This window comes from Novosphingobium sp. (assembly GCF_965229225.1).
GTDB lineage: Bacteria > Pseudomonadota > Alphaproteobacteria > Sphingomonadales > Sphingomonadaceae > Novosphingobium.
Genome location: NZ_OZ245867.1, coordinates 4,375,042 through 4,490,384 on the forward strand (window position 1 = coordinate 4,375,042; position 115,343 = coordinate 4,490,384).

Genomic DNA, 115,343 nt, shown 5'->3' on the forward strand with positions numbered 1-115,343 from the left:
CGGATCCAACGGCATGGCTATTCTTCTTCCCGTAGCAACAGGCTGTTCGGGATTGGCGGCTCGCTGGCTGTTTACGGCATCGTGGCTGCGCTGTTCCTGATCTCCATATCGACCACGTACGTCAAACGGCCGCAGCAGGCGACGTTGACGGTCATGGACCTCAAGCCGCCCGCCGCGCCGGACGATACGCCCCCGGAACCGAAAAATGCGCCCAAGCCAGTCGAGAAGAAGGAAACGCAGCAGGAGCCGGTTAAAATCGAGCGGATCGAGCCAACCAAAATCCCGATCTCGCCGGTGACGGCGCCGATGCCCGTACCGACCGTGCAGCCCGCCGATCCGGCCCCGAAAGAACCGGAAACGGCCGCCCCCAGGACCGCGCCGGCGCCGCCCGCGCCGCGCGTGTCGAGCAATGGCCCGGACACATGGGAAGGGCGGGTGTTGGTGCAGCTCAACAGGTATCGCCGCTATCCGAGGCTGGCCGAAGCAAGACGCCAGCAGGGTGTGCCCTATATCCGCTTCGTCATGGACAGGCAGGGTAAGGTGCTGTCCGTAGCGCTGGAGCGATCGTCCGGAGTTTCCGATCTGGACCGGGAGGCGCTGGCCTTGCCCCGGCGAGCTCAACCGCTACCCAAGCCTCCTGACGACAAACCCGGCGACACGCTGGAACTGGTCGTGCCGGTGCAGTTCTTCCTGCGGTAACGGTGCGGCCAGCTTTCTTCATCACTCGACCTGAAACAGCATCTTTGTCGATTATAGCGGGGCCATGGAAATCTGGCCCGACAATCTGTTTGCAGGGACATTTGCGATCCCTGCATTACGCCGATCCCTGTCTTTCTACGCCAGAGTGCGGCGGTAGCATTCCATGCTTGAATCTTCCGTCAATCGCGGTCCCGATCCTCATTTGTCTTTCGAGGATCGACCATGTCTGCAACCAAAATCCTCTGGGGCCAGGTGCTGGCCGTCATCACCCTGACCCTGTTTGGTATCTGGGCTGCAACCCAGTGGACGGCGGCTGCGCTCGCCTATCAGCCTGAACTGGGGCAGCCCTGGTTCTGGCTGGGTCCGTGGCCGATCTATCCGCCACCCGCCTTCTTCTGGTGGTGGTTCGCCTATGACGCCTATGCGCCGAAGATCTTCGAGACCGGCGCCTTCATCGCGGTCTCGGGCGCCATGGCTGCCGTGGTCGTCGCGATCGCCATGTCGGTCTGGCGCGCGCGCGAGGAAAAGAAATCCGAGACTTATGGCTCGGCGCGCTGGGCGACGGAGAAGGAGATCCGCAAGGCCGGGCTCTATGCCGACGACGGCGTGGTGATCGGCTGGCACGAGAAACGCTATCTGCGCCACGACGGTCCCGAGCATGTGCTCTGCTTCGCGCCGACCCGGTCGGGCAAGGGCGTTGGTCTCGTCATCCCCTCGCTGCTGACCTGGCCGGGCAGCTGCGTCGTCCATGACATCAAGGGCGAAAACTGGACGCTGACCGCGGGCTTTCGTGCGGCGCATGGCCGCGTCCTGCTGTTCGACCCCACCAATCCTTTGTCCAACGGCTACAATCCGCTGCTCGAGGTCCGCAAGGGCGAGTGGGAAGTGCGCGACGTCCAGAATGTCGCCGATGTGCTGATCGACCCCGAAGGCAGTCTGGAAAAGCGCAACCATTGGGAAAAGACCAGCCATGCGCTGCTGGTCGGCGCCATCCTCCATGTCCTCTATGCCGAGGCCGACAAGACGCTCGCCGGTGTCGCCGCCTTCCTCTCCGATCCGCGGCGTCCGGTGGAGGAAACCTTGCGGCGGATGAAGGCGACCCGGCATCTGGGTGAGGCCGGCGTCCATCCGGTCGTGGCGGCGGCCGCGCAGGAACTGCTCAACAAGTCCGACAATGAGCGTTCGGGCGTGCTTTCCACCGCCATGTCGTTCCTGGGGCTTTATCGCGATCCCGTCGTGGCGAAGGTGACCGGGGCTTCCGACTGGCGCATCGCCGATCTCGTATCCTCCCCCGTGCCGGTCTCGCTCTATCTGGTGATCCCGCCCAGCGACATTAGCCGGACCAAGCCGCTGGTGCGCCTGATGCTCAACCAGATCGGCCGGCGGCTGACCGAGGAACTGACAGTGCAGGGCCAGCGCCAGCGGCTCCTGTTCATGCTCGACGAATTTCCCGCGCTCGGCCGGCTCGATTTCTTCGAGAGCGCACTTGCCTATGTCGCAGGCTATGGAATCAAGGCCTTCCTCATCGCCCAATCGCTGAACCAGATCGAGAAGGCCTATGGCCAGAACAACGCCATCCTCGACAATTGCCATGTTCGTGTCGCTTTCGCCGCCAATGACGAACGTACCGCCAAGCGCGTGTCCGACGCGCTCGGCACTGCGACTGAACAGCGCTCGATGAAGAATTATGCCGGGCACCGGCTCGCGCCCTGGCTGGGGCATATCATGGTCTCACGCACCGAAACCGCGCGGCCCTTGCTTACCCCCGGCGAGATCCAGCAATTTTCCGAGGACGAGGAGATCGTCTTCGTCGCCAGCACCGCGCCGGTCCGGGCGGCCAAGGCGCGCTACTATCTCGATCCGCGGTTCAAAGCGCGGCTCCTGCCACCGCCCGAGCCCAAACCCCTTGCGCCCGATCTACGGCCTCGGGATGACTGGACCATGCTCGATCCGGTGGAGGCGCCGCCTCTGCCGCCGCCTGCGGCCCAGACCGAAGAAGCGACCGGAAAGGCGGGCGAGGATGGTGTTGCGACCGATGCGCCTGTCGACGCTGGTGAGGCTGAAGCCACGGACGATGCGGCCAATGCCGGCATACGGCAGGAGCCGGAGCTGGGGGCGCATGAGAATATTGCCCCCGATTCCACGCCGAAGGCCAATGAGTTCGATTTCGATCGCAACGACGCGCAGGAGGACGCGACGCAGGCGCGGCGGCAGGCCGACCGGCTGATGCGCCGCAACGCCCGCAACGCCTCGCTCGATCCCGATGACGGGCTGCTCCTGTGAGCGGCGGTCAGGTCAAGCGCAGCGTGCGCCTGCCGGCCGATCTCGCCCGGGCGCTTGCCGACCATGCACGCAGGCGCAAGGCCTCGCAGACCGCGATCATCGAAGCGGCGCTGGTCTCGTTCCTTTCCCCCGACGCAGCCGATCGGCTCGAAGCCTCGCTCAGTCGGCGTCTTGATCGCCTGACGCGCGATGTCGAGCGGCTCGAATGGCATGTCGAACTGTCCAACGAGACGCTGGCCCTGTTCATCCGCTCCTGGCTCAGTGCGACGCCACCCCTCCCTGATGGCGCGGTCAAGGCCGCCCATGCCCAGGGCCGGGAGCGCTGGACGCGTTTCATCGACACGCTGAACCGCCGCATGGAACTCGGTCCCCGGTTCAGGGAAGAGCTTGCCGAGGATCGCACGAACGCCGACCCTACCGGTTCATAAAACGGCCCAACATCCTGTAGAAGCGCGATTTCAGATGACGTGATCCTGTTTCTCGCCCGATCCGTCCCGGTTCGGTGCGTGGTTCACCCCTTCGTCAGTCCCTCCATGCCTCATCGGTGACCGACCGAAAGGTTCGTCGACCGGCAAGTGTGACGTAAAATCCGATTGATTGTGCCAAGGTTCAACCGGTTGGCTCCAGTCTGGGGATCAACCAGGGCGCGTCAGCGGGAGGAACGTCACCAATGGAGGAGTAAGATGATGAAAAATAGGGATAATCAGAGTTACACTGTATCCAAAACTGTATCAGCCAAGCCGAATGGGAGTTTTGGTAAGGCTCCGGCAGTTAGAGCGCCCCGAGAAAAATCTAGCATGGGGAGCCGGGAACAGATGCCGTGGACAGTCTTCAATCGCTATGGTCAGAGAAAATATCTGACTTCATCAGAAGTCGATTCATTTGTAAAATCGGCAAAGGGCACTTCGATCGAGGTGCAGAGCTTTTGCTGGATGCTTGCATTCAGCGGATGCCGTATCTCTGAAGCCTTGTCCCTCACCCGCGACAGCATCGACTTTGAAGCCGAGCACGTCATCATTAGGTGCCTGAAAAAGCGGGGAAAACGTGTATTTCGGGCGATCCCGCTGCCACCGGAATATCTTAAGCTGCTTCGCCGCTGGCTGGGGCAGGTTAAGAACGGAACTTCACCCTTGTGGCCTTGGTCGCGCATGACCGGATACCGGCGCATTTGCGAGGTGATGCAGTCCGCTGGCATCAGGGGAACCTACGCTACTCCGAAAGGGCTGCGTCATGCCTTCGGCATTCGTGCGATCCAGGCAAGCGTTCCCCTCACTCTCGTCCAGCGCTGGTTGGGCCATGCCGATATCAAGACCACAGCGATCTACACAGGCGCAATGGGACCTGAAGAGCGCGAAATCGCGGCGCGCATGTGGAAAACTAAGTCTATGTGGGGGCGGTCATCGAGCGGACCCAGCTCCACCCCAAGGAGCCACGAGCCAGACCCTATTAACGCTCCGTTCGACTATCATGAATTCGGCGAATATACCCGCGATACTTCGGCTAAATCGGAAAACTTCCAAGTTTCGACCGAAACTACGAAGATCGCCCCTGTGCCGACATCTCTCGGAGAGCTGGTTAACAGCGCAAAAAAGATCGCCGAAACGCGAATGGCGCGAATGCTCTATTGCCCTTTGATACAGTTTTGGATAGACCGTCACAGACTCGCCGGTTCGACCCGACGGGTTTCGGGGGGTCTGAATGGTCCATGTGGCGCACAATCTGGAGGGGAACGGCGGGACTGCCGGCAACGTGCATATGTTGCGCCGTCCCAAGCGGTTATCCGATAGCGACGCCGTTCATTTCTCGATCCGCATCGAAAACTACGCCCATATTCGTCGCGCCTATGGCGAAGAAGGGGCGCGAGCTGCTCTGTCAGGCGTCCAGCGGATGCTGGTCGACCTGTTTCGCGCCGATGGCATCGTCGTCCCCGAGGCAAATGGCGAGATCGATGTCCTGATCTGGAATGTCGAAGCACTGGGAGCCGGGTCACTTCCCGATGCCTGTCGGGTATGGCTGGACAAGTTTTGCTGGCTCGCACCTCTTCTCTCCATCGAAGCCTCCGGGCACTTCATTCACGTCTGGGTCAGCGGGCGATGGGAGATTCCCGGCGCGCTCATGCAGGCGCATGGACTCGAGGCCGGGCAATCTGGCGCCTGCAACATTGGCTTTAGTGGGGCTTGGCCTGACGATCGGAGCGATTGGTCAGATCGCTATCGTAGCGATGTAAGTCTGGTCTCCGGGCTGCTGTCCGGCATCATCTCTGGCTCTGCCGACGATACGGGGCGGCAGGAACTCATGCTCGCCTGGCAGCCTGTATGTGACGCGGCCGGGCCGGAGCTTGTCCTCTATCGTGAGGCGCTGGTTCGCCTGCTCGACGATGACGGAAAGGCTCACCCGCCAGGCGACGTCTTCCTGGCTCTCGAACGGCTCGGTTTCGCACGGGTCGTTGATCATTATGTCGTTTCGCGGGTCATTGATGAACTGGAGCAGACTCCGGATGTCATTCTTGCCGTCAATATCTCGGCGCAATCCGTTCGCCACGATGCATGGTGGGATGAGATAAAATCACGCCTTGTCGCGAGGCCCGATGTGGCGCGCCGGCTGGTACTGGAGATTACCGAGACTGCGGCGATGCCGAGCGTGTCCGGGGCGGTTCGCTTCGTCACCAGTATGCGCCGATTGGGATGCCGCATTGCGCTCGACGATTTCGGGACGGGCTATGCCTCGATCCGGCAACTCCTCGCTTTCTCGCCCGACTTCGTGAAAATCGACCGCTTCTTCGTACGAAGGGCGGCGGTCTCCGCCGCCGAGGGCGCGATGCTGCCGCATCTGATCGGTATCGGGCAGGCGCTGGGTGCCGCTGTCGTCGTCGAAGGTGTCGAGACGCAGGAGCAGGCCGATATCGTTCTCGCTGCAGGCGGGCGCTGGCAGCAGGGCTATCACTGGGGGCGCCCATCGCTTCTGAGAACCTGGCGACGTGCGCCGAACGGCGAGTGTTCCGATGCGACCTCGGGCGGCAGTTGGCCGGAGAACCCCGTCATCTCTCATGGAGCCGCTTATGACCGGTGATGATCGCCGTTGCCATGACGAGCGCTGGGCCTGGTTGGTCGCAGCCTCTGATCCTGATGCGCCGCCGGAAGACTGGCCGGATGGCAGGAGCACATTCCGCGGGATACTCGTAGCGGTGCCATTGAGCGGTCTGCTCTGGTGGGGCCTTATCGAACTTTGGAGGGCGTTCGCATGAACGTCGAAAGGCGCGGCCATGCTTCGGCTGGACCGGAGCATGAACAGGCTCGGCTGAGTGCGCATGAAGGCTCTCCCTGGGGGGCGCCCGATCCGTACCGTTTCTTTCGGGGACGCCAGGACGACGATGGCAAGCCCAGTCCGCTGGCTCCGCTACTGGTAGTTGCCGGCATCCCGATTGCAATCCTCTTCTGGGGTGCTGTGCTCTGGGCGGGCTGGAAGCTGTTCCGGTGATCGCTCTCGCGCCTTCCATTCTTTTGAGCCGGCTGCGGGAGGTAGCCCATCGGGTTCTCGTGAGATCCGTTGCCCGGCCATTATCCTTTCAAGCCGGTTCCCTCGGGTCGCACCACGGGAAGGCGAGGCATGGCGTCGGGTCGCACCGCGCCACGGCACGGACCGCGCCATGCCTCGTCACTCAACCGGCAATGCACATCCTTCGCGTTTCAAAGTGTCCACGGGAGAGGACGCCTGGATGGGGTGTGAGGCGAGCCATCAGAAGCGCGCCCGCATCCTGTTCCGGAGCAAGGATCGTCCCGCCAGCTTTCATCGGATCCGCCGTCTTTCGGCGTACCGATCTGACGTTCGGCCCCGCAGGGCCGGTCGTCCCGGCCCTTTCCTCTCGTCTCTCCGGAGTATTTCCTTATGAAAACGTCACCCCTGATTTCGGGTGTGCTCGTGCTCGCCTTGTTGTCCCCCACGGCCGCCCTCGCCAACAACGTCGGTGAGAATGTCGGCTGGCAGTTCCAGACCACGGCGGACAAGGTCAACAAGGCCTATCTCGAAGATCTTCGGCAGAAGAAGCAGAACGGTTATTATGCTGCGCCGGTCTATAACACCTATATCGATCGTCAGTATAATTGCTCGGTAACGTCCACCGCGACCGGTAACCAGTCCTCGACCAGCGCCATCGCCAACTCGCCGAGCACGACCGGGCATTCGTCCAGTTCTACCGGCAATGACAATACGACGACGCTGGCGAGCGCGTCGGGTGCCGGCAGCAATACCGCAAACCAGTCCAATAGCGGCACAGTCGGGTCGAGCACCTCTGGCGACATTTCGACCAGCGTGCGCGGCGACAATTTCCAGACGCTGAACACCGAGCAGACCAACTCAGGCAACCAGACGGCTTCAGTCACTGGCTCCACTGCCTGCCAGTACAGTGCGTTGAACTGACGGCGGGAGATGATCAGCATGTTGCGTCATTCTCAACGCCGCAAATATCTTGGCAGGTCGGCCGCGCTTCTGGCGCTGGCGGCGATGACTTCTGGCTGTGCGGTGCTGCATCCGGGCCTCGACGCTCAACGCCTGGCGCCGGGTGAAGTACCAACGCCCATCGGAACGCCGGTACGTGACAATCGCTCGCCGATGGAAGCGGCGCTCGCCTGTTTTGGTGACCAGCTCATTGCACAGAACGGGCCGCGCCGCGTGATCGCGGTCGGCGACGTCAAGGATTACACCGGCAAATATTCGATCAACGAAGGCAATGCGATCACCCAGGGCGGCGCCCTGATGGTCTACTCCGCGCTGGGCAAGATTGGCGGGCCATTGGCGATCGCCGAGCGGTTCGATCCGACCATCGCCGAACGCGAACTGGGTTACACCGACCGGCGTCAGCTCGGTGATGGCGATGTCCATGAGGTCAACGGCAATCGCGTGCCTTGGCTGCCCTATTTCGGCGGCAGCATCACCAAGTCCGATTATTACATCGTCGGCGGCATCACAGAGCTGAATTATGACATCCGCTCGGGTGGTGGCGAGATCGAGATCAACAATATCGGTCCCAAGGCGCGCGTCTTCACCGAAAGCGTCGCTGTCGATTTGCGCATCGTCAACTCACGATCTCTTGAAGTCATCAAGACCATCAGCCTGACCAAGCAGTTCACCGGTTATGAGATCGGAGCGAATGTCTTCCGTTTCTTTGGCACCGCGCTTTTTGACATCAATGTCGGCGCAAAAGGGCAGGAACCGCTGCAACTCGGCGTCCGCGCCGCGCTCGAAGAAGCGACGATGAAGCTTATCGCTGCCGTGGCGAAGGTCGATCCGGCCATCTGTATGGCGCAGCGGCAGGCGACAATACCGGACCTTTCGGCAGAAGAACTGCGAGGACGCTCGCTGGTTCGCCCCATTGGACAGAATACGCCTGCCGCATCTGCTACACCGATCCTTCCCGCTCAGACCGTTGTCGCCCAACCCGCGCAGACTTCCGGCGCAACGCTCAACGACCTGAGCGCGTCGGGCGGATCATCTGGAGGATCCTCGCTCCAGATCAGCTTTGAATTTGGCGACATAACCCTCGCGGGCAACGCTCAGGCGCTGCTGGACCAGATCGTTCAGCAAGCTGCCAAAGGCGCTGTCGATGTAACCATCACGGCCCGAGACACGGAGAACTGGGATCCCGCAAAGCGCGACAGCCTGATCGACCAGCGCCTCACGGCGGTGGTTTCCGCGCTCGCCAATCGCGGCATTACCCCTGCCGGCGTCACCGTCACCTGGCGGCCCGACAAAGCCGACACATCCATCCATCGCGGAGCCCCTGGAATGCAGGAAATCGCGCGGATTCAGATCAGGAAATAGGGGAGGCAAAGGCGAGGCAGGGGGCCTGCACATTTAACGAAATTAACCATGTCTTTAACAATTCGAAGGAAGTATTCCATGAATACACATTCCAGAAGGATGCGTTCGGCATTGATGACCGGCGCAAGTACGGCGCTTCTCGCCACATTGGGCGGGACTCAAGTCTTGGCGGCAGGGCCGTCGGATACGACGACCTCGACCCAATCAATCAGCGTCCAGCAGGGCTTCAATGACTACAGCTCGTCTTCGCCGAGCCTTGCTCTGAATGGCAACACCCAAGGGTCGGTCAATACGACGGTCAGCAACAATGATGCGACCGCCTATGCGCTGACAAATAGCACGGTGACCGTAGGTTCGTCGGCGACGACTGGCAACGCCTCGACCGCGACCGGTTACGCCAATACGGCGACCCTGACGGTCAACGGCGACCTCAACAATGTCACCGGCTCGGGCTATGCGAGCGAGACAGCCTCGTCCAATGCCGGCACGAATGGCGCGACCGTTGTGGATGTTACCGACATCGGCATCGCCCTGACGCAGCAGAACAGCAGCGCGACGGCATCGGTCGCCGATGGCACCGACATGGGCATCACCATCGATCACGGCATGTCGGGCAGCACCGCGAAGATCGCCGGCAACAGCCAGAGCGCGACGGGCGTGCTGAACTCGGGCGTGACCGCGCTCGACACCAGCGTCAACAGTACGAGCGGTTCGTCCGGCATTGGTGTAGCGCAGTCGAGCCTCAACGGTTCGCTGACCGCTTCGGTGTCCTCGCTCGACAAATTTTCGACCGGCTCGGGGCCGTCGACCACGGCGCTCACGGGTAGCACGGTCGATCTGACCAACAATAGCCAGGCCGCCACCGCCGTCGCCAACTCGGGCTCCAACAGCCAGGCTGTTTCCGGGAATAACGTGACGCTGGCAGGCCAGAGCACCGGCCAGGCGAGCGCAGGCAGCGGCAGCGCCACGATTGGTGGCTATGCCACCTCTTCGAAGCAGGAACTGGCGGTTACCAGCGCTGGCGCCAAGACCGTTACCGCTTCGGTTGATGATGCGGCAGGCACCGCAGGATATTTGGCCACTGTCACCGGCAATGTGACCGGCTCGACGTTGGCCAACGACAGCAACTCGGCTCGCGCTCTGGCGCGCGGCAACGAGGTTTCGAACGCGACCACGATCGACGCCAACAGCATTGCGACGGGTAGCCTCGCGTCGCCATCCACCGGCACAGTCGCGGCGATCGCCTCGCAGCAGGACGTGACCGTCACCACCGGCACGCAGACGATCGTAGCAAAGGTCGGCGACGCAGGCTCGGATGGGCCGATCGTCTCCAATGCGATCACCGGTGACGTCACCGGTAGTTCCGCGATCAGCGCGTCCGGCAACAGTGTGCTTGCCGACGCGGCGGCCAACCGCGGCGGCAACGCCATCACCGCTTCGGCTACTACCATCAACACGCTCGGCACTGAAGTCGCCTCGGCTAACATCAACGGCAATGTCTCGACCGCCAATGCCGCCTTCGCGGTGGCGAACGAGCAGTCGGTGGCTTCCGGCACCAGCGTGCAGGCGGGCCTCGTCGACAGCTTCGGCACACCCACCAAGAGCACCTCGGTCAGCACGGCGATCACCGGCAGCCTGACCAGCTCGAGCGTGACGTCGGACGGCAACAGCCTTGCGGCCAATGCGGCAGGCAATGCGACGCTCGGCACTGGCAATGCGATCACGCTATCGGGTACGAACCTGGGCACCAGCGCTGCTATCGCGAGTGACCAGACCATGAACGGCACCGCGACCGCCTATATCGGTCAGACCGGTACGCCTGCCGCCGGCGGTGTGCTTGTCACCGTTGGCAACGACATTGCCAACAGCAGTGTGACCGTGGATGGCAACAGCACGAGCGGATCGGCCAAGGGCAACAGCGCAACCAATGCTCTGGCAGCAAGTGCGACCAACCTGACCCGAGGCAATGGCGTCAGCAATTCGTCTCAGGCTTCGGCCAACAGCGATGGGGTCGCTGCGGCGGACATGGCTGTCTCGAGCAAGCAGGCGAACACCGGTGCGCTTTCGAGCACGGTCGGCGCTCTGTTCGGCGTGTCGGCGACAGGCGTCACCAGCCCGACACTGAGTGATGTCAGCGCCAGCACGGTCTCGGTGTCCGATAACAAAGAAAGCTCGACGGTCACCGGCAATAGCGGCACCAACAGCATTGCGCTCGATGCAACCAACGTCACCACCACCTCGGCCCTGGCCAACAACCAGACCAACTCGGGTGCCCTCGGCGCGACCATCTCCAGCTTCAGTGGCGCAAACGCCACCGTCGGTCGGGATATCGCCAACAGCAGCGTTCTGGTGGACGGCAATGCCATCTCCGGCGCGACCACCGGCAACGCCGCGACCAACAGCGTCAACGTGACCGGGAGCAGCACGTTGCTGGCTTCGGACACCACCAGTGGTGCGACCGCAACGCCGTACCACATTGCGGGGGCCGAGGTCACCGCAGTTGCGGATCACGCGCTCGCCAGCATCCAGACTGTGAGCGGCGCTGAAACGACAGCGGTTACCGGCACCTACGATATCGTGACGCTGGGCGCCGGCGCTCCTGCGGCAGTGGACGCCACCAGCGACATCACCGGCAGCACCTTGTCCGTCTCTGGCAACACGCAGTCGGCAACGACCATGGGCAACACCGCCGCCAACAGCATGGCGCTAGAAGGCGGAAGCGTCTCCACCAATGGTGCCTTGCAGTCGGTTCAGCGGGCAACGGGCAGTGCTGCATTCTCCGCGACCTCTACGATGACCGCTGCGGCGCCTGCCGGAAACAGCACATCGACGCTGGCGCTGGACAACAACAGCAATACGGCGTCGACGACGGTCAACGCGGCGACCAACAGCATGATTGTTGCGGCCGATACCAGCCTGTCCTCGACAACGGCTGGCGGTGCCAACGCCTCGCTCGGGGGGACCATCACCACCTACAGTGCAGCTGCTGACTATGTCGTCGGCAACTCGCAGTTGGTGACCACCAACCCGGTCACCGCGACGGCGACTACCAATATCTGGAACAATGACGGCGGCGCGACGGCACAACCCCAGTTCGCAACCAACGGCATCAACCAGAGCACGGTCGATCTCAGCGGTAACGCCACCTCTGCGACGGCCCTTGCCAACCGGGCGACGAATTCGCTGACCCTGTCGGGCAATTCCGACACGGCGTCAGCGGGCGTCATGAACCTGCAGAGCAGCGGCGGTGCGGTCACGGCGAATGCCACGACCAAGGCGGATGTCGTTCTGGCTGGCTATGATGCGGCCACCGGAACGGATCCGAGCCCGCTGGACAGCAGCTCGGTGGCGCTCAACAGCAACAGCACCTCGGCGCGCGCCGGCGGCAACAACGCCACCAACGCGCTCTCGGCATCGGCGACCAGCTTCGCCAATACGAGTGCTGGTGGCTCCGCTTCGCTGACCGCAACGCGGGATGATAATGTCTCGGCGAGCTTCGCCGTGATGAACGAGCAGAGCAATGCCGGCGCCATCACGGCGGCGGCGAACGTCACTTATGGAGCCTCGTTCAACAACCTCGGAACGGCGGCTTCGGTCACCAATTCGGCGGTGACTGTTAACGGCAACAGCGCGGTCTCGGTGGCCTATGGCAACGCCGCGACCAACTCGCTGACCCTGATGGCGCTCAACAGCCCGGCTACGGGCGCAGTGCCGACCACGACGGCGATCGCCAGCAACCAGAGCAACACCGGCGCGATCAATGCGACCACCGGTATCACGACCGGCGCTCTCGCGATCAATGCGGTGGCGACCGGTGCCGGCAACACCGGCGGCGTGACCAATGCCAGCCTGTCGATCAACGGCAACAGCCTGGCATCGGCGGCCTATGGCAACAGCGCGACCAACACGCTCACTATCAGTGGGACCAACGTGAACGTCACAGTGGCGCGTCCGTAAAAGGAAGTCCGGCGCGTGTCTTCGGGCGCGCGCCGGACTTCTTGCGGGAACCCCGCGCCCGATCCGGCGCGGGGATTTCCCCGGCCCTTTTCCAGCACATGCTCCGCGATTCAGAAACGCTGGCGCCTTCATTTTTTAATCGAGAATTGCCATGTCCACACGTTCCAGGAGAATGCGCTCGGTATTGATGACCGGCGCAAGTACGGCGCTGCTCGCCACGTTGGGCGCAACACAGGCGCTGGCCGCAGGACCGTCGGAAACGACTTCCTCGACCAATTCGGTGAGCGTCCAGCAGGAGTTCAACGACTATTCCACGCCGACTGCAGGGCTGGCGTTGAACGGCAATACCGAAGGGTCGGTCAACGCCACCGTCAACAACAACGACGCGACTGCCTACGCGCTGACCAACAGCACGGTGACGGTGGGCTCGTCGGCGACGACCGGCAATGCCTCGACGGCGACCGGCTATGCCAACACCGCCACCCTGACAGTCAATGGTGACCTCAACAACGTCACCGGCTCGGGCTATGCCACCCAAACGGCCTCATCAGCTGGTGCAACGACCGGCGCCAAGGTCGACGGCACGACCGACATCGGCATCGCCCTGACACAGCAGAACGCCAGCACGGCCGCGACGGTGACCGATGGCACCGACATGGGCATCACCATCGATCACGGCATGTCGGGCAGCACTGCCAAGATCGCCGGCAACAGCCAGAGCGCTACCGGTGTGCTGAACTCGGGCGTGACCGCGCTCGACACCAGCGTCAACAGCACGAGTGGTTCGTCCGCCATCGGCGTGGCCCAGTCGAGCCTCGACGGTTCGCTGACCGCCTCGGTGTCCTCGCTTGACAAGTTCTCGACCGGTTCGGGGCCGTCCACCACGGCGCTCACCGGCAGCACGGTCGCTTTGTCGAACAACAGCCAGGCTGCCACTGCGGTCGCCAACTCCGGCTCCAACAGCCAGGCGATCTCTGGCAATGATGTTACCCTCGCAGGTCAGTCTGATGGTCAGGCCAAAGCGGGGCAGACCTATGTGGCAGCTGCCGGTCCGGATCCGGAAGTGCCCAACACTTCCGCCGTTGCCGGCTATGCCATCGCCTCGAGGCAGGAACTGGCGGTGACAACCGCCGGCGCCAAGACCGTTACCGCTTCGGTCGATGATGCAGCAGGCACCGCAGGCTATCTCGCTTCGGTCACCGGCAATGTGACCGGCTCGACGCTGGCCAATGACAGCAACTCGGCCAAGGCGCTGGCGCGGGGCAACGAGGTTTCGAACGCCACCACGATCGACGCCAACAGCATTGCGACGGGCAGCCTGGCGACGCCGTCCTCTGGCACGGTTGCCGCGATCGCCTCGCAGCAGGATGTGACCGTCGCCACCGGTATGCAGACGATCGTGGCGCAGGTCGGCGGCGCAGGCTCGGACGGCCCGATCGTGTCGAACGCGATCACCGGCGATGTGACCGGCAGCTCGGCGATCACCGCCTCGAACAACAGCGTGCTTGCCGATGCGGCGGCCAACCGGGGTGGCAACGCCATCACCGCATCGGCCACCACTATCAACACGCTGGGGACCGAAGTCCCCTCGGCAAGCGTTGCTGGCGACGAAGTGTCGACCGCTAACTCGGCCTTTGCCGTGGCAAATGCACAATCGGTCGCGTCTGGCACCAGCGTGCAGGCAGGCTTGACCAACAGCTTCTCCAGCCAGACGAGGAGCACCGATGTCAGCACCGCGATCAGCGGCAGCCTGATCAGCTCTAGCATCGCTTCGAACGGCAACAGCCTCGCAGCCAATGCGGCGGGCAATGAAACGCTCGGCACTGGCAATGCAATTACGCTGTCGGGCACCAACCTCGCGACCACTGCCGCCATTGCCAGCGATCAGACGATGAACGGCACTGCCACGGCGTTGATCGGTAAGGCGGGGACAGCCGCAACGGCGCCGAGAACATACGTCTTCCCATTCACCGGAACCACCACGTCAGGCACTTTTTCCGGCCAGACAGTGGATGATGGCTATACCCAGTCTGAGGTGAATTTCCTCAACGCTCAATATGGCGCGGGCTTTACTTTCAGCCGCGACGCTTTGACCGGTACCATCTACCTTGTCGCTACTGGACAAAGCGCCGGAACTACTTCGTTCCTGGCTTCCTACACGAGTGGAGGCTCTGCGGGAAAGCTCGCGACAGGTGGCGCGATTGTCACGGTCGGTAACGATATCACCGGCAGCATCGTGACTGTAGATTTGCGTTGAGAATTGACCCGGGATTTTCATCGAGAATTGACCCGGGTGGAAGTTATGTCCCGCTGTACGGGACGTAGGTCAAGCCGGTGATTTTTCCTTTCTGGATTTGGGGACAGCGGAACTGGCCCTGAAGCGGAAGCTGTCATTTCCTGTTTCGAGGATGTGGCAGTGGTGGGTGAGCCTATCGAGTAGTGCGGTGGTCATCTTGGCATCGCCGAATACCTGGGCCCATTCGCTGAAGCTGAGATTGGTGGTGATGACGACGCTGGTGCGCTCGTAGAGTTTGCTGAGCAGATGGAACAGCAGTGCACCGCCTGATGGACTGAACGGAAGGTAGCCCAGCTCGTCGAGGATGATGAGGTCGAGGCGCAGCAGGCGCTCGGCAAGCTGGCCCGCCTTGTTCATGGCCTTTTCCTGCTCGAGGGCATTGACCAGATCGACTGTGGCAAAGAACCGGACCTTCTTGCGATGATGCTCGGTCGCCTGGACGCCGAGCGCGGTCGCGATGTGACTCTTGCCGGTGCCGGGCCCGCCTATCAGAACGACATTATCGGCACCATCGATGAACTCGCCGCGGTGGAGTTGCCGGACCAGTGCTTCGTTGACCTCGCTGGCGGCAAAGTCGAACCCGGCCAGATCCTTGTAGGCGGGGAACCGGGCTGCCTTGATTTGGTAGGCGATCGAGCGAACCTCGCGTTCGGCCATCTCGGCCTTGAGCAACTGGGAGACGATCGGCACGGCCGCGTCGAAGGCCGGCGCGCCTTGCTCGATAAGGTCGCCGACCGCCTGGGCCATGCCGTACATCTTCAGCGCCTTGAGCATGACAACAACAGCGGCGCTGGCAGGATCATGACGCATGACGCAGCCCTCCATCGCGTAGGGCATCATAGCGCCCGACATTGGCCAGAGGCTCCTGAGCAAGGCGCAGCGCCTGAGGCGCATCTATCGGGGATGCTGGAGGTGCCTTCCCGTCGGTCAGGCGGTGGAGAAGGTTGAGGACGTGGGTCTTGGTGGCAACGCCCGCCTCAAGCGCCAGTTCGACTGCGCAAAGCACCGCCTGCTCGTCATGCTGCAGCACCAGCGCCAGGATCTCGGCCATCTCCCGATCGCCGCCGGGGCGGCGCAGGAGCTGGCTTTGCAGCTGCCTGAAGGCCTCGGGCATCTCGGCGAACGGTGCGCCATTGCGCAGCGCTCCCGGCTTGCGCTGGATCACCGCCAGATAGTGCCTCCAGTCATAGACCGTCCGCCCGCCAGTGTGGTGGGACCGGTCGATGATCCGGGAATGCTCGCACAGGATCTGACCCTCGGCGGCCACGACGATCCGCTCGGGATAAATCCTGACGCTGACCGGCCGGTTGGCGAACGAGGCGGGCACGCTGTAGCGATTGCGCTCAAAGTGCACGAGGCAGATCGGCGATACCCGCTTGGTGTGCTCGACAAATCCGTCAAAGGGCCGCCCCAGCGGCATCAGGCTGTCCACCTCCGCGGCATGAACGTCGGCCACGGTGCCGGGCAAGCCGCCATGCTGGATCTCGCCCCATTGCGTGATGCACTGTTCCTCGAGCCAGGCATTGAGCGCATCGATATCCGGGAAGCTCGGCAGCTGCTGCCACAATCGGCGACGCGCATCCTGCACGTTCTTCTCGACCTGTCCCTTCTCCCACCCCGAGGCTGGGTTGCAGAACTCGGGCTCGAACAGGTAATGGCTGGCCATTGCGGCAAAGCGGGCGTTGACCTGTCGCGCCTTGCCGACACCAATCCGGTCGACTGCAGTCTTCATGTTGTCGAAGATCCCGCGCTGGGGAACGCCGCCAAGCACACGGAACGCTTGGGTCAGCGCGTCGAACAACATCTCGTGGGTCTGCAGCTGATAAGCCCGAACGATGAACGCCTTGCTGTGCGAGAGCTTGGTGTGGGCGGCCTGCAGCTTGACCCGCTCACCACCAAGCACCGCCCAGTCCTCGCTCCAGTCGAACTGGAAGGCTTCACCAGCCTCGAACACCAACGGCACGAACGTGCCGCGCCCGCTGGTCTGGGCATCACGCTGCCGGTCCGCCTTCCAGCCCCGCACAAACGTCGCCACCCGGCCGTAGGATCCTTCATATCCCAAAGCGACGAGGTCGGCGTGCATCTGCTTGGCCGTGCGCTTCTGCTTGCGCGACTTGCCTGCCTCGATCCGCAGCCAACCCGACAGCTTCTCGGCGAACGGGTCCAGCTTGCTCGGCCGCTCGGGAACCTTGAACTTGGGTTCAACTGTCCCGGCACGAAGGTACTTGCGGATCGTGTTGCGCGACAAACCTGTGCGTCGCTCGATCTCCCGGATCGGCATCTCATCACGAAAGTGCCAGCGCCGGATAACGCTCAATAAAGCCATGTCGATCACTCCAATGTCCCCCGACCAGGCAGCCAGGGGGAAGGTCAGAACATGGGTCACTTCTCAGTGGAAATTATGCCCCTCCCGGGTCAATTCTCAGCGCAAATCTACACGGTGCCCATGTCGAAGCCTCGCAGCGCATCATCGTGGCGACCGCGCAATGGCGGCGCGCCGCCCATAAATGCGCCGACATGGTCTTTGCATTTACCACCGGCGATCCGGGGCATTTTGACACAAGGCTGCTGGTCTCTACACAGGACGGAGCGATCCCGGGCCAGCGCACCCGATTGGTGTCGATGGACTATGACGGCGCGAACGCGACGGAATTGACCCAAGGCAAGGAACTGGTCGCGACGCCCCGCTTTGGGCCAGGCAGTCGCCGCATCGTTTTCCTGTCCTATGTCGACGTCGCTGCACCGAGGCTCGTCGTCGCCGATCTGGACAGTGGCTCCACGGCCGCGCTCAAGGTCCCTGCTGGCGTCCCGTCAGCTCCCCGTTTCTCACCGGACGGTGCAACCATCGTCTTCTCCCTCGCCCATGACGGTGAGGCCGATATCTATGCCGTCGACCTGGCCAGTGGCAACATGCGCCAGCTCACCAGTGGCGCAGGCACCGATACCAGTCCCTGCTTTGCACCGGACGGGCGTGGGATCGTCTTCGAGTCGAACCGATCTGGCGAATCTCAGCTCTATGTCATGGCGCAGGACGGAAGCGATCAGCGTCGCATCAGCTTTGGCGCAGGCGGACATGCCTCGCCGGTCTGGAGCCCGCGCGGCGACCTCATCGCCTTTACGCAGATCGACGGTGGAGCGCTCCGCATCGGGATCATGAAACCCGATGGATCCAAAGAGCGGATACTCACATCGGGCAGCCGCGACGAAGACCCGAGCTGGAGCATGAGCGGGCGTGCCATCATGTTCCAGCGCACCGCCGCTGGCGCCATGCTGCCGACGATCTGGCTGACCGATCTGACCGGAAAAGTACAGCAGCCGGTTGCAACCGGCGCAGCGGCCTCGGAGCCGGCCTGGTCGGGGCAGCGGCCATGAGGGTTCGGTGGATACCCGCGGCTCACGGCTTGGCCTGCCTCGCGCTGTGTGGCGCGCTCGCCGCCTGTCAGCGGCCGACGCAGCCATTACTGCCGCCGCCGTTGTTCGAACTTCAGGGACCGCCGCCTGAGCCGCTCGCCACGCGCGAGAACAACCTCCCTGCCCAGGAGATACGGGACGTCGAGACGCCCGCGACAATAGAGGATTTCGAACGCTATGCGGGCACGATCCGCATCCTGTTCGCGCGAGGCAGCGCCGAGCTGACCCCGATCGCCCGCGCAATTCTCGACCGGCAGGCGGAGTGGTTGCGCGCCCACCCGGAGGTGCGGGCTTCGCTCCAGGGGCATGCCGATGAACTGGCGCCGCGCGAGCAGCAGTTCGCACTCGGCGAAAAGCGCGCGGCCACCATGAAATTCTACCTCACCGCGCGGGGCGTCGCACCCCAAAGGCTTTTCGTGACCTCCTTCGGCAGGGAGCATCCGATCGCGACCGGCAGCGGCGAGGCAAGCCAGAGCCAGAACCGCCGTGGCGAGACCGTCCTTCTCGGTCTTCCCGGCGGCCTGTCCAGACCATGAGGGGAAATTGAAGATGCGTCCTGTTACTTTCGTACTGACGGCCTTGGCCGCTATGGCTTTAGCGACACCCGCATGGGCTGAGCCCGGCGACGTGCTGATCAAGATCCGGGGCGGTTATGTCCTGCGCACGGGCAGCAGTGTCGTCACGGTCGATGTGGGCGGCACGCCGGTCTCCGCAAAGGCAAAGGCGGCGCCGGGTGGTGAAGCGAGCCTCACCTTCTTCATGACTGATCACCTCGCGACTGAGCTGACCCTTGGTGGCGCGCCCTATGACATAAAGGACAGCAACGGCAGGACGCTCGTTTCTGCCGGTCTGATCACCCCGACGGCCATGCTGCAATATCATCTGATGCCGGCTTCGAAGCTGCTGCGGCCTTATGTGGGCGTGGGTCTGTCCTATGCCAATTTCTACAGCGAAAAGGCGGGAGAAGTCCTCACCAATCGCGTGGTGACACTGGCGATTTCCTATTCGGCGGATATCAAGGGCGGCCTCGCACCGGTCGCACAGGTCGGCGCCGATATCGCGATCAACGAGCAAATCTACATCAACATCGACGCCAAATATCTCGGCGCCAATTCGAAGCTCACGCTCGACCAGGGCGGGACCAGCCAGACCGTTTCGCACAGGATGCGCTCGATCATCATGGGCGCAGGCGTGGGATTCCGCTTCTGATGCGCTACCAGCTTTCGCCTTGGCTCCCGAGCAAACGCCTTGCGCTTCAATGGGCGGCGGCGGTGCTCGCGCCGCTGTCGTTTGCGGGCGTGGCGCATGCGCAAAGCCTGGGCGCTATCGAGCAGCGCCTGCGGCAGGTCGAACAGAAGGTGGGGCTACTCGAAACAGGAGGATCAGCCAGGGGAGCCGCGAGCGCTGCATCAGACCAGCCTGTATCGATCGACGCCCTGATGCAGCTCGATCGCAGGCTCGCTGCTCTGGAGCGGGCCCTCTCCGGACTCATTTCCGCGCAGGAACAGGATCACCGCGCGCTCGTCATCGGCATGGCCCAGGTGCAGACCATAAAAGGCGATACCGAGGCAAGGCTCGATGCGGTGGAACGCCAGGCGGCCGCACCTGCGCCGCCGCCGGCATCTATTCCGCAGCCGGTCGCACCCGCCGCGCAGCCGCTCAGCGCTGACGACCGCTTTGAACAGGCGATGCTCTATGCCGAGCGGCAGGACTGGCCGAGGGCCGAGCTTGCTTTCGATAGTTTCGTCGCGGCCTGGCCTTCCGACCCCCGCGCCAGCGAGGCACGCTTTCAGCTTGCCCGGGCTTTTCAGGGACAGGGCAAGCACGCGCAGGCGGCCCAACTCTTTCTCGAACTCTACGAGAAAGCTCCCAATGCGCCGTTCATCATCGACGACCTGTTTGCGCTCGGACAAGCCCTGACCGACATGGGGCCAGCCAATAGCGCGCAGGCCTGCGACGTCTATGCCGAGATCGAGACGACCCATGGTGCAGCGCTCACGCTGGAACAACGCTCCCAATTGCTTGATCGCCGGCTGGCGCTGAAATGTCCCGGCTGAGTTCGGACCCGTTCGATCGCGCGACCGCGACGGGCGGCGGTGATCAAGCCGCCTTTATGCAGGGATGCCTTGATCCGATAGCGGAAGGCAAGATCACGCAGGGCCGCGCCGAGACAGGGGCGAACCCCTATGTCGGGTTGGGGCAGCTACTGGCCGCCGCTGGCGTCTCGACCGACCGCACGGAGCAATTGATCGCGGATATCCTGATCGATGATGCGCGAGAGACCCGGCTCGCCGTTTCACGCGATATATGCACGCTGGTCGACGGTTATGTCGCTGGCCTCGATCAACGCTATGGTCGTCGTCTCGACGATGCTCAAAGTCTTCTCCTGCGGCTTAGCATCGAACTCGAGGTGTCCAAGCGGCGCGCGAAAGAAGAGCGTTCGGGGAGAAGCCGGGTCATCATCGCGCTCCTCTTGCTCCAGCTTCTCGGCGTTGTCGGCATCATCGCTGCGTTGGCGTTGAATGGCGCCTTCGCTCCATCAAAGGCGGCCAGCCTCGCAGCGGGCAGGGAAGCGGCCGCCTATCTGGATGGGGCGGGAACATAGGGTGGCTGACAGAGGACCAACCGAATCTCAGGAATTGCACCAGATCAAGCAACTCGTGCGCGTGGCGGCCGATGCTCTGACCTTGGCGCAAACCCTTTTGGCTGATCGGATAGAACAGGAAAAAACTGCGGCGCGTCAGAGAAGAAAGCGTCCTCTGGAGGTGCAGCCTTCAGAGGATGTCCTGGCCAATATCCGGAACATCGCGACCGCCTTCGAAGAGCAACTCACGCATCCCGACCGGAAATTCTCGGAATGCTGGCGCGATCTGGTCAAGACGCGCATTCATCACCGCATCCATCGCGCCGGACGGCCGGGTGCCGCCATCCTGCTGCGAATGATCGAGGAACCCGACGTGTTCGTGGATCAGAAGGTTCTCGCTTCGTCGGCGGGCGTTGCGTCGAAATCCCCCAATGTCATCAAGGTCTATGTCTGCCATCTGCGCAACGGGCTGGAGGATCATGGGCTTCCGGCCGACCTCATCGAGACCGGGACACGCAGCTACCGGCTGCGCGCCCACGCCATCCCCAAAATCATGGAACTGGTGACGAGGCCATGAGCGAGGTTTTTCGGGCAGTCAGAGCAGCGGGCCATAGTGCCGGCTTCTGCCTGTCCTGTCGGACTGGAACAGCATAGCGCCTATGCTTCGGATCATCCAGGAAATCGAGGCCGATGGCAAACCTCCGGCCCTGATTGATCCGGTCTCGGTCCGGACAGGCGTCGAGCGAGCACAGATCGAAACGGCACTGGCCGTCGAGTTGCATGGGTCGTTCGGAAAAGCAGCCCGCGCGCTCAATATGCTGCCCAAGACCGTCAACAAGCGCGTGCGGGATCTCGAATTCCAACTGGGATGCCCAGTGTTCGAACGGCAAAGGCGTCGGCTGGTGCCTACGCCCGCTGGCCGCGTATTCCTTCGGCATACCGCAGAGATTCTCCAGGACTTCCATCAACTCGTGGGAGCGGTGCGACGCATCGCAGATGGCAAGGCTGGCCAGATCGCCATCGGCTATCATGGCTCCGTCGCGAACGGGGATTTGCATCGATTGTTATTTGCCGCCGATCCGGCCTATCCGGATATTCAGCATCTCCCCGTCGAACTGTCGCACGATCGGTTGTTCGAGACATTGGCGAGCGGGCGGATCGATCTGGCCATCGTTCGCGGAAATCCCGCCAATTTTCAGGGACTGAGCGCCCCGCTTTGGACGGAACGGATTATTCTGTGCCTGCCGGTCAAGCACCCGCTTGCATCGCGTCCCTTGCTGCAATGGCCGGATCTCATCGGCGAGACGTTTCTCGTGTCGGGCTATGATCCCAGCGATGCGATCCGCGAACTGCTGGAGGATCGCTTCGCACCGCTCCAGGTCTCACCGCCCATCGTCATCCATGACATCAGCACGCGGGGCGTCATTAACATGGTCGGTGCAGGACGCGGTATCTGCCTTTGCCTCGATTCCATGCTCGGCGATCAGTATGCGGGCACCGTCTTTCATGAACTGACGGGCGCGATCGGACCCGAATATGTGACCAGCTTTGCCTGCTGGTTGGATGATAACCCCAATCCGGCGCTGAAACGCCTGCTCGCTCGTCTGCATCGACAATATGCTGGAGCGATGAAGATCGAGTCGTCCATTACATATCCGGGAGGAAAATCATGAAAAGGACCGCGATTCTATTGGTCATGCCTTTGCTGTCGACATTGACAGGCTGTGCTTCCATTGGCCGGATCGAAACACCGGGCGAGAAGGCTTCGGCTTATGGCTATGTTCCGCTTGATCCCTTGCCGGTCGATCAGGCCAGCGGTGCGGACAGCTGCACGGAGACATCTGGCGGAGGCAATGTGACGGCCAACGCCGATGTTCTCAGCAGACTGCCAGACCAGACGATCCGGTTTGCGGTCGCGACATTCGACCAGACGAAGGGGAGCCTGACGTTCGGTCCAGCGACGCTCACCAGTAAGGGCGGCCAGTATAAGGCCGTGCTTGACTATATTCAGGCCGATGCGGTTCCCGAAATATTCTACATCCGCAAACGTGTGACGGTGCCAGGCCAGACTCAGAGCGTTCCGGTTGCGCTCAGCGATCCCTTGCCGATGGGCGGCAAGATCATCGGTTATGATGCTGTCATCTCCAACAGTACCGGCATGCAGGCGGCCCTACAGTCTGTGGCTCCTGCGGAGGTTGCTCTCGCACGCTCCCGTTTCCTGGAGGCGGAAGCCGAGAAATTCGCGGAAGGTCATTATCAACAGGTAACAGTGCCGGTCTATGTCGGGATAGGCCTGCGTCTCTCCGCTGACATCCTGTCCCTGCAGGGTGGCCTCACATTGGCGGGGCTGTCCGCGATCGGGGCAGAGGCTGAAGCGAAACGGGTCACCGGGACGCTCACGGTCCAGTCGCTCGGCGTCAGCGGTAAGAGCATTGCGACTGCCTTGCCGTTGCCGAGCAAACTCGACCAGACCACGATCGAGAATGCGATCCTTGCCATCGGCAATATGCGCGCCACGCTCTATGCAACCGGTCAGGGAACGAACGATCTCTACAAGCAGCCGCGTATCGTTGGTCTCTATTCGCCAGTCGGATCTGACCCGCTGCTGATCAACGCGCTCTATTCCGAATTGTCGCGAATCAGACCGCGCTGGCTGGTGCCTTGCGGGGCGGCCGGACAAGGGAAGTCCTGACCGGCCTGTACGCCACTGCCTGTCTTTTTGCGCTGGCTTTCGCTGCGATCAACGCGCTGTTGAACCGCGCAGCTTTCTGCGTCTCTTACTCATCCCCATCGCGCCGGGCGGATCATCGCCAGCGCGCTCGAACGGGGATATGTCATGGGCGCAGCCAGCCAGAGATCGGAAGTCCATGCACGCGGCGCGCGGATGCTGCGCACCGCCATGGGCACGTCGATCGCGGCATGGCTCGCCGATCCTACCGTCATCGAAGTCATGCTCAATCCCGATGGCCGCCTCTGGATCGACCGGCTCGGCGAAGGGATCAGCGATAGCGGGGAGCGCCTGTCGCCTGCCGACGGCGAGCGCATCATCCGCCTCGTCGCCCATCATGTCGGGGCTGAGGTTCACGTCCGATCGCCACGCGTCTCCGCCGAACTGCCGGAAAGCGGCGAGCGCTTCGAAGGCCTGCTGCCGCCGGTCGTGACCGCACCGGCCTTTGCGATCCGCAAGCCCGCCGTCGCGGTCTTCACGCTCGACGATTATGTCGCGGCGGGCATCATGTCTCGTGCCGAGGCCGAGGTGCTGCGCGCTGGCGTCGCCAACCGGCTCAACATCCTCGTTGCGGGTGGCACCGGCACCGGAAAGACCACGCTCACCAACGCGCTTTTGGCGGAAGTCGCGAAGACTTCCGATCGTGTGGTGCTGATCGAGGACACGCGCGAACTGCAATGCGCCGCGCCCAATCTCGTCGCGATGCGCACCAAGGATGGCGTCGCGTCGCTCTCCGACCTCGTGCGCTCCTCGCTGCGCCTGCGACCCGACCGCATCCCGATTGGTGAGGTGCGAGGAAGCGAAGCGCTCGACCTTTTGAAGGCCTGGGGCACCGGTCATCCCGGCGGGGTCGGCACGATCCACGCCAACACGGCCGTGGGTGCGCTGCGTCGCATGGAGCAACTCATCCAGGAAGCCGTGGTGACCGTGCCCAAGGCGCTGCTCGCCGAGACCATCGATCTCGTCGCCGTGCTGGTCCGGCACGGCACCGGGCGGCGCCTCGCCCAGCTCATGCGCGTCGAAGGCCTCGATCCTGCCCTCGGCGACTACCGCCTCACGCCCGCAACCCCCGACATCGGAGAAAAACCATGATCGATCTGTCCCGCCGTCCCGCCCATCGGCTTGGCGCTGCACCTCTCGCCCTTTGCATGGGCCTCATTGCGCTCGCGAGTCCCGCTTATGCCTCGGGCTCGTCCATGCCATGGGAAGCGCCGCTCCAGTCGATCCTCGAATCGATCGAAGGCCCGGTCGCCAAGATCGTCGCGGTGATCATCATCATCGCGACCGGCCTGGGGCTCGCCTTCGGCGATACCTCGGGCGGGTTCCGGCGGCTGATCCAGATCGTCTTCGGCCTGTCGATCGCCTTTGCGGCGTCGAGCTTCTTCCTCTCCTTCTTCTCCTTCGGCGGCGGAGCGCTGGTATGATGGAGGCTGGGCAAGAAGAGGTGCCGGGGTTCCTGGCGCCGGTCCATCGGGCATTGTCCGAACCCATCTTGCTGGGCGGCGCCCCGCGCAGCCTGGCCATCGTCAACGGCACGCTCGCCGGCGCGCTGGGCCTCGGCCTGCGGCTCTGGCTCGCGGGCCTCGCGCTCTGGGCCATCGGTCATGCGCTCGCCGTCTGGGCCGCGCGGCGCGATCCCCAGTTCGTCGATGTCGCCCGCCGTCACCTCAAATATCCCGTCTGGATGCGGCCATGATCAACCTTTCCGAATATCGCGCCAAGGCCGCCTGCCTTGTCGATTTCCTGCCCTGGGCCGCGCTGGTGGCAAAGGGCGTGGTGCTCAACAAGGACGGATCGTTCCAGCGCAGCCTTCGTTTCCGCGGACCCGATCTCGACAGCGCGACACCAGCCGAACTGGTCGCGGTGACCGGGCGCCTCAACAATGCGCTGCGCCGCCTCGGTTCGGGCTGGGCGGTGTTCGTCGAGGCGAGCCGCGTGCCCGCCCAGGACTATCCCGACAGCGCCTTTCCCGATCCGGTCTCCGCCTTGGTCGATCAGGAACGCTACGAACAGTTCTGTGAGGAAGGCTCCCATTACGAGAGCTTCTACCATCTGACGCTTCTGTGGATGCCGCCCGCCGAGGATGGCGCGCGCGCGGAGAGTTGGCTCTATGAGGGCAAGTCGGGTTCCGGCGTCGATCCGCATGAACTTCTCAAAAGCTTCATCGACCGCACCGATCGCGTCCTGCATCTGGTCGAGGGCTTCATGCCCGAGGTTGCCTGGCTCGATGACGGCACCACGCTCACCTATCTGCACAGCACGGTATCGACCAAGCGCCAGCGCGTGCGCGTGCCGGAGACGCCCGCCTATCTCGATGCGCTGCTCACCGACGAGGGTCTGACCGGCGGGCTCGAACCCATGCTGGGCGAGTATCATCTGCGCACGCTCACTATCACCGGCTTTCCGACCGCGACCTTTCCCGGCCTGCTCGATGAACTCAACCGGCAGGCCTTTGCCTATCGCTGGTCGACCCGCGCGATCATGCTCGACAAGACCGATGCCACCAAACTGCTGACCAAAATCCGGCGGCAATGGTTCGCCAAGCGCAAGTCGCTCGCCGCGATCCTCAAGGAGGTGATGACCAACGAACAGTCGGTCCTCATGGATTCCGATGCGTCGAACAAGGCGGCCGATGCCGACCTGGCGTTGCAGGAACTGGGCGCGGACGCGGCCGGCATCGCCTATGTCACCGCGACCGTCACCGTCTGGGATCGCGATCCAGCCCTCGCTTCGGAAAAGCTGCGGCTGGTCGAGAAGGTCATCCAGGGCCGCGACTTCACCTGCACGATCGAGGGCATGAACGGCATCGAGGCATGGCTCGGATCACTGCCCGGTCATGTTTACGCCAATGTCCGGCAACCGCCGATCTCCACCCTCAATCTCGCCCATATGATCCCGCTGTCCGCGGTCTGGGCGGGGCCGGAACGGGATGAGCATTTCGGCGCTCCCCCCTTGCTCTATGGCAAGACCGAAGGCTCGACCCCGTTCCGCTTTTCCCTCCATGTCGGCGATGTCGGCCATACGCTGATCGTCGGCCCGACCGGTGCGGGCAAGTCGGTGCTGCTGGCGCTCATGGCGATGCAGTTCCGCCGCTACCCCCAAGCCCAGATCTTCGCCTTCGACTTCGGTGGCTCGATCCGCGCCGCCGCGATCGGCATGGGCGGGGACTGGCAGGATCTCGGCGGCGCGCTGCATGAAGGTGATATCGGCGACGGCGTCGCGCTGCAACCACTGGCCCGGATCGACGAGCCGGGCGAACGCGCCTGGGCCGCCGAATGGCTGGCCGCGATCCTGGCCGGTGAAGGCGTTTCGATCGACCCCGCCGCCAAGGAGCATCTCTGGACCGCTCTGACGTCGCTGGCGTCCGCCCCCGTTGGAGAACGCACGCTCACTGGGCTTGCGGTGCTGCTGCAAGCCCAGGAGCTCAAACAGGCGCTGGCGCCCTATTGCGTCGGCGGTCCCTGGGGACGGCTGCTCGACGCCGAGACCGAGCAGCTGGGCGAGGCCTGTGTCCAGGCCTTTGAGACCGAGGGGCTGATCGGCGCGGCCTCGGCCGCCGCGGTCCTCGCCTATCTCTTCCATCGCATCGAAGGCCGGCTCGACGGGCGCCCCACGCTCATCATCATCGACGAGGGCTGGCTGGTGCTCGATAGCCCGGCTTTCGCCGCGCAGCTGCGTGAATGGCTCAAGACCCTGCGCAAGAAGAACGCCAGCGTCATCTTCGCCACGCAAAGCCTCGCCGACATCGAGACGTCGAGCATTGCGCCCGCCATCATCGAAAGCTGCCCGACCCGCATCTTCCTGCCCAATGAGCGTGCGGCCGAACCGCAGATCCGCCAGGTCTATGAGCGCTTCGGGCTCAATGCCCGGCAGATCGAGATATTGAGCCGGGCGACTCCCAAACGCGACTATTATTGCCAGTCGCGGCGCGGCAACCGGCTGTTCGAACTGGGGCTGGGCGAAGTGGCGCTCGCCTTTGCGGCGGCCTCTTCGAAAACCGATCAGCGCGTGATCGGCGAACTGGTCGCTGCCCATGGCCGTGCCGGCTTCGCTGCCGGCTGGCTCAAGCATCGCGGTCTCGACTGGGCCGCCGGCCTTCTGCCCGAACCCGCATCACCGTCCGACCCGGACGATCCCTTCCTGCCGCTCGATCCCGAGGAGTTCAATCCATGAAGACGCCGTCGTTTCGCCGGGCCCTGCTGGCCGGCATCGTCAGCCTGACCGCGCTGGCCGGGCCTGTGCTCACCACGCCGGCGCAGGCGCAGTTCGGGGGGATCGTCTATGACCCCAGCAATTATGCGCAGAATGTGCTGACCGCCGCCCGTTCGCTCGAGCAGATCAACAACCAGATCCGCCAGATCGAGAACCAGGCGACCAGCCTCATCAACGAGGCGAAGAACCTCACCAGCCTGCCGGTCTCGACGCTCTCGACCCTGCAGCAACAGGTGCAGCAGACGCGCCAGCTTCTCGGGCAGGCCCAACGCATCGCCTATAATGTCCAGGACATCCAGAGCGCCTTCACCCAGCGCTACAACGGCGCCAACCTCACCGGCTCGCAGGCGCAGATGGTCGCCAATGCCGAGGAGCGCTGGAAGGACAGCGTCGGCGCGTTTCAGGACGCGCTCCAGGTCCAGGCCGGTGTCGTCGGTAATATCGATGGGGCCAAAGCGAGCATCGACACATTGGTCGGCGCGAGCCAGTCGGCGAGCGGGGCGCTGCAGGCCTCCCAGGCCGGCAATCAGCTGCTCGCGCTCCAGTCGCAGCAGCTCGCCGACCTGACGGCTGCGATCGCCGCGCAGGGTCGGGCCCAGACGCTGCAAGCCGCGCGTGATGCCGCCACCGAAGCGGAAGGCCGTGAGCGCTTCCGCCGCTTCCGGGGCAATTGAGATGCGGCGGCCGGGCCGGATCGCGCTTGGCGTGGCGATGATCGGCCTGATGCTGGCCGTGACGGTCGGCATCGCGATGGTGCGGCCGGAAAGCGGTGGGCCGGGAAACGGGGCGCTGGCGGGGAACGCAGCGGTTGGCGCGGCCGCTGGCGCTGCGCCCGGTCCCGCCACCCGCACTCTCGCCCGCTGCCGCACCCTCACCATGCCCGACAGCGGCTGTGAGGCAGCCTGGGAAGCGCGGCGGCGCCATTTCTTTGGAGAGGATAAGCCCCAATGAACGATACCGGCGTGATCGACAGCTTCCTGTCGGTCTTTACCAGCTATATCGACAGTGGCTTCGGCCTGCTCGGTGGCGAGGTCGGCTTTCTCTCCTCGACCCTCATCGTCATCGACGTGACGATTGCCGCCCTGTTCTGGGCCTGGGGCCAGGACGAGGACGTTCTCCAGCGTCTGGTCAGGAAGACGCTCTACATCGGCGTCTTCGCTTACATCATCGGCAATTTCTCGAACCTCGCCAACATCCTGTTCCAGAGCTTCGCCGGGTTGGGGCTCAAGGCCTCGGGCGGCGGCATGGCGCTCTCCGACTTCATGAAGCCCGGCACCGTCGCCGCGACCGGCCTCACCGCCGCCAAGCCGCTGCTCGACGCTACCGCCGATCTTCTGGGACCGGTCGGCCTTTTCACCAATTTCGTGCAGATCCTCGTGCTGCTCATTGCCTGGCTGATCGTGGTGCTGGCCTTCTTCGTCCTCGCCATCCAGGTCTTCATCACCATCATCGAGTTCAAGCTGGTGACGCTCGCCGGCTTCGTCCTGCTCCCCTTCGCCTTTTTCGGGCGCACCGCCTTCATGGCCGAGAAGGTGCTCGGCCATATCATCTCGTCGGGCATCAAGCTCCTCGTCCTGGCCGTTATCACCGGCATCGGCACCACCCTGTTCAGCCAGTTTACCTCCGCAGGCGTCGGCGCCGATCCCACCGTCGAACAGGTGATGGCGATCGCGCTCGCCGCGCTGACGCTGCTTGGTCTGGGCATCTTCGGCCCCGGCATTGCCAATGGCATCGTCACCGGTGGCCCTCAGTTGGGCGCTGGCGCCGCGGCCGGAACGGCATTGGCTGCAGGCGCGACATTGGGCGGCGGTGTGGCGGGAGCCCGCCTCGCCGGTGGCGCCGCGATGGGCATGGCAGGCAGCGCCGCCACAGGCATGGCCCGCACGGCTGGCGCTGCTTCGGGTGCCTATAGCGCTGGCGCGGCCGGACGATCGGGCGCGGCGGCGGTCGGCGCAGGCCTCGCCAATGTCGGCAAGAGTAGCGGCGGCGCGGTGGTCTCGCCGCTGCGCCGCGCCGCGCAAAGCCTCAAGCAAAGCTATGCCGATGGCCGAAGCGCAGCTTCAGGCGCCGCCGCCGGTGCGGGGGCGCAGGCTTCCGCCGCCGCATCCGGCACCGGATCCGCCGCGGCCGCGCCGCCCGCCTGGGCTGCGGCGATGAAGCGCCGGCAGGCGATCACCCAGGGCGCCACCATGGCCGCTCATACCCTGAAGGGCGGCGACAGCCATGGCGGCGGCGCCGGTCCCGACCTCTCGCAGAAGGACTGACACGCAATGTTCAAGCGACCATCGATCCGTTACGGGCAATCGCCCGACCCCGTCACCCCCTATCAGCGCGCGGCGCAGGTCTGGGACGACCGCATCGGCTCCGCGCGCGTCCAGGCGAAGAACTGGCGGCTCGCCTTCTTTGGCTGCCTGGCGCTCTCCGGCGGTCTGGCCGGCGGCCTCGTCTGGCAATCGGCGCGCGGCACGATCATTCCCTGGGTGGTCGAGGTCGACAAGCTCGGCGAGGCGCGCGAGGTCGCGCCCGCCACGGCGGACTATCGCCCCACCGACCCGCAGATCGCGTTCCATCTTGCCCGCTTCATCGAGAATGTCCGCTCGATCCCCGCCGACGGGATCGTGCTGCGGCAGAACTGGCTGCGCGCCTATGACTTCGCCACCGACAAGGGCGCCCTGTTCCTCAACGATTATGCCCGCGCCAATGACCCGTTCGCACAGCTGGGCAAGATCCAGGTCTCGGTCGAGGTGTCGAGCGTCATCCGCGCCTCGAACGACAGCTTCCGCGTGGCCTGGACCGAACGCCGCTATGTCGATGGCGCCCTTGCCGAAACCGCGCGTTGGTCTGCGATCCTGACCGTCGCCGTCCAGACCCCGCGCGATCCCCAGGCCCTCCAGAAGAACCCGCTCGGGGTCTTTGTCGCCAATCTCAACTGGTCGAAGGAACTCAACCCATGATCTGCCTGTCTCCCGCGAGGGCGCGCTCCGGTGCGCTGCTCTGCCTGCTCGCTTCCGTCTCGCTGCTGTCCCTGGGTGCCGCCGCCGAGGCAAAAAGCCGCAGGGCGCCGCCCGCGCCGATGGTCGCGGCCACCCCGGCGCCCGAACCGCGCCGGGCGGTAGAGGTTGTCAGCGTACCGACGCCGCTCCCGCTTCCCGGCCAATTGAAGCCCCTCGAATCCTCCGCCAGCGCCCGTGAACCCGCCGATCCGCGAACGCGCGTCACCGCCGCTAATGCGGCCGCGCGCGTGCAGCCGAGCAAGGGCGGCTATTTCAACGCGATCCAGCAATATCCCTATGCCGATGGCGCCCTTTACCAGGTCTATACCGCGCCCGGTCAGGTCACCGACATCGCCCTTCAGGACGGCGAGGAGCTGGTGGGATCGGGACCGGTCGCGGCCGGCGACACCGTGCGCTGGATCATCGGCGACACCGTGAGCGGGGCCGGATCGGCAAAGCGCGTGCATATCCTGGTCAAGCCGACCCGCGCCGACATCGGCACCAACCTCGTCATCAACACCGATCGGCGCACCTATCATCTCGAACTGCGCGCGACCGCCTCGACCTACATGGCTTCGGTCTCCTGGACCTATCCCGCCGACCAGCTCATCGCGCTGCGGCGCGCCAATGCCGAGCGCGAACGCGGCGCGCCGGTCGCCTCGGGCATCGATATGGAGCGGCTCAATTTCCGTTACCGCCTGTCCGGCGACAAACCGTCCTGGCGGCCCGCCCATGTCTTCGACGACGGGCGCCAGGTGATGATCGAGTTTCCCGATGGCGTCGCCACCGGGGACATGCCGCCGCTCTTCGTGCGCGGCGCCGACGGCAATGCCGAACTCGTCAACTACCGCGTCTCCGGCCGCTACATGATCGTCGACCGGCTGTTCGATGCGGCCGAACTGCGGCTCGCCACCCGCAAGGGTGAGCAGCGAGTCACGATCGAGCGGCAGGACGCCCCTGCGCGGAGGGCGTCATGAACCGGCCGGAACGGGAAGAAGGACCGGGTGAGATGGCGCGGGAGGCGACCGTAGCGCAGCCCGCCAATCCCGGCGCCTTTCGGCTTGCGGGGCCACCGCCGCGCGTCACGCGCCTGTCGCGCAAGGCCCTTGCCGTCATCGGCATGGTCGCCGGGATCGGGATCGGCGGCTCGCTGCTCTATGCGCTGCGCCCGGTCCATCATGCCCCCGCAGTCAATCTCGTCGATACCGACAGCCGCAACAAGGCCGATGTCGTGACCGCCGCGCCGGCGAGCTACGACAAGGTGCCGAAACTCGGCCAGCCTATGCCGGGCGATCTCGGACGGCCGATATTGTCAGCGCAGCAGAATGGGCAGAGCGTGCCGGTGCCGCCGATGGGGCCGGCCGCGGGACAGCCCGATCCGCGTCTCGCCGCCGCCGAGCAGGCTCGCCAGCGCGTGATGCAGGAGCGGGAATCGGCGAGAGCCAGCAAGCTGTTCCTTGGCGCTGAAGGCGCGCGCTCTGCTTCTGCCGCGAACGCTGGCGATGGTGCGCAGACGGCCCGCGCGGTCTCAGCGGGCGATGGTGCTGGCGCGGCGCCGGCTGCCCAACCGACCGGCCAGGCCGCGAAACGGGCTTTCCTCCAGAATGGAGGCAATCGCGCCGTCGTCAGCAATGAGCGGATCATGGCGCCGGCCTCGGCCTACATGGTGCAGGCGGGCAGCGTCATTCCGGCCGCGCTGATCACCGGGATCCGTTCGGATCTGCCGGGCCAGATCACCGCCCAGGTGACGCAGAATGTCTATGACAGCGCGACGGGGCGCATCCTGCTGATCCCGCAAGGCTCGCGGCTGATCGGGGACTATGACAGCGAGGTCTCGGCCGGGCAGAACCGCGTGCTGCTGGCCTGGGATAGGCTGATCCTGCCCGGTGGCCGCTCGATCCTGCTCGACCGCCAGCCTGGCGCCGATGCCGCGGGCATGTCGGGCCTTCAGGACAAGGTGAACTATCATTGGGGCAATATGCTCAAGGCCGCGATGGTCTCGACCCTGCTCGGCGCCGGCACGCAGCTCGTGGCCCAAGGCGATGATGAACTCACCCGTGCGCTGCGCTACGGCATGCAGGACACGATCAACCAGACCGGGCGGCAGGTCGTGCAGCGCGAGATCAATGTACCGCCGACGCTCACCGTGCGGCCGGGGTTTGCGATCCGGGTGGTGATCACCCGCGATCTTGTGCTCGAGCCTGTTCAGGGGGCGCAGCCATGAGCCGGCTGCGTCTGGGGCCGATCCTCGAGGAAAAGCCCGTCAAGCTGACGGTCGAACTCCCGGGCGCGCTGTTCCGGCAGCTTGCCGACTATGCCCGCGCTCATGCGGCTGAGAATGGCTTGTCCGATCCCGTGCCAGTCGAACGGTTGATCGCTCCTATGGTGGAGCGGTTCATTATGAGTGATCGGGGGTTTGTGAGGCGTAGGCGCGGCAACGGTTCCTGATCCGGCAACGGATCGTGCACGGTGCATGATTTTGGCGGCACGGTACGTCCAAAGGGATGACGGGCAGCCATCACGACCCTATCATGGACACCGAAACAAGTCCCCACGGGAACAGGTCGCGCAAGAAGGACAGGCTGCCAAAAAATGCCGCAACGATCGATGCGATTGATGACGATGCTGGCGGAGGAGATCGCCGCGCTCAAGGCAATGGGAAGCACGGCCGACCCGGCGTTCAATCATCTGGTGGATAAAATCGGTTTCTGCTGCGACGAGGCGCTCGATCAACTCTCGCAGCATGAGCCTCTCATGGCTGGCGATCATCCGTCCTGGACGAGATGGCGCAATCCTCTATCGCCGACCAAGCCATAAGCTGCGGCTTGAACCGCCGGTTCAGTCTTCTGGAACATCGCCGGACGCCCACACTTCTGGTGTGCGCTCCAGATAGAAGGCGTCATTGTCATAGGCTTGCTCTAGCGCGAGCAAAGAAGCACCCGCGAGCCAGGCGTCCCATTGCGATGGCGGCAGCAGGATCGGCATCGTCTGGCTGACCGGATCCGCGCACGCATTGGCCACGGTGAGCATGCCGGCAAAGCCGCCGGTCGCCGGATCAGGCGAGCACAGGCCCGCCCATGCGCAGATCGGCACGTCCCAAAGTCCCAACCAGCTGCGCGTGCGATGACCTTTCTCCCCAATGGGATAGGCGACATCCTCGACCGCAATCAGGCAACGCTCGAGCAGGTCCAGCCCAAGGGGCGCGCGGCTGTTACCCGTAATCTCGCGCGCAAACAGCGTCGTTCGCGGCCGATCGCCACGCGTCCGGCTGATCGGGTCTCTTGGCAGGCCCCAGGGCAACGCGTGCAGGTGCCGTCCCCGCGCGCCCGATGTCACGACGATCGCCTTCTCGCCCGGCCAGATGGTCGGTAACCAGTCAAGTGCCGGATCGGGCTTTGCATCGAACAATGTGGCGATCTCCGAGGCGGCGGCGCGACAGCGAATCAAGTGGGTCATGGCCCATCCTTCGCTCGGGATGATTAACGCTTCATGCAATTATGATATGCAGAACATCAATAAGCCAATATAGTCTGTTTTATTGATTGTTCATCGTTGATGGATGCTCTTCCCGGAGCCATCGGCTTTCTGAAAGATTGAGAGTTCTGACGGGCCCGAAGAGAGGATCAGCGAGGCCATTGGCGGAGGCGGGGCAAACGGCATGGACAGGAAGATACGAGAGACCGAAGCCAGGCTCGCAGGCATCGTCGAGTCCGTCATGGATGCGATTATCACCGTCGACGCGCGGCACAGGGTCGTCCTGTTCAACCCGGCCGCGGAAGCCATGTTCGGCATAACTGCCGATGAAGTCCTCGGTCAGCCACTTACCCGGTTCATCCCCGAGAAATTCCGTTCTACGCACGATCAGTTCATTCGCCAGTTTCGCGAGGCCGGCGCGACGACCCGCCGCATGGGTGCGCTCGGCGCGGTAAATGCCCTGCGCGCCAATGGCGAGGCATTCCCTGCCGAAGCCTCGATCTCGCACGTTCGCATCGGTGATGACCATCTGGCGACCGTCATCCTGCGCGACATCACCGAACGCCAACGCAATGAAGAAGCGCGTCAGCTGCTGGCCCGCGAAGTCGATCATCGCGCGAAGAACGCACTGGCGGTCGCACAGGCCCTGGTCTCTCTGACCCGGGCTGAAACGATCGCGGACTATGCTCAAGCCGTGAAGGGAAGACTGTCCGCCCTGGCGCGCGCACACAGTCTCCTCTCCGAAGGCGCCTGGCAGGGCGCCGATCTTGACCGCACGATCGCGGATGAGCTGGCAGCCTACACCAGGCCCGGCCAGAGCATCGTGGCCGGGCCGGCGATCCGCCTCGCGGCCAATGCCGTACAGCCTCTGAGCCTCGTCATGCATGAGCTTGCCACCAATGCCGTCAAGCATGGCGCGCTTCGCCACGCGAGTGGCCAGATCGCGGTTGAATGGGTGATGGAAAGCGATCGGCGGCTCGCGATCAGCTGGACCGAAACCGGCGGGCCGCCCGTGGCTCCGCCCTGCGCCAAGGGGTTCGGCAGCCGGCTCCTCAACGATGTGATCCGCAACCAGCTCCAGGGCGACCTCAGACTCGACTGGGCCCCTTCGGGCTTGCGGGTCACCATATTGCTCAACGATTGCTTCGATGCGCTCGAGAATCGTCGGTCCGCCGCAGGCGCCCCGGCAGCAGAGCCTGCGCGCCAGCAAAGTGACGCTTCAGCGCGGTGCGTGCTGGTGGTCGAGGATGAAGCGCTCGTTGCCCTTGAACTCTCCTCCGGGCTTGAAGATCTTGGCTGGTCGATCATCGGGCCGGCCTCGTCGCTGGAGTCAGCGAGGAAGCTGGCGGGGCAAACAGCGATCATTGATGCAGCCGTGCTTGACATCAATATCGCTGGGCAACTTGTTTATCCCTTAGCTCGCGAACTGCGCGAACGAGGCGTGCCGATCCTGTTTTGCTCGGGCTATGATGCCGTCGATGCCGGGGGTGGTTTGGCGGATGTCCCCATCCTGTCCAAGCCCGTCAATATCGGCGCCCTGCACAGGACGCTCCGCGATATTTCCATCCTCCCTGATCGATCGCCCGGCGCGGCGTGACGCTCTGAGGCAGCGAATCGCCAGACACTCGCGCAGATCGAGGCCATTGACCAGGATGCTTTGCTGATCCGGCCAGACCGCAGCCCCGCCCACGCCGCTCTTTGCTTCCTACGCCATTGCCTGTCTTTCCACGCCGGTCTTTTACGCCCGCAACGCGCTGTTGCCTCCGCTGATTTCATGGCTCTCTTGATGGCCCCCGAAGCCCCGGCACGGTGCCGCGGCCCTTCGGGGGATGATGCTCATGATCTCTTCTGCACCAGGAGGAAGAGCCACTCTGGCGCTTTTCTCCGCGCTCGTTTTTGCAGCGCCGGCGCTCGCCAACAATTATGGCGAAAGCGCCGCCTGGCAATTCCGCACCTCGGCCGACCGCGCCAACCAAGCCGCGATCCTCGACATCATGGAGAAGCGGCGCGCGGGCGGCTATGCGAGCCCGACCTACACGACGACGATCGAGCGCCAGTATAATTGCGGCGTCACCGCGACTGCGACCGGCAATGTGGACAGCCAGACGGCGCTCGCCCATTCGCCGACCACCACCGGCGCGACCTCCGGCGCGCAGGGCAATAGCAGTTCGAGCAGTGTCGAGGGCGCCGGGAGCAGCAGCTCGGGCCAGAGCAACAGCGGCCTCGTCTCCGCTTCGGTCTCGGGCGGGACGACGGTCGCGGTCGATGGCACCGCCTGGCAGGCGCTCAATTCCACCCAGTCGAACAGCGGCGCCCAGAGCGCCAGCGTCACCGGCTCCACCGGCTGCACGTTCGGAGCGCTCAACTGATGGGCGTGGCAACGGCGGGCCGCCGGGAACTGGCCGGGAAGAGGATGGGGCTGCGGGGTGTGGGCGTGCGAGGGGTTGCGCTGCCGCTCCTGGCCCTGGCGCTGCCCGGCTGCGCCAGCATGACCCAGCAGCGGATCGGGATCGGCGAGGAACCGATCGTCGTCGGGCCGCCGGTGCGCGACAATCGCACGCCGATGGACGCGGCGCTTGCCTGCTATGCGGGCTGGCTCGGATCGCGTGGAAACAAGCCGCCGGTCATCGCGGTCGGCGATGTGCGCGACTATACCGGCAAATATTCGGTCAACGAAGGCAATGCGATCACCCAGGGCGGCGCGCTCATGGTGGCGTCTGCGCTCGGCAAGCTGCGCGGCTCGGTGCGGATCGCCGAGCGCTTCGATCCGGTCATCGCCGAGCGCGAACTGGCCTATGCTGACCGCCGGCAACTGGGCGACGGCAAGGTCCATGATCTTGCCGGTCCGTCGGGGCGGCAGGTCGTGCCCTGGCTGCCCTATTTCGGCGGGAGCATAGCGGCTTCCGATTATTACATCGTCGGCGGCATCACCGAACTTAATTACGACATCCGGTCGGGCGGCATCGAAACCGGCGTAAATTCGGTCGGCCCGAAGGCGCGAACCTATACCCAGAGCGTCGCGCTCGATCTGCGCATCGTCGATACCCGCTCGCTGCTCGTCGTGCGCACGGTCAGCCTCACCAAGCAGTTCACCGGCTATGAGACCGGCTTCGGCATCTTCCGCTTCTTCGGCTCCAATCTCTTCGACATCAATATCGGCGCCAAGGGTCAGGAACCGCTCCAGCTCGGTATCCGCACCGCGCTCGAGGAAGCGACGATGCGCCTTATCGGCGCGGTGGCCAGGGTCGATCCCGAGCCTTGCATGAGCCAGGCAAGCTGGGCGGCGAGCGTGCCACTCGCGCCGTCCGTGCAGGGGATCGCGGCCACCTCGACGTTGCGGCAGCGCCTCGCCGCCGATGGTCCGGCGCTCAACGGCCCTGCCGGCGGTGGCGATGACAGCGCGGCGGTCGATGTGCCGCTTCTGTTCGAGACCGGTGTCGACAGCCTGCAGGGCGGTGCGGAAGCGGCGATCGACCGGATCGTCGCGGCGGCCAAGCATGGCGGCGTCTTCGTGACATTGCTCGCCCGTGACAGTGAGACGCTCGATCCCAAGGCGCGCGCGGCGCTGACCGATCGCCGGATTGCGGCGCTGACCGCCGCGCTCACCAGGCAGGGCATCGCCGCAGCGGCGATCTCGCCGGTCTGGCGTCCCGGTCCCACCGATCCCGCCATCCAGCGCGCCGGCGCCGGCCTGCAGCGGCTCGCACGCCTGCGCATTGGCTGATCGTCTCCTCCCTCGCACGAAAGGAGGCGCCCACCCGACACCCGCATGCCCGGTTTCTCGAACAACTTCAGACAAGGATTTTCCCATGAAACAGACTGCATCTTCCTGTTCGACCCGCCGCCAGCGCCTCCTGATGGGCGGCGCGGTTCTCGCCCTTGCCGGCTCGCTGGCCACGCCCGCTTTCGCCACGCCTGATCCCACGCCGGGGATCGACGCGACCGGCGCGCAGGTCATCGTGACCGATCAAAGCAAGGACTGGTCGCCGGTCAGCGCCACTGCGACCAATCCCCTGGTCGAAACCACTGGCGCGGTCGATGGATCGAGCGTCGCCGTCACCGGCAATGCCGTCAGCGCCACCGCGAGGGCCAATAGCGCCAGCGCCGCCCTGACGCCTGATGCGCGCGATCTCGAAGCGGCGACCGGCGGCACCTGGCTGGCGACCGGATCGGACGGCACCGACGGGCAATCGCCGGCCCTCATCGTCACGCGCCAGGCAACCGATGGCGCATCCGTGTCCGCCACCACCACCAATTCCCGTATTCGCGCGCGGCTTGGCGATCTGGTCGACAGCAGCGCTGCGGTCAGCACCAACACCCAGGAAGCCGTTGCGCTGGCCAATGATGCTGCCGATACCCTGTCGCTCACCGGCGTTGCCGTCGGCACCGGTGCCGGCGTGGTCAGTGACCAGTCGGTCGGCGGGGATGCTGCCGTCGCGGCCCGCTTCAGCGGCACGGCGGCGCTCAAGGTCGCCGATGCCCCGCGCAGCGATCTCGATGTGCGCGACAATCTCCAGCGGTCCGTCGCCTATGGCAACAGCGCGAGCAATGCACTGGGTATCGACGCCGTCCAGCTCGATGCGGCGGCGAGCTATGGCATGCCCTCGATCGTCGAGGCCAATGCCAGCGACCCTTCGGTCAATGCCGCTTATGCCGTGCTGGCCGACCAGCGGGTCGGCAGCGCCGTGGCGGCGAGCGCCAATGGCGGCTTCGCCGTCAAGGTGGGTGATACCGCCTTCGCCTCGGACGTGACCAATGGCGACAACAGCCTGGTCGCGGCAGGTTATGGCAACCAGTCTTCCAATGGTCTCGATCTGTCGGCCGATGCCATCGCCAACAATGCCTGGGATGGCGGCGCCGTCGCCAACATCACCAATGTCCAGTCAGCCGCAGCCATTCCCGTGAAGGGGCTCGCCAAGGGCGGAGCCAGCATCGCCATCACCGGCGATGCGGTCGAGGCGAACCTGGATGCCCGCGACAATGCGGTGATTGCGGTGGCGACCGCCAATCGCGCCGATGGCAACCTCCTGTCGGTGACGGCCAATGTGGTCGATGCCGGCGAAGGCTTCGGCGGGGAAGGTCCGGTCGGCACCGCGCTGGTCGACGGCGATGGAATCATGACCGTCACCGCGCCGTTCAGCGTCCAGAATGATCAGCTCAATCAGGCTCGCGTCACCGCAAAGGCGACGGACACGGCGACCCTGATTACTGTCGATACCGGCATCGTTCGATCGAACGCCACGATCACGGGGAACAGCGCTGGGGCGCAAGCCAGCGGCAATGTGGCGACGAACGGGCTGTCGCTCGATGCCAACAGCCTTGCGACAGCGGCCGATCTCAATAGCCTTCAACTCGGCAAGGGCGTGGTCAGCGCCTCTGTCGGCTCTGCGGGCAATCGCGCGGGAGCGATCCTTTCCGCTGCGGGCGATGTGGTCGATTCCAGCCTGACCGTCTCGGACAACAGCCTCACCGCCAGCGCGACCGAGAATGAGGTCGCCAACAGCATGGCCATCACCGCCAATAGCCTGACCAATGCCAGCGGTCATGAAAATGCGCAGGCGGGCATGCTCGATTACGGCGTCGGCGCGGCGGCGGACTATGCCCTGGCCAATACCCAGGAGATCCGGGGTGGCTATCAGCTTCCCGTCGCGGTCAAGGCCTCTGCCTATGGGGACTTCGATGCGACCGCCGGCAACGGCGCGGTGCGTTCCGCGCTCAAGGTCACCGGCAACAGCCAGACCGCCTCGGCGCTCGGCAACGGCGCGGCCAACAGCCTGACCATTGCCGCTACGACGCTGGGCGGTGCCGAGGAGCCGGCGCCTGGATCGGCTCTGTCCTCGACCCAGGCCGCTTATACCAATGTCGATGCCGTCTCCGACATGCAGCTTGGAGTGACCACGGCAGCGGTCGATTCCAGCCTGCTCCTGTCGAACAACAGCAATGTGGTGCGGGCCCATATGAACGATGCGACCAACAGTCTCGGGGTCGACACGCTTAGCGCCGGATCGCTGAGCGGGGAGCCTGCGGCAGCGCTGGTGGATGTCGGTTATGCCTCGCAGGTCATGGGCGATCATGTCCTCGCCAGTAACCAGATCGCCGATGGTAGCGTCAGCGCGACGGCGGTGACGACCGGTCAGTCCGTGGATCCCTCGGTGTCGTTCGTTCGCTCCAGCTTCGAGGCGAGCGGCAACGAGACGCTGGCCGAGGCCGTCGCGAACAATGCGGCCAACAGCCTTGCACTGACCTCGGCGGTACAGGGCGGCGCCAGCGCCGGCCTGCTCAACCAGCAGTCGAACTATGCCTCTGTCGGTGCGCAGGCGACCAGCGCCTATGGCATCGGCGCGCACGCCTCGTCCGATGCCTCCAGCCTCGTCGATGGCAATGTGACCACGGCCATGGCCCGCGGCAATATGGCGACCAATATGCTCGCCGTAAGCGGCGTGGCCGAAGACGACTGCACGCCGGACCTCGCCTCGATCACCACCGGCGCGCTCAACAGCGCCATGGCGCCCGCGCTCCTGTCCAACGTCCAGATGAACGCGGGTGGGGTGTCGGCCTATGTCGCGAGCCCGACCGTCTCGGTCAGCTATGGCAGCGCCGGGGTCAGCGACAGCCGCCTTGGCGTGACCGGCAACAGCGTCTCGGCGGCCGCTTATGGCAACAGCGCCACCAACATGGTGACGCTGGCTTCGCTCGGCAGCTTGCCGGCGTCCGGCATCAGCAGCGTCCAGACCAATAGCGGCGCTGTCACGGCCCAGGTTACCAATGCGGCCTATACAGTCACGTCGCCGGATATTTCGACGAGCCGGATTGGCATCTCGGGCAACAGCATCAGCGCATCGGCAGTAGGGAACGCGGCCACGAGCAAGGTCACGGTCTCGCGCTGATCCGCGCGGCGGGCGGCGCCACAAGCCCCTGGACCGCCCGCCGCATGCGGGAAAGGCCGTCACGCTTCCCCCGGCGTGGCGGCCTTTTGTCTGTCGCTCTTGGGCAGGGTGCCGCCTTCATCGCAGGCGACTCCCGTTCAGTCGGAAGATCCTCAAATTATGGGAGGTGGTTCATGATGCCGTTTATCGTTCCCGCGTCGAACGAACCACGTGAAGCCCCTGGGCGTGGCGGCTTGACCAAGCGTCAGTTTCTCGAATTGTCCTTGTCGTGGCGCTCGCTGTTGCGGCGTGCATTCTGCCGGTCATGGGCACGTCCTCCCGCGACGGTCACGGCGAAAAACAGCACGAGCAACAGCAGGGAGATGAGAATGATCGCAAATATTACCACAGGGACCCTCCTCAAACGGGACAGAAATCCAGGACCGGCACGTCACGGGCATGCGGGACTCATCATAATTCACGAACCTTCTCTCATCGGTCATCTGAAGGAAGCCGATGGGAGGAGCAGCGCGAAGTGTCCGCGCCCGATCGGGATCGGAACTGGTCGGATGGCGGACCACCCAGAGATGGTGGTCAGGCCTGTCTCAGCGACCCGACCGCTGTTCGAAGAGCTGCGCCTTCTCATACATGTCCTTCCAGGCGGCAGCCGCGCGCAGCGAGCGTTCCCTGACCAGCGGAAGCGAGGCCGCCTGAGCCTCGGCGAGACAGGCGTCGAGCCGATGGCGGTAGAATTCACTGTTGCGGACAGTGGGCTTCAAACTGGGCTTCGGCTTCATGTCGGCATATCCTCTGTTGCCGCACTGGCGCGATCGGAACCTTGGCGGATCTGAGCCAGCGGCAGGCTCTCCGTGTCGGTGCTCACGCCATGGCCACGCGCGAGATAATCGCGAGAGCCCATCTCATTGAGACGCGAGATGGTCCGCTCGAATTCGAACGCATCGTCCGATGCGCAGTAGAGGGTGTCGGGATCACGATCAGCCGACGCGAGCAGCTTGACGCCATTTTCGTAGAGCGTGTCGATCAGGGTCTTGAACCGGGTCGCCTCCGATTTCCGGTTGGCGTCGAGGACAGGAATACCGACCAGAATGAGGGTGTGATACCGATGCGCCAGGGCCATGTAGTCAGGAATGCCGCGCGGCTCGCCGCACAGGCGTTTGAACGAGAAAACCGCAACGCCCTTCAAGGATTTGGGGACGAACAGTTCCCGGCCGCCCTTGATCGGCACTGTCTCCGAAGGAACATGCTCGCGGTCTTCAACCGGGAAATCGGTCAGCCGGAAGAAGGACCGGCTCAGAGCCTCGGTCGCGGCATCGCCGTTGGGCACATGCCAGGTCTGGAAGCCCCCCAGGCGCTGAAGGCGATAATCGGTGGGACCATCGAGCGAAAGGACGTCGAGCCGGTCCTCCAGCAGCGCGATGAACGGCAGGAAATGTTCGCGGTTGAGGCCGTTCTTGTAGAGATCGCGAGGCGGCCGGTTCGATGTCGCAACAACGGTCACGCCAGTGCCGATGATCCGGGTAAACAGCCGGGAGAGGATCATGGCGTCAGCCGAGTTGGTGACGATCATCTCGTCGAATGCGATCAGCCGGGCTTCACTGGCAATCGCATCGGCCACTGGCAGGATCGGGTCGCCGGTTTCCCTGGCGCGCTCGACGCGGAGCCGATCATGGACTTCCTGCATGAACTCATGGAAATGGACGCGCCGCTTGTCGGCAATGTCGACGCAATCGAAGAACAGATCCATGAGCATCGACTTGCCGCGCCCCACGCCGCCCCAGAGATAGACGCCGCGGACGGGTTCGGGTTTGCGCCGGCTAATCCGGGCCAGGAGACCAGGCCGCTGAGCCTGCATTTCCAGATCGGTGACAGCCTTGCCGAACCGAAGCGCGACCTGGCGCTGTGCGTCGTCGGGGCGCAACTGTCCTGTTGCAATAGCGTCTTCGTAACGTGCGATGACTCTGCTCTGTGGCAAGGCCTGTTACTCCAAATATTGTCTGCCTGAAAAAGTACCACCGGCTCGGATCAGCCGCGCAGGTTGCCAGACGCCACCGGCCGCAGGCCTGAAGCATCACTCGGCCAGACCGTTCAGGGTGCTTCGGATTGCTGCTCGCGATGACACTCGCGAGTGATGCGGCGATAGAAGAACCGGAATGCGTCTTCATCATAGCCGATCGCTTCATAGAAACGTGCAGCATCTGCATTGTCGGCGCGAACCATGAGCTGGACCTTGAGCGCGCCGAACCGGCCGAGCCATTCCTCGCAGTGCCCGATGAGCTTGCGGCCGATCCCCCAGCGCCGGAAATCGGCATCGACGCCCAGATAATAGATCCAGCCGCGATGCCCGTCCCATCCGCACATCGCCGTCCCAATCAGGCGTGGTCCGGCGAAGGCCCCGATGATCGTGGAGGCGGGGCCATCGAGCGCCTTGCGGGCATCCGCCGCGGCATCGTTCCAGGGCCTGGTCAGTCCGCACGCGTCCCACAGCCTTGCGGCATCGCCGACTTCGCCTGGGACAAGCGTGCGTAATTCTATCGTCATGCTTCGGCGTCGTCCGGGCTCTGTCCCGGGCGCTCCTTCTGGAAGCCGTGCATGCCGAACCACCACTGCACGGCGATGATGACGCCCTTGGCCGGTTGCAGGAGCCCGATCATCAGGAGGATGGCGAGCGGCAGGACGATGGCCACCATGGCCGATACGGACAGGTCCGCGTCGCGGGCCAGGGCGATGATCAGCGGCGCCATCAGGTGCCCGGTCACGAAGATCGAGACATAGGCGGGAAAGTCATCCGCCTGTTGGTGCGTCCAGTCCTGGTCGCACCGCACGCAGCGCGGGATGGGTTTGAGAAAGCGCCCGAACAGGCGCGCCTCGCCGCAGCGGGGACAGCGCCCGCGCAAGCCACGCGAGATTGCCGTCCAGCCCGAAGCAGGCAGGATGACCGCTGTGGTCACCGGGCCGGCTTCAGGCGAGGTGGCGGACTTTGTCTCTTCTGCAAATGTGTCAAAGGGAGAGCGCATAAGATCAGGCATTAAACATCCCGGGAGGCGCGGCAGCCCGGATGCTCTCGTCGACATGCGCGACGAATTGCGTGAAATTGCGGCGGAAACGGTCGGCGAGGCCGCGTGCCGCCTGATCATAGTCTTCGGCCTTTGCCCATGTCGCGCGCGGATCGAGTATCGTGCTGTCGACGCCTTCCACCGCGATCGGCACCGCGAAGCCGAAATTGGGGTCGATCCGGAACTCCGCCCGCTTGAGTTTGCCCGACAGCGCGGCACCCAGCAGCGCGCGGGTCACCTTGATCGGCATCCGCGAGCCGGTGCCGTACTGGCCACCGGTCCAGCCGGTATTGACCAGCCAGCAATCGACCCCGCCCTTGGCGATGCGCCGGCGCAGCAGGTTGCCATAGACGCTGGGATGGCGCGGCATGAACGGGGCGCCGAAGCAGGTCGAGAAAGTGGCTTCGGGTTCGGTCACACCCAGTTCGGTCCCCGCCACCTTGGCCGTGTAACCGGACAGGAAGTGGTACATCGCCTGTTCGGGCGTGAGATGGGCGATCGGCGGCAGCACGCCGAAGGCGTCGGCCGTCAGCATGATGATGTTCTTGGGCACTGGTCCCATGTTCTCGGAGGAGGAATTGGGAATGAAATGGATCGGATAGGCGCCGCGGCTGTTCTCGGCGAGCGAGGCATCATCAAGGTCGAGCGTCCGGGTCTCGGGATCCATGACGACGTTTTCGAGGATGGTCCCGAAGCGCCGCGTCGTGGCGTAGATCTCCGGTTCGGCTTCAGCCGACAGGCGGATCATCTTGGCATAGCAGCCACCCTCGAAATTGAAGACGGCGGTGTCCGACCAACCATGCTCGTCGTCGCCGATCAGCGTGCGCGAGGCGTCGGCGGACAATGTGGTCTTGCCCGTGCCCGAAAGCCCGAAGAAGATCGCGGTGTCGCCGTCGGGGCCGATATTGGCCGAGCAATGCATGGGCATCACGCCCTGCCTGGGCAGGACATAGTTGAGGATCGTGAAGACCGCCTTCTTCATCTCGCCGGCGTAGCCGGTGCCGCCGATCAGGATCAGCTTGTTCATGAAGTCGATGGCGATCACCGTCTTGGAACGACAGCCATGCCGTTCGGGATCGGCCCGGAAGCTCGGCAGGTCGATGATGGTGTAGTCCGCCTGGAAGTCGCGCAGCTCGTCCGCGGTCGGCCGCACCAGCATGGTGCGCACGAAAGCCGAATGCCAGGCCAGTTCGGTGAAGATCCGCACGCCGACGCGATATTCAGGCTGCGAACCGCCGAAGAGATCCTGCACGAACACCTCGTCCAGCGTGCCGAGATGCCTGGTGAAATCCTCGCGGAGCTTTTCGAAGGCTTCTCCGGTCATCGGCTTGTTCGAGGCCCCCCACCAGACATCGTTCTTGGTCTCGGCGTCGCGAACGATGAACTTGTCCTGCGCCGAGCGCCCGGTGTGCTTGCCGGTCTCGACCACCAGGGCGCCATGTTCGGACATGAGACCTTCGCTGCGCTGCAAGGCGCGTTCCACCAGCTGCGGCGTATCGAGATTCTCATGCAGCAGGGCGCCGGGTTTGATGGCGGCTTGCGGCCGGGTGAGGGTCATGGTCATGCGGTCGGTGCCTCTCTGGTCTGATGATGGGGGAGGGAGTGACGTTTCAATCGCTGGCGGGATCGGGAGGCCCATAGCGGGGCGACAATCTCGGACGCCGGACCCGGTCAGCGGTTTGCGGAAGCGCGCTGGCGACGGCTCCGACGCGATGATTTTTGGTTTCCGGTCGCAAGCGCGACGAAGACTTTCGGATGCGGCGATCAGGCATGACGGTTCTCGCGCGCTTCGCGCGGCGTGATGCCCGATGCCGCATGATTGCCTCTGTCGATGGCCTTGGCGAGTTCCGACATGAGACCGGCCGCCTCATGGGGTTTGAGTTCGGCCTCGCCAAGAGTTCCATCGGCAAGATGGAACGTCACCACGATCCGGAAATCCCCTGGCCTGAAATCTTCCGCCAAGGCCGGGAGAAGCCGCAGATGAACGCCAATGCCGTTCACCGGCAAACGCCCGGCGTTCGCGGCATCTGCGGGACTGACGACCGCAGAAGATGATTCAATGGATGGCATAAAGCATATATACAACCGCACATTAAATTGTTAATCCTACATTTTGATGTATTAAACATCATGAGGCCATTATGATCACATCGCAGCAAATGCGCGCCGCGCGTGCCCTTCTCGGGCTCGACCAGCGCCAGCTCGCTGAACTCGCCGGACTGTCCCTGCCAACCATTCAGCGCATGGAATCCTCGGATGGGCAGGTGCGCGGGGTGGTCGATACGCTGGTGAAAGTGATCACCGCGCTCGAGGGGGCGGGCATCGAGATCATCGGGGAAAACGCGCCGAGCACAGCAACCGGGCGCGGCGTCCGCCTGAGCGAAAGGGTTGACGGCAAACGCATCGGGCTCAGCCAGTCGATCCTGTATGACAAGGCGGTCGCCAGGGAAACTCAACCATGACGGCCTCCTACACGCCCAAGCTGGTGACCGTCCTGCGCGAGGGTTACGCGCCGGCTACTTTCTGGCGTGACGCGATAGCCGGCCTGACCGTTGCGATCGTGGCCTTGCCGCTGGCGATGGCGCTTGGCATCGCCAGCGGCGCATCGCCCGACAAGGGGCTCGTCACGGCCGTCGTCGCCGGCTTCCTGATCTCCGCGCTTGGCGGGTCGCGCGTTCAGGTCGGCGGCCCGACCGGCGCCTTCGTTGTCGTCATCTTCAACGTCATCGCCCAGCACGGCTATGATGGCCTGCTCGTCGCCACCCTGCTTGCCGGCTTGATCCTGATCGCCGCCGGCGTTTTCCGTCTCGGACGGCTGATCAAATATATTCCCCATCCCGTTGTGACCGGGTTCACCGCCGGGATCGCGGTCATCATCGCCTCGAGCCAGGTGAAGGATTTTCTGGGGCTCGCTATCGACAAGGTGCCGGCCGACTTCATTCCCAAATGGCAGGCCTATCTTGGGGCCATATCGACCATCCATGCCGCCACCGTTGCGGTCGGCGCCGGCGCGCTGGCGATCATCATCGTCCTGCGCAAGTTCGCGCCCAAGCTTCCCGGATTCCTGATCGCGGTGGTGGTCAGTTCGGTCGCCGTTGCCGTGCTCAAGCTGCCGGTCGACACGATCGGTTCTCGTTTTCCGGACATTCCCGCCGGCCTGCCGATGCCTGCGCTGCCGGCGATCTCTCTCGCCAAGCTCAACGCCGTGCTGCCTTCGGCGTTCACCATCGCCTTTCTGGCCGGCATCGAGGCGCTGCTCTCCGCGGTCGTCGCCGACGGCATGGCCGGAACCCGGCATCGCTCCAATCAGGAACTGATCGGTCAGGGTGTCGCCAATCTTGGTTCGGCCCTGTTCGGCGGCCTTCCTGCTACCGGGGCGATCGCCCGCACGGCGACCAACATCCGGTCCGGGGCCAAGACCCCGGTCGCCGGGATCATGCATGCGGTCTTCCTGCTGCTGTTCGTCGTGTTCGGGGTGAAGCTCATGGCCTTCGTGCCGATGACGGCACTGGCGGCGATCCTGTTCATGGTCGCCTGGGGCATGAGTGAGTATGAGCGGTTCATCGCCCTGCTGCGTATGCCCAATAGCGACCGGGCTGTGCTGCTGCTCACCTTCGGCCTCACCGTGCTGGTCGATCTCACCGTTGCGATCGGCGTCGGGGTCACGCTGGCGTCGCTGCTGTTCATGACGCATATGGCCGAAACGGTCGAAGTCGATGCCAGCGGCACACAGGACCCCGATGTCGATTCCGAGGACGTCCACCAGCGCGATGCCTTGCCGGCAGGCGTCGAGGTGTTTCGCATCACCGGGCCGTTCTTCTTCGGGGTCGCCGGCGAACTTCTCGATACGCTGCGCCGTGTCGGCCAGTCGCCCAGGGTGATCATCCTGCGCATGCGCCTCGTGCCCCTGCTCGATGCCAGCGGCGTGCAGGCGCTCGGGGAGTTCATCGAACAGGCGCACATTGCCGGCGCCCAGGTCGTGCTCTCGGGTGTCCAGCAACAGCCAAAAACCATGCTCGAGCGTGTCCGCCTCGGTGGCCACTCGGACAAGCTCTTCTACGCGGCCGACTTCGCCAACGCCCAGGCGCTCGCGCTTCGCTTGCTCGAAAGCCCCGAGCCCCCACGTCCCTGATTTCGCCGCCGGCTCCCGAGAGCCGAAAGCATGTATCCGTCCGTGCGCCCGGTCGGGCGCCTTTGCTGTCGAAAGGTATTATTCTTGAAAGACGTCGTGATCCTGTCCGGAGCGCGTACCGCCATCGGTGATTTCGGGGGCAGCCTGAAGGATGTCGCGCCTTGGGAGCTCGGGCGCATCGTCATTGCCGAAGCGATCAGGCGGGCCGGTATCGAACCCACCGATATCGGACATGTGGTTATGGGCCAGGTCATCCAGAGCGAACCGCGCGACGCCTATGTGTCGCGCATCTCCGCGATCGCGGCCGGCATTCCGGACAAAACCCCCGCTTTGACGCTGAACCGTCTGTGCGGATCGAGCGTCCAGGCCATCGTTTCGGTCGCTCAGATGATTATGTTGGGCGAATGCGACATGGCCGTCGCCGGCGGTGTCGAGAGCATGAGCCAGTCGCCCTATGTCGTCAAAGCGATGCGCTGGGGCAAGCGCATGGGCGACGAAGCCATGATCGACGCCATGGAGGCCATCCTGAATGACCCGTTTGGCGCAGGCCACATGGGCGTGACCGCGGAAAACGTCGCCGATCGGCACGGCATCACGCGCGAACAGCAGGACGCGCTCGCGGCGGAAAGCCACCGGCGCGCGGCGCTGGCGCAGCAGGAAGACCGGTTCGGCGAGCAGATCGTCCCCGTCGAGGTCAAGCGTCGGGGCGGATACTTCCTGTTCAAGGTTGACGAGCATGTGCGCGCAGACACATCGCCATCGGGGCTGGCCGATCTCAAGCCGCTGTTCCGCAAGGAAAGCGGCACGGTCACGGCCGGCAACGCCAGCGGGATCAACGATGGCGGCGCGGCGCTGGTGCTGGCTTCGGCCGAGGCCGCCAAGGCAAGGGGCCTTACGCCGCGCGCGCGTATCGTGAGTTGGGGACATGCGGGCGTTGCACCCGAGGTCATGGGGCTGGGGCCGGTCGAAGCCGTTCCCATCGCCCTCAAGCGCGCAGGCCTTTCGCTGGATGACATCGATGTGATCGAGGCCAACGAAGCCTTTGCCGCCCAGGCTTGCGCGGTCGCCAAGTTGCTCGATTTCCCGCCGGAAAAGGTCAATCCGAACGGCAGCGGTATAGGCCTTGGCCATCCTGTGGGTGCGACAGGCGCGATCATCACTATCAAGGCGCTCCATGAGCTGGAACGCATCGGTGGGCGCTATGGACTCGTGACCATGTGCATCGGCGGCGGCCAGGGGATCGCTCTCGTCATCGAGCGGCTGTCGCGCGACGATGCCGCGCATGCCCATCATTGATGGCAATCGCGGATGTTCCGCATGGGCGTTGCGGCGTTGCGGCCCATGTGGGAACGGCCAGCTGGGAGGACGAGTAAACTGATGGCGCGTCGACGGACCCTTTTCCCTTCGCCCGATGAAATCCGCGCATTGGCCGATGAGGCAGGGCGGCTGTCCATTCGGGTGACGCCCAATGCGTCTGCCGACGCTGTCCAGATGCCTGCCGACAAGGACAATGGCGTCCTTCAGCTTCGCGTCACCGCGACGCCTGAAGACGGCAAGGCCAATGAGGCCGTGTTGCGTCTTCTCGCCGATGCGCTCAAGCAGCCTGTCTCGAGCCTCGAACTTCTTCGCGGCGGCGGCGCCCGCCACAAGTTGGTCCGGATTGCCGGCACATCCAGCTGACAGTTCAGATGGCCGCGACCGCGCATGGAATGGCACGATGTTGGTTTAGCATTCTGGTTTCACGAAAGCCGGCCTGCCGCCGTGATCGAACTGAGACCTTTTGCCCGCCTGACGGGCTCAACTGAACTTTGGAGAATCCGATGAGTGATGACGAATATGTGTATGACGACGAATCCGGGGAATGGATGCCTGCCTCGGAACTGGCCGAGCGCAGAGCCTCCGCCGGGCGGATTGAAGTGCGCGATGCTGTTGGAAATCTGCTTGCCGACGGCGATCAGGTGACTCTGATCAAGGATCTCGAGGTCAAAGGCGCAGGCCAGACGCTCAAGCGCGGCACGTTGATCAAGTCGATCCGCCTGACGGGCGATCCGCAGGAAATCGACTGCCGTTACGAAGGGATCAAAGGCTTGGTACTGCGGGCGGAGTTTGTTCGGAAGAGAGGCTAGCCGTTCGACCAAAGGGCTTGGGCGCACCGCGTTCTTCGATCTCTCCAGCAGTTCCCCCGATCAACGCGAAGAGGTCGATCAGTCGGGATCGGGAAGGGGGGCCTTGTCGTAAAAGAGCGTGAGCTTTTCGCGGGGCGCCTCGCCGCTGCGCGTCTCGCGCAGTCGCACGCCTCGCCCAAGCCCTGCGCTTGGTGCATTCTCACCCAGAAGTTCGATCCCGGCACTTTCGATCGCGCTGATGTGTAGATTTGCGCTGAGAATTGACCCGGGAGGGGCATAATTTCCACTGAGAAGTGACCCATGTTCTGACCTTCCCCCTGGCTGCCTGGTCGGGGGACATTGGAGTGATCGACATGGCTTTATTGAGCGTTATCCGGCGCTGGCACTTTCGTGATGAGATGCCGATCCGGGAGATCGAGCGACGCACAGGTTTGTCGCGCAACACGATCCGCAAGTACCTTCGTGCCGGGACAGTTGAACCCAAGTTCAAGGTTCCCGAGCGGCCGAGCAAGCTGGACCCGTTCGCCGAGAAGCTGTCGGGTTGGCTGCGGATCGAGGCAGGCAAGTCGCGCAAGCAGAAGCGCACGGCCAAGCAGATGCACGCCGACCTCGTCGCTTTGGGATATGAAGGATCCTACGGCCGGGTGGCGACGTTTGTGCGGGGCTGGAAGGCGGACCGGCAGCGTGATGCCCAGACCAGCGGGCGCGGCACGTTCGTGCCGTTGGTGTTCGAGGCTGGTGAAGCCTTCCAGTTCGACTGGAGCGAGGACTGGGCGGTGCTTGGTGGTGAGCGGGTCAAGCTGCAGGCCGCCCACACCAAGCTCTCGCACAGCAAGGCGTTCATCGTTCGGGCTTATCAGCTGCAGACCCACGAGATGTTGTTCGACGCGCTGACCCAAGCGTTCCGTGTGCTTGGCGGCGTTCCCCAGCGCGGGATCTTCGACAACATGAAGACTGCAGTCGACCGGATTGGTGTCGGCAAGGCGCGACAGGTCAACGCCCGCTTTGCCGCAATGGCCAGCCATTACCTGTTCGAGCCCGAGTTCTGCAACCCAGCCTCGGGGTGGGAGAAGGGACAGGTCGAGAAGAACGTGCAGGATGCGCGTCGCCGATTGTGGCAGCAGCTGCCGAGCTTCCCGGATATCGATGCGCTCAATGCCTGGCTCGAGGAACAGTGCATCACGCAATGGGGCGAGATCCAGCATGGCGGCTTGCCCGGCACCGTGGCCGACGTTCATGCCGCGGAGGTGGACAGCCTGATGCCGCTGGGGCGGCCCTTTGACGGATTTGTCGAGCACACCAAGCGGGTATCGCCGATCTGCCTCGTGCACTTTGAGCGCAATCGCTACAGCGTGCCCGCCTCGTTCGCCAACCGGCCGGTCAGCGTCAGGATTTATCCCGAGCGGATCGTCGTGGCCGCCGAGGGTCAGATCCTGTGCGAGCATTCCCGGATCATCGACCGGTCCCACCACACTGGCGGGCGGACGGTCTATGACTGGAGGCACTATCTGGCGGTGATCCAGCGCAAGCCGGGAGCGCTGCGCAATGGCGCACCGTTCGCCGAGATGCCCGAGGCCTTCAGGCAGCTGCAAAGCCAGCTCCTGCGCCGCCCCGGCGGCGATCGGGAGATGGCCGAGATCCTGGCGCTGGTGCTGCAGCATGACGAGCAGGCGGTGCTTTGCGCAGTCGAACTGGCGCTTGAGGCGGGCGTTGCCACCAAGACCCACGTCCTCAACCTTCTCCACCGCCTGACCGACGGGAAGGCACCTCCAGCATCCCCGATAGATGCGCCTCAGGCGCTGCGCCTTGCTCAGGAGCCTCTGGCCAATGTCGGGCGCTATGATGCCCTACGCGATGGAGGGCTGCGTCATGCGTCATGATCCTGCCAGCGCCGCTGTTGTTGTCATGCTCAAGGCGCTGAAGATGTACGGCATGGCCCAGGCGGTCGGCGACCTTATCGAGCAAGGCGCGCCGGCCTTCGACGCGGCCGTGCCGATCGTCTCCCAGTTGCTCAAGGCCGAGATGGCCGAACGCGAGGTTCGCTCGATCGCCTACCAAATCAAGGCAGCCCGGTTCCCCGCCTACAAGGATCTGGCCGGGTTCGACTTTGCCGCCAGCGAGGTCAACGAAGCACTGGTCCGGCAACTCCACCGCGGCGAGTTCATCGATGGTGCCGATAATGTCGTTCTGATAGGCGGGCCCGGCACCGGCAAGAGTCACATCGCGACCGCGCTCGGCGTCCAGGCGACCGAGCATCATCGCAAGAAGGTCCGGTTCTTTGCCACAGTCGATCTGGTCAATGCCCTCGAGCAGGAAAAGGCCATGAACAAGGCGGGCCAGCTTGCCGAGCGCCTGCTGCGCCTCGACCTCATCATCCTCGACGAGCTGGGCTACCTTCCGTTCAGTCCATCAGGCGGTGCACTGCTGTTCCATCTGCTCAGCAAACTCTACGAGCGCACCAGCGTCGTCATCACCACCAATCTCAGCTTCAGCGAATGGGCCCAGGTATTCGGCGATGCCAAGATGACCACCGCACTACTCGATAGGCTCACCCACCACTGCCACATCCTCGAAACAGGAAATGACAGCTTCCGCTTCAGGGCCAGTTCCGCTGTCCCCAAATCCAGAAAGGAAAAATCACCGGCTTGACCTACGTCCCGTACAGCGGGACATAACTTCCACCCGGGTCAATTCTCGATGAAAATCCCGGGTCAATTCTCAACGCAAATCTACAGTCAACCAGCAGCACGTCGGGACGGCCCGGATCTTTCGACACGAACTCCACCCCATCCGCGTGGATGACCCGGAACCTGTGGTCGTCATCGGGGATGCGGAACCGTTCGCGCAGCGCAATCACCTGAGGATCGATCTCCACCACGCTAATGTCGCAATCGGGCAAGGCGCGGTAGCAGGCCTTGGCCAGTGAGCCGCCGCCAAAGCCGATCATTTCGATCCGGCAAGGATCGGGACGGAACAGCCGGAACGCCATCATCATCCGCGTATAGTCGAATAGGAGATGATCGGGATCGCTGACACGCATGCCACTCTGAACCGTCGACCAGTTGAACAGGAGCGAGAGCATGTCGCCGAAGCGAAACAGCATCGGCCCACGCTCGCCGAACGGCGCATCGAGTGCAATGGGGATGTGGCCTCCGCGCGCGGATGGCTGCTGACGGGAGAAGCCTGGCTCAGGTCGGTCGAACCCCATGGCGAAGACGACGTCGTAGAACAGATCCATGTCGAGGTCTGGCAGATCGCCCGCAGCGTCGGTCATGACCAGGCAGCAATGCAGATCGCGCGCGTCAGAAAGGCAGGGAGACCGACCATCTGCTATAACTAGATTTTAGATCGCCAAAAATCAAATATGATCTTTAATATAGATGTATAAAACATCATTCGTTAGGTCTGTCGCTTGATGCGGTGCTGATGGTGGCCACGGCCAATAGCGCCGACGCCAATCTTCTCTCGGTGACGGCCACGCGACCGATGCCGGCGAAGGCTTCGGAGGTCAGAGGAAGGGACCGATCGGCAGCGGGCTGGCCGATGGAGACGGGGCATGATTGTCATCGGAAGGCTCAGTGTCTAGAACGGCCAGATGCCTCCGTCGCACGTTACGGCCCTGGCCGTCAGTCTGGCCTGCACGATGGCAACGAAAAGCCGGATCTACCTTTTCGGCAACAGTATCAGCGCGTCGGCGGTCCGGGGTGCGGCCACGAGCACGGCCACGAGCACGGCCACGGTCTCGCGCTGATCCGCGGGGCTAGCAGAGCCACAAACCCTTGGACCGCCCGCCGCATGCGGGAAAGGCCGTCACGCTTCCCCCGGCGTGGCGGCCTTTCGTAGTCGGGATTTATCATGTTCCGATGCAGGAAATCATGGCAGATTCAGGAAATCCGGCTATGCTTGCGGCACAAGGAAAGGCTTATACGGACCCATGGCGCGCGGTGAACTGATGAAGAAATTGCTGGCCAGCTACGGCAAGGATGAGGAGTTCCGTGCCGTTGCCGAGCAGATCATCAGTGAGGAAGAGAAGAAAAACAATCGCGTACTCGCGCGCTCCCTCCGCCGTTCACTTGATGCCGCGCCATCGCGCCCGACTAAACCCAAGGCGCTGGCGCCGCTCATTCCTTTCCCTGAAGCCGCAGGCGACTTCATCGAACTGGTGGAGCCGACGCACAACAAGCAGGATATCATCCTGTCGAGTGAGAATATCCGCATTTTCCTCGATCTTCTGCGGGAGTTTCGGCGGGCCGATGATGTCCGTCGTCGCGGCTTGCCTGTTCGTTCCAAGCTGTTGTTTTGCGGCCCTCCGGGCTGCGGCAAGACGCTCTGCGCGGAGATATTTGCAGCCGAGCTCGGCATGCCGCTCTACATCGTCAAGCTTGACCGCCTGATCTCCTCCTATCTGGGCGAGACCGCGACCAATGTCCGCAAGCTGTTCGAGTTCGCTCGCAAGCAGCCCACGGTCCTTTTCTTCGACGAATTTGATGCGCTAGCCCGCGCCCGCGAGGACGGGGGCGAGCACAATGAGCTGCGGCGCGTCGTCAACAGTCTGCTGATCTTCATCGACCGGATCGAGCCCAAGGGTTTTCTGGTCGCAGCCACCAATCTCGATCAATCGCTTGATCCGGCTATCTGGCGACGCTTCGATGAGGTGATCTGGTTCGATCCACCCGAAACCCGCATGATCGCGCGTTTTCTCACGATGAAGTTCAAGAATGTCGCGCTGGCTTTCGACCCGCAAACACATATTGGAGAGCTTTCGGGCTATTCCTATGCCGAGCTGGATCGCATCTGCATCCAGGCGATCAAGGCGTCGGTGATCGACAAACGAAAACAGGTCAGGGAGCAGGATTTCCTTCATGCCATCGCCGATGAACGACGCCGTCGGCGCAGAGCCGACCGAATGACCTCCTGACCCCCGCCGCGTGGCGCGTTATGATCACCTGCAGCTGTTGCGGCTGCCCGAACGCCTGCCCCGCCGCAAGAATGGTGGCGGTGGGCCTCCTCCCCAGCGCAATCCGCGCGGGCACAGTGATCGCCTGGGTCAGGAGCTCGGTCAGGCCGTAGCCGCCCAACGGCAGCGTCGTCGCCCCGATGCGGTCGATCCGTCGTTGATCCTGCGGGTCCGGATGAGCGGACCTTTGCTCGAGGAGGAATGGAATCGTGTCGGCCTGACCGTTCTGTCGAGCGACGAGGATCGCACACTCGTCCTCTTCTCTTCGAACGATGAATTGACCGAGTTCCAACGCAAGCTCGATGCCTATGGCCAGGGCGTCCAGCCTGGCCGGCAGAACCCGGCTTTCTCTTCGTTCATTGCCAATGTGGAGACGATTGCCGAAGTCGCGCCGCGCGATCGCATTGGCATGCGAGCCCGCGAAGCGGGCCTGGTCGATGTTGATGATTTCCAGGTCGGCGAGGCGTACATGGTTGATATCGAGCTCTGGGATCTTGGCGCCCGGGCTTTGCGCGAGCGCAAGATCGACGACATCGTTCGCTATGCAGAGGCGCGGGGCGCCGAGGAGCTCGACCGGCATATTGGTCCCAATCTCACGCTCGTCCGGCTTCAGTGCGATGGCGCAATTGCGCGCACCCTTCTGTCAATTGAGGAAATCGCCGAGGTCGATCTGCCTCCCGAGCCGGATCTGCTCGCGGCACAACACATCGACGATGCGCTGGGCGATGTGCCGGATGTGGAGGATCTCGACGAGAATGCGCCGCTCATCGGGATCATCGACAGCGGGATCAATGACCATCCTTTGATCGAGGATATCATCGTCGGGTCGATCGCCGTGCCGGATACGCTGGGTACAGCCGATGACCATGGGCATGGAACCTTTGTCGGGGGTATCGCGACCTTCGGCGATCTGCGCGCGCAATTGGGTGCTGGAGAACTGGTCCGGCACGCGCGCCTGTGTTCAGCCAAGGTGATCGACCACACCGGCAATTTCCCCAACCGGCGTCTCACGCCAAAGCTGATGCGCGAGGCGATCACCGGGCTTCATGAGCAATTCGGTTGCCGGATTTTTGTCATTTCGCTCGGTGATCGCACCAAGGTCGTCGAAGGCGGCAAGGTTGGTCCCTGGGCGCAGACGCTCGATGAACTGGTCCGCGAACTGGATATCGTCATCATCGTCGCGGCCGGCAACCGTCAGCCACGGCGCGGAATGCGCATCGAAGAGTCAGTCACCGACTATCCAGGCTACCTCATGGAGCCGGAGAACCGGCTGTGCGAACCGGCCGGCGGCATGAACATCGTCACTGTTGGTTCCGTCGCGCATAGCAATGGTCTTAGCACCCGCGCTCAGGACAATGTCGGGGTGCGTCCGATCACCGAAGCGTTTGAGCCCTCGCCATTCTCGCGCGCTGGTCCTGGCGTGCGCGGTGCGATCAAACCCGACTTTACCGACATTGGCGGTACGCTGATCTACGATGGCCCCACCGCCTCCCTCCAGGGCGGCGAAGTACGGCCCGAAGCCGGCGTGATGTCGCTCCACTACCGTCCTGTCGACCGGCTCTTCGCGGCGCGATCGGGCACATCCCATGCCGCGCCTCTCGTTGCGTTCAAGGCAAGCCAGATCCTGGCGCGCTTTCCCGACGCATCTGCCAACCTCGTTCGCGCCCTGCTCGCCACTAGCGCGGTCGCTCCGCCCGAGAGCGTTCGTCGCCTGGCTCTCCTGGGAGATACCGCTGGTCGAGCGCTGTTCGGTCATGGACGGGTCGATGCGGAACGGGCCGCCTTTTCCGACGATTCGCGGGTGATCCTCTATGCCGAGGATGAGCTCGCGATCGACCATTTCGCGGTCTACCAGATCCCGATCCCGGAGCTGTTCCAGACTGAACGGGGCCGCCGCACCATCCGTGTGAGCCTGGCTTTTGATCCGCCTGTGCGCCACAGCCGGCTCGATTATAATGGCGTATCGATGGGCTTCCGGCTCATCAGGGGCTGCGACCCCGACATGATCTTCGAGCATTTCCGGCGGCGTACAGCCGATGAAGCGCCGTTCCCTGAGATGGAAGCTCGCTACAACTGCAAGCTGCTGCCCAGTTCGACGGTTCGGGAAAAATCGAGCCTGCAATGTGCCAGTGTCAGCTTCTCACGCAATATCAGGGGCTATGGCGACAATTACTATCTCGTGGTGCGATGTGCCGGTGGCTGGGCTGGTGACGAGGGCCAGCAGGCCTTCGCTGTGACCGTTGAAATTTCGCACGAAGCCGAAGTGCCGCTGTACGAACGCCTGCGTCAACGTATCCGTGTCAGGGCATGACGGGGTTTTAGCAGGGACTCCGAACCCGCGGGGAGGCCGCGAGAGCCCTGTACGAGAGCAAGTCTGTGGTGCTGATGCCGATGATGGTGGCTATCCTGTTGCACTACGCTCATGATCGCCCAAACCTAGGCACGAAAATCTCTAACCGGCGCATGGCACATCGGCCAGCGATTCAGTCATCACCGAATTCCAACAGCGCTATCGTTCCTGACTTGTTCTGAGGGCGCCTGATGATAGTTTGTCGTTATGCGGCTGAACAACGTGACGGTAGAGGGCTATGACTATGCGACGCCTGTCGAGGATGCGCAGATCGATCAGGTCATCGATCTTGACCTCGGCGAGATTCCGAACGCCAAGGCCGTCATAGGCGGCCAGTTCTATCAGGATCTGGTCGACAACCGGGTCCAGATCGTGGAGCGTATGAACAGCGGCAGTCCGCGCTACCTTTGCTCGGAATGCCTCACGCCCGTCTATCTTGTGTCGACGCCGGATAAGCGGTTTTTCTTTCGGCATCGATCGGAGGAAGACGAATCCTGTTCCGCAAAAACCCGATCGGCACTGACGGCGGAAGAGATCACGGCGCGGAAATATCATGGCCTGCGCGAGAGCGCGCCGCACAAACATATCAAGAGCCTGATTGAGCGCAGCCTGAGGGCGGATATTGTCTTTTCTGACATTGCGGTTGAACGGAACTGGAAAGGCACCGATTCGAGGCGCTTCCGGCGGCCGGATGTTCAGGCCGCACATCCGCAAGGCAAGATCGCGTTCGAGGTGCAACTTTCCACGACCTTCCTCAGCGTAGTCGCCGGGCGCCGCTCCTTCTATCGAAGTGAGGGAGGTCTGCTGGTCTGGGTGTTTGGGTCTTTCGATGCCGGCTATCGACGTCTCACCACAGACGATCTGCTCTATTCCAACAATTCCAATATTTTCATCGTTGATGAGGAAACGACCGAACTTTCCGAACGGACTGGCATCTTCCACATTCGCTGCCATCATCGGATCCCGGTCAGGGACGGCGCGCAGGTTACTGATGCCTGGGAAGAGAAGGTGGTGGCCTTCGCTGACCTTACGCAGGACCGGGAGGGGCAGCGGCTTTTCCTGTTCGACTTTCAGGCAGCCGAGGCCGGATTGCGCGCAGCGATCCAGAAGGAGGCCGATGATGCCAAGGTCATGGCGATACGTATCGATCAGGCCGACCTCCACGAATTCTGGATGGAGCATGGCCGATCGTTTCGCCACACGCCGGAAAATCGTGCGACCTGGGAGCAATTGCGGGAACGATATGAACGTCGGGGGATAGATCTGCCCGAATTTCCCGACAGCCACGAAGCCACGCGAGTCATGCTATCCGCGCTCTACAGTGCGCGGGATGGAAAGCCGGTGGGTTACAAATTCTCCAAGCTGGTGCAGGTCGCGCATCAGGTCGCGGAGGCTTATCCAAGTCTGTTCATCGCTTTTTATAGCGCGGTCGATGCTTACGGTCATGTCGATCTTCTGAACAAACAGGATAGCAGCGGCAAATGGCGTGAGAGACTGAAGGGAGCCGAAGGGATATTCAGTCGTATCAAGCGCGACGATCCGGTGTTTCAGCCAGAGGACAGCGTCAGGACGTTGATGGATTTCCTGTTTCCTGAAATATCCGATCGTGTGGCAACGGCGGTAGAGCGGTATCGGGATAGCTTATTTTGAACGTAACAGGGAGTGATCGGGAGTGTTCTTTTCCGGAAATGACAAGAAGCAATATGCCGTCGCGGATGTCGGATCGGTTAAGGATTTAGGGAACGGCAGCGTACAGATATTTTTACGAAACTCGGATGAAGAAATCATCATCGACGAGGCACAATGGGACAGGGCCCTTGTCCGGACCCCTCAATCCTTTGTCCCCGCAGCTCCAGAGACATATGTGCTGGGAATTTGGTGGGCATCAGAAAACGAGGTCGGCGGATATTACAAGAAGGCAGTGATGGGCTGGTCAATCAGCGGTGACGGATATCTTCATCCCTGGACGGTGGACGGCGTGGATGATGGCCGCAATGATTTGCCTGCAATTCTTCAGCCCGACGGACAGGTGGAGGATCCAATCGACTGCCGATACGAAAATGTCACCGAATGGTATGAAGGGGCGAAGCGCAAAGCGCTGGAAATCGGCTATCATCATTACGCTCAGTTTTCGTGACCCGAAGGCGCCATCAGGCCTTCTCGTTCGATGAGGTGCGATCGGGGCTGGCCATGGGCCTATTCCAACGCAAAATGTATATCTCGCTGGCGGTCAGGCTGCTTCTTCCTGCTCCGAATCATTGCTGGCTTGGACAGGCTTGGTGAGCGCCATCGCGATCGCAGCTGAAACGGAGTTCGCCGCCGTCCTGACTGGGGCCGTTTTGAGATGAGCGTAGCGGGCCGTCGTCTGGACCTGGGTGTGGCCCAAAAGCTTGCCGATCATCGTCAGGTCTTCACCGAGTTCGAGCGCATCCGAAGCAAAGCTGTGACGTAGATCATGAATGCGTACATCCTCCAGACGTGCTCGTTTGCGGATGCGTCGCCAAGGGTGCTGCATGTCGGTCAAATGCCGCCCCTCGACATAGCCTGTGATGACATAAGGGTTCTTGTCGATTTTCTTGATGCCATCCAGGACCTCGAACACGGAATCGCCCACCGGCACGAGTTTGGCGCCTGTCTTCGAATCCGGCAGTCGCAGGACGCCTGCCTTGCGATCGACATACTCCCATTTGAGCGTCTGGATCTCGCCGAGGCGGCATCCGGTGAGCAGCAGGAGGCGAATGCAGTTGACGGCTTCAGGTTCGCTGGTCGCGTCACGTAAAACCTGTCCCAGGCGCGCGAGCTCATCTTCCGTCAAATAACGCTCGCGCTTCACTTCCTTGTATCGCTTGACCTTCCAGCAGGGGTTGGTTCCGTCAGTCAACACTTCCCAGTCGTTGGCGATCGTGAACATGACAGACAATACGCCCAAGGTACGATTGGCTTGATAGGGCTTGTCCTTCATCGAGGCGTGGAGAGCGACGATGTCGGCGCGGGTCACGTCGATCAGGCGATGTGACCCGAGCTTGGGATTGATGAACAATTCAACAGACCGCTTGTATTCGGCCTGTGTGGTTGCCTTGCAGTGGATGGCAACATGTTCGTCAAGGAAGCGCTGCCCGAATTCTTTCATTGTGGGCGAGGCCTTTTTGCGATCGCGGACGCTGGCCGGATCACCGCCCAACCGGACTTCCGACAAATGCTTCATCGCCTCGGTTCTGGCCTGGTCAGGGGTTAGGGCGCCATGAAGCCCGATATTGACCCGCCGCAGGCGCCCGCCGGCCCGGAACTGGGCGAGGTACATCTTTCGGCCGGTGGGATAGATGCGCAGGCCAAAGCCTTTCAGTTCATCATCCCACAGGAAGAATTCCTTGTCAGCAGGGGCGGCTGCATCGACCGCACGCTTCGTGATTTTGACCATCATCCACCTCGGCTTTTCCGGAACATCCGGAATCAAATCGGAATCAATCGGGAGGAAATTGCGTCGTTCCTGATCGTTCATCATCGTAAAGGGATGGCAAAAATAAATCAATAAAAACAGAAATATATGGTGCAATATCCATCGCTGGAGTAAGTCGTCCAAGACCGTGAAAATCGCCCCGTAGCTATCTCATAACCTGAAGGTCGCAGGTTCAAATCCTGCCCCCGCAACCACAACAGCCTGAAATACAAAACAAGATTGAGCCTCCTTCGGGAGGCTTTTTTCGTTTTACGCCGCTGCCCAACTGAGTAGCCCCTAGATTTCTGGACGCCTTCGATCCTAATTTTGAGGACAGGAGGCGACGATGAGGAAGCCCAATTTCAGTGATGAGTTCAAGCGCGATGCGTTGGCCCAGATCACCGAACGCGGGTATCCGGTAGCGGAGGTTTCGCAGCGGCTCTGGGTCAGCCCGCACTCGCTGTATGCGTGGAAGCGGCAGCTGGCGAAGGTGGTGTCGGGCGATGCTGGCAAGGACGCCGAGATCCGGCAGTTGAAGCGCGAGCTGGCCCGGGTGACCGAGGAGCGCGACATCCTAAAAAAGCCACCGCGTATTTCGCCAGGCATGCAAAGTGAGATACGCGTTCATTGCCGAGCATCGCAATCGCTTTGGCGTGCGAGCAATGTGCCGCTGCCTCGCCGTGCAGCCCAGCGGTTTCTATGATTGGCAAAAGAGCCCGCTGAGCCGGCGGGCTCGGGAAGATGCCCGACAGACCGATCTGATCCGCAAAGCTTGGAACGACAGCGGCAAGGTCTATGGCTACCGCAAGCTCCACGACGACCTGCTGGATCACGGCGAGACCTGCTGCCCCAACCGCGTTGGGCGGTTGACCAGGCTGGCGGGCATCAGGGCACAGGTCGGCTATAAACGCCGGCCTGGCAGCAACGGTGGCAAACCTTCCCTGGCGGTCGACAACACGCTGGATCGCCAGTTCGACGTGGCTGCGCCAGACCGGGCCTGGGTGACCGACATTACTTACATCCGCACCCTGGAAGGCTTTGCCTATCTGGCTGTCGTAATCGACCTCTATTCCCGCCGCGTGGTGGGTTGGTCGATGCAGAGCCGACAGACCACCGATGTGGTGCTGCAGGCGCTGCACATGGCGGTATGGCGGCGCAAGCCGAAGCAGCGGGTGCTGATCCACTCCGATCAGGGTTCGCAGTTCAGCAGCATGGACTGGGCAGCGTTCATCCGGGCCCACAATCTTGAGCACTCGATGAGCCGGCGCGGCAATTGCCATGACAACGCTGTTGCCGAGAGCTTCTTCTCCTCGCTCAAGCGTGAGCGCATCCGGCGACGAACCTACAAAACCCGCGAGGAAGCCCGGCAGGACGTGTTCGATTAAATCGAGATGTTCTACAACCCGGTGCGTAAGCAGGTCAGGAACGGGATGCTGTCGCCCCTCGAGTTCGAACGGCAGCAGATCTTGAAAGCGGAAGGCGTCCAGAAAACTAGGGGCTACTCAAGATCCTGGAATCCTACGTGACCAAGACCCGCGACAAGTCGGCTGCTCTGCGGTTAATGAGGAAGGCCCTGAAGCGGCATGGCCGGGTGGAAGCGATCATTACCGACGGTCTCAGATCCTATCCCGCAGCCATGCGAGCGCTGGGCAATGAGGGGCGCCGCGAAATGGGAAGGCATCTCAACAACCGGGTCGAAAACTCCCACCTGCCGTTCCGACGAGAAGAGCGGGCGATGCTGCACTTCCGGCAGATGAAGTCGCTACAGAAGTTCGCCTCAGTCCACTCCTCGATCCACAATCACTTCTCGAAGGAACGCCATCTCGTCGATCGCCAGACGTACAAACTTCGCCGCTCGGCCGCCTTGGCCGAGTGGCAGAACCTCGTTGCCTGAGCTGCGGCGCTGGTAAGGGCGGACTCAGCCTAGTGGAGACCGTTTTGCATCCGACTGACAGCTCCTGCCAGGGCTATCGGTCTGCGCATTGCCCTCTGACCCGGCCCGTTCCGCCTGCCTTCACAACGCGGCGAGCGCGCTGGCAACGAGGTGGGACAGGTCGCCATCAGGCGCGAAACCGGCGCGCTCGGCCGCCGGGGTTTCGAGCGGGGGCTGCGCGCCGAACATGGCTTCGAGCGCTGTGTCAGGCTCCCAGGAAACGAGGTTCGGCTCGACGCCGCATTGCCGCGCGATTTCGGCGGCAAGATCGCCCATCGCGATCCGCAGGGCCGGCAGCGTGACCGCGCGGGTCGGCGGCAAGAGCGCGGCATCCAGTGCCAGGGCGTGGACGAGGTTGGCGGCGCAGCACGTGATTGACTGCGCCCAGATCGTGGCTCCGGCGGAGACCGGGCAGATGAAGGGCTCACCTGCCTTCAGCGCATGGAACAGGTCGCTGATGAAGGCTGATTTGAGGCCCGAGGGGCCTTTGGGGCGCGCGAGAATGCCGGGGAGGCGCACGGTTACCCCCTCGATCAGGCCGCGATTGGAGAACATCGCCACCGCCTGCTCCATCATCGCCTTGTGCCCGCCGTAAATCATCTTCGGGACAAGCGGGGTCGCATCGTCGACATGCGCGGGAAGGGGATCGCCGAAGACCGCGATCGAACTGGCAAAGACCACGCGCGGGCGCACGCCCGTTTCTGCCACCTCGAGCAGCAGATCGTACATCGCATCGACATTGATCCGGCGCGAGGCGGCGGGATCGGCCTCCGCCGCGCCCCCGGGCACCGTGGCAAGGTGGATCAGGGCCTTGCAGCCATCCGCCAGCGCTGCAGCCCGGACCGAGGCTTCACCGAGATCACCCGCGATGGCGCGGGCACCGGCTGGAATGCCACCCGCTACGGTATCGATGCCCACCACACCATGGCCCGCCGCAAGAAGCTGCCGGACGAGCGCTCGCCCGACAAAACCGCCTGCACCTGTTACCACGATCGTCATGTCCGGTCTGCTCCTCGCGCAAGTTGCTGCGAGACGCATGCCACATCATCGGAACTGGTGCGCACCGGATTCCGCTGCGCGCAGGTCGAGCAGGGGATAGAAACGGAACTCGGCGCCTCTGCCCGTGAAGCTTGGCGGCGCGGGATCGTGGAATACCACGGTTCCGGCTGGGTCCAGCACTTCGACATCAAGCCGCGCGGTTGCCTCGGTGTAAGTGGCGCCGACCACCGAGTAGGTGTCGTTTTCGGTCACGTGCATGGCGCGATAGTCGTTCACGGCGTCGAACTCGAAGCGAAAGTAGCCGCCCGCATCGGTCTTGGCCGTGCGCCGCGCGATCTGCGCCAAGCGCGGATCGGTGGTGCCTTCTCCAACGATCCGGACCATATGATCCGGCGCAGGCTCGCCATCGGCATCGAGGACATAGCCGTGGAATATGGGCTTGCTGCCAAGGCCCTCGGCAAGCTGACCGGCGAGCCTGGCAAAGCTCGCCACCTCGCGTTGCAGATCGTGCGCGCGATGGGCCCGCTGCTCGGCGAGCGAGGCTGCTGCCTCGTCGCGCTCGGTTGCTGCCAGCCGCTTGGCTTCGCGCCGCTGCGACTGGGCAAGGCCGGTAATCAGCGCCTCCTGCAATTGCAGCATCTGCGGGGCGATGCGGGCAATCTGGCCGAACACGCTGTCGATCGCTGCCTGCTGGTCTGCGGCGGTATGGCGGGGGCCGGATTGCGAAAAGGCCTTCATGCTCTCTGCGTTGAAACGCGCCATGATCGTTCTCCGGTGTTCAGGGTTGGGGCATGAACGCCTTCTTGGCGCCCGTCGCGAGGTGGCTTTCGATGCCGTGATCGTCGCCGCACATTTCCTTGCAGAACGCGGTGCCGAGCACGAGGTTGTGCGCAACCGCTCGTTCGATGCCGTTCGCCTTGAGGCAATGGGTCGATTGGTTGCTGTCGGCCGTATTGAGGATCCCGAAGCTGAGCACCGAGAAGAACGCGCGGCCCCAGGTTTCGGCGAGGCGGTTGTCGCTGATGCGCACCGACGATCCTGCAGCGACCAGATCGGCCACGGCGACGCGGCCATCGACATGGTATTCGAACTGGTTGTCGCAAGCGGAGACATCGTCGAGCGAAAGCAGCAGGACCGAACTCAGGTCCGCGCCCTTGGGTGCCGAGCGCATCAGGAAGCTCACCTGACTATCGTTGAACGCCAGCTTGCCCGTGGGCAGGCGCGGCCAGATGCCCTTGGTGAAGACGCCAAGTCGCGCCATGGTGCAAGCATCGACGCCGAGGTTGTAGCCCATCGCTTCGGCCACCTTGAGCACGGCCGCGAGCAGCAGGCCGAGCGTCCATTCGCGGCTCACGCCGAAGTTGGCGACGAAAACCGTGCGGGCCATCGGGTCGGTGACCTTTTCGGCCATGGCTTCGCTGAGGAAGCGGTTGTCGGTGATCGCCATCGGCCCGGCGCCGAGCAGGAACAGGGCCCGGCCGAGCGGTTGTTCGACCTGATTGCCGTGGATGCGCAGCTGGCCACCAGCTTGGCGAGCGCGTGCCGAGCCTTCGGCCATCATTGCCTTTGCATGGCCATACTTGGCCGTGCCGGGCAAGTTGAGCGTGAGCGCGAGCCAGACGTGAATGCCCGCGCGGATGCCCTCCTGCGCCGCTTCGGCGGGCTCCTCGCCGGGCACGCCGTTGGCGCGGATCACGTTGCGTTCGATCGTGAGGCCATCGGCCACCAGCACGAACACCCCGCAGACCGGCGTGAGCCAGTCCCGGCCGTTGTGTTCGATCACGTTGCCCTCGATCACCAGATCGGTGGTCAGCGCGAGCGATATGCCGCCATAGCCGAGAAACAGGATCATCGCCGATTTCGGCTGAGCGACCGTGTGGCGCAGGCAGTGGGCGATGCGGTTCCCGGCAATCCTGAGATCGTGAACCGTGACCAGTTCGAGGCCGGTCTTCAGGCTGAACCCGAAGAAGCGGACCACCGCGATCCCGTTGGCTCCGTGCCTGGCAATCACGTTGTCGGCGATCTCGATCTCGTAGAGGTCGCCCGCTGATACAAAGCGCACGGGGCCATCGCCGTTGTCCGGCGGGACGCTGCTGTCGGTGGGATCGCAGGGGGCGCAGGGGTCTTCCAGGTCGATATCGGGAATGTCGGAACCATCCGGGTTCTGCTCGTCGATCCGCCGGATGCTGCCGAGCGTGATGCCGTTGCCCATGCCGCCGACGATGACGTTACCGCGCACCAGCACGTTGACACTGCCGCCGCCGAGCTGGATGCCGCCGCGCGCCGCATCGGCATCTTCGGCTCGGTCCGGCGCGGCGCGCTTGTGGAAGATCCGCTCGAGCGCAGCGGGGAGCGGTTCGATGATGTTGTCCTCGATCTCGATCGCCTTGCCTTCGGCATAGACGGCGGTCCAGGGCGAGAAGTCCTCACGCGCATCGCGGAACTGGATCAGGCAGTCTGCAAGGCGCAGCGCCTTGCTGGCGCGCGCGGCGACCACGGGGCCGTTGCCGCCTTCAAGTGCCAGCGCTTCAACGCAGATGTCTTCGCTGCGGGTGATGGTCACCGCAGTCGATCCGTCGCCGGTTTCATCGGGCGCGACGATGCGCGAGCGCGGGCCGCAGCCGTGGATGGTCACGTTGCGCAGGCCGTCGATCACCACGGCCTCGCGGAATGTGCCCGGCAGCACGCAGACGGCCCCGCCGCTGGGCGGCAAAGACGCGAGCGCGGCGGCAATCGTATCGAACATGCCGAAGCTCTCGATGCCGTCGCCGACGGTGACCGTGCAGCAGCCGCGAATGCGGGTGAGCGGCAGAAACGGCGGGCGGCAATCGTCGATCAGCACGCCCGTTGCGCTGCCGGCGGCCGTGCCGGTCCATTCGATGAGTCCCAGGGGCGCGAGGTAGCGCCGGATGCCGTTCGGCGCCGCGCCGCTCGGCAGCGCCAGTTGCCACGGCACGATCGCGGCAGGGGCCGCCGGGCGGGCCGCGATGATCCAGTGATCGCCGGGGCGCAGCGGCGCGCCATTGAAGGTGACGCTGAGGCCGGTGTTGCCGAGCTTGGTGGTCGCGACGGGAATCGCGGCGGGCGAGGCAAGGTCGTCGCCCCGGTCCCACACGCGCACGTAGAGGAAGTCGTCGTCGGGATCGGCTGGATCGTTGAACTGCGCCTTGTCGCCGCGTCCGGTCCAGTTGGCAAAGCCTTCGGACGCCAGCAGCGGGGTGTCGATCTCGAAGGTCTGATTATCAGGATCGTAGCTGACGAGGACCTTGCACAAGTGCCCGGCCACTTCGGACACGCGCTCACCGTTGGGCAGGGCGGCGGACCACGGCAGCAGCTCGACGACCATGTCCTTGAGCGGCCAGTGCGCCGCATCGCGCGGCAGGGTCAGCAGCTTGAGCAGGACGTTCTGCCCGCCTTTTGCGGAGATCTTCGCGCGGTAGAGCGGGGCGGCATTGTTGAAGCCCCAGGTGTAGTGGCCGGCATCGACCATCTGGACGCGGATGGCCTGATTTTCCGCGCCGAGATAGCCGCCCGGCTGCGGCGGGGAGCACAGATCGCCGACGGTGACCGGCGCGGTGAAGCCCACGGTCAGCGTTGCGGTCGTCGTCATCTCCATGTCGGGGGCGATGGTGCCCATCTGCGCGAAGCTGGCGAGCGCGGCGGCCCAGGCAGCGGGGCAGGCGGTGCCGGTTACACCGGACATGACGTGGATCCGGCGCATCGTGCGCCAGCGCGCGGAGGTATCGGGTCCGCCGAGCGCGACTTCGAACAGTTCGCTGTCTTCCACCGCAGTGACCGGCTGCTGCCAGGCTTCGATCCACACGAGATCGGTGCGTTTGACGCCCGGTGCGGGCGGCGCGGGGGCGGCGGCCTTGTCGAAGTTGAGCCAGTCCTTCTGCTCGAGGAAATGCTCGCTTCCCGCAGTTTCGAGCCGCAATCCGCCGAGGTAGAGTTCGCCCGGGGTCAGCGTGAAATCGAGCTTGCCGCCGCTGACCGCAAAGCCCGCAGGGAGGAAGCCCGCACCCGGCGCGCCATAGGCTCCGATGGCGTGGATGCGAGTGCGCCGCAGCTCCTCCGCTTCGATCGAAGAGGCTTCGTTGAAATCGTCATCGGTCAGCACGCGGCCTTGCTGATGGCGGACCCCGGCGTACTGCTTGCGCTGGTCCCCCAGCTGCCGCGACAGGTCGATGGTCGACATCTCAGTTCTCCACGATCACGGCCGGCAACCGGCCAAAGGGCATGTATTCGTCGATCTTGGCGCGCAGGCCGTCGAGCCGGACGGGGCGGCGCTCACCCGCCCAGGCGCCGATCTCGCACTGCTCCTCCGATCCGCGCTGGATCTGCGCCGGCGCGTTGGGCGAAAGCTCTGCGTAGGCGGGATTGCCGAACCGGCGCGAGGCGAACAGGCGCTGCAGATCGGCCACTTCGTGCGATTCATACGGGTGCGGCACGCGCGAGCCCGGCCCCCGCGCGGAAAAGCGGAAGCAGCCGGATTGGAGATCGGTGACATCGGCGCGGGCGGCGATCAGGACATTGGTGGCATCGAGCTTTTCGACATCGAGCGCGAGGGCATTGATCGCCGCGCCGATCACAGTGCAGTTCGTCATGGTCACCGCCGCGCGCGGGGCGACAATTCCGGTCGCGCCGGTCTGGCCGGCATCGACGATGCAATTGCGCAGGATCAGCCGGTCGAGCGAGGCACCCGCGCCGCTGAGGACAATGCCGGGGAGAATGCAGTTTTCGATGACGAGTTCATCGAGGGTGCCTGCCACGACGAGGCCACATGGCGGGATCGCGCCGCCGCCGCCATCAAGGCCGCCGGGATCAAGCGTGCAGTACCGTAGCGAGACCCTTGCGTAGGAACCCTCGAGCCGCAACTGGCCCGAAAGCGCGCCGATCCACAGCCCGTCGATCACCAGCGCGCGGTTGTTGCCCGCCGCGCCGAGCCTCCAGTCGGCGGCGAGGCGCACATAGGGCCTCTCCTGCTCGCGCGCGCGGATCGTGAGGTCGGTGATCGCGGGCTGATTGGGCGGATTGTCGAAGGTCGTGCTGTCGGACAGTTCGAGCACCCCGCTGGTCGGCACTCCGGCGGCGGTTGCACGCTGGGCCCAGAGCGCGGTCGCCGCAGTCCGCGCGGTGCGCCGGCCGAAGGCGCCCGCACCAATCGGCGCGCTCATGCCGGTGGTATAGCGCGCGCGCAGGTCTGTGGGCGGCGCGGCGCCGGGATCGAACAGCATGCGGCCGCGTGCCGGATCGAACAGCAGATCGATTCCGGCGGGCGCGCTGCTGTTCCAGTCGCCGAGGTCTGCCGCGCGCATGGCTGTGCGCGGGACGGGCGCGGCGCCCTTGAGGCCGAGCGACACCGCATCCTTGAGGACCACTGCGCCGCTGTCATCCGTCAGCGTGAGCGCAAGGATCTGCGCAAAGACGCCCGCGCCGGTCAGCACTGTGCCCTGCGGCAAGCCGGCGAGCACGCGCTGCAGCCCCGCGCGCGTGGCAAAGCGCTGTCCCGCGATCTGGCCGAGGCTTTTGGCGCAGGCGCGACGGGTGGCCTGGCTGGCGATCAGGGCGGTGCTGCGGACCCACCCGATGACGGCATCGCCGATTTCGAATGCTTCCTCGTTGTAGAGGCGGCACTCGATCACGCGGGGGAGTTCGCCTTCGGCTGCGGTGCGCCAGGCGCTCCAGTCCGTTCGCGCCAGCCCCCGGGCGAACAACGGCACATCGCGTCCGCTGGGGTCGAAGCTGTAGCCATCGCGGGTGCCGGCAAGGTTCTTGACGAGCCGGGGCGTGACATCGCGGAATTCGACGAGCGTCAGCCGGTGCAGGTGAAAGCCCAGCACGGGGATGCCGCGCAGGCCAAGCCGATCGTGCGGACGGCGCATTTCCGGGGTGTAGTGGAATTCATCGAAGGCACCGCCGGTGAGCAGCGCGCCGCGCACCGAGCGCAGATCGGCAAGGCCGCCTTCGGGCGTGCCGGTCACCCTGCCGGGCGCCGCGGGGCCATCAAGGCCGTGCCGATTGCGGGCAAGGCGGCGGAATTCCTCGACCAGCTTGGCATCCCACCCGGCGATATCGTCGCAAAGCTGCTCCAGCACCGCGAGGGTGCCTTTGCGGCGGCGGTAGTAGATCGTCTTGGCGACATCGCTGCGCCGCCCGCGCGGATTGAGTGCGGAGACCAGCCGCGCGGCGACCAGCTCGGCGATGTAGGGGACTGCCCAGTCGTCCGCGAGTTCGACGAACATGTCGTCCCACAAGCGGTCCTGGCTGCGCTTCATCACCGCCGCCTGGCTGGCGAAGGCCCGCAGCAGCGCGCGCAGGGCCGAACCGCCTTCGGTCTCGTCCGCCTCGCGGATGGCGGGGGGCACCCAGTCCCACAGCCGCTCGGTGTAGTATTCGCGGTAGAAGTCGCGTGCGGTTCCCATGTCGAGCCCTATCCTGCCAGTCGGCCGTTGACGCGCACGCCGCCGCCCGCAAAATCGAAATAGGCCCCGGCGGCGGGCACGCGCGCGACATCGCCAAACGGGGTTCCATCGAAGCTCAGCGCGCGCAGCGCTGTGACGCCGGGAACGTCCATGATCGCCTTGATCACCACACTGGCGAACAGCGTGCTGTCCGGTCCCAGTTGCTCCGGCCGCAGCAGACCGCCGGTGCCGGGGAGGCCCGCCGGGGCGAACAGCGCCTTGCCGACTGCGGCGGCGACCGCATCGGCCACGTAGTCCGGCGAAACCGTGATATCGACGTCGAGCCGGGCGGATTGGGCGGCGGCGCTGATCACAGTGATCGGCGCATCGTCTTCCGCAAGCGCGCGCAGCGCCGCGCGGATCGGCGCGGCAAGCTGCGGATCGCCGATGTAGCGCACCACGGCGGCCGGGCGCTGACCGATCTTGTCCCACGCCCACACCGCGCGGGCCGCGCGCACGCCGAATGTCTGCGCCGCAGCCGCCGCGATATCGACGAGCGAGATCGCACGCCCGAGGAGGAGCGCCGAGGCCGGGCCGCGCGTGCGGATCTCACCAGCGGCTTCGGCATCGGCGCCGCCGAACGCGGGCAGGACGTTGCGCACGGAGCGCAGCTTGGCGATCGGCCGGGCGAGTTGCTTCACCGAATCCGCCGGCGGCACCGCCGATCCGGCGCCGAAGCGATAATCGGCAACGACTTGCGCGCCCGTCGGCAAACGCATCGCGCCGCCGAAGTCGATATCGGTCTCGCCATCCGCAGCGTGCCGCACGACGTAGACCTGCGCGTCGGCAGGCTGACCGTAGAAGCTACTGGCCTCGCGCCACGCCACCCCGCCGACATGGATGACCAAAGTGCTGACCCGCCCGGCGGCGTTCGCGGCGGCAAGGTAAGTCAGCGGCTTCTTCCTGAGCCGGAAGCTCTGGAGCGGCAGGGCAGCGTTGCCCGTGCCGATCACCTCGCCGTGAACGCTCTCGCCCCGCGTGGCGAGGAAGGTATTGCCATACAGCGTCACCGGCTGGACGAGCTGCTGCGGCCAAACCGGCGTATCGGACAGGGCTGCCGAGCGCGAGGCCGCATCGAGCGTGCCGCTGGTGACCACAGCCTCGCCGTGCGTATCTTCGAGCGCGAGGTGCGTGACCGCCATGCGCGGCGGATCGACGAGACCCGGCATGTGGACCGGATCGCCGCTGGCGAGCGTATCCTTGAGCGGCGCATGGAGCGTGGCGGCATCGGCCATCGCGTAGTGGACCACCAGCCCCGGCAGATCGGCTTCCGCATAGGGGAGGGCGCTGTCCAGCGTGATGGTCGTCGTACCGGCCATGACGGCTGGGCTGACGAGCTTGCTGACCTTGTTGTCGCTGTCGGTCAGTGTGCTCGTCAATCCGGCCAGCACGGTGAACTGCGCCTCACTGGTGCTGATCACACGGCGGGCGGTGAGGACGCCCCCGGCCTCGAACGCAACGATGTCGCCGGCCCGGATCGGCACGCGCGCCTCAAGCGCCAGCGTCGCGCCTGCAAGCACCGCCGGATCGCCCGAAACCGCTGCATGTTTCCACACCCCGCAGCGGGCGCCGCCGCGCAGCAGCCGGGTGTTGGCAAAAGTCGCGCCAGTGGGCGGCGTGACTGCGGCGGCAAATTCCACGAAGGTGACCGCGCGGCGGATGCGCAGGGCCATCGCGGCGGTCTGGGCGATGCGGGTGGCGACCAGTCCGCTCGGGGCCGCGATGACCACCAGCGTGCCGCTGCCCGCGCGCAGCGAGCTTGCCACGACGGGCAAACCGGTGAGCGGTGAGGGCAGAGCGCTTGCCGGAACGCGGTCCACCGCGAGCCGGTTGATGCGCGGTTCGACTGTTTCGGACTGTTGCGCCTCGAACACTTGCGGCGGGCTGCCTGCAAATGCGCCCGAGCGGAATGCCGTGCCTTGCGGAATGGTGACGGGGCGCACGCCATCTGCCTGCGCCGAGAGCCAGACCGATGCGCTAAGACCGGGGCGGGGCTTGTAGCCTAGCAGACCGATCAGCGCCCGAACCTGCGCCGGATCGCTGGCCGTGCCGAGATAGGCGGCATTGCAGGTCTGCATGTCGTAGAAGCTGGTGACGTCGCCCATGTAGGCGAACATTTCGGCGAGCATGATGCCGAAATCGGCGCGGTCGCGCGCACGCCATGCATCGAGCAGCGGTTCGCGGCCGATCGCGCCGAGCAGCGACGTCCGCCAATCCGCAAAGGCGCCGATGGCGCGCAGGATCGCCGGCAGGCCTGCCGCAATGGCCAAGCCGGTGCAATCGTGGGTGTCACACGTGCAGGCCATCAGGCGCCCCCTTCCATGATCAGCCGCACCGCGCCGCGTTCGGGCAGCGCGCGGCTGTTGGTCACGCGGACGAGCTCGCTCAGCCCCACTGGCAGCGTCAGTTCGTCAAAGCTGCGCCATTCGAAATAGCCGGGGCGGCGCACGCGCATCGCCTCGACCCCGCGGACCCCGGGAACGCCTTGCAGTGCGGCTATCAGCGCCGCGCGCGAAAGTGGCATGCCGAATGTGAAGTTGTCCGGATCGAAGAAGCCGCCGCCCTGACCCGCCGTGCCGAACAGTGCGGCGAGCGCCGCTTCCTCCACCTCGCCGCGATAGGCATTGGCGGCAACGCAGAGCCGGATTTCGAGATCGAAATCGGCGTAGCGCGGTTCCATCAGCTTGACCTCGCGCCCCGCCTGCCGGGTGCGGTTGAGCAGGAGCATGAGATTTTTGCGCAAACCTGCTGAAACGATGGTGGTTTCGTGCGGATCGGGCGTCACGAAGATCGTCGGCCAGCTGCCGGTCCAGCGGCTTGTCGCACCTGCTTTCTGGACGGCGGGGTCGCGCTCGGCGATGCGCGCATAGTCGTCCGGCTGGACCGCGCGGTGGGTGATCGCACGGAACGCCTGCGGGGCGTTGGTGCGGATGGCCTGCGCGGTTTCGGGATCGCGCCCGCCAGTGCCGGCCAGCGGATTGTTGACCGAGAGGACGCCGGCAACCGCGATGGGCAGCACGGTCAGCGTATCGGGCGCGACATTGCCCCGGCTGCCGTTGCCAAGGCGGTAGCGGACGGTGAAGCGGCTTCCCGCCGCCGGAGCCATGCCGAATTCGCCATCACCGAAGCGCAGGGTCGTGCCTTCGCCGGTGGCATAATCGATCAGTTCGGTGACCTTGCCGAAGCGTTCGAAGCCGACGACGCGGCGGTAGAGCCCGTCTTCGAGCGTGAACAGCGCGTCGTCGGGCTCCGCCGTGGTTTCGCCGACCAGGCTGGGCCGCCATTCCCACTCCGCCTTCTCGTCTTCGCACAGCACTTGCACTTCAGGCCGGAGGGCGCCGGACTTGTCCGCATGCCACACCAAGGGCGTCTCGTCCGATCCGGCGAGCGAAAACAACGTCTTGACCCGCGCCGCCAGATCGGCGGCACTGCCCGGATCGGAGTAGCAGACGGTGCTGTCAGGCCCGACCCGCTCGACCGCCACCGGCAGGTGGGCGTCGGGATCGGCCGGATCATCGGACGGGCCAATGCGGAAGCGCGTCTCGTGGTAGGCACCGGCGGTGGCGGGCAGGAGATTGGCGCGCAGCACCAGCGTTTCGAGATCGAGATCGAACGGCGCGGGCGTATCGAGCTCGAGCCGGGTGATCGGCGCGGCGGTCAGCGGATCAACTTCGTCGCGCGCGTCCTTCAGCCGCACCACCAGCCGGCGCTCAGGGATGTCGGGTGAGGGCGGGCGCGTCAGCAGCAGCACCCAGCGGCCCTTCGGATCGATGGCGTTATCGGGCTGCAGCTCGGTCTCGTGCGCGCCCGTGATTGTCAGTTCGGTCGAGCCGGCAAGGAGGCAGGTGTCGTTCTCGTCCCAGATATAGGCGGGGATTTCGTTGCGCGCGGGATCGATCGCAAACTTCGTGGGGGGCGTGGGCGGCAATGCAATCGGGCGATCCGCGAGCCCTCGGCCGATCTCGAACACCAGTTGGCGCTGCGCATCGGTGATCGCGGTGCCCGCATCAATAAAGCCTGCAGCAGAGGCCTGAACGTCGATCCACGCAAATGCGCCCGCCCCGTCGTCGAGCGGATAGTCGACCAGCCGGGCGAGGTGGCGCAGCGAACGGCGCTGGCTGGCCTGATCGAGCCGTCCTTCGCGATTGAGCCGGTCGTTGGCATAGGCGAACTCGTCACCCAGCGCGGCCGTCAGTTCGAGCACCATCATGCCGATATCGGCTTCGAGGCGGTCCTGCCATTCCGGGTAGCGCTGCGCGGCAAAGTCGGTCAGGGCGCGGCGGAAGCTCCAGAAATCGCGCGCGCGGTAGTCGACCGGGAAATCGATGCGCTCGTCAGGAGGGCAGGGGCGAGGCTCCGTCTCGCAATCGAGATCGCTGTCGCAGGCGGCCTTGAAGCTGAAGCGGACGTTGTTGAAGTAAGGATCGATGACCGGACTATCGATGCGCAGGCGGTAGTCGCCGAACCCGCCGGGCATGGCGGTGAGGAACTGGAGCACCGCGCGGCCATCGACCGGCGGTGGCAGCGGGGAGACGCTCTGGAGCACCGGCACGCGCGCCGGATCGACGGCACCGATCGCCTCGATGTGAATGTCGTCCACCGGCAACGCGGCCAGTTGCGCGGCCACTGGGGCGGGCAGCACATCGTGCTGGAGGAACACCGTCAGCACGGTCTGCGAGGGTGAAACCGCGATGAAATCGATGCCCGTCAGCGTGGTCGAGGCACGCAGGAGATCGGCGCGGTCGATGCTCATGGCGTCACCCGCAAGTTGAGATAGCGCCGCTGGCCGAGCACTTTCACGCCGTAGCCGATGCGCACCAGGAGCGCGGCATCATCGGCGCGGACGGTGACTTCGGTGACGGTAATCACATCGCCCAGCCACTTCGTCAGCGCCTGGTAGATCGTGGCCTGCGCCAGCGTTGCCGCCACTTCGCCGCCTGGCGCAAAGACCATGCGCTTCACTCCGCAGCCGAAATCGGGTCGGTTGATCCGCTCGCCCGGCGCGGTGAGCAGCACCTGCATGACGAGCTGTTCGACATGCGCATCGAAGTTCTGCTCCTGCGCGAGCCGCCCGCGCGCGGGATCGACTGCCAGCGGATAATGCAGACTGGTGAACGGCGGCTCGGCCATCAGGCGTTCCTCCTCATGATCCGCTCGCGCGCGGCTGGACGGCGACAACCGAAACCGGCCCCTGCGGCACCTGATCGCCGGCAAGGCAGAGGCCGACGCTGTCTTGCGCAAGGGTTGGCTGGCCGCCGACGGTGGTGCGCAGGTTGACCGTGATCCACTGCACCGAGAGGCACGGATGCGGCACGGTGCCCACTCCAACCGGGATCTGGAACGGGCAGCCGGCAATCGTGAACACGTCGCTCGCCAGCGCGAGCGGCGCGCCGGCCTTGGCGCGGGTGTTGGCGGATGCGACCGCGACAGAGCCGCCGTGCGGGCATTGCAGCGTCGAGGCGGTGGTGAGGAGGGGTTGTGCCATGCGCTGGTGCCCTCACATCACACTGAACGCGCCGGAATTGACCGACACGCCGCTATCGCTGACTTCGACCTTGCCGACACTTCCCGCCGACTGCGAGACGACGCCTTCCGCGCCCACGCTGTGGGTGGCCTGGCCAGCCTCGGTCACAACCTTGTCGCTCCAGGTCGTGCTCGCCTCGGTGTTGTTCTTGAGCACGACTTCGCCGGAGCTGTCGTCAATGGTGAGGCTGACGGACGCCGTGACAATCAGCTTGATATCAGGCGAGGTGGCGGCTTGCGGCAGCTGGTCCTTCGACCAGTAACAGCCGGTCCAGATCGGGCGGGAAACCTTGCCGCCTTCAAATTCGACCCAGACCCCGGCCCCCACCGGCGGAATGAAATACATGCCTACACCCGGCCCCGCATAAGGCACGCAGGGCATCGCCCAGACGCTGGCATCCCCCAGCACGGCAGGGCAGGATACCTGCAGACGCCCGCAGTTTTCCGGGTCCTGATTGTCGATCACGATGCCGGCATACTTGCCCCAGACGTGGTCGCTGTGGGCTTGCTGGAAGGCGATGAAGGGATCGGTCAGCATGGGTCAGTTCCAGCCGTTGCGCACCAGCGTCACCGTCATCAGGTGATCGTTGGCATCGATGGAATGGGCAACGCGGGCGACGAGGTATTTGCCTGAATGCCGTTTGCCGGCACCGTGCAACTCGGCGACGGTGTGGGCCCGCACGACCTGCTTGAGCCGCCGTTCGCGCACCGCCAGCGTGGCAGTCACGAACCAGCCTTCCTCGATCAGCGCGGCTTCGCTGCGGGCGATGAGATCGCCGGCATCGTCCACCGGATGGGTCAGCCGGGCGCGGCGCGGGCTGGTGACGATGTCCGCGAGCGCCTTTGCCGCCATTGGCGCGAGCGGCGAGCGATCGACACTGCCGTCCATATCTGCGGCGGCGAAGATATCGCGGCCCGCAGCATCGGTCGCGACGACGCGCTCGGCATCCCACTCGATCACGGCATCATCGATGTTGCGCTCGCTGCCCGCCAGGTTGAACACCACTGCCGGGGCCTGATCGACCGGCGGGCGGACGACATTGGCAGATGCGAGCGTGGTCTTCGGATCGTAGGTGATCCAGAACCAGCAGCCGTTGCGGCGGGCGAGGCGGCGCAGCAGGTGCAGATCGGATTCGCGCTGGACGAGCGCGTTCTTGGTCTCGTCGTGTACCACGCTGGTCGGGAGCACGATCCGGTCCGGCGCGATGCCGGCCTTGCCCAGCAGTTCCAGAATCGCGTCATCGTCGGTGGTCGAAGGCCAGACCTTGACGGTCACCTCGCGCGCCATCGCGATGGTGGCATCGCCGCCGACGACATCGAGCGTCGACCCATCGCCGCCGGTGACGACCGAGAGGCGCTGGCGGGTCACCGGGCCGCGCACCAGGATCGCGGTGGTGCCGCCATCGACGACGCGCACGGCAAGCTCGGCCTCCGGCCCCAGCCGGTCCTCGCTGACAAGTTGCAGATCGCCGTCTTCAATCGCGATGTCGTAGGACAGGACGAATGTCGTGCTCGCGCCGACTGCTTCCACGACTTCGACCCGATCCGGCTGGACGAAGCCGGGATCGCTGGTGCCGCCGGGCAGTACTTCGCATCCGAGTGCCACGCGCGCATCACTCCTACCGCTTGACCGGAATCTTGACTTCGCGAAGCTCGCTCAGGGCCTCGGCCGTCATCGTGTCGTTGATCTCGCCAAGCCGCCAGAAGCCGGCCGGGTCGCTCAGGTAGAGCGCGGCGAGATGATCGGGCCGCTCGCCCTGCCGTCTGAGGTGCCGCCCGCGCAGCGCCTGCGCGGCGGGCGGGGCGGGGGGCACGGCTTCGACCGTGCGGCCGCGCGCATCGGTGGTGAGCACCGTGGGCAGATCGGCGTAGCGGCTCTTGGGATCGAACAGGGTCATGATCGCGCTCCGGCCCCTTAAAGTGGCAACATGCCGACGATGGATTCGACGGCATTGGCGAGGTTCGCGGTGGCGAGGACTTCCTTCTGGCCACGCGTGAACTTGTAGCAAGCGACTGCCAGCGCGGCGGCGGCGCCGGTTGCCGGATCGCCGGTGACCTGCACCAGATCGTTCTCGGTCAGCACCTGCACGCCGATCGTCGCTTTCGCGCGGATCGGGTAGAGCGTCGGCGAGAACGCCTGCTCGTCGATCGAGAGCGACTTGATCCGCACCGGCACGATGCGTCCGGGCCCCCAGAAGAACAGCACGATCGGCGCGTCACGGCGTTCGAGCGCGGGCTCGAGACTGGCACCGCCGCCCACTTCGATCCCGCCCGCTCCGATCGAGACGCTGACCGAGCCGAGCAGATTGCCGAGCAGGCTGTCGCCGGGCGGGTACATCAGCATCTCGATCGCCGCGAGCCGGTCCGCGACCCCCGCCAGCAAGGCCACGGGATGGCTCTCCGGCGCCTCCAGCGCGTCGGTCGCATCGACCTCAAGGCCCAGCGAAAAGGTCTCCTGCGGGTCGTAGGGCTGCGAAAGCGCGATCTGGCTGTCGCGGTAGGCCTTGACCTCGGCCTCGTTGGTGAGAACGCCGTCCTTGCGCTCTTCGTAGACGCGCTTGGCCGGGGGTTGCCACGGGGTGAGCGAGCGTGTCAGCGTTTCGGGATTGTACTGGAACATGATGATGTTGGGCAGCGGCACCAGCATGGGTGCGCCGAAGTAGATCAGGGCTCCCTTGAGCAGCAGCGGGCCGTTCGGATAGGTCATCGCATCACCGCCTTTCGAAGCCGAATGCGGCGGATTCGAACGTCGCGACTTGCGCTTTCTTGACTTCCTTCAGGACATCCGAGCTGACGGACTCGGGTTTGTAGGCCGGCGGCACGGTGGAGCCGGTCTTCTTGCCCGAGGCATTCACCAGCGAGTTGTAGTAATCGATCTCGTGCTTATCGAGCGCGGTCTTGAGCTTGGTGTTCATGTGATCCTGCATCCAGGTGTAGGACTTGCACGCGGCAGTGAAGATCGCGGTGCTGAGCTCGGCATCGGTCACCGGCTTGCCCTTGACCTTGGGCAGATCACCCTTGGCAAAGGTCTTGCCCGCGCGCTGTGCGGCGAGGGCCTGCAGGCCCTTCTTGTCGGCAACGGCGGCGGCATGATCGCCGAGGAAGGTGCGGAACTTGCCGTGGATCGCCGCGCCCTGCGATGGTCCTGCGTTCGGGAGGTCGTCGGGCTCCACCGAAACGTGGACGTTGCCCAGCGTATGGGCGTGCACGGAAAGCAGGATCGTGGGCATGTTCGGCCCGCGATCACCGCTGTCGTTCGCGGCCACCCGGATCCCGTCGGTGGCCCCCGGCGCATTGCCGATGGTCGCGACCCGTCCGTCCGAGGCCGCCTTGATGTTGGGATAGAGCCCGAGCGAATGCGGGAAGGGCTGATGCCGGTCCTTGGTATTCACCAGATATTCGATGAGCAGATACTGCACGGTGTGGTGCGAGGCGCGATCGGTGCCCTTCTGCTGGTCCGGATTGTCCTTCTGGCCATACGTGCCGAGCCGCAGCCCGATCTGGCCATAGTCCTTGCCGCCGTGAACCGTGCGCTTGCCGGGCTTGGTATCGGTGTATTCGGCCCATGTCGGCACGGCATCGCCCGGCAGATCGCGTGTCGGCGGCGGATTGACATAGGCCTCGGCGAGCGACTTTGCCTTGCTGCCAAGTGTGAGCGCCTTGCCTTTCTTGCCGCTCGTGGTGGTGAAGATGCCCGGCCCCGGCTGAAGGCCCTGCAATGCCAGCCGCGTCTTGGCCTGATAGATTGCCCGCTTCGCACCGGCCTTGGGGAAAGTCGCGTCGATCACGTCATCCCACAGCTTGGCGGTGCCGCCGATCATCGGCAGGTGGAGGTAGGTCACCGCAAAGGTCTTGAACGGATCGTCGAGCGTGATCGTGTCGCGCTTCCTGCCATCCGGCCCGGGCTGCCTGGTGGTGTTGAACTCGATATCGACCGAGACGCCGGTGACGCCGAAGAAGAACTCCTCGAGTAGTGTTTCGAGCCGGCCGACGTTGAGGATCGGCGCGGTTTCGGTCTTGGCCTTCGCCGTGCCCGCGTCGGACTTGATCTTCACGTCCTGCAAGGCGCCGCCGAGCAGGTGGGGAATGCCATCGGCGACATCCTGCTTCCGGTTCGTCAGGATATACTCCCGGATCGCATCGGCGGCGGCGTCAAACGGATCCTTGAAGGTGATGCGCGATCCGGCCGAGCCCTTGGGCCCGAGCGCTTCGGTCAGCTTTTCGGACAATGTCGCGCGCAGCCCCGGCGCGGCCTTGTTGACGTCGGCAGCGCGCGGGGGCGTCTTTTTCAGCGTGGCCGCGTTTTCCTCCAGCGAGGTGGAATCGCCCAGCTTCAGGAAGAACTTTTCGGCAATATCGGTGAGGCTTGGCGCGATGCCCGCGCCGTGGCTGACCGGGCGCGGCGCCGGGGCCGGATCGCGCGACGCCTGCGCAAGGCGATCGGCCTGGCGTTCGGCCCCGCGATCGATCCGCCAGCGCGCCGGGCCAGAGCCGGCACTGCCGGAGACCGGCTGCGCCGAATGGCGCGTGCCGAGCGGGCGCGGCCCGGTTTGCTGCAGCACATGCGCGAGTTCGTGATGGAGCACATCGCGCCCGCCGCCGCCACCGGTCGTCACGGCGCTATCGAGATAGACATGGCTTCCGCTGGTCGCCGCGCGCGCACCCGATGCCCTGAGGCTGCTATCGACCGCGCCGCCCTGATGCACCCGCACATGCGCGAAATCGTGGCCATAGCCGCGCTGCGCCGCCGCCCGATCACCCGCGCCCAGGGCCGCACCGCGGCCGGCGGGAAGCTGCGGCGGTGCCGGCGGCATGGCCGTCCCGTCCGCTAGCTTGGGCGCAACGTCGCCGGTCACGAACGATGTCGCCAGATCGGGCACGGTCAGCTTGGGGATCGATTTCAGGAACGGCACGCGGATCAGCAGGGCGTGCCATTCGTCGGTGATTTCCTGCCCGGCGAGCTTGAGGTAGGGATCGAGCGAGGCCTTGACGTAGTCGCGCCAGAGAATGTTGGGATCGATGCTGGCCTTGCGCATCTCGTCGGCAACGGTCTTGAACAGTTCGTCATAGACCTTGCGCATCGGCGTCGCGTTGACGACGCTGCGGACGAGCTGGATCGGCTTGCGGTACTTGAGCGGCAGGTGGTCGATGACGAAATTGAGGACCATCTCGATGATCGCCTCGAGCGGCACCAGTTCGCTCGGCAGCTCGAAGTTCGCCAGCCCTTCGATGATGCCGTCGAAGCGCTGGTAGACCGCCTTGAATTCCTCCAGCGCATCGGCGGCCTTGTCGATGCCGAATTCCTTCAGCGAGACGCCTTCGAGCCGGTAGAGGTTGCGCGCGATCACACGCATGATGAGCGCGGCCCAGGGTGAGCCCTGAATGCCCAGCTCCACCTTGTGCATCGCAAAGCTGGTGTACTGGTGCATCGTCTCGGCCCCGTGGACGAGCTTGCTCCCGCCGCCGAGGAGGCCTGCGACGACCCGCTTGATCGAGCTGTCCTTGGCCTCGTCGCCCGAATTGGCCTTGCCCTTGAGCACGCCCATCCGGCCGGCGAGGGCCATCGCCCCCTCGATCGCGGCAAAAGTCGGCGGCGTCGGGTCGCCCAGTACCAGCCAGCCCCAGAGCACTTCGCGCGAGAGGTCCTGGCTGATCTGGCCGGCCAGCTTCTCGAACAGCGGGCCGACATCGCCGTTGAGCACCGACTTGATCATCGCGTATTCGCCGCTGCCCCAGAATTGCAGGATCGATCCGGTGATCTCGGCGGCGGCAAGGGCTTCGGAAACGCCCGGCACTTCGGCAAATGCGATCTGGATGGCCAGCGTCAGCATGCTGGCGCCCTCGGTCCGGACTTCGCCGAGGATTTCGAGGTTGCGCAGGGTGATATGCAGATCGAGCGCGTAGCCGAGTTCGGACAGCAGCTGCGTATCGTCGGACCAGATCTCCTTCTGCTCGGTCTTGCCGGTGCGGTTGTCGGTGCGCATGATCGTCACCAGATGCACGCGCGGGTCGCCGGGTTTGTTGGCCTTGCCGTTGATGATGAGGTTGCGCGTGCCGATCGCCTCGCGCTCCCATTCGACGACCGAGGGCACCCCCAGCATTTCCGGTTCGTAAGTGAAGGTCTCGTGCACCGTGATCAGCTGGTAGACCGCGTTGCCGGCATCGAAGGATTCGCCGGCCCCGTCGGGCGAACCATCGGAGCCCCTGAGCACGAAGCCGCGACCGGCGATGCGCAGCATGTTCTCGCTCTTGAGCCCCTGAACGACGACGGAATCGGCCTGATGCTCCTTGACCGTCGCGGCGAATTCGCCCGCCAGCGTGCGCAGGATGCGGACGCGGCGGTCAAGGTCCTCGGCCGGGAAGGTCAATTCCAGCTTTTCGAGGAGCTGCGCGTTGGCGGGGTTGCCGGCGAAGGCGGCGGCGCCATCGATATGGCGATGGAGCGGCAAGATGATGTCGAACCGGTCGGTGCCCGCGATGCGGATGCTTTCGCCGATCACGGTCGAAGAGCCGAGTTTGCGCGTGAGCACCGGCGCGAGTTCGAGCATCAGCGCGGTCATCTGCAGCTTCTGTTCGGCACTGGTCGAAGGCTGGACGTTGCCTGCGAAGATCTGCGTCAGCTCCAGCGCGCGGCGCGGCGCGTCGAAGAAGGCGTTCGGGTCCTTGAGCAGGGACTTCTGCACTCGCTCCCATTGCGCGGCGATCAGCGGCCCGACGTAGCGGCGCTCGACATTGGTCGCCCGGCGCAGCGGCCCGGCAAGCGAGGCCAGATCGCTGCGCATCTGGCTGAGGACCGCGGCATTCGCGGGGGCGCGGTCGGATGTCAGCCTGGCGAGCGCGATCAGCCACAATCTGGGGCCGCCCTCGAAGCTGTCTGGCCAGCCGAGCACGGTGCCCTTGTCGGTGACCAGATCGGGCACGCCGGGTAAATTGGCGAGGGTCTCGGCCAGATCGCCAAGTCCGCCGATGACCCATCCCGTGTACCCATCGAGATGGGCTTCATAGAGAAGCGGCGCGACATAGAGTTCGTCGGGTTTGAGCGTGCTGGTCAACGCCTCGACCACCGGATGGTCGCGTTCGGGCGCCTTTCCCTGTTTGCGCACCAGCAGTTCGGGCACGCGCTTGCGGTCCTCGCCGGGCCGCACGAAGAGGATTGTAGATTCCTTCGGCACCCGATAGCGGGCCGGGACCTTGAAGAGATTTTCCGTCGCGCCCAGCGCGATATTGACGACGGGCGTGTGGCGGATCGAGCCATCGGGCAGCACCGTGTTGACGCCCGCCTGATCCTTCAGCGCCGCCTGCAACTGGGTGAGCAGAGTGCCGTAGTAGGCCGAGTAGACAAGCTCGATCAGCGCTGCGCCGGACACCGGAAAGCCCTTGATCTCGCCGGGTGGGAAGTCCTTCGCGAATTCCGCCAGCGTGGCCGGCACGGGCTTGAACGGCTCCAGCAGCGCGACATAGCTGCGCGTCACGCCGGCCTGTTCGGCCAGATAATCGGCAAAGATCGCCTTGGTGAGGCGATCATACCCGAACAGGCTGGCCGTATCGAAAAACAGCTCCAGCGTGCGGCGATAGCCGAGCGCCGCCTCATCCTGCTGGCGGATCCGCGCAGTCTCGTCTGCGGCCGTTTCGGGCGTTTTTGCTGCCTGCAGCAAGCGGCTTTCCAGCCGGTAGAGGCTGAGCAGCAGGATGCCGTAGACCATGTCGTCGGTGACAGCTGCAGCCACGTCGCGGGCCGGATCGGCGCTTTGGGGATCAATCGCGGGTAGCTCGCGCAGGTCGAGCGACTTTTCCCGTGCAGCGAAAGCGCCGTCTATGGCGAAGGTCACCTGCGCGACGGCGGCGGCGGCAGCCTTGCGGTTGCGCGCCAGCGCCGTGCCAGAGGGCAGGCCGCCGTTTTCGAGCCGGGCCGCGATTCCCAGCGCTGCCATCAGCCCGGGTTCGACTTTCGCGAGCCCCTTGATCGACCCGACGCGCGCGCGGATCGCCTTGCGCAGGGCGTCCGCCATGATCACCTGTTCCTTGGCGGCTCCGGGCTGCGGTGTGTCCGAAGCGGCGGTCGCGGCTTCGATCCGCCGCCATGCCTCGGCCGAGCGCGCCGCGATCGGTGCGATGCGGGCCCCGGCATCGGCAGCGATGGCGATGACTTCGGGTTCGACTTTCGCATTGCGGGCAAGGTTGGCGAGGCCCTGCGTGTCCGCATAGATTTCCATGACCCGGCGCTTGAGCTTGAACCGTTCGAGCGGATCCTTCGAGCCTTTGAGCAGCGTTTCAATGGCACCGAACGTCTGGAGACGCACGGTATCGAACGCTGCGAGTGCCCGGAGCGCAACCGCGGTGCGCTCGTGCGGCATGAGCGGGTTGTAGAGCAGCGCCTCGGCGATGGCGGCACCGATTGTCTCGTCGAACTTGCCGGCAGGATCGAGGTTCTGGCCGACACGGCCGAGCCCGTAGAAATCGTTTCGCGCCACCGCGACGACAGCGGCGGGGTAGTATTTCTTCGCCACGGGGTGCCTGGTCAGTTCGGCGATGACCCACGAAGCATTGGCCGGGCGCGTCGCTTCGTAGAACGACCAACTGCCGAACGCGGTGATCGCGGGGGGCTTGTCGCCAGCCATGGCGGCGGCATCCGCATTGGCGCCGAGCGCCTTGAAACAATCGTGGTAAAGCGCGCCGAACGCGGCCCGGTCGGCAAGCTTGGCACGTTCGCGCAGGGCGGCGAGGGCGGCATCGCTGTCCTGCCCATTGATGGCCGCGCGGATTGCGGCAATCTCTTCCTTCATCGCGGCTTCGGGTTCGGTCGCGAGATGGCGATCGAGCACCGCGATGCCGCTGGCCGTGCCGGTTGCCGCGCTCAGCAGTTCGAGCTTGGCAAAGCGGGTGCCGATATCGATCCCGCCGGCCAGCTTGGCCGCCTTGCTGCGCACATCGTCATTGAGCGCCTCGTCCGCCGCATTCGCAGGCCCCGGTGCGCACTGGACCGGCCCGCTGCCGAAGAGAGGCTGCGCAGCCAGCTGCCCGCGCGCATTGCGCCGCCCGGTCTGCTGCAGCACGTGGGTGATCTCGTGGCCGATCAGCGCGCGTCCGGCAGGGGCGCCCGGATCGAAGCGGCCGGGTGCGAAGTAGATCGCCGTTCCGCTGGCAAAGGCGCTGGCACCAAGCGCGGAAACCGCAGACCCGGCGGCGGCATCGCGGTGAATGCGCACGGCCCGCAGGTCCGCTGCAAAGGCGGCCTCCAGCGAGCCGAGCAAGGCGGGATCAAGCGGCGCGCCGACGCTTCCCGGCGCGGTGAAACCGGCAGCCGGAGCCGCAGATAGCCCGCGCGAAAGACCGCCTTCGCCTCGCGCATAGCCCGCGCCGCGCTGGTCGGCCTGCCGCTCGTGCGCAGTGCGATGGCGCAGCGCGAATGCTGGCCGTGGCGGCGCGCCGTGGCCGCCGGTGCGGCGCGGGGAGCGGGCAGGCGCGGTCATCCTGGCTCACCCAGCGCCGCGGCAAGATCGCGGTCCGAGAGGCTGACCCCTTCCTTGCCGAGTTCGCGCGCCAGCATTTCACCGAGCAGCCGCGCCGTGGGCGGCGAGCCTGTGCGCCGCGCGCTGAAGGCCGCCGAAAGCGCGGCGTTCTTGATCAGCGCCCCGCTCGCCTCGATCTCGGCCACGCGGGCGAGCTGCGGATCGAGCTTGCGGGCCTGCGCACGCGGAAACAGCGCGGCAATCGCCTTGCGCCAGATTTCCGCGCGCGCGGGCGCATCCGGCGCGTGGAAATCGACGATGTGGCGGATGCGGCGCAAGAAGGCGCTGTCGATGTTGGCCTTGAGGTTGGTCGCCAGAATGACGATGCCGGGATAGGCCTCCAGCGCGGTCATCAGCACGCTGCTGTCGTAATTGGCGAAGCGATCGTTGGCGTTGTGTACGTCCTCGACCCGCTTGGCATAGAGCGCGTCGGCCTCGTCGAAGAACAGCACCGAACGCTGCGCCGCGCGCGAGCCGAGGAGCTGCTGGAGGTGCTGCGCGGTCTCGCCCACCCATTTGCTGACGACCGCAGAGAGATCGACCGCGAGCAGATCGAGCCCGAGATCGGCGGCAATCACGTTGGCGGCCATCGTCTTGCCGGTGCCGGGAGGCCCCGCGAACAGGGCCACGAGTCCGCGGCCATAGGGAAACAGCCGCGCCGCCGCCGGTTCGGCCCAGAGCCGCAGCCGTTCGCGCGCTTCAAAGGTCACTTCCTCGAGCCGGGCGCGGGTCGCATCGCGCAGCACGAGATCGTCCCAGCTGAAGGCGGCATCGATGCGCCGCGTCAGCGGGCCGCATTCCCCGCGCAAATGGTCGCGCAGGGCGAGACTGGCGGCGGCGGCGCTCGCTGGGCGAGTAGCGGCGACGCTGGCGATCTGCCCAATCGAGGCATCGTGGCACAGCGCCAGATCGGCGAGCTTTTCCGCCGGCCACTTCGCGCTTTGCGGCAGCAGCATGCGCCACAGCCTTTCGCGCTCGGCCGGGCCGGGTGCAGCTGGAACCACATCGCGATCATCGAAATCCGGATCGGCGGGGAACGGCGAGCCGCCGCCATGGACGATCTGCACCGGATAGCAGGCAACGCCCGAGGGCGCGGCGAGGTCCGCATCGGTGGCGGCGAAGAACAGGACGCAGCCATCGAGGAAGGCCTGCCGGTGCAACCGCACGGCGGCTTCGTCTGCTGCGGCAAGAGCGCCTGCATCTACGGCAAGGACCGGCAAACCGATCCGCCGGCCGAGCGCGGCGGCAAACCAGCGTGCGGCCAGCCGGTCTTCGGTGACGAGGCGGATGCGCGTGCGCCGCCCCGCGTGGAGGCCCGCGCGCAGGTTGCTCGCGAGAGTATCGAGCGGCCACTCGGCGAGTTCCGGTCCGAGCGGAAGGATCTGCGCCCGCCCGGCGAGCGCCCGGTCAAGCTCATGATCGCCGCCGAGCCATGCCACAATGGCTGGGTCCAGCGAGAGCGCTGCGCCGCCATCCACCAGCGGATGTTCCTGCACCAGCCGCCACAGCAGCAAGGGCGAGCCGCTTGGCAGGCGCGGCCTCAGCGCGTGGCCGAACAGGCCGCTGACGAGGAGGACGGTGACGTGCCCGGACGATGCCTCGCGCGCCACCAGCGCGGCCCGAAGCGCGGGGTCGTAGGCCGCAGTCCAGAGCACGGCGAGGATATCGCGCTCCAGCGGATCGAGCACGAAGAGGTCTGCCAGCCGGTTCAGCCGTCCCTCCGGCAGCGGTTGCGGGACAGACGCCCCATCGAGCGCGGCGAGCACCCGGTCCTGCTCGTGAAGGCGCTCGCCCACGGGATCGACCGCGTTTGCTTCTGGATCGCCGACCGGCTGGACCGTCATGGCACGGTCTCCCACCAGGGGCCGGATTCGGCCGAACGGACGATGAGCCGGATCGGCAGGACGCTGCCGGGCACAGCGCTGGCGGGAAAGCGAAAGCGCAGGGTCGTCGTCGCGGCGGCGGGCGAGGACGGCGTGTGGAACTGCCCCGGCCCTGGCGGCGAAGTCGCGCTGCGGGTCAGCCGTTCGGCGCCGGCAAAGACCATGAGGTCGCCGTCTGCGAGCAGGTGCGGCTGGAACCGGTCGACCTTGATCGTCCGCACCGCGCCGCCCGTCACGGACAGGATGGCGGGTGCGATCGCGAAGCCGATCTGGTTCGAGACCGCATCGAAATCGCGCTGCGATCCATCGGGCAGGGTCTTGCGCGCCGTGGTGCGGACCATAACGCCATAGATCCCCGGCAGCACCGCAGTGCCGCTTGCGGTGGGCTGCACATCCACGCTCAGCACCGAACCATCGGTTGCCAGTTTCCACGCGGCATCGGCGGCCACCGGATCGCTCCAGTCGCGGTGGGTGAGGAGCAGCACCGTGCTGTCGCCCTTGAGATCAGCGCCGGAAATCGCAAGCCGTCCGCCATAGGGCACCGACGCTGGCGACATGTCGATCCGCCGTGCCTCCGTCTCGCCCGGGGGCGTGAATTCGAGCGTGTTGGTCACCGCATCGATGCGCGGTTCGCCGCGCACGAAGGTGTGGACGCCGACCATGAGCACGCGGCTGCTGCGGGTCGTGGTTTCCTCGGGCTCGAGCAGGGTGGCGGCGACTTCGTAGTAGGCGGCGAGGCGCACCGGACCCGTGCCCGCCTGCCAATACTGCGCAGCTTCGGTCGCTTCGGTCGGCCGCAGGGTGGCGCGCAGCATGTTGCGGCGGCCTCGCATGCCCGTCGGCATCACCAGCACCGGGCCGCTTTTCCCGATGACGATGGTGGTGTCGTCGATCTTCGCGGTGTCGCGCAGGGTCTTGAGCGCAAGGCCCATCATCAGCTGGTCGGCCAGCGCCCTGAGGTTGGCATCGGCAATGTTGGAGCGCGGGGTGAGCACATAGGACAGCGTCAGCCCCATCGGCTTCAGCCGCAGCGGATTCTCGCCGCCGGCGGGCCAGTCCTGCGCTACCGTGTGGGCGGCCTCGCGCACATGATAGAGATAGAAGCTGAGCGCGTGTGCGCCGTTCACCGCGTCGGGTGGACCGGCCGAGACATTGAGCGTGGCCGATCCGGGCCAGACGGGAAAGGCTGGCAGCCGCTCGCTGAGCAGCGTGGTGAAGCAGCGCGTGACGAGGCTGAGATCAAGCAGCGCCATGGCGATCAGCCTTGTCCGATCCCGAAGCGCAGGATGCCGAGGCTGTGGGCCAGATCGCTGCGCGGTGCGGCGGCCGAGGCGACGGCGACGACGCGGGCAGTGCCTGCGACCTCAATGGGCGACGGAGCAGGCTTGCGAGCGGCTTCAGCCTTTACTGGATGGGCTTTGGGCTCTGCCACCGAGGCAGGGCGCGCGGCGGTTGCGGAAGGGGCTCGCGGCAGAGGGGCTGCCGGGGGCTTTGGCGGAACCAGCGCGCGCGTGGGCGGTTGCGGGGCAGGCGGCAGGGGAGCTGCCAACGGGGTGACCCGCACGGTCTGGGCTTTGGCAGGCGCGGCTTGCTGGCCGGTCTGCGCTGGTTGTGCGCTGGGCATAACCGGGCCTGCCGCGCGCGCTGGTGACCGGCCGATGTCCGGTGCGATCTGGTTGAAGAACGCATCAGCCACCGCCAGCGGATCGGGCGGAGCAACCGATTGTGCGGCAGCAGCTGGCGTGGCGGCTGGCGCATCCGGTGCAACTGCCGGGGCACTGGGTGAGGTGCTCTCGGGCAGAAGCGATACCGGCAGGCTTGGCCTGAGCGGCGATGCAGGCGGATCAGACAACTGCGCCATCGGCTCGTCTGCCCGGACAGCTGTGCGGTGCTCAGGCGGAAAGGCGGCAGCAGCTGGCGGTCTGGCCGCAACCGGCGGCGTTTCCTCAGGCAGCCACGCGGCGACTTGCGCAAAAGGATCGAACAGCGCTTCGCCGCCTGATCGCGGCACGGCTGCTGCGCGGCTGAGCAGGCGCTCGCGGTAGTTCATGCGCCGCCCCCCAGCCGGAGCGCAAAGGCGCGCCGCACACCGCGCGGCAGGCCAAGGATTTCGGAAAGCCCCCAGTGGTAGCCGCTGGCAAGCTCGTGGACCTCGCCGAGAACCGCCTCGCGTTCGTCCAGCAGGCGTTGGAGGGTGAAGGTCTGGATATCGAACCGCGCCAGCGCCGGGTGGCCGCACTCGGCGCAAGGGGCCTCGAGATCCACGTCGAGCAGCGGCGCCAATGCATCGAGCCGTTCGTCGAGGTCGGCGGGGTCTTCGCCGTGATCGCCGAGCATGGCGGCGGCGAGCAGCGCCAGACCGGCCTCGCGCCCGCCCAGCGCTGCGGCATCCTCCGCCTCCGCATCCGGCAACTGGATGACCGCACCAGCGCTATCCTGAACCGTCCGCAAGGCGATCACGGTGCCGGGCGCGCGGGTGCTTTCGATCTGCTGCTGCAGTTCGGAAAGCGTGAACGAGAGATCGTAGGGCGCCGCACAAGCGGGGCATTCGAGCGAGGAGACGATGCGATCACCCCACAGCCCCCGATGCAGCACCGCCAGCAGCCTGTCGCGGTCGCTGGCTGAAAGCGCGGCAACGGCACCCGGCGGATCGGCCAGCCGGGCAAGCAGCCGGGCCGCCGCGCGCGTGTCGACGCCATCGAGCGAGAGTTCGTCGTGGCCGGTCGGCTCACGCAGGCGAAGAGTTTGTGGTTCCGGAAAGCTGGCGCGCGGGATCACGCGCTCGGCCCACGCGCGCGTGCCCACGGTCATGTCTCGGCAGGTTCGGCAACATCGAGATCGCGCACCCAGCCTTCGTTCTGGATGACGATGTGTTCGAACGCCACGGCGTGCCCGTTGGCATCGAGCTCGGGCAGGGCCTGATACTCGGAAACCCAGCAGCGGAAGACCTTGTAGGTCTTGGCGATCACCCCCTGCTCGTTGAGCAGTTCGATGAGGATATCCTTGCGAAAGCCCTTGAGTGTCTGAACGATGCCGCCTTCGACCGTGTAGACCTTGTTCGCCCAGTCCTCGAATTCGAGATCGTAGGTGACCCCGCGCTCGAGCGTGATCGGCTCGAATTTCCAGACCGAGGGCGAATGGCGCGAGGTGCTGGCATCGCCGCCTTCGCGGTGGGAGACGATCTCGGTGCTGCGCTTGAGCGCGGAGACCTTCGATACCCCCGCGACATAGCGTCCATCCCATTTCACACGGAATTTCATGTTCTTGTAGGGATCGAACCGGTGCGTATTTACGGGAAACTGGACCATTGAAAGACCCTTTCGGAAGGTGTCAGACCTGGATCTGTCCGGCCATCTGCTGCAGCGTCAGCACGACGAACTCGGCAGGCTTCAGCGGGGCGAAACCAACGACGATGTTGACGATGCCGAGGTTCCGGTCGTTCTGGGTGGTCGTGCTGGCATCGCACTTCACGAAGTAGGCATCCCTGGGCGACTGCCCCTGGAAGGCCCCCTGGCGGAACAGGTTGTTCATGAACGCGCCCACGTTCAGCCGGATCTGCGCCCAGAGCGATTCATCGTTGGGTTCGAACACGACCCATTTGACGCCGCGGTAGAGGCTCTCCTCGATGTAGAGCGCCAGCCGCCGGATCGGCACGTATTTGTATTCGGAGGCGAAGCCATCGTCGCCGTCCATGGTGCGGGCGCCCCAGTTGACGATGCCGTTGGGGAAGACGCGGATGGTGTTGATGCCCTTGGGGTTCATCACCCCGTTTTCGCCATCGGTGAACCGGTACTGGACCCCGGTCACCCCGCGCAGATCGGCCTCGGTCCCGGCGGGTGCTTTCCACACGCCGCGCGCGGCATCGATCCGCGCCATCAGGCCCGCGATCGCGCCGCTTGGCCCCACGAACACGTCCTTGCCCGCCTCGGTGATCTTGAGGTTCGGGTAGAACACCGCCGCGTAGTCCTTGACGAGGCCGATGCGCAGTGTGTCGACGCCGACCGTCGGTCCTGCGGCTTTCTGGGAATCGGTCCAGTCGGACGGCGGATCCATGATCAGGAACGCGCGGCGGCGCTGGCAGAAGATGCTGGCCGGCCCCCACAGGGCGCGGCTGGTTGCATCGGAATGGCCCGAATCCTTCGGCAGCACGAGCAGATTGAACAAGTCGATCTCGCGGTCGGCCGTCTGATAGGCGCGCTCGTAGTCTGCCGCGCTGGGCGGTCCACCGTTGATCCCGGCAACGACGCCCGCCTGGAATGCGCCGCCGGCGCTGCCGAGGCTGTAGTACCGGGTGTTCTGGTTGAAGCTGGCGCCGATGTCGGTCCCCGAAGTGGTTACGGCCGCCGAAAGGATGTCTGGGCCGCTGACCGGCAGGATCGCGAGACGCGAACCCCAGACCTCTGCCGTCCAGGGAAACAGGGGATTGGCCGCTCGCATGCCCTGGATGGCGGCGGCGATGAGCCCCAGTTTCTCGCGTACGCCGTCCGAAACCGGATCGGGAGGCGCGGCCGGTTTGGCGCTGTTGCGGTCCTGGAAGAAGCGGGGATCGGCGATGGGCAAGGCGGGCGCCGCCACGGCTGTCGGCGTGGTCGCGAGCAGGGGGCCGAGCGGCACGTCGACTCCGCCGATGGTGATCTTGCCCAGTGCGGTGCCGCCGGTCTGCTTGAGTTCGGCAAAGGCGATCGCATTTGTTCCGGCGGCGTGGTTGGGCGCGAACACGATGCCGCTGGGCGCGGGCCGGCTGGCCGCCCAGCGCGAGACTTCCGCGCCGCCCTGCGCGGTTCCCAGCATGAGCGCGGCGGCAATGTCGCTCGCCGGGTTCGGGCCGGGGAAGATCTTCACGTCACCATTGGCCGATGCGATGCGCAGCAGCTTGGTCGTCTGATTGTTCTCGCCGGTTTGCCCGGCAGGTCCGGTCTCCAGGGTGACCGTCACCACTGACGGGCTCACCCGCGCGTTGATGAGCGCGGCAAGCGCGGTGCGGATGTTCGTCTGGATCGTCGCGGGGTTGAGCAGCGGGGCGACAGTGAAATCGAGATCGCCCAGATCGACCAGCTGCGCCGGCCCGCCATCGACCGAAATGCGGAACTGGAAGTTGGTGCGGGATGCCGTCTTGCCGAACAGCGCGATGAGCTCGTTGCGCAGGATGGCGTTCGATGCCGCAGCGATGGGACGCCCCCCTTGCGAGAAGCCGGGGCCGCCCGGTGCAGCACTGGAATCGACCGCGGTGACGAGCTGCGATTGCTGGGTCAGGATGTCGGCTGCATAGCGCGGGCTGGCCGGGTTCATGCTGAGGCCGACGTAGTATTCGCCATCGACCCTGGTATCCGCGCCGGTGCTGCTTCTGGCCCAGCGGAACACTTCCATGTTGAAGGTCGCCTCCGGATCGCCGGTGCCATAGCTGACGCCGATGCGGATATCGTTGCCCAGCGCGCCGGGGGACCGCGCGGTGATATCGAGCGACGGCAGCTTGCTTTCGGTCAGCAGCTGGACCTTGGCCGCCTTGACCGTCTTGGCGCCCATTTCGTCGGCGATGCGCGAGACGTAGCACTGGGTTCCGCCGTTCTGGAAAAACAGCCGGACGGCGCGGGCGAGATCGCCGCCAGCGTTCTGGCTGGTGAACGCGCGCTCGAAATCCTCGATGCTTAGGCACTGGATCGGATCGTAGAGCGGGCCTTTCAGCGCGCGCCCGACAAAGAGGCCTATCGACGTGCCCACGCCGGTTATCGTTCTGACACCGCTGGGAATTTCCTGAACGTAAACACCGGGATAGGTGAGGCTGACGGGCATGGCGCGCTTCCTTGCAAGTCCGGGCGGTGCTGACCGTTTCTGGCGCACCCGAGGGTTATCGGCCGATGGATGATCGGTCGAAGCAAAAGGAGACAGTAAACTCCAAAAACAGGCATGTTATCGGAGAGTAAAAAGGGCTGATTACCGGTACTAATCCGGCAAAATAGGGGCAATCAGATGAAGTTCGCCGACAAGACGCCTCGACCCCCGGAGCCATCACATACGGCGATCCCGTTGGCGAAATATGTGGCGAAACCGCTGAAAATGTGCGTTTTTTGCTTCGTTCCTCGAAGGAACGTTGTTCGACCCGTATTCGAACCGTGTCAAAATATGTGATTTTTTGCAGGAGTGTCAACTGTAGATCGTCGCGTAAAAAACACAGTCTATCCGCGAATACTATAGGTTAACTCGTAATAAACTACACATTTGTAACCTGGCGACTCGAATCGATGAGTACCCCTTTCCCGTCGCTGCGGGACATGCCACATCGCTTGGCGGGAGAGACCAAGCGATGACCTGGCAAGCCGAAATCGATGAATTGCGCCGCCGCGAGGCCATGGCCGAGAAGATGGGCGGGGCCGAAAAGGTCGCGCGCCAGCATCGGCGGGGCAAGCTTGATGCGCGGGCGCGGATTGCGGGGCTCGTCGATGCCGGGTCCTTTCGCGAGATTGGCAAGATCGCCGGCAAGGGGCACTACAATGCTGCGGGCGACCTGACCGACCTCAGCGCTTCGAACCTGATCTTCGGCCGCGCCGACATCGAAGGCCGCCCGGTGGTCGCCTCCGCCGATGATTTCACCGTGCGCGGCGGGGCTGCAGATGCTGCCATCCACCGCAAGTTCACGCAGTGCGAAAAGATGGCCCACACCTTGGGCATTCCGATCATCCGCATGATCGACGGAACCGGCGGCGGCGGCTCGGTGCGTACGCTGGAGGAAATCGGCGCGACATACGTGCCGGCGGTCCCCGGCTGGTCCGATGTGATCCGCAACCTCGATACGGTGCCGGTGGTTGCCCTCGCGCTCGGGCCGACAGCGGGGCTGGGCGCTGCGCGCGTGGTGGCGAGCCACTATTCACTGATGGTGAAAGGGCTCTCGCAGCTCTTTGCCGCCGGACCGGCGGTGGTCGAGGCGCTGGGTGAGGCGAGCGACAAGGAAAGCCTGGGCGGCAGTGCGATCCACACCCGCAACGGCGTGGTGGACGACGAAGTGGCGAGCGAAGCCGAGGCGTTCCAGCGCGCCCGCCGTTTCCTCTCCTACCTGCCGGGCCGCGTCGGCCAGCCTGCCCCGCGCACCAAGCCGCGCGACCGCATCGATCGCCGCGAGGAGTTCCTCCTCTCCGCCGTCCCGCGCGATTCCAGGCAGGTCTATTCGATGCGCAAGGTGGCCGAAGCCGTGGCCGACAAGGGCAGCGTGTTTGAAATGGGCCGCCAGTGGGGCCGCGCCGCGATCACCGCCTTTGCCCGGTTCGACGGCTGGCCGGTGGCGCTGCTCGCCAGCGATCCCTCGTTCCTCGGCGGATCGTGGGAAGCCCGCACGTCCGAGAAGGTCGAGCGCTTCGTCAAGCTGGCAGACCAGTTCCGCCTGCCGATCGTCCATCTCGTCGACAATCCCGGTTTCATGATCGGCCTGGCCGCCGAAACCAGCGGCACGATCCGCTATGGCGTGCAGGCGATGAACGCGATCTACCGCGCGACGGTCCCGCTCGCTTCGGTCATCGTGCGGCGCGCCTATGGCATCGCGGGGAGCGCGATGAGCAATGCGGACGAGTTCCAGTACCGCTTCGCCTGGCCTTCGGGCGACTGGGGCAGCTTGCCGATCGAGGGCGGGATCGAAGTGGCCTACAAGTCCGAGCTCGAACAGGCCGAGGACCCAGCCGCGCATCTCGCCGCGATCCGCGAGCGGCTGAACAGGGTCCGCTCGCCCTTCCGCACCGCCGAGCGCTATGCCGTGGAGGACATCATCGATCCGCGCGACACGCGCCCGCTGCTGTGCGAATTTGCCGAACTGGCATGGGCGAGACTGGGCACCGCAAGCTAGCGGTGCGTCGCTAGACGCTCCAGCACGAGATCCAGCAGCGCGCGCAGGCGCGGCTGGCGTTTCATGTCGCGGTGATAGCCGAGCCAGGTGTCCCGCGTGGGCGGCACGGGCCCAAGGTCCACAGCCTCGATCCCCGGCGTGGCCTGCCCGAGGGGTATGGGCAACACGGCGAGCCCCACGCCCAATGCACAGAGCTGTGCCTGCATGTCGCGGCTATTGCTCCGTGCGGCAATCCGTGCGCCCGGCAGCGCCTGCATCAACCAATCGACATCGGGCATTGCGCTGAAGGCGGTATCCATCACGACCACCGGCCAGGCCCTGCCATCGCCCGCCACGGGCTTCGCGCTGCCGGCTTGCGTATAGACGGCATAGCGCATCGTTATCAGCCGCCGTGCGATCACCTCGGGCTCGTCGAACCCGGTGATACGGAACACCAGATCGGCCTCGCGCCGCGCAAGGCTGTAGACCCGCGCATCGGTGAGCGTTTCGACCACGACGCCCGGATGCCGCCGGTGGAATTCCGCGAGCACGGGCGCGAGCACGATCCGCCCGAACCAGTCGGAGCAGGTCAGCCGCAACATGCCCTCCAGCCCTGCTTCGCTCCCCGCCAGTTCGCGCGCCAGTGCCTGCGCTTCGGCCTCCATCCGCTCGGCGTGGCGCAGCATGACCGCGCCGTCGTCGGTGAGGACGAAGCCATCGCTGCTGCGCTGGAACAGCGTGAGACCGATCGCTTCCTCAAGCGCGCGCAGCCGCCGCCCCATCGTGGGCTGCGATTGCCCGATCCGCCGCGCGGCGCGGCCAAGCGTGCCCTCGCGCGCGATGGCGAGGAACACCGGCAGATCGCTCCATTCGAGAGGGGGTGTCGGCATCGCCTGGTCCATTCAAAACTGAATGAATATCATGCATTCATTTGGATTTCAGTTCAAGACTGAAGCGGCCATCCTCGGGCCATCACGAGGAGAAAGACCATGTCCCACAATACCATGCTCGCTGCCATCGTCGAAACCGCCGATGGTCCCTTCATCATCCGTGAAATCGCGCGCCCGGTCCCGGCCAGCCGACAAGTGCTGGTGCGCGTGCAGGCCAGCGGCACCAATCCGCTCGATGCCAAGATCCGCGCCGGGCAGGCCGCCCACGCCCGTCAGGCCTTGCCCGCCGTGCTCGGCATGGACCTTGCCGGTGTGGTCGAAAAGGTCGGCAGCGGCGTTTCGGGCTTTGCGCCCGGCGACGAAGTCTACGGCTTCACCGGCGGAGTGGCCGGGATGCAGGGCTCGCAGGCCCAGTATGTCGCGGCCGATGCGCGGCTGCTGGCGCACAAGCCCGCCAATCTGACAATGCGCGAAGCGGCGGTGCTGCCGCTGGTGGTGATCACTGCCTGGGAAGGTCTGATCGACCGGGCCGGGATCCGCCCGGGGCAGACGGTGCTCGTGCTGGGCGGCGCTGGTGGGGTTGGCCATGTCGCAGTGCAGATCGCGCTGGCCCACGGTGCGAAGGTCTATGCCACTGCGTTCCGCCATGATCATGAGTATCTGCGGGGCCTCGGCGCGGTGCCGATCGACGCGGAGCAGCCGGTCGAGGACTTTGTTGCCGAGCACACCGGCGGCGCGGGCTTCGATGTCGTCTATGATACCGGCGGCGGGGCGCTGCTCGATGCCGCGTTCAAGGCGGTTCGGCGGCTGGGCCACGTGGTCAGCTGCCTCGGCTGGGGCACGCATCCGCTGGCGCCGCTTTCGTTCAAGCAGGCGACCTATTCGGGCGTTTTCACGCTCCACGCGCTGCTGGCGGATGAAGGCCGCGCCCATTTCGGCAAGATCCTGGAATCCGCCGCTGCCCTTGCCGAAGGCGGGCAACTGCTTCCCCGGCTCGATCCGCGCAGCTTCACGCTGGCCGAAGCGGCCGCTGCTTACGACGCCGTGCTGGGTCGCAATGGCGCCGAACGCCAGCGCGGCAAGATCGCCATCTCGATTGATTGAGGAAGAGACCATGACCACTCAAAACCAAGCCCCCAACTCTGGCCCCAACTCTGGCCCCAACACCGATAAAGTCTGGCTCATCACCGGCGCCTCCTCCGGTTTTGGCCGGATCCTTGCCGAACTGGCGCTGGCACGCGGCGATGCCGTTGTCGCCGCAGCCCGCAATCCCGATGCACTTGCCGACCTTGGCGAGCGCTATCCGCAGCACCTCATGCCCTTTGCACTGGATGTGACCGACCGCCATGACCCGGCCGCTGCCGTCGCCGCCATCGAGGAACGGTTCGGGCGGCTCGACGTGCTAGTCAACAATGCCGGTTTCGGCCTGATCGGCGCGGTTGAGGAACTGGAGCCGCACGAATATCGCCCGATGTTCGAGACCAACCTGTTCGGCCTGATCGAGACCACCCGCGCCGCGCTGCCGCTGATGCGGCGCAGTGGGGGCGGCCGTATCGTGAACCTGTCGTCGGTCGGCGGCTTCACCGGCCGGCAGGGTTTCGGCCTCTACAACGCCAGCAAGTTCGCGGTCGAAGGCCTCTCCGAAGCGCTTGCGGAGGAAGTCGCACCGTTCGGGATCAAGGTGATCATCGTCGAGCCCGGCGCGTTCTGCACGGCCTTTCTGGGCCGCTCGATCACCGCTGGGGCGACGCGCCTGGCTGCATACGAGCCAACCAGCGGTGCGACCCGCGATTTCAGCGCCGCCAACAACGGCGCGCAGCCCGGAGATCCGGCACGCGGCATGGCGCTGCTGATGCAGGCCATTCTGGCCGAAGCACCCCCGCTGCGCCTGCCACTGGGTCGTGATGCGCTGGCGCGGATCGATCGCAAGCTGGCGATGGTTGCGGCCGATATCGCGCCTTGGCGGTCACGCTCGGAAGCCACCGCGTTTGATGGTTCGCCTTCATGAGAAGGAGCTTTCAACACGGTACGGGGGAGGCGGCTGATCCGCCGCCTCCCTTAGCCTCAAATGAAGTAGCCGCCCGAGACTTCGATGCGCTGGGCGTTGACCCAAGCCATTTCCGGCCCGAGCAGCGCGGCAACCACGCCCGAAATGTCCTCCACTTCGCCGACCCGGGCAAGCGCGGTCTCGCGCTCGACCATCGTCACGAACTCGGCAGGAATGCCCCCCGCAAGCCCGGTGTGGACGGCGCCGGGCGCGACGGTGTTGACGCGGATGCCGCGCGGGCCAAACTCCTTGGCCATGTAGCGGGTGAGCGTCTCCAGCCCGCCCTTGAACGCGGCATAGGGCGCGACGCCCACGCTGGCGACGCGAGTGGTCGCGCTGCCGATGTTCACGATCGAACCGCCGTGGGCAAAGAGCGGCAGCAGCGCCTGGGTCAGGAAGAACGGACCTTTGAGGTGGACGCGATAAAGCGCATCGAAGGCCTCCTCGCTGAAGGTTTCGATAGGCTCGAATCCGCCTTCACCGGCATTGTTGACCAGCGCGCCGAGGGCGCTGGCGCCCCAGCGATCGGCAAGCAGGCTGCGCACTTCATCGCGAAACGCGGCGAAAGTATCGCTGCGTGCCACATCAAGATAGAGCGCGGCTGCTTCACCGCCGTCCTCTGCGATCTGCCGCACGAGGGCCTGGGCTTCGTCCTTGCCAGTGCGGTAGGTGGCGATGACGGCCATCCCTTTCGCGGCGCAGGCACGGGCAATATCGCGGCCAATGCCGCGGCTGGCGCCTGTGATGATAACGGTCTGCATGGGGATTGCTCCAACGATTGTCTGTCGCTGGTCAGTACCCGGCCGGCCATGCACCTGTCTTTGTGCGATCCCGCTCGGGATTTGCACGATCGTGCCTCAGTTGGCCGGCAAGCCATGGCGCTCGTCCCCGATCCGATGCAAGCGCGCATCGGCCGCGCGATCGCATACATCTGCCGCCATTTCGCGCGGTCCATCGCGGTCGCGGACCTGGCGGACATCGCCGCGCTCAGCAAGTCTGCGTTCCACCGCCAGTTCAAGGCAGCGACAGGGCTGAGCCCGGTCCAGTTCCAGAAGCGGCTGCGCCTGCTGCGCGCCCGCTCGGCGCTAATCAGAGCAGGCGGTAGCGTGGCCGAGGCTGGCCACGCGGTGGGATTTGACAGTGTCGCGCAGTTCACCCGCGACTATGCGCGGTTCTTTGGCCTCCCGCCAGCCAAGGACCGCAACCGCATCCGGCGGGCGTTGCTCGGCGCATGACTTCCAGCTGCGCCTCTTCCGTCAGCTCGCGGTTCGCCGCAGCATGCTGATCGTGTTGTCGCGGTAGTGCTGCATGAGGGTGTGCAGGTTGATCGCGGAAGGATTGGCCAGCCACTGGTAGACGAGGCCGAAGATGAACGCGCTGAATTCCACCGCAAAGCTTTCCGGATCGACGCCGGGGCGCACTTCGCCATCGCTGATCGCCTGCGCCAGCCAGCGCGCCGTATCCTTGCGATAGGCGATGTGGTTGGCGGCAAGCCGGCGGCGAACCAGCGGGTAGCTGCTGATCGATTCAAACCACAGGATATACATCGCCTGCATCTGCTTGGTGCGGTTGAGCAGGAAGAACTCCACCGCATCGAGCGCGCCTTCGATGGCAGCAAGCCCGGTGTTTTTCCCGACGAAGCGGCGCAGCTCTGCCGCCCACTTCTCGTTGAAGTCGCGCACCAGGAAGCCGAACAGCGTTTCCTTCGAACCGAAGCGATTGCTGGCAAGACCGCGGCTGTAGCCGGCACGTTCGCCCACTTCCTTGAGCGTGGTGTTGTGCGTGCCATGCTCGCAGATGAGGTGCATGGCCGCCTCGAACATGCGCGCGTCCGAAAGCGCGGTGCGTTCGCCCTGGGTCAGCCTCGGGCGCTCGACCGGAAGTTCGCCGGGAGGGGAGATATTCACGTTCAAACCTAGTCTCCGGAGGTGAACCCAGTTTCCACGATGACAGTCATCCCTCCGGCTTCGAACTGCTCCCTGAGTGTCTTCTTGTCGAACTTGCCGACACTGGTCCTCGGGATGAAGTCCGCATGTGCCCAATACTCGGGTATCATGAATCTGGCAAACCGCTCCCTGAGGCCGGCACGCAATGCGGCGGGGACAACTTGTGAACCGGCTTGGGCGACCACGACCGCGAGCGGGCGTTCCTCCCAGCGCGGATCGGGGATCGCGAAGACGGCGACCTCGGCAACGCCGGGCAGCGCTGCAATCGCGTTCTCGAGATCGGCCGAGGAAATCCACTCACCGCCCGACTTGATGAGGTCCTTGGCGCGGTCCGTCACCTCGACAAAGCCGAGCGCATCGATCCGGCCGACATCGCCGGTCCGCAGCCAGCCATCGGCGGTGAGGCGGGTATCCTCCGGCGCCTCGTGCAGATAGCCGCCGGTCACCCATGGTCCGCGCAGTTGAAGGTGGCCCATGGCCTTGCCGTCTTCGGGAAGCGGGCGATCCTCGTCATCGACGATCCGCACATGCATGCCGGGGACGGGCCGCCCGGCTTTGGCGCGCCATGGGGTCTCGCCCTCAGGGCCGGTTTCGCGCGGGGGGAACGAGAGGACGCACATCGGGCTCGTCTCGGTCATGCCCCAGCCTTGCACGACATCGACGCCCCATGCCGCCTTCACCCGCTCGATCAGGCTGGCCGAGACCGCCGAGCCGCCCGAGACGATGGTGCGGAACGAGGACAGGTCGAGCGGCGCTTTGGCGTGGGCCTGCAGCAGATCGTTGAGGATCGTGGGCACCGCGGCCATCAATGTCGGGCGTTCTTGCGCGATGAGGCGGGCAAGATGCGCGCTCTGGAGGTGCGGGCCGGGCAGGATCAGGTCGCTGCCCGCAAGCCAGCCCGAATAGGGCATGCCCCAGGCATTGGCGTGGAACATCGGCGGGACCATCAGGATGCGGTCGCGGTTGGAAATCGCGAAGGTATCCGCCGCCATCGAGGCGAGGCTGTGGAGCCAGACCGAGCGGTGCGAATAGGCGACGCCCTTGGGCAGGCCGGTGGTGCCCGATGTGTAGCAGATCGCCGCCGCGTCGGTCTCGACGAGCTGCGGCCATGCCCGCATCGGCGCGGCGTTGGCGATCAGGTCCTCATAGGAGTGAATCTTGCCGGCAAATCCTTCGATGCCTGCCGGGGCATCGCCGACGACAATGACGTGAGCGAGCGCCGGGCATTCGCCGAGTACCGGCGCGACGGCATCGAGCAGCACGGCATCGACAAGCAGCGCGCGGTCTGCGGCGTGGTTCATGATGTAGCGGATCTGCTCCGCCGGCAGCCGCACGTTCAGTGTATGGAGCACCGCGCCCATGGCCGGGACCGCGAGATAGGCTTCAAGGTGTGCGGGCGAGTTCCAGCAATAGGTCGCGACCGGCTCTCCCGCTGGCAGACCCAGCGCCGCCAGCGCACCGGCCAGATGGCGCGCGCGGACGGCAGTTTCGGCAAAGCTGCGCGTCCGGGTGGCGGTGCCGTCGAATGAGATTACGTGGCTCCGGCCGAACAGGCGTTCGCCGCGATCGAAGATCATCTGCGTCGAAAGCGGATGATCCATCATCGTTGCCTTCACCGCGCTTTCCCCTGTTCGAGAATTGCCGCAGCTTCGCGCAGCAGGGCGGGCACATCACGTTCGAGGCCGCGCGAATAGGCGGTGTCGACCTTGCCGCGCGCGTGGAGCACCCATGCCCCTTCGACGATGGCGGCAAGGCGCCATGCGGCGAATACGATGTAGTAATCGATGTGGTCGTGGTCGAAGCCCGTCACGGCGGACCAATGCTCGGCCAGTGCGCGCGCTGGGAGGGCGCCTGGCCGGTTGGTCAGGCCCTGCACGAAAGGAAAGCCGCGCTCGGCCTCAGGGTCGCGCTGCCAGAAGAACAGGCAGAGCCCCAGATCGACGAGCGGATCGCCCAAGGTCGCCATCTCCCAATCGAGGATGACGCGCAGCTCGGGCCGGTCAGGCGCGACAAGGCAATTGTCGAGGTGGTAATCGCAGTGGATCACGCTGGCCCTGCTGCTGGCGGGCTGGTTGGCAAGGAGCCATGCGCCGATCTCCTCCATCAGCGGAAGATCGCGCACGCGGTCCGCGGCGCGCACCTTGAGCCAGCGTTCGACCTGCCGCTGCACGAAGCCTTCGGGCCGCGCGAAATCGGGCGGGAGAATGGTGCGCCAATCCACCGCATGGACGCGGCCAATGCCTTCGACCATGGCGAGGCCGAGCCGGTTCACCGTCTCGTCGGTATCGGGCCAGCCGGCGGGAAGCTGCTCGGTGAGCGCGACGCCATCCACCCATTCGGTAACGGCGAACGGCTGGCCGATGATCGCGGGATCGCCGCACCACGCCACCGCTTTGGGCACGGGCGCAAGCCCCGCCAACGCTGAGATGACGCGGTACTCGCGCTCGATCCCGGCGGCGGCCTTGTCCGAGATCACGTTGACCGGCGGATGGCGCAGCACGAGCCGGCCTTCGCGGCTTTCGATCAGGCGGGTGACATTGGAATTGCCGCCGGCGAGCACCGGGCCTGGCGCGATGTCCGCGCGCCCGGTTGCTTCGGCCAGCCATGCCTGCAGGCGCCTTTCGGCGTCTACAGGTTGCACATCAGGCCTCCGTCGGTGAACACGACGGACCCGGTCATGTAAGGTGCGTTCGCGACCCACCAGCACACATCGGCCATTTCCTCGACCGTGCCCATGCGCTGGAGCGGAATGCGGCTGATGATGGCCTTGCGCGCGCGCTCGGAAATGGTCGCGGTCATTTCGGTCATGACGAAGCCGGGCACGACCATGTTGACCCGGATCTGCCGCCGGGCGAGCTCCACGGCAAGCACGCGGGTGAGGCCGGTGAGGCCGGCCTTGGAAGCCCCGTAGCAGCTATCGCCCGGAAATCCCCTGAAGCCGACCACCGCACCCACGTTCACCACCGATCCGCCTGCGGGCATCAGCCCGGCCAGCGCACGGATCATCCGCATCGGGGCGGTGAGATTGGTGGCGAGCGTCGCTTCCCAGTCCTCGTCCGCGATCCGGTCGAGCCCGCCGCCGCGGTGCAGGCCGGCATTGTTGACAAGCACATCGAGCCCGCCCCACCGCGCATCGACCTCGGCGGCAATGCGCGCGACGTCTTCAGCCTTGGTCACGTCTGCGGAAATGCCGAAGACGTCTCCGCCGATCGCCGCCGCGATCCCGGCAATGCCACGATCGCGGCCGACGATGCAGACCCGCTCGCCCCGGCTGGCGGCAAGCGCGGCAACCGCGTGGCCAATGCCGCGCGATGCCCCGGTCACCAGCCAGCGGCGGGCTTCTGGCCCGGTGGGTGCAGGAACCTCAACCATTTTGCCTGCTGCTCCGGATCAGAACGTCTGCGTCACGGCAACGCCCCACGAACGCGGCGGACGCGCGGCGCCGTAGCTCCAGACGCCCTGGACGTCGTAGCCGATGGTCCAGCCGTTCTCGTCGATCAGGTTCTTGCCGAAGACGCTGATCATGGTCTTGTTGATCTTGTAGCTGATCGAGGCGTCGAGCATGTTTTGCCCGCCGTTGCGCAAGTTGGGGTTGTTGAGGAAGGTCAGCTCGTGCGCGCCGATATGGTGCAGTTCAGCATTCACCATCAGCGTGCCGGGGCCGACATTGTTTTCATAGGATGCGCGCAGATCCCAGGTCCACTTCGGCGCGCGGCGGATCTTGAGGAACGTTGCATCGACCGGCGTGCCGGTGCTGTAGATGTCCCCGAAGAAGTCCTTGTACTTGGCATCGAGGTAACCAAGGTTGCCGCCGATGGTGAAGTTGGAGGTGACCCGCGCGGTCAGATCCAGTTCTACGCCCTTGAGATCGGCCTTGGAGGCGTTGATCGTGCGGTTTTCGCGCCCTGTCGAGGTGCCGGGGGCCGGCACGTCGAGATCCTGCTGCATGTCCTTGTACTTCATCATGTAGAACGCGCCGTTGAGGCGGACCCGGTCATTCAGGAACTGGGTCTTGAAGCCCAGCTCGTAGTTGTCGAGCGTTTCGGGGTTGTAGGGCGTGGTGGCAGCGCCGATCGTGGCGGGGCGACCGTTGAACCCGCCGCCGCGATAGCCGCGCGACCACAGCGCGTAAGTCATTACCTCGGGCGTGAAGTTGTAGCTGAGGCTGACCTTGGGGGTGAACTTCGACCAGCTCGCCTGGATCGGTGTCGGCATCACGATGTTGACCCCGGCCACCGGCGGGAGCGTGACGATCGGGTTCTTCTCTTCCAGCGTGCCATAGATGAAGATCGTCTTGTCGTTCACCTGCGTGGTCTTGGTGTCATGGGTGTAGCGCCCGCCGACGGTGAGCTTGAGCTTGTCGGTGAACTTGTAGTCGCCTTCGAAGTAACCGGCCCATGACTTGGTCGTCTGCGTCACGTCCTGCGCGCTGGTGAGCAGCGGCGGGCCGGCAAAGCCGATGTAGTTCTTGAGGTTGATCGTGTACTTGGAGAACCACTGGTAGCCGCCGAGCACGAAGGTGAGCGGGCCGTTGCCGCCCATGATGAGGCGGGCCTCATTGGTCACCTGCCGCCAGCGGGCGGGACGATCGGTGTGGTAGAGCGTCTGCGGGGTGGAATCGAAGTCCTGATTGATCGATTCCTTGGTCTTCAGGTATCCGAGGATATACTCGAAATCGAGGTTGCTGCCGAGCTCGTACTTCAGTTTGCCGATCGCCATGTCGAGCTGAAAGCGGGCGCTCTTGTCGACTGGCGCATTGCTGACGCTGACATAGCGGTCACCCGTGATCGGCTGGTCGGGCTTGGGCGAGCAGTAGCTGTAGGCCGCGCAGAACAGGTCGGTCGGCTTGGCCAGCGCCGAAAGCTGCGGCGGGTCCTGCCGGGTGAGCTGGTGATCATAGCTCAGGCTGATTTCCAGCGCCGGGGTGGGGGTGAGCAGCAGCTGGCCGCCGATGGCGCGGAAATCGGACTTCTGCCCGGGCTGGTTGAAGGTCTTGTTGAAGATGTAGCCGTCGGACGAGTTGTAAGCACCGGAGACCTTGAAGGCGACATTGGGCGCAAGGCCCATGCTGACGACGCCCTGGAAATCGAAGGTGTCGAAGCTGGAGTAGGTGCCGCGCACCTTGCCGGTCAGTTCCTGCGTCGGGCGCGAACGCGCGAGGTTGATCACACCGCCGGTGGCGTTGCGGCCAAACAGCGTGCCCTGTGGTCCGCGCAGCACCTCGACGCGGTCCACGTCGATGGCCTTCAGCAGGCTGCCCGAGCTTTGGCCGAGGTAGATATCGTCGATCACCACGCCGACGGCGGGATCGACCGACTTCTCCACGTCGGCCACGCCGATGCCGCGGATGTAGATGGCAGCCACGCCGCCCGGGCCCTGCTGGGTATCGTCGATCAGCACGTTGGGCGCGGAGTTGGCAAAGTCGCGGACGTCGGAATCGAAGCGCTTGGCCAGATCGGTCGCGCCAAGGGCGCTGATCGAGGAGGACACGCTTTGCAGGTTTTCCGTCCGCTTGCGCGCGGTCACCACGATCGCTTCAAGCCCCTCACTCGGTTCGCTTGTGCTTGCGTCGCTGGCACCCGCCTGCTGGGCGTGAACCTCGCCCGCAACCAGTCCGGCGGCTGAAATGGACGCCGCCAGAAGCGCGCGCATTGCCTTTACCGACATGCTCATCCCGTCTCTCCCTCTCATGCCCCGCTCTTTCGGCGTGGCCCCATTATCCTCGGCGGCTTCGTCCTTTTGGTCTGCGCTTGCGGGCGGGGCATTCCCCCTCCTGTCGCGCAGCGGACCTCACTGCCTGTGTTGGGTCTATCAAACTTGCTATACCCAAACAAGTTATATTGCGGTGGGAATACCCGTTTGAATCCGCAGCGCTTTGACATTGCCTTGCATTTATGGGGAATATGCGCGGATTGTGCCGGTCTGCAACCAGTCGGGCGTCGCAAATTTTGCTTGTCTGAAACTAGTAAGTGTGGTCCACAAGGTGCCATAACGAACAAGGGAGAGGTCCGATGAGCGGCAGACTCGAGGGCAAGGTGGCACTCATTTCCGGCGGAGCGAGCGGACTCGGCGAGGCCCAGGCCATGCTCTATGCCCGCGAAGGCGCGCGCGTGCTGATCGGCGATCTTCAGGAAGGGCTTGGCGCCAGCGTCGTCGCAAAGATCAAGGATGCGGGCGGCGAGGCTGCCTTCACCCGGCTCGACGTGACCGACCTTGCCAGCTGGCAGGCTGCGGTGGCGCTGACGGTGGAGACCTTCGGCAAGCTGACGACGCTGGTGAACAACGCCGGCATCTTCCACCCCGGCGGAATTGTGGACGAAACGCCCGAAGGCTGGGCGAAGATGGTCGCGGTCAACCAGACCGGCGTGTTCTACGGCATGAAGGCAGGCGCGCCCGAACTGGTGAAGGCCGGCTCTGGCTCTGCCATTGTCAACATTTCCTCGCTCTACGGCCTCATCGGCAGCCCCGGCGCGATCAGTTACCATGCCTCCAAGGCCGCCGTGCGCGTGATGGGCAAGGGCGCCGCGCTCGAGTTCGTGAAGCAGGGCGTGCGGGTCAACACGATTTTCCCCGGCCAGATCCGCACGCCGATCCTGGGCGATATCACGCCCGAACAGGACGCCGCGATCAAGGCCTCGATCCCGATGGGCGTGGTCGGCGAACCGATGGACATTGCCCATGCCTCGCTGTTCCTTGCCTCCGACGAGGCGCGCTACATGACGGGCGCGGAACTGTGGGTCGATGGGGGCTGGTATGCAGGTTGCTGAAAAGGTGAGCATTTAAGCGATGGCGTGGGATTTTTCGACCGAACCCGAGTTTACCGAGAAGCTCGACTGGATGCGCGATTTCGTGAAGCGCGAGATCGAGCCGATGGACCTTGTGTTCCGCGGTCCCGGCGATCCGTTCGATCCGCGCTCCAAGGCGCGCCGGATCATGAAGCCGCTGCAGCAGGTGGTGAAGGACAAGGGCCTGTGGGCCTGCCATCTGGGGCCGGACCTCGGCGGGCAGGGCTATGGCCAACTGCACCTTGGGCTGATGAACGAGATCCTCGGCCGCAGCCGCTTTGCGCCCACCGTGTTCGGCACGCAGGCGCCTGATACCGGCAATGCCGAAATCCTCGCGCGCTTCGGCACCGAGGAACAGAAGGCGCGCTATCTCCAGCCGCTGCTCGATGGCGATATCGTCTCGTGCTTTTCGATGACCGAGCCGCAGGCGGGCGCCGATCCGGGCGAATTCCTCTGCCGCGCGCGCGCCGATGGCGATGACTGGGTGATCGAGGGCGAGAAGTGGTTTGCCAGCCACGCCGACATGTCCGAGTTCCTCATCGTGATGTGCATCACCGATCCCGACGTGGCAGTGCATGCGGGCTCCAGCACCATCATCGTGCCGCGTGACGCGCCGGGGCTGGAGATCGTGCGCAACACGGCTGTCGGACCCAAGGACGAGATTGGCAGCGGGGTGCACGGCTACTTGCGTTTCAACCAGTGCCGCGTGCCGCTGGCCAACACGCTTGGCACGGTTGGCGGCGGCTTCAACGTCGCGCAGTCGCGCCTTGGCGGCGGGCGCATCCACCATGCCATGCGCACGGTGGGGATGCTCAACAAGGCGCTCGACATGATGTGCGAGCGCGCCGTCAGCCGCGTGACCAAGGGCGAGCGGCTGGCCGACAAGCAGATGGTGCAGGAGCGCATAGCCGACAGCTACACCCAGATCACCCAGTTCCGCCTGCATGTGCTCTATGCCGCGTGGCTGCTTGATCAGGACAAGGGCTATACCCACCGTGTTCGGCGCGAGATTTCAGCGATCAAGGCGGCGATGCCGGGGGTGCTGCGCGATGTCGTCTACCGCGCGCTGCACCTCCACGGCTCGCTCGGCATGTCGAATGAAACGCCGCTGATGGACATGTGGCAGTACGTGCCGGAAATGGGGATCGTCGACGGGCCGACCGAAGTGCACAAGGTCTCGGTCGCCAAGGACATCCTGCGCCGCGTCGATCCGGCGCCCGGCCAGTGGCCGACCTATTTCGTTCCCCATACGCGCGAAGCTGCGCTGGCGAAGTTTGCGCCCTATCTTGAAGAGGATGACGAGTGATGGCGACAACGCTCGAACAGCGCCTTGATCTGCTGGAATCCCGGCTCGCGCTGCAAGACCTGGCCTCCGACTATTGCCTCGGTTTCGACAAGCGCGACATGGGGCGCTTTCTCGCAATCTGGTGGCCAGACGCGGTGTGGGAAATCGGCCCACCGTTCGGCGATTTCGTGGGCCACGAAGGCGTAGTCCATGCGGTGGAGGACATTCTCTGGCCGGCGTGGAAGGATTCGACCCACTACACCACCAACCTGCGGGTGACGCCGGATAGCGCTGACGTGATGACGGGCATCTGCGACGTCTATTGCATCGGCAACAGCATCGAAGGCCAGGCGCAGTCGGTGGCGGCGACCTATCGTGACCGCTTCGAGCGGCGCGACGGCGTGTGGAAGATCGCGCGCCGCAAAGTGACCATGCAGCATTTCAGCCCGCTGACGGGCATAACGCTTTCCGCACCGCAATAGCGGGCGGCCAATCCGGGAGAGAGATGATGGCGCGGTTTGATTGCGGCGAAGGCCGATCGGTCTACTATGAACACCATCGCGGCGCCGGCATGCCGGTTGTCCTCATTCACGGCTGGGCGATGTCCGGCCGGCTTTGGGCGGGCACGGTCGAGGTACTGAAAGCGGCGGGCCATGCGTTGATCGTGGTCGATCACCGGGGCTGCGGCCAGTCCGACCGCGATTTCGATGATGTTTCGATTGCCGCGATCGCGGGCGATGTCGCGGGCATCGTACGGCACTGCACCAGCAAGCCGGTCGTGCTCAACGGCTGGTCGCTGGGCGGAGCCGTGGCGGTAGAAGCGGCTGGCCTGCTGGGCGCGGGATGCGCGGGCGTGGTGCTGACCTGCGGCGCGGCGCCACGCTTCATTCGCAGCGATGATTTTCCCTATGGCGGCGAGCCGGGCTCGCTCGAAGCGACGAAGGAAGCGCTGGGCGGCGACCGCGCGGCCTTCTTCCGCGGCCTTGCCGGCGGCGTCTGCGCCAAGCCGGTGAGCGAAGCCATGGTCGACTGGATGTGGGCCGCTTTCATCGACAGCGGGCCGGGCGTGATCGAATCTCTGATGGATCTGGGCCGCGTGGACCAGTGCGCGGCGCTCAAGGCGCTGCCGGTGCCGTTGCTGTCCATCGTCGGCGGCGCGGATGCAATCCTCGATCCGGGCGTGGGCAAGGCGGCTGCGGAAATGGCGCCGCACGGCACGCTCGCGCTGATCGAAGGCTGCGGTCATGCGCCCTTCATCGAGGATGCCGAGGCGTACAACAGCGCGCTCCGCGATTTCCTGGCCAAGCTCTGACCTGAGGCGAGATGACCAAAATGATGTCACTTGATCCGTTTTTCACGCCGTTTGACTGCAAGTCGCTGCATCTGGCCAACCGCTTCCTGATGGCGCCGATGTCGCGTTATTTCGCGCCGGGCGGCATTCTTTCGCAGGAATCGGCAGACTACTACCGCCGCCGCATCGAAGGCGGGGTGGCCGCCGTGATCACCGAGGGCGTGGCTGTAGACCGGCCCTGCGCTGTCGCAGCCGATACGGTGCCCGCCTTCCACGGCGAGGAAGGCCTTGCCGCCTGGGCGCGCGCCACCGCCGGTGTCCAACGCGCGGGCGGGGCGATGATCCCGCAGCTCTGGCATGTCGGCGGGTGCGAGGACTTCAACTGGCCGGATTCGCCCCATCCGCCGCTCGAAAGCCCCTCAGGCCTTGTCGGGCCGGATATTCCGGGCGGACGCGTGATGACGTCCAGCGATATCGACGAAGTGATCGCCTCCTTCGCGCGCGGCGCCCTCGATGCGCAGCGCATGGGCTGCGATGCGGTCGAGCTTCACGGCGCACATGGCTACCTGTTCGACCAGTTCTTCTGGACGGCGACGAACAAGCGCGATGACCGCTATGGCGGCGATGACATTGCCCAGCGCGGGCGCTTTGCCGCCGATTGCGTGGCGGCAGTGCGCGCGGCAGTCGGGCCGGACTTCACCATCATCTTCCGCATCTCGCAGTGGAAGACCTACCAGTATGACGCCAAGATCGCACGGGATCCGGGCGAGCTGGAGCGCTGGGTCGCGCCGCTCTCGGACGCCGGGGTGGATATCTTCCACTGCTCCGAACGGCGCTTTTGGGAAGCGGCCTTCCCCGAAGAGGATGATCGCAACCTTGCCGGGTGGACCAAGCACATCACCGCCAAGCCGACGATCACCGTGGGTTCGGTCGGGCTCGACCGCGATCTGATGGAGGATTTCGTCGCGGGGGAATCCGTGCCGACGCTCAAATCCATGGACGAGCTGGTGCGGCGCTTCGAGCGCGGGGACTTCGATCTGGTCGCCGTGGGCCGCGCGCTGCTGGCCGATCCGAACTGGCTGCAGAAAGTGCGCGCCGGTGCGGTGGACGAGCTGAAGCCTTATTCGAAGGCCTGCATGGAAACACTCTACTGAACACGCAGGATTGCCCTGCAACACACTGATTTTGAACCTATCGCGGCTGCATGCGATGGCCGCAAGGAGAGGATGACCGATGACCACCACCACCATTGCCCCAGAGGCTGGGGCGGCTTCCGCAACCACCGGAGCCGACCGGCCGGACTTCGACGCCATCGCCATCGGTGCGGGCTTTGCCGGTATCGCCCTTATCCACTACCTGCGCGAGGCAGGGCTTTCGATCCGCGTGTTCGACCGCGCCTCGGACGTGGGCGGGACCTGGGCGTGGAACCGCTATCCGGGCGCTGCGACAGACAGCGAGAGCTACTACTACTGCCTGACCTTCTCGAAGGAGATCCTGCAGGAGTGGAAGTGGACCCAGCGCTATCCGGGCCGCGCCGAGACGCAGGCCTACATGCGCTACGTCGTCGACAAGTGCGACATGATGCCGCACATCCAGCTGAACACCGAGATCACCGAGGCGCGCTTTCTGGCGGACAAGGGCTGGTGGCAGGTCACCACCGGGACCGGAGAATCGTTTACCTGCAAATACTTCATCAGCGGAATGGGCATGATTTCTCAGCCCGAGATTCCTGCGCTCAAGGGCCTCGACAGCTTCAAGGGGCCGATCTTTCACTCCTCGCGCTGGCCGGAAGGCCTTGATTATGCCGGCAAGCGCGTCGGCGTGATCGGCGCAGGCGCGACGTCGGTGCAGATGGTGCCCGAACTCGCCAAGACCGCCGCCGACGTGACGGTGTTCCAGCGCACGCCCAACTACATCCTCCCCGCCATGCAGCGCCCGATGACGCCGGAGTGGGAGAAGGAGATCAAGGACAACTACGACGCGATCATCGCCAAGTGCCGCAACCACGTGTTCGGCATGGCTTTCGACAGCCCGGTGGGGCGCAACGTGCTCGATGCGACCCCCGAGGAGCGCGAGCGCATCTTCGAGGAGAACTGGAACGGCAGCTTCCGCTGGGTGTTCGAGACCTTCGACGATCTCCTCGCCAGCCCCGAGGCCAACAAGCTTGCCGGCGATTTCATCACGAGCAAGATGAAGGCGCGGGTCAACGATCCCGAGCTCGCCGAGCTGCTCTGCCCGACCTATGACGACTACCCGCTCTTCGCCAAGCGGCCGCCGCTCGATCACGGCTATCTCGAAGCATTCAACCGCGACAACGTCCACCTCGTCGATATCAAGAAGCGCGAGCCTCTGGTCGAAGTGACCGAAACCGGGGTGCGCACGACGGCGAAGGACTACGATTTCGACATCATCGTGCTGGCGACAGGCTTCAAGGCCTATACCGGCGCGCTGGAAGCCTTCCCGATCATCGGTGCCAGTGGCGAGACGCTGAACGAGAAGTGGGGCACGGTTTCGGGCAGCATCATGGGCGTTTGCGTGGCGGACTTCCCCAATATGTTCATGGTCACCGGCCCGCAGGCGCCCTTTGCCAACCTGCCGACCTCGATCGAGCAGAATGTCATCTGGATCACCGCCTGCATCCGCAAGATGGAGCATGAGGGCCATGCCACGTTCTGGCCCAAGGCCGAGGCCGAGGCTGCCTGGACCAAGCAGACCGCCGACATCCACGCACAGACACTGATGGCGCAGGGCGACAAGGTCAATTCGTGGATGATGGGCGCCAACCGTGCCGACAAGGGCGCGCGCGTGCTGATCTACTTCGGCGGCGCGAACTTCTATTACGACGCGATGGACCAGTCGGCAGCGGCAGGCTTTCCGGAGCTCGAGTTCCGCTGACCGGCAGCCTTAGGGTGCGGCGCTGCTGTCCCCGTGGTCATCGGCGTCGATCCACACCACGTGGGAATCGATCTCGAGCTTGAGGATCGCGCGCAGCGCCGCCATCCGCGCGGCGATTTCCTCGCGCCGGGCGTCACTGGCCTGGCGCTGGGCGAAGAGGACGTCGGCCAGATCGATGGCGCCGAGCTTGCCGCCCGCGATGGTGCGATCGGCCACGGCATCGGCCGCTGAGGCTGATTGCGCCAGCGCCTGCCACCCCGCCAGCCGCGTTTCGGCAAGCGCGCGGTCTGCCGCCGCCATGGCCGCGACCGAGCGCTGGACACCGGCAAGATCCTGCGCGGCAGCGCGGGCATTGGCAGCGGCTTCCTCGGCCTGATAGCGGCGGTAACCGCCTCCGAGCGGCATCGTGGCGACGACGCCAAGCCCGCGTTCCATCCCCCCGCGCTCGCTGAAGGCGCGCACGCCGAAGGAAGGGTCGGCATGGCGTTCGGCGCGGGCGCGATCGGCGGCGAAGCCTTCGCGGTCGGCCATGGCCTGTGCCGCGCCGATTTCGTGGCTACGCTCGATGACCAGCTTGGCCAGCGTATCAAAGCCGATCGACGGCTCGGCCGGCATGGTCGGCGCGGGGGGATCGGGGGGCAGGGGAATGCTCGGGAAGGTGGCGGCAAGGCGCGCGCGGGCCTCGGCGGCGCGGGCGAGCGCATCGGCGCGCTGGCCGCGTGCGCGTGAAAGGGCGGCGCGGGCCTGATCGACATCGAGCGCGGCGGCATCGCGCAGCGCCGCACGCCGCTCGACAGCCGCCAGCGCGCGTTCGAGATGGTTGATGTTGGCGGCGTCGCTTGCGGCCAGGGCGCCTGCCTCGACCCAATCGAACCATTGCTGCGAAAGCGCCAGTGCGGCCTGATGGCGGGCATCGGCCATCTGGTTCTGGGCGAAGCTCACGCCTGCCGCGCCGGTCTTGCGGTCGAGCCTGGCCTTGCCGGGAAGGCGGAAGGGCCGCGTCACGGTGGCATCGAACTCGGCAAAGTTGCCCTCGCGGTCGACACTTCGGTTCAGGGCCGTGGCAGAGATCGAGACTTCCTGCGCGCCCCGCGCCAGCGCACTCGCCTGCGCGCGGGCGGCATCGATGCGGGCGGCGGCGGAAAGTACGCCGGGGTAGCTGTCGAGCGCTTCGCCGACGACGGGCGCGGGGGGCAGGTCAGCCCGCTGGTCGAGCGGGGGCGCGGTCTGAGCAAGTGCCAGGCTGGGCAGGATTAGTGCGGCAAAAAGGGTAAGGCGGATCATGCTACGCGCCCCCGTTCAAGGACCGGGCTGGTATACCAGCGCACAGCGCCGCTGCGCCGGACGCGGCCGAGGGCTGCGAGCGCTTCGGGAAGGTCCGCTTGCGCCAGCACGAGTTCGATCGCCCGCCGGTCCAGCCGCGCGGTCACGCGTTCAGCCGTCGTGGCATCGGAAAAGTCCAGCCCGAGCACGGCTTCGGCCCGCACGTGGACGGGGGCCTTGAGCGCGCCGCGCAAGGCTTCCCCGATGGTTTCGGCATCAGCGGCGGCGCAGTGGAGCGTGAGCAGTACGTCAGCCATTGGCGCGTTCCTCGGGGCTTTCGCCGAAGCGTTCGAACAGGATCGGCAGCAGCACGAGCGTGAGCAGGGTCGAGCTGACCAGCCCGCCGATCACCACGATCGCAAGCGGCTGCTGGATTTCGGAACCGGGGCCGGTGGCAAACAGCAGCGGCACGAGGCCGAAGGCGGTGATGCTCGCCGTCATCAGCACAGGGCGCAGGCGGCGTTCGGCGCCGAGCCGGACCGCTTCGGCCATCGGCATTCCTTCCGCACGCAGCTGACGGAAGTACGAGACGAGGACGAGCCCGTTGAGCACCGCAATGCCAAGCAGCGCGATGAAGCCGACCGATGCGGGCACCGAAAGATATTGGCCCGCGGCCCATAGCGCGACAATGCCGCCGACCATCGCGAAGGGAATGTTGACGAGGATCAGCAGCGCCGCGCGCAGCGACCGCAACGTGGCGAGGAGCACGAAGAAAATGAGGAGCAGCGCGGCGGGGACCACCAGTGAGAGCCGTGCGGCGGCGCGCTGCTGGTTCTCGAACTGGCCGCCCCACACCACGCGGTATCCGGCGGGCAGCGGCACCCTGGCTTGCACGGCGGCCTTGGCGTCCTCGACATAGCCGACAAGATCGCGGCCCGAAACGAAGGCCTGCACGAGGGCATAGCGCGAGCCGTTTTCGTGATCGATCTTGACTGCCCCAGCCACCGGCCGGACATGCGCGACATCGCTCAGGCGCACCGTCTGGCCGTCTGCGTCGCGCAGCAGGGTGTCGGCAAAGGCCGCCGGATTGGTGCGCACCGCGTCGCTGCCGCGCATCACGATGGGGATGCGCCGGTTGCCTTCCGCCACCACGCCAGCGCGCACGCCTTCCAGCTGGCCACGCAGGGTATCCTCGATCATATCGACCGAAATTCCCGCGCGCCCGGCGGCAAGGCGGTCGATATCGATCTGGAGATAGTCGACGCGGTCGTTGGCGACGGTCATCACCTCGGTCGCGCCGCGCGTTGCCTTGAGGATGGTCTCGACCTGGCCCGCCAGCTTGCCGAGCGTAGCGCCGTCGGGTCCGAAGATCTTGACCGCAAGATCCCCGCGCGAGCCGGTGAGCATTTCGGAAACGCGCATCTCGAT

General features: G+C 65.0%; 95 protein-coding genes and 2 pseudogenes (2 of these 97 only partly in view). 57 read left to right on the forward strand and 40 right to left on the reverse strand.

The genetic code is table 11. From position 1 onward, the window contains the following. The 9 genes from ACO06X_RS20565 to ACO06X_RS20605 form a co-directional block, all read left to right on the forward strand. A protein-coding gene (locus ACO06X_RS20565) for an energy transducer TonB (protein WP_087576087.1) crosses the window boundary here: on the forward strand, positions 1-699 show its 3' portion. The gene continues 90 nt to the left of window position 1, outside the view; the window shows 699 of its 789 coding nt (coding positions 91-789); its start codon lies beyond the left edge, outside the window; its stop codon occupies positions 697-699. Positions 700-921: 222 nt separating this feature from the next. Further along, positions 922-2,982, forward strand: coding sequence for a conjugal transfer protein TraG (locus ACO06X_RS20570; RefSeq protein WP_130754836.1), 2,061 nt, complete (start codon positions 922-924; stop codon positions 2,980-2,982). Beyond that, the gene (locus ACO06X_RS20575) at positions 2,979-3,410 is read left to right on the forward strand and encodes a ribbon-helix-helix protein, CopG family (RefSeq protein WP_087576313.1); all 432 of its coding nucleotides are present in this window, start codon (positions 2,979-2,981) and stop codon (positions 3,408-3,410) included. The genes ACO06X_RS20570 and ACO06X_RS20575 overlap by 4 nt, the downstream gene beginning before the upstream one ends. 387 nt (positions 3,411-3,797) lie before the next feature. Beyond that, positions 3,798-4,769 (forward strand): tyrosine-type recombinase/integrase, encoded by a 972-nt coding sequence (locus ACO06X_RS20580; protein WP_421837924.1) that lies wholly within the window; start codon positions 3,798-3,800, stop codon positions 4,767-4,769. After that, positions 4,681-6,051: an EAL domain-containing protein gene (locus ACO06X_RS20585; protein WP_130753327.1), complete on the forward strand. Its 1,371-nt coding sequence runs from the start codon at positions 4,681-4,683 to the stop codon at positions 6,049-6,051. Before ACO06X_RS20580 ends, ACO06X_RS20585 begins: the two co-directional genes overlap by 89 nt. An 816-nt stretch (positions 6,052-6,867) precedes the next feature. Then, positions 6,868-7,398 carry a hypothetical protein gene (locus ACO06X_RS20590; RefSeq protein ID WP_130753332.1) on the forward strand — a complete coding sequence of 177 codons (531 nt, stop codon included), beginning with the start codon at positions 6,868-6,870 and terminating at the stop codon, positions 7,396-7,398. A gap of 9 nt (positions 7,399-7,407) precedes the next feature. Next, on the forward strand, positions 7,408-8,799 hold the full coding sequence (locus tag ACO06X_RS20595) for a CsgG/HfaB family protein (RefSeq protein ID WP_421837925.1): 1,392 nt from the start codon (positions 7,408-7,410) through the stop codon (positions 8,797-8,799). Between the two features lie 114 nt (positions 8,800-8,913). Further along, the gene (locus ACO06X_RS20600) at positions 8,914-12,756 is read left to right on the forward strand and encodes a beta strand repeat-containing protein (protein WP_421837926.1); all 3,843 of its coding nucleotides are present in this window, start codon (positions 8,914-8,916) and stop codon (positions 12,754-12,756) included. A 172-nt stretch (positions 12,757-12,928) separates the two neighbouring features. Continuing rightward, positions 12,929-15,013 carry a beta strand repeat-containing protein gene (locus ACO06X_RS20605; RefSeq protein ID WP_421837927.1) on the forward strand — a complete coding sequence of 695 codons (2,085 nt, stop codon included), beginning with the start codon at positions 12,929-12,931 and terminating at the stop codon, positions 15,011-15,013. Positions 15,014-15,082: 69 nt separating this feature from the next. Here ACO06X_RS20605 and istB (ACO06X_RS20610) read toward each other — a convergent pair whose 3' ends face one another. Next, positions 15,083-15,862, reverse strand: coding sequence for an IS21-like element helper ATPase IstB (gene istB, locus ACO06X_RS20610; RefSeq protein ID WP_421839854.1), 780 nt, complete (start codon positions 15,860-15,862; stop codon positions 15,083-15,085). Then, the gene (gene istA, locus ACO06X_RS20615; protein ID WP_421836316.1) at positions 15,852-17,378 is read right to left on the reverse strand and encodes an IS21 family transposase; all 1,527 of its coding nucleotides are present in this window, start codon (positions 17,376-17,378) and stop codon (positions 15,852-15,854) included. Before istA (ACO06X_RS20615) ends, istB (ACO06X_RS20610) begins: the two co-directional genes overlap by 11 nt. Before the next feature lie 146 nt (positions 17,379-17,524). Between istA (ACO06X_RS20615) and tolB the strand changes: the two genes are divergently transcribed. The 20 genes from tolB to ACO06X_RS20715 all read left to right on the forward strand — a co-directional run bounded on the left by tolB (position 17,525) and on the right by ACO06X_RS20715 (position 33,797). After that, positions 17,525-18,424, forward strand: a complete 900-nt coding sequence (gene tolB, locus ACO06X_RS20620; RefSeq protein WP_421837928.1) for a Tol-Pal system protein TolB — start codon at positions 17,525-17,527, stop codon at positions 18,422-18,424. A gap of 29 nt (positions 18,425-18,453) precedes the next feature. Further along, entirely contained in the window at positions 18,454-18,999 is a 546-nt protein-coding gene (locus ACO06X_RS20625) for an OmpA family protein (protein WP_165418764.1), read from the forward strand. Positions 19,000-19,012: 13 nt separating this feature from the next. Further along, positions 19,013-19,672, forward strand: coding sequence for an OmpW/AlkL family protein (locus ACO06X_RS20630; protein ID WP_421837929.1), 660 nt, complete (start codon positions 19,013-19,015; stop codon positions 19,670-19,672). Then, on the forward strand, positions 19,672-20,520 hold the full coding sequence (locus tag ACO06X_RS20635) for a tetratricopeptide repeat protein (protein WP_087574342.1): 849 nt from the start codon (positions 19,672-19,674) through the stop codon (positions 20,518-20,520). The genes ACO06X_RS20630 and ACO06X_RS20635 overlap by 1 nt, the downstream gene beginning before the upstream one ends. After that, on the forward strand, positions 20,508-21,068 hold the full coding sequence (locus tag ACO06X_RS20640; protein WP_087574341.1) for a hypothetical protein: 561 nt from the start codon (positions 20,508-20,510) through the stop codon (positions 21,066-21,068). Before ACO06X_RS20635 ends, ACO06X_RS20640 begins: the two co-directional genes overlap by 13 nt. A gap of 1 nt (position 21,069) precedes the next feature. Beyond that, complete coding sequence (locus ACO06X_RS20645; RefSeq protein WP_130753344.1) at positions 21,070-21,624, forward strand: hypothetical protein; 555 nt, start codon at positions 21,070-21,072, stop codon at positions 21,622-21,624. A gap of 82 nt (positions 21,625-21,706) precedes the next feature. Next, a complete protein-coding gene (locus ACO06X_RS20650; RefSeq protein ID WP_087574339.1) occupies positions 21,707-22,720 on the forward strand; it encodes a LysR family transcriptional regulator in 1,014 nt (337 codons plus the stop codon). Further along, a complete protein-coding gene (locus ACO06X_RS20655) occupies positions 22,717-23,739 on the forward strand; it encodes a hypothetical protein (RefSeq protein ID WP_130753346.1) in 1,023 nt (340 codons plus the stop codon). Before ACO06X_RS20650 ends, ACO06X_RS20655 begins: the two co-directional genes overlap by 4 nt. Positions 23,740-23,931: 192 nt before the next feature. After that, the gene (gene trbB, locus ACO06X_RS20660; protein WP_174827299.1) at positions 23,932-24,867 is read left to right on the forward strand and encodes a P-type conjugative transfer ATPase TrbB; all 936 of its coding nucleotides are present in this window, start codon (positions 23,932-23,934) and stop codon (positions 24,865-24,867) included. Continuing rightward, the gene (locus ACO06X_RS20665; RefSeq protein ID WP_087574336.1) at positions 24,864-25,199 is read left to right on the forward strand and encodes a TrbC/VirB2 family protein; all 336 of its coding nucleotides are present in this window, start codon (positions 24,864-24,866) and stop codon (positions 25,197-25,199) included. The genes trbB and ACO06X_RS20665 overlap by 4 nt, the downstream gene beginning before the upstream one ends. Beyond that, positions 25,199-25,471 (forward strand): VirB3 family type IV secretion system protein, encoded by a 273-nt coding sequence (locus ACO06X_RS20670; protein WP_087574335.1) that lies wholly within the window; start codon positions 25,199-25,201, stop codon positions 25,469-25,471. The genes ACO06X_RS20665 and ACO06X_RS20670 overlap by 1 nt, the downstream gene beginning before the upstream one ends. Continuing rightward, positions 25,468-27,948 (forward strand): conjugal transfer protein TrbE, encoded by a 2,481-nt coding sequence (gene trbE / locus ACO06X_RS20675; protein WP_087574334.1) that lies wholly within the window; start codon positions 25,468-25,470, stop codon positions 27,946-27,948. The genes ACO06X_RS20670 and trbE overlap by 4 nt, the downstream gene beginning before the upstream one ends. Next, positions 27,945-28,661, forward strand: a complete 717-nt coding sequence (gene trbJ / locus ACO06X_RS20680) for a P-type conjugative transfer protein TrbJ (protein ID WP_087574333.1) — start codon at positions 27,945-27,947, stop codon at positions 28,659-28,661. The genes trbE and trbJ overlap by 4 nt, the downstream gene beginning before the upstream one ends. Before the next feature lies 1 nt (position 28,662). Next, positions 28,663-28,938 carry a putative entry exclusion protein TrbK-alt gene (gene trbK-alt, locus ACO06X_RS20685; RefSeq protein ID WP_176392337.1) on the forward strand — a complete coding sequence of 92 codons (276 nt, stop codon included), beginning with the start codon at positions 28,663-28,665 and terminating at the stop codon, positions 28,936-28,938. Continuing rightward, the gene (gene trbL, locus ACO06X_RS20690) at positions 28,935-30,251 is read left to right on the forward strand and encodes a P-type conjugative transfer protein TrbL (RefSeq protein ID WP_087574331.1); all 1,317 of its coding nucleotides are present in this window, start codon (positions 28,935-28,937) and stop codon (positions 30,249-30,251) included. The genes trbK-alt and trbL overlap by 4 nt, the downstream gene beginning before the upstream one ends. Before the next feature lie 6 nt (positions 30,252-30,257). Beyond that, positions 30,258-30,941 carry a conjugal transfer protein TrbF gene (gene trbF, locus ACO06X_RS20695; protein WP_006963476.1) on the forward strand — a complete coding sequence of 228 codons (684 nt, stop codon included), beginning with the start codon at positions 30,258-30,260 and terminating at the stop codon, positions 30,939-30,941. Beyond that, positions 30,938-31,957 carry a P-type conjugative transfer protein TrbG gene (trbG, locus tag ACO06X_RS20700; protein WP_006963479.1) on the forward strand — a complete coding sequence of 340 codons (1,020 nt, stop codon included), beginning with the start codon at positions 30,938-30,940 and terminating at the stop codon, positions 31,955-31,957. The genes trbF and trbG overlap by 4 nt, the downstream gene beginning before the upstream one ends. Then, positions 31,954-33,204, forward strand: coding sequence for a TrbI/VirB10 family protein (locus tag ACO06X_RS20705; protein WP_006963480.1), 1,251 nt, complete (start codon positions 31,954-31,956; stop codon positions 33,202-33,204). The genes trbG and ACO06X_RS20705 overlap by 4 nt, the downstream gene beginning before the upstream one ends. Further along, positions 33,201-33,428, forward strand: a complete 228-nt coding sequence (locus ACO06X_RS20710) for a DUF2274 domain-containing protein (RefSeq protein WP_037491780.1) — start codon at positions 33,201-33,203, stop codon at positions 33,426-33,428. Before ACO06X_RS20705 ends, ACO06X_RS20710 begins: the two co-directional genes overlap by 4 nt. A gap of 168 nt (positions 33,429-33,596) precedes the next feature. After that, complete coding sequence (locus ACO06X_RS20715) at positions 33,597-33,797, forward strand: hypothetical protein (RefSeq protein WP_130753350.1); 201 nt, start codon at positions 33,597-33,599, stop codon at positions 33,795-33,797. Between the two features lie 21 nt (positions 33,798-33,818). Here the strand turns inward: ACO06X_RS20715 and ACO06X_RS20720 are convergent, their stop codons facing one another. Then, the gene (locus ACO06X_RS20720; protein WP_006963484.1) at positions 33,819-34,436 is read right to left on the reverse strand and encodes a hypothetical protein; all 618 of its coding nucleotides are present in this window, start codon (positions 34,434-34,436) and stop codon (positions 33,819-33,821) included. A gap of 202 nt (positions 34,437-34,638) precedes the next feature. On the opposite strand from ACO06X_RS20720, the gene ACO06X_RS20725 reads away from it, so the two are divergent. From ACO06X_RS20725 to ACO06X_RS20740, 4 genes are all read left to right on the forward strand, one after another. Continuing rightward, positions 34,639-36,051: a PAS domain S-box protein gene (locus tag ACO06X_RS20725; protein ID WP_006963486.1), complete on the forward strand. Its 1,413-nt coding sequence runs from the start codon at positions 34,639-34,641 to the stop codon at positions 36,049-36,051. A 241-nt stretch (positions 36,052-36,292) separates the two neighbouring features. Beyond that, entirely contained in the window at positions 36,293-36,823 is a 531-nt protein-coding gene (locus tag ACO06X_RS20730) for a hypothetical protein (protein WP_006963487.1), read from the forward strand. Then, positions 36,823-38,178: a CsgG/HfaB family protein gene (locus ACO06X_RS20735; RefSeq protein WP_087574329.1), complete on the forward strand. Its 1,356-nt coding sequence runs from the start codon at positions 36,823-36,825 to the stop codon at positions 38,176-38,178. Before ACO06X_RS20730 ends, ACO06X_RS20735 begins: the two co-directional genes overlap by 1 nt. An 85-nt stretch (positions 38,179-38,263) precedes the next feature. After that, entirely contained in the window at positions 38,264-41,341 is a 3,078-nt protein-coding gene (locus ACO06X_RS20740) for a beta strand repeat-containing protein (RefSeq protein ID WP_006963489.1), read from the forward strand. Between the two features lie 244 nt (positions 41,342-41,585). Here the strand turns inward: ACO06X_RS20740 and ACO06X_RS20745 are convergent, their stop codons facing one another. The 6 genes from ACO06X_RS20745 to ACO06X_RS20770 form a co-directional block, all read right to left on the reverse strand. Continuing rightward, positions 41,586-41,729, reverse strand: a complete 144-nt coding sequence (locus ACO06X_RS20745) for a hypothetical protein (protein ID WP_006963491.1) — start codon at positions 41,727-41,729, stop codon at positions 41,586-41,588. A 196-nt stretch (positions 41,730-41,925) separates the two neighbouring features. Beyond that, positions 41,926-42,117, reverse strand: a complete 192-nt coding sequence (locus ACO06X_RS20750; RefSeq protein ID WP_006963496.1) for a hypothetical protein — start codon at positions 42,115-42,117, stop codon at positions 41,926-41,928. Then, entirely contained in the window at positions 42,114-43,313 is a 1,200-nt protein-coding gene (gene zapE, locus ACO06X_RS20755; RefSeq protein WP_081628127.1) for a cell division protein ZapE, read from the reverse strand. The genes ACO06X_RS20750 and zapE overlap by 4 nt, the downstream gene beginning before the upstream one ends. 113 nt (positions 43,314-43,426) lie before the next feature. Beyond that, on the reverse strand, positions 43,427-43,879 hold the full coding sequence (locus ACO06X_RS20760; RefSeq protein ID WP_006963504.1) for a GNAT family acetyltransferase: 453 nt from the start codon (positions 43,877-43,879) through the stop codon (positions 43,427-43,429). Beyond that, entirely contained in the window at positions 43,876-44,289 is a 414-nt protein-coding gene (locus ACO06X_RS20765; protein ID WP_006963505.1) for a DUF983 domain-containing protein, read from the reverse strand. Before ACO06X_RS20765 ends, ACO06X_RS20760 begins: the two co-directional genes overlap by 4 nt. A 70-nt stretch (positions 44,290-44,359) precedes the next feature. Continuing rightward, complete coding sequence (locus ACO06X_RS20770; RefSeq protein ID WP_006963506.1) at positions 44,360-45,958, reverse strand: phosphoenolpyruvate carboxykinase; 1,599 nt, start codon at positions 45,956-45,958, stop codon at positions 44,360-44,362. Positions 45,959-46,263: 305 nt separating this feature from the next. Between ACO06X_RS20770 and ACO06X_RS20775 the strand changes: the two genes are divergently transcribed. From ACO06X_RS20775 to istB (ACO06X_RS20810), 8 genes are all read left to right on the forward strand, one after another. After that, positions 46,264-46,449 carry a hypothetical protein gene (locus ACO06X_RS20775; RefSeq protein ID WP_421837930.1) on the forward strand — a complete coding sequence of 62 codons (186 nt, stop codon included), beginning with the start codon at positions 46,264-46,266 and terminating at the stop codon, positions 46,447-46,449. Between the two features lie 86 nt (positions 46,450-46,535). Beyond that, entirely contained in the window at positions 46,536-46,856 is a 321-nt protein-coding gene (locus ACO06X_RS20780; RefSeq protein WP_006963508.1) for a helix-turn-helix domain-containing protein, read from the forward strand. Then, on the forward strand, positions 46,853-48,526 hold the full coding sequence (locus ACO06X_RS20785; protein WP_006963510.1) for a SulP family inorganic anion transporter: 1,674 nt from the start codon (positions 46,853-46,855) through the stop codon (positions 48,524-48,526). The genes ACO06X_RS20780 and ACO06X_RS20785 overlap by 4 nt, the downstream gene beginning before the upstream one ends. 84 nt (positions 48,527-48,610) lie before the next feature. After that, positions 48,611-49,822, forward strand: a complete 1,212-nt coding sequence (bktB, locus tag ACO06X_RS20790; protein WP_037491786.1) for a beta-ketothiolase BktB — start codon at positions 48,611-48,613, stop codon at positions 49,820-49,822. Between the two features lie 81 nt (positions 49,823-49,903). After that, positions 49,904-50,206 (forward strand): DUF167 domain-containing protein, encoded by a 303-nt coding sequence (locus ACO06X_RS20795; protein WP_006963512.1) that lies wholly within the window; start codon positions 49,904-49,906, stop codon positions 50,204-50,206. A gap of 140 nt (positions 50,207-50,346) precedes the next feature. After that, entirely contained in the window at positions 50,347-50,652 is a 306-nt protein-coding gene (locus ACO06X_RS20800) for an alkylphosphonate utilization protein (protein WP_006963513.1), read from the forward strand. A 353-nt stretch (positions 50,653-51,005) separates the two neighbouring features. Then, positions 51,006-52,532 carry an IS21 family transposase gene (gene istA / locus ACO06X_RS20805; RefSeq protein ID WP_421836316.1) on the forward strand — a complete coding sequence of 509 codons (1,527 nt, stop codon included), beginning with the start codon at positions 51,006-51,008 and terminating at the stop codon, positions 52,530-52,532. Beyond that, complete coding sequence (gene istB, locus ACO06X_RS20810; protein WP_421839854.1) at positions 52,522-53,301, forward strand: IS21-like element helper ATPase IstB; 780 nt, start codon at positions 52,522-52,524, stop codon at positions 53,299-53,301. The genes istA (ACO06X_RS20805) and istB (ACO06X_RS20810) overlap by 11 nt, the downstream gene beginning before the upstream one ends. Position 53,302: 1 nt before the next feature. On the opposite strand, the gene ACO06X_RS20815 is transcribed toward istB (ACO06X_RS20810), so the two are convergent. Continuing rightward, a complete protein-coding gene (locus ACO06X_RS20815; RefSeq protein ID WP_421837931.1) occupies positions 53,303-53,926 on the reverse strand; it encodes a hypothetical protein in 624 nt (207 codons plus the stop codon). Between the two features lie 660 nt (positions 53,927-54,586). Here ACO06X_RS20815 and ACO06X_RS20820 point away from each other — a divergent pair. The 4 genes from ACO06X_RS20820 to ACO06X_RS20835 all read left to right on the forward strand — a co-directional run bounded on the left by ACO06X_RS20820 (position 54,587) and on the right by ACO06X_RS20835 (position 60,096). Beyond that, complete coding sequence (locus ACO06X_RS20820; RefSeq protein ID WP_006963521.1) at positions 54,587-55,570, forward strand: AAA family ATPase; 984 nt, start codon at positions 54,587-54,589, stop codon at positions 55,568-55,570. A 10-nt stretch (positions 55,571-55,580) separates the two neighbouring features. Next, a complete protein-coding gene (locus tag ACO06X_RS20825) occupies positions 55,581-57,920 on the forward strand; it encodes a S8 family peptidase (RefSeq protein WP_006963523.1) in 2,340 nt (779 codons plus the stop codon). Positions 57,921-58,166: 246 nt separating this feature from the next. After that, positions 58,167-59,609: a DUF6035 family protein gene (locus ACO06X_RS20830; RefSeq protein ID WP_006963525.1), complete on the forward strand. Its 1,443-nt coding sequence runs from the start codon at positions 58,167-58,169 to the stop codon at positions 59,607-59,609. Between the two features lie 22 nt (positions 59,610-59,631). Further along, the gene (locus ACO06X_RS20835) at positions 59,632-60,096 is read left to right on the forward strand and encodes a hypothetical protein (protein ID WP_037491793.1); all 465 of its coding nucleotides are present in this window, start codon (positions 59,632-59,634) and stop codon (positions 60,094-60,096) included. A gap of 93 nt (positions 60,097-60,189) precedes the next feature. Here the strand turns inward: ACO06X_RS20835 and ACO06X_RS20840 are convergent, their stop codons facing one another. Then, positions 60,190-61,458, reverse strand: a complete 1,269-nt coding sequence (locus ACO06X_RS20840) for a tyrosine-type recombinase/integrase (protein WP_421837932.1) — start codon at positions 61,456-61,458, stop codon at positions 60,190-60,192. 283 nt (positions 61,459-61,741) lie between these two features. Between ACO06X_RS20840 and ACO06X_RS20845 the strand changes: the two are divergent. Further along, positions 61,742-62,921, forward strand: a pseudogene (locus ACO06X_RS20845) (IS3 family transposase). After that, positions 62,900-63,289, forward strand: a pseudogene (locus ACO06X_RS20850) (DDE-type integrase/transposase/recombinase); the annotation flags it as partial. The pseudogenes ACO06X_RS20845 and ACO06X_RS20850, both read left to right, overlap by 22 nt. A gap of 120 nt (positions 63,290-63,409) precedes the next feature. Here ACO06X_RS20850 and ACO06X_RS20855 read toward each other — a convergent pair. The 19 genes from ACO06X_RS20855 to ACO06X_RS20945 are packed head-to-tail and all read right to left on the reverse strand — an operon-like array spanning position 63,410 to position 93,496. Beyond that, positions 63,410-64,327 (reverse strand): NAD-dependent epimerase/dehydratase family protein, encoded by a 918-nt coding sequence (locus tag ACO06X_RS20855; RefSeq protein ID WP_421837933.1) that lies wholly within the window; start codon positions 64,325-64,327, stop codon positions 63,410-63,412. A gap of 45 nt (positions 64,328-64,372) precedes the next feature. Continuing rightward, positions 64,373-65,089: a hypothetical protein gene (locus tag ACO06X_RS20860; RefSeq protein WP_421837934.1), complete on the reverse strand. Its 717-nt coding sequence runs from the start codon at positions 65,087-65,089 to the stop codon at positions 64,373-64,375. A gap of 16 nt (positions 65,090-65,105) precedes the next feature. Continuing rightward, positions 65,106-68,525, reverse strand: coding sequence for a DUF6519 domain-containing protein (locus ACO06X_RS20865; protein ID WP_421837935.1), 3,420 nt, complete (start codon positions 68,523-68,525; stop codon positions 65,106-65,108). A gap of 1 nt (position 68,526) precedes the next feature. Then, complete coding sequence (locus ACO06X_RS20870) at positions 68,527-70,752, reverse strand: hypothetical protein (protein WP_421837936.1); 2,226 nt, start codon at positions 70,750-70,752, stop codon at positions 68,527-68,529. Positions 70,753-70,760: 8 nt separating this feature from the next. Further along, positions 70,761-73,097, reverse strand: a complete 2,337-nt coding sequence (locus tag ACO06X_RS20875) for a hypothetical protein (protein WP_421837937.1) — start codon at positions 73,095-73,097, stop codon at positions 70,761-70,763. Beyond that, complete coding sequence (locus tag ACO06X_RS20880; RefSeq protein ID WP_421837938.1) at positions 73,097-75,544, reverse strand: baseplate J/gp47 family protein; 2,448 nt, start codon at positions 75,542-75,544, stop codon at positions 73,097-73,099. Before ACO06X_RS20880 ends, ACO06X_RS20875 begins: the two co-directional genes overlap by 1 nt. Further along, positions 75,541-75,921 (reverse strand): GPW/gp25 family protein, encoded by a 381-nt coding sequence (locus ACO06X_RS20885; RefSeq protein ID WP_421837939.1) that lies wholly within the window; start codon positions 75,919-75,921, stop codon positions 75,541-75,543. Before ACO06X_RS20885 ends, ACO06X_RS20880 begins: the two co-directional genes overlap by 4 nt. Before the next feature lie 13 nt (positions 75,922-75,934). Beyond that, positions 75,935-76,276 (reverse strand): hypothetical protein, encoded by a 342-nt coding sequence (locus tag ACO06X_RS20890; protein ID WP_421837940.1) that lies wholly within the window; start codon positions 76,274-76,276, stop codon positions 75,935-75,937. Between the two features lie 12 nt (positions 76,277-76,288). After that, complete coding sequence (locus ACO06X_RS20895) at positions 76,289-76,852, reverse strand: phage baseplate assembly protein V (protein WP_421837941.1); 564 nt, start codon at positions 76,850-76,852, stop codon at positions 76,289-76,291. Positions 76,853-76,855: 3 nt separating this feature from the next. Beyond that, a complete protein-coding gene (locus ACO06X_RS20900) occupies positions 76,856-77,920 on the reverse strand; it encodes a contractile injection system protein, VgrG/Pvc8 family (protein WP_421837942.1) in 1,065 nt (354 codons plus the stop codon). Positions 77,921-77,933: 13 nt separating this feature from the next. Next, positions 77,934-78,212, reverse strand: coding sequence for a hypothetical protein (locus ACO06X_RS20905; protein WP_421837943.1), 279 nt, complete (start codon positions 78,210-78,212; stop codon positions 77,934-77,936). Between the two features lie 17 nt (positions 78,213-78,229). After that, a complete protein-coding gene (locus ACO06X_RS20910; protein ID WP_421837944.1) occupies positions 78,230-79,021 on the reverse strand; it encodes a hypothetical protein in 792 nt (263 codons plus the stop codon). A gap of 4 nt (positions 79,022-79,025) precedes the next feature. Next, positions 79,026-85,784, reverse strand: a complete 6,759-nt coding sequence (locus tag ACO06X_RS20915; RefSeq protein ID WP_421837945.1) for an eCIS core domain-containing protein — start codon at positions 85,782-85,784, stop codon at positions 79,026-79,028. Further along, complete coding sequence (locus ACO06X_RS20920) at positions 85,781-87,667, reverse strand: ATP-binding protein (protein ID WP_421837946.1); 1,887 nt, start codon at positions 87,665-87,667, stop codon at positions 85,781-85,783. Before ACO06X_RS20920 ends, ACO06X_RS20915 begins: the two co-directional genes overlap by 4 nt. After that, positions 87,664-88,959: a Pvc16 family protein gene (locus ACO06X_RS20925; protein WP_421837947.1), complete on the reverse strand. Its 1,296-nt coding sequence runs from the start codon at positions 88,957-88,959 to the stop codon at positions 87,664-87,666. Before ACO06X_RS20925 ends, ACO06X_RS20920 begins: the two co-directional genes overlap by 4 nt. A 5-nt stretch (positions 88,960-88,964) precedes the next feature. Further along, positions 88,965-89,756 carry a hypothetical protein gene (locus ACO06X_RS20930; RefSeq protein WP_421837948.1) on the reverse strand — a complete coding sequence of 264 codons (792 nt, stop codon included), beginning with the start codon at positions 89,754-89,756 and terminating at the stop codon, positions 88,965-88,967. After that, positions 89,753-90,517 (reverse strand): hypothetical protein, encoded by a 765-nt coding sequence (locus tag ACO06X_RS20935; protein ID WP_421837949.1) that lies wholly within the window; start codon positions 90,515-90,517, stop codon positions 89,753-89,755. Before ACO06X_RS20935 ends, ACO06X_RS20930 begins: the two co-directional genes overlap by 4 nt. Then, entirely contained in the window at positions 90,514-91,014 is a 501-nt protein-coding gene (locus ACO06X_RS20940) for a phage tail protein (protein ID WP_421837950.1), read from the reverse strand. The genes ACO06X_RS20935 and ACO06X_RS20940 overlap by 4 nt, the downstream gene beginning before the upstream one ends. Positions 91,015-91,036: 22 nt before the next feature. Continuing rightward, a complete protein-coding gene (locus ACO06X_RS20945) occupies positions 91,037-93,496 on the reverse strand; it encodes a phage tail sheath family protein (protein WP_421837951.1) in 2,460 nt (819 codons plus the stop codon). A 511-nt stretch (positions 93,497-94,007) separates the two neighbouring features. Between ACO06X_RS20945 and ACO06X_RS20950 the strand changes: the two genes are divergently transcribed. After that, a complete protein-coding gene (locus tag ACO06X_RS20950) occupies positions 94,008-95,534 on the forward strand; it encodes an acyl-CoA carboxylase subunit beta (protein WP_421837952.1) in 1,527 nt (508 codons plus the stop codon). Here ACO06X_RS20950 and ACO06X_RS20955 read toward each other — a convergent pair. Then, positions 95,531-96,403 carry a LysR family transcriptional regulator gene (locus tag ACO06X_RS20955; protein WP_421837953.1) on the reverse strand — a complete coding sequence of 291 codons (873 nt, stop codon included), beginning with the start codon at positions 96,401-96,403 and terminating at the stop codon, positions 95,531-95,533. The two genes, ACO06X_RS20950 and ACO06X_RS20955, sit on opposite strands and share 4 nt — an antisense overlap. 99 nt (positions 96,404-96,502) lie before the next feature. On the opposite strand from ACO06X_RS20955, the gene ACO06X_RS20960 reads away from it, so the two are divergent. Then, on the forward strand, positions 96,503-97,507 hold the full coding sequence (locus ACO06X_RS20960; RefSeq protein WP_421837954.1) for a zinc-dependent alcohol dehydrogenase family protein: 1,005 nt from the start codon (positions 96,503-96,505) through the stop codon (positions 97,505-97,507). Between the two features lie 10 nt (positions 97,508-97,517). Beyond that, positions 97,518-98,411 carry an oxidoreductase gene (locus tag ACO06X_RS20965; RefSeq protein WP_421837955.1) on the forward strand — a complete coding sequence of 298 codons (894 nt, stop codon included), beginning with the start codon at positions 97,518-97,520 and terminating at the stop codon, positions 98,409-98,411. A gap of 56 nt (positions 98,412-98,467) precedes the next feature. Here ACO06X_RS20965 and ACO06X_RS20970 read toward each other — a convergent pair whose 3' ends face one another. Continuing rightward, a complete protein-coding gene (locus ACO06X_RS20970; protein WP_421837956.1) occupies positions 98,468-99,211 on the reverse strand; it encodes an SDR family NAD(P)-dependent oxidoreductase in 744 nt (247 codons plus the stop codon). Positions 99,212-99,325: 114 nt separating this feature from the next. Between ACO06X_RS20970 and ACO06X_RS20975 the strand changes: the two genes are divergently transcribed. Next, entirely contained in the window at positions 99,326-99,685 is a 360-nt protein-coding gene (locus ACO06X_RS20975) for a helix-turn-helix domain-containing protein (RefSeq protein WP_421837957.1), read from the forward strand. 21 nt (positions 99,686-99,706) lie between these two features. On the opposite strand, the gene ACO06X_RS20980 is transcribed toward ACO06X_RS20975, so the two are convergent. From ACO06X_RS20980 to ACO06X_RS21000, 5 genes are read right to left on the reverse strand one after another with little or no spacing between them, the layout of a single operon-like run. After that, positions 99,707-100,357 (reverse strand): TetR/AcrR family transcriptional regulator, encoded by a 651-nt coding sequence (locus tag ACO06X_RS20980; RefSeq protein WP_421837958.1) that lies wholly within the window; start codon positions 100,355-100,357, stop codon positions 99,707-99,709. Between the two features lie 8 nt (positions 100,358-100,365). Further along, positions 100,366-101,997, reverse strand: coding sequence for a long-chain-fatty-acid--CoA ligase (locus ACO06X_RS20985; protein ID WP_421837959.1), 1,632 nt, complete (start codon positions 101,995-101,997; stop codon positions 100,366-100,368). An 11-nt stretch (positions 101,998-102,008) separates the two neighbouring features. After that, positions 102,009-103,037: a phosphotransferase family protein gene (locus ACO06X_RS20990; protein ID WP_421837960.1), complete on the reverse strand. Its 1,029-nt coding sequence runs from the start codon at positions 103,035-103,037 to the stop codon at positions 102,009-102,011. After that, positions 103,025-103,768, reverse strand: coding sequence for an SDR family NAD(P)-dependent oxidoreductase (locus tag ACO06X_RS20995; RefSeq protein WP_298174033.1), 744 nt, complete (start codon positions 103,766-103,768; stop codon positions 103,025-103,027). Before ACO06X_RS20995 ends, ACO06X_RS20990 begins: the two co-directional genes overlap by 13 nt. 18 nt (positions 103,769-103,786) lie before the next feature. Then, complete coding sequence (locus tag ACO06X_RS21000) at positions 103,787-106,069, reverse strand: TonB-dependent receptor (RefSeq protein ID WP_421837961.1); 2,283 nt, start codon at positions 106,067-106,069, stop codon at positions 103,787-103,789. Positions 106,070-106,407: 338 nt separating this feature from the next. Between ACO06X_RS21000 and ACO06X_RS21005 the strand changes: the two genes are divergently transcribed. The 6 genes from ACO06X_RS21005 to ACO06X_RS21030 all read left to right on the forward strand — a co-directional run bounded on the left by ACO06X_RS21005 (position 106,408) and on the right by ACO06X_RS21030 (position 112,652). Continuing rightward, positions 106,408-107,163: an SDR family NAD(P)-dependent oxidoreductase gene (locus ACO06X_RS21005; RefSeq protein ID WP_421837962.1), complete on the forward strand. Its 756-nt coding sequence runs from the start codon at positions 106,408-106,410 to the stop codon at positions 107,161-107,163. 19 nt (positions 107,164-107,182) lie between these two features. Next, entirely contained in the window at positions 107,183-108,487 is a 1,305-nt protein-coding gene (locus tag ACO06X_RS21010) for an acyl-CoA dehydrogenase family protein (protein ID WP_421837963.1), read from the forward strand. Then, a complete protein-coding gene (locus ACO06X_RS21015; protein WP_421837964.1) occupies positions 108,487-108,948 on the forward strand; it encodes a nuclear transport factor 2 family protein in 462 nt (153 codons plus the stop codon). The genes ACO06X_RS21010 and ACO06X_RS21015 overlap by 1 nt, the downstream gene beginning before the upstream one ends. Before the next feature lie 26 nt (positions 108,949-108,974). Continuing rightward, positions 108,975-109,778, forward strand: a complete 804-nt coding sequence (locus ACO06X_RS21020) for an alpha/beta fold hydrolase (RefSeq protein WP_421837965.1) — start codon at positions 108,975-108,977, stop codon at positions 109,776-109,778. Between the two features lie 23 nt (positions 109,779-109,801). Continuing rightward, positions 109,802-110,911, forward strand: a complete 1,110-nt coding sequence (locus ACO06X_RS21025) for an NADH:flavin oxidoreductase (RefSeq protein WP_421837966.1) — start codon at positions 109,802-109,804, stop codon at positions 110,909-110,911. 79 nt (positions 110,912-110,990) lie between these two features. Further along, complete coding sequence (locus ACO06X_RS21030) at positions 110,991-112,652, forward strand: flavin-containing monooxygenase (RefSeq protein WP_421837967.1); 1,662 nt, start codon at positions 110,991-110,993, stop codon at positions 112,650-112,652. Positions 112,653-112,661: 9 nt separating this feature from the next. Here ACO06X_RS21030 and ACO06X_RS21035 read toward each other — a convergent pair whose 3' ends face one another. The 3 genes in view from ACO06X_RS21035 to ACO06X_RS21045 are tightly spaced (each overlapping or abutting the next) and all read right to left on the reverse strand, a layout consistent with a single transcriptional unit that may run on beyond the window. Next, positions 112,662-113,936 carry a TolC family protein gene (locus ACO06X_RS21035; protein WP_421837968.1) on the reverse strand — a complete coding sequence of 425 codons (1,275 nt, stop codon included), beginning with the start codon at positions 113,934-113,936 and terminating at the stop codon, positions 112,662-112,664. Next, positions 113,933-114,232 (reverse strand): DUF3240 family protein, encoded by a 300-nt coding sequence (locus tag ACO06X_RS21040; protein WP_421837969.1) that lies wholly within the window; start codon positions 114,230-114,232, stop codon positions 113,933-113,935. The genes ACO06X_RS21035 and ACO06X_RS21040 overlap by 4 nt, the downstream gene beginning before the upstream one ends. Beyond that, positions 114,225-115,343, reverse strand: partial view of an efflux RND transporter permease subunit gene (locus ACO06X_RS21045; protein ID WP_421837970.1) — the final stretch only. 1,959 nt of this gene lie beyond the right edge of the window; the window shows 1,119 of its 3,078 coding nt (coding positions 1,960-3,078); its start codon lies beyond the right edge, outside the window — the gene reads right to left on this strand; its stop codon occupies positions 114,225-114,227. Before ACO06X_RS21045 ends, ACO06X_RS21040 begins: the two co-directional genes overlap by 8 nt.

What these genes read in the sequence shown, in the direction of transcription:
- ACO06X_RS20815 (WP_421837931.1), bottom strand. Translation starts at nt 53,926, where the DNA reads ATGACCGACGCTGCGGGCGATCTGCCAGACCTCGACATGGATCTGTTC.
- ACO06X_RS20970 (WP_421837956.1), bottom strand. Translation starts at nt 99,211, where the DNA reads ATGCAGACCGTTATCATCACAGGCGCCAGCCGCGGCATTGGCCGCGAT.
- trbK-alt (WP_176392337.1), top strand. Translation starts at nt 28,663, where the DNA reads ATGCGGCGGCCGGGCCGGATCGCGCTTGGCGTGGCGATGATCGGCCTG.
- ACO06X_RS20670 (WP_087574335.1), top strand. Translation starts at nt 25,199, where the DNA reads ATGGAGGCTGGGCAAGAAGAGGTGCCGGGGTTCCTGGCGCCGGTCCAT.
- ACO06X_RS20725 (WP_006963486.1), top strand. Translation starts at nt 34,639, where the DNA reads ATGGACAGGAAGATACGAGAGACCGAAGCCAGGCTCGCAGGCATCGTC.
- ACO06X_RS20595 (WP_421837925.1), top strand. Translation starts at nt 7,408, where the DNA reads ATGATCAGCATGTTGCGTCATTCTCAACGCCGCAAATATCTTGGCAGG.
- ACO06X_RS20750 (WP_006963496.1), bottom strand. Translation starts at nt 42,117, where the DNA reads ATGAAGCCGAAGCCCAGTTTGAAGCCCACTGTCCGCAACAGTGAATTC.
- trbB (WP_174827299.1), top strand. Translation starts at nt 23,932, where the DNA reads ATGCTGCGCACCGCCATGGGCACGTCGATCGCGGCATGGCTCGCCGAT.
- istA (WP_421836316.1), top strand. Translation starts at nt 51,006, where the DNA reads ATGGCTTTATTGAGCGTTATCCGGCGCTGGCACTTTCGTGATGAGATG.
- istB (WP_421839854.1), bottom strand. Translation starts at nt 15,862, where the DNA reads ATGCGTCATGATCCTGCCAGCGCCGCTGTTGTTGTCATGCTCAAGGCG.
- istB (WP_421839854.1), top strand. Translation starts at nt 52,522, where the DNA reads ATGCGTCATGATCCTGCCAGCGCCGCTGTTGTTGTCATGCTCAAGGCG.
- ACO06X_RS20635 (WP_087574342.1), top strand. Translation starts at nt 19,672, where the DNA reads ATGCGCTACCAGCTTTCGCCTTGGCTCCCGAGCAAACGCCTTGCGCTT.
- trbL (WP_087574331.1), top strand. Translation starts at nt 28,935, where the DNA reads ATGAACGATACCGGCGTGATCGACAGCTTCCTGTCGGTCTTTACCAGC.
- ACO06X_RS21025 (WP_421837966.1), top strand. Translation starts at nt 109,802, where the DNA reads ATGTCACTTGATCCGTTTTTCACGCCGTTTGACTGCAAGTCGCTGCAT.
- ACO06X_RS20870 (WP_421837936.1), bottom strand. Translation starts at nt 70,752, where the DNA reads ATGGGAACCGCACGCGACTTCTACCGCGAATACTACACCGAGCGGCTG.
- ACO06X_RS20605 (WP_421837927.1), top strand. Translation starts at nt 12,929, where the DNA reads ATGCGCTCGGTATTGATGACCGGCGCAAGTACGGCGCTGCTCGCCACG.
- ACO06X_RS20950 (WP_421837952.1), top strand. Translation starts at nt 94,008, where the DNA reads ATGACCTGGCAAGCCGAAATCGATGAATTGCGCCGCCGCGAGGCCATG.
- ACO06X_RS20630 (WP_421837929.1), top strand. Translation starts at nt 19,013, where the DNA reads ATGCGTCCTGTTACTTTCGTACTGACGGCCTTGGCCGCTATGGCTTTA.
- ACO06X_RS21035 (WP_421837968.1), bottom strand. Translation starts at nt 113,936, where the DNA reads ATGATCCGCCTTACCCTTTTTGCCGCACTAATCCTGCCCAGCCTGGCA.
- ACO06X_RS20830 (WP_006963525.1), top strand. Translation starts at nt 58,167, where the DNA reads ATGCGGCTGAACAACGTGACGGTAGAGGGCTATGACTATGCGACGCCT.
- ACO06X_RS20730 (WP_006963487.1), top strand. Translation starts at nt 36,293, where the DNA reads ATGATCTCTTCTGCACCAGGAGGAAGAGCCACTCTGGCGCTTTTCTCC.
- ACO06X_RS20570 (WP_130754836.1), top strand. Translation starts at nt 922, where the DNA reads ATGTCTGCAACCAAAATCCTCTGGGGCCAGGTGCTGGCCGTCATCACC.
- ACO06X_RS20735 (WP_087574329.1), top strand. Translation starts at nt 36,823, where the DNA reads ATGGGCGTGGCAACGGCGGGCCGCCGGGAACTGGCCGGGAAGAGGATG.
- ACO06X_RS20905 (WP_421837943.1), bottom strand. Translation starts at nt 78,212, where the DNA reads ATGACCCTGTTCGATCCCAAGAGCCGCTACGCCGATCTGCCCACGGTG.
- trbJ (WP_087574333.1), top strand. Translation starts at nt 27,945, where the DNA reads ATGAAGACGCCGTCGTTTCGCCGGGCCCTGCTGGCCGGCATCGTCAGC.
- trbG (WP_006963479.1), top strand. Translation starts at nt 30,938, where the DNA reads ATGATCTGCCTGTCTCCCGCGAGGGCGCGCTCCGGTGCGCTGCTCTGC.
- ACO06X_RS20895 (WP_421837941.1), bottom strand. Translation starts at nt 76,852, where the DNA reads ATGCTGACCGATCCCTTCATCGCCTTCCAGCAAGCCCACAGCGACCAC.
- ACO06X_RS20820 (WP_006963521.1), top strand. Translation starts at nt 54,587, where the DNA reads ATGGCGCGCGGTGAACTGATGAAGAAATTGCTGGCCAGCTACGGCAAG.
- ACO06X_RS20880 (WP_421837938.1), bottom strand. Translation starts at nt 75,544, where the DNA reads ATGAGCATCGACCGCGCCGATCTCCTGCGTGCCTCGACCACGCTGACG.
- ACO06X_RS21010 (WP_421837963.1), top strand. Translation starts at nt 107,183, where the DNA reads ATGGCGTGGGATTTTTCGACCGAACCCGAGTTTACCGAGAAGCTCGAC.
- istA (WP_421836316.1), bottom strand. Translation starts at nt 17,378, where the DNA reads ATGGCTTTATTGAGCGTTATCCGGCGCTGGCACTTTCGTGATGAGATG.
- trbF (WP_006963476.1), top strand. Translation starts at nt 30,258, where the DNA reads ATGTTCAAGCGACCATCGATCCGTTACGGGCAATCGCCCGACCCCGTC.
- ACO06X_RS20865 (WP_421837935.1), bottom strand. Translation starts at nt 68,525, where the DNA reads ATGTCGACCATCGACCTGTCGCGGCAGCTGGGGGACCAGCGCAAGCAG.
- ACO06X_RS21020 (WP_421837965.1), top strand. Translation starts at nt 108,975, where the DNA reads ATGGCGCGGTTTGATTGCGGCGAAGGCCGATCGGTCTACTATGAACAC.
- ACO06X_RS20655 (WP_130753346.1), top strand. Translation starts at nt 22,717, where the DNA reads ATGAAAAGGACCGCGATTCTATTGGTCATGCCTTTGCTGTCGACATTG.
- ACO06X_RS20860 (WP_421837934.1), bottom strand. Translation starts at nt 65,089, where the DNA reads ATGGCGCGTTTCAACGCAGAGAGCATGAAGGCCTTTTCGCAATCCGGC.
- ACO06X_RS20945 (WP_421837951.1), bottom strand. Translation starts at nt 93,496, where the DNA reads ATGCCCGTCAGCCTCACCTATCCCGGTGTTTACGTTCAGGAAATTCCC.
- ACO06X_RS20710 (WP_037491780.1), top strand. Translation starts at nt 33,201, where the DNA reads ATGAGCCGGCTGCGTCTGGGGCCGATCCTCGAGGAAAAGCCCGTCAAG.
- ACO06X_RS20715 (WP_130753350.1), top strand. Translation starts at nt 33,597, where the DNA reads ATGACGATGCTGGCGGAGGAGATCGCCGCGCTCAAGGCAATGGGAAGC.
- ACO06X_RS21005 (WP_421837962.1), top strand. Translation starts at nt 106,408, where the DNA reads ATGAGCGGCAGACTCGAGGGCAAGGTGGCACTCATTTCCGGCGGAGCG.
- ACO06X_RS20885 (WP_421837939.1), bottom strand. Translation starts at nt 75,921, where the DNA reads ATGGCCGAGCCGCCGTTCACCAGTCTGCATTATCCGCTGGCAGTCGAT.
- ACO06X_RS21015 (WP_421837964.1), top strand. Translation starts at nt 108,487, where the DNA reads ATGGCGACAACGCTCGAACAGCGCCTTGATCTGCTGGAATCCCGGCTC.
- ACO06X_RS20975 (WP_421837957.1), top strand. Translation starts at nt 99,326, where the DNA reads ATGGCGCTCGTCCCCGATCCGATGCAAGCGCGCATCGGCCGCGCGATC.
- ACO06X_RS20890 (WP_421837940.1), bottom strand. Translation starts at nt 76,276, where the DNA reads ATGGCACAACCCCTCCTCACCACCGCCTCGACGCTGCAATGCCCGCAC.
- ACO06X_RS20985 (WP_421837959.1), bottom strand. Translation starts at nt 101,997, where the DNA reads ATGGATCATCCGCTTTCGACGCAGATGATCTTCGATCGCGGCGAACGC.
- ACO06X_RS20585 (WP_130753327.1), top strand. Translation starts at nt 4,681, where the DNA reads ATGGTCCATGTGGCGCACAATCTGGAGGGGAACGGCGGGACTGCCGGC.
- trbE (WP_087574334.1), top strand. Translation starts at nt 25,468, where the DNA reads ATGATCAACCTTTCCGAATATCGCGCCAAGGCCGCCTGCCTTGTCGAT.
- ACO06X_RS20640 (WP_087574341.1), top strand. Translation starts at nt 20,508, where the DNA reads ATGTCCCGGCTGAGTTCGGACCCGTTCGATCGCGCGACCGCGACGGGC.
- ACO06X_RS21030 (WP_421837967.1), top strand. Translation starts at nt 110,991, where the DNA reads ATGACCACCACCACCATTGCCCCAGAGGCTGGGGCGGCTTCCGCAACC.
- ACO06X_RS20965 (WP_421837955.1), top strand. Translation starts at nt 97,518, where the DNA reads ATGACCACTCAAAACCAAGCCCCCAACTCTGGCCCCAACTCTGGCCCC.
- ACO06X_RS20600 (WP_421837926.1), top strand. Translation starts at nt 8,914, where the DNA reads ATGACCGGCGCAAGTACGGCGCTTCTCGCCACATTGGGCGGGACTCAA.
- ACO06X_RS20960 (WP_421837954.1), top strand. Translation starts at nt 96,503, where the DNA reads ATGTCCCACAATACCATGCTCGCTGCCATCGTCGAAACCGCCGATGGT.
- ACO06X_RS20770 (WP_006963506.1), bottom strand. Translation starts at nt 45,958, where the DNA reads ATGACCATGACCCTCACCCGGCCGCAAGCCGCCATCAAACCCGGCGCC.
- ACO06X_RS20785 (WP_006963510.1), top strand. Translation starts at nt 46,853, where the DNA reads ATGACGGCCTCCTACACGCCCAAGCTGGTGACCGTCCTGCGCGAGGGT.
- ACO06X_RS20925 (WP_421837947.1), bottom strand. Translation starts at nt 88,959, where the DNA reads ATGGCGCTGCTTGATCTCAGCCTCGTCACGCGCTGCTTCACCACGCTG.
- ACO06X_RS20780 (WP_006963508.1), top strand. Translation starts at nt 46,536, where the DNA reads ATGATCACATCGCAGCAAATGCGCGCCGCGCGTGCCCTTCTCGGGCTC.
- ACO06X_RS20665 (WP_087574336.1), top strand. Translation starts at nt 24,864, where the DNA reads ATGATCGATCTGTCCCGCCGTCCCGCCCATCGGCTTGGCGCTGCACCT.
- ACO06X_RS20795 (WP_006963512.1), top strand. Translation starts at nt 49,904, where the DNA reads ATGGCGCGTCGACGGACCCTTTTCCCTTCGCCCGATGAAATCCGCGCA.
- ACO06X_RS20875 (WP_421837937.1), bottom strand. Translation starts at nt 73,097, where the DNA reads ATGGCCTGCACGTGTGACACCCACGATTGCACCGGCTTGGCCATTGCG.
- ACO06X_RS20590 (WP_130753332.1), top strand. Translation starts at nt 6,868, where the DNA reads ATGAAAACGTCACCCCTGATTTCGGGTGTGCTCGTGCTCGCCTTGTTG.
- ACO06X_RS20705 (WP_006963480.1), top strand. Translation starts at nt 31,954, where the DNA reads ATGAACCGGCCGGAACGGGAAGAAGGACCGGGTGAGATGGCGCGGGAG.
- ACO06X_RS20760 (WP_006963504.1), bottom strand. Translation starts at nt 43,879, where the DNA reads ATGACGATAGAATTACGCACGCTTGTCCCAGGCGAAGTCGGCGATGCC.
- ACO06X_RS20775 (WP_421837930.1), top strand. Translation starts at nt 46,264, where the DNA reads ATGGGGTTTGAGTTCGGCCTCGCCAAGAGTTCCATCGGCAAGATGGAA.
- ACO06X_RS20840 (WP_421837932.1), bottom strand. Translation starts at nt 61,458, where the DNA reads ATGAACGATCAGGAACGACGCAATTTCCTCCCGATTGATTCCGATTTG.
- ACO06X_RS20955 (WP_421837953.1), bottom strand. Translation starts at nt 96,403, where the DNA reads ATGCCGACACCCCCTCTCGAATGGAGCGATCTGCCGGTGTTCCTCGCC.
- ACO06X_RS20915 (WP_421837945.1), bottom strand. Translation starts at nt 85,784, where the DNA reads ATGACCGCGCCTGCCCGCTCCCCGCGCCGCACCGGCGGCCACGGCGCG.
- ACO06X_RS20940 (WP_421837950.1), bottom strand. Translation starts at nt 91,014, where the DNA reads ATGGTCCAGTTTCCCGTAAATACGCACCGGTTCGATCCCTACAAGAAC.
- ACO06X_RS20580 (WP_421837924.1), top strand. Translation starts at nt 3,798, where the DNA reads ATGCCGTGGACAGTCTTCAATCGCTATGGTCAGAGAAAATATCTGACT.
- ACO06X_RS20930 (WP_421837948.1), bottom strand. Translation starts at nt 89,756, where the DNA reads ATGAACTACCGCGAGCGCCTGCTCAGCCGCGCAGCAGCCGTGCCGCGA.
- ACO06X_RS20740 (WP_006963489.1), top strand. Translation starts at nt 38,264, where the DNA reads ATGAAACAGACTGCATCTTCCTGTTCGACCCGCCGCCAGCGCCTCCTG.
- ACO06X_RS20920 (WP_421837946.1), bottom strand. Translation starts at nt 87,667, where the DNA reads ATGACGGTCCAGCCGGTCGGCGATCCAGAAGCAAACGCGGTCGATCCC.
- ACO06X_RS20855 (WP_421837933.1), bottom strand. Translation starts at nt 64,327, where the DNA reads ATGACGATCGTGGTAACAGGTGCAGGCGGTTTTGTCGGGCGAGCGCTC.
- ACO06X_RS20720 (WP_006963484.1), bottom strand. Translation starts at nt 34,436, where the DNA reads ATGACCCACTTGATTCGCTGTCGCGCCGCCGCCTCGGAGATCGCCACA.
- ACO06X_RS20910 (WP_421837944.1), bottom strand. Translation starts at nt 79,021, where the DNA reads ATGACCTATCCGAACGGCCCGCTGCTGCTCAAGGGAGCCCTGATCTAC.
- ACO06X_RS20935 (WP_421837949.1), bottom strand. Translation starts at nt 90,517, where the DNA reads ATGACCGTGGGCACGCGCGCGTGGGCCGAGCGCGTGATCCCGCGCGCC.
- ACO06X_RS20800 (WP_006963513.1), top strand. Translation starts at nt 50,347, where the DNA reads ATGAGTGATGACGAATATGTGTATGACGACGAATCCGGGGAATGGATG.
- ACO06X_RS21000 (WP_421837961.1), bottom strand. Translation starts at nt 106,069, where the DNA reads ATGAGCATGTCGGTAAAGGCAATGCGCGCGCTTCTGGCGGCGTCCATT.
- ACO06X_RS20995 (WP_298174033.1), bottom strand. Translation starts at nt 103,768, where the DNA reads ATGGTTGAGGTTCCTGCACCCACCGGGCCAGAAGCCCGCCGCTGGCTG.
- ACO06X_RS20650 (WP_087574339.1), top strand. Translation starts at nt 21,707, where the DNA reads ATGCTTCGGATCATCCAGGAAATCGAGGCCGATGGCAAACCTCCGGCC.
- ACO06X_RS21040 (WP_421837969.1), bottom strand. Translation starts at nt 114,232, where the DNA reads ATGGCTGACGTACTGCTCACGCTCCACTGCGCCGCCGCTGATGCCGAA.